Below are 93594 nucleotides of genomic sequence, written 5' to 3' on the forward strand. Positions count from 1 at the left end.
CTCGATACGACAAGCTCGCCGTCCGCTACGAGGCCACCGTCCAACTCACCTTGATACGGCAGGCACTGTGACCACATCTCAAACACGCCCTAGGGGGTTGTGTCCGTGAGTGTCTTGGTTGCGCACAGTGTCAATTGGGGTGGGGTGCGTCATTCGCTGGCGGATCATCTCCGGGGTTCGGCTGCGTTGGCGCGGCAATTCGGTGAGGTGTTCGGGGCGGGTGAGCTGGCTGCGTATCTTGCGTTGATCCACGATGTGGGCAAGGGCAGTTGTGCGTGGCAGGGCGGGCTTCGGGAGGCGGAGCGGCGTGGTGGTGGCCGGGTTGGCCTGCCGCATAAGCATGCGGGGACGGTGCTTGCTGAGCGGTACACGCAGTTGGCGTTCGGTGCGGTGGTCTTCGGTCATCATGGGGGGCTGCCGGATATGGACAAGCTGCGGACCGAGTTGGTGAAGGCGCGGCCCGGAGGGGAGCACGCTCCGCTCGTGGAGGAAGCGATCCGCGCGGTGGAAGGGGCGGTTCCGGGGATCCATCCGGAGAAGCGTCCTGCGGTGCCGGCGTGGTTGCGGGGGCTGCCCAGGTCGGAGGGGCGGCTGGGGCTGGATCTGTTGCTGCGGATGCTGTTCAGCTGTGTGGTGGACGCGGACTTCCTGGACACGTCCGCGCACTTCGAGGACACCGCGGTGCGCTTGCGCGAGCCTGCGGACATGGGCTCGCTGGTGGAACGGTACGAGTTGCGGCGGGCGAAGATGCTGGCCGGGCGGGAGCCGTCTTCGGTGGATGCGGTGCGGCAGTCGGTGTATGAGCAGGCGTGTGCCGCGGCTTCGGGGGAGCCGGGCGTGTACGTACTGCATGTGCCCACGGGCGGGGCGAAGACGCTGGCTGCTGGTGGGTTCGCTCTGCGGCATGCGGCGGCGCACGGGATGCGTCGTGTGGTTCTTGCCGTGCCGTACGTCTCCATCACGGAGCAGAATGCCGCGGTCTACCGGCAGTTGTTGGATCCCGATCCCGGCTCGGGGGAGGAGGCGGTGGTGCTGGAACACCACAGCGGGGTGGATCTCGATGCGAAGGCGCCGCTGGACGGTATGTCCGTCCAGCAGCGGGAGGAGTGGGAGCGGCGTATGCATGCCGCCCGGTTGGCGGCGGAGAACTGGGACGCGCCGTTCGTCGTCACCACCACGGTGCGTTTGTTCGAGTCGCTGTTCTCTCGTAGGCCGGCGCAGATGCGCCGTCTGCACAACCTGGCAGGCTCGGTGATTGTGCTGGACGAGGTCCAGGCTCTGCCGGACCGCCTGCTCACTCCGATCCTGAGCGTGCTGCGCGGGCTGGCCGAGCAGTACGGCGTCACGGTCTTGCTGGCGTCGGCCACCCAGCCGTCGTTTTGGGAACTGCCTCGCTGGCAGGGCCTGGAGCGGCGGGCCATTGTGGAGGATCCCTCCGTCCTGTTCACCGAGCTGCGCCGGGTCGACTACGAGTGGCGCACGGGTGAGGACGTCACGCTGGAGAGCATCGCCGCCGAGGCGGCGCGGCACCGGCAGACGCTGATCGTGGCTGGTACCACCAAGGACGCGGCCCGCCTCCACCGCCACGTCGAACAGTGCACGGAGCTGGGAGAGGTGTGGCACCTGTCGACGAGGATGACGGGAGCGCACCGCCGTGAAGTCCTCGCCCGGGTAAAGGAGTTGCTCGCCGACGGCGAGCCGGTGCAGTTGGTGTCGACGAGCCTGATCGAAGCTGGTGTGGATCTCGACTTCCCGCGCGTGTACCGGGCGTGGGCGCCGGCGGAGTCGATGCAGCAGGCAGCCGGCCGCTGCAACCGTGACGGGCGTCTGGACAGCGGCACGGTGGTCATCTTCCGTGCCGCAGACGGTGGTCAGCCCCGCGGTACCGAGTACCGGGCGGCCCTGCAGGCCAGCGACTCCGAGTTCGGCCCAGACCTCGCCCGGCCCGACGACCTTGAGGCACTGGACCGGTACTACCCGGTCCGCTTCGCCCTGCAGAACGAACTGGGAGAGGAAATCGAGGCGCTGCGCAGACGCCTGGACTTCCCCGCGGTCAACGATGCCTTCCAGATGATCGAAGACGGCCACAGCGTCCCCGCGGTCGTCATCCGACGGGAAGAAGACCGGGACGCCATCGAGGCGGCCATCGCCCAGCTGCGTGACCCGGTCCGTCCGTGCGGGCCTGAGGTCCTGCGCGGCTTGCAGCAGCACACCGCCTCCCTGCCACGCGGGGAGGCGGAGGCGGCCTTACGGTCCAACCTCGCCCAGCCGGTCACCGGGGACCTCATCGGGTGGCAAGGGGCCTACCACGAACAGCGCGGCCTGGACCCGGACGCCCCGGAGGACCGCGGCGCTTTCAACCTCTAGGGCTGACGCGCCGTCCCGCCGGCCCCTGGGCGCGCCACCATGGTCCGGCGGCCTCTCAGGCCACGTGGCGGCCCCGCCGAGCGGACGGCGCACGGCAGGGCCGGGAATCGCAACATGAATCTGTTCTGGCTGTGCCTGGCCAGGTCGAAGCGGGGCCCAGGAGCATGCGCTCCTGGGCCCCGCTCGTTGCCGTCTGCTCCCTACTGTGATGTGCGTAAGTCCAGCCCGTCCGCGGCGATTCCAGTAGCGGCTACCCCCATGTCTCCCGACACATCGGTTCTTCAAGCCAGAAAGGGTCATGAAGAAGGTGGTGGTGCGGATGTACCTCGATCCCGAAGCTATGGCGGCGCCCGGGACGACGGCGGGGGTTGTGCTCGTCATCGTCGTCATCCTGGCGCGCTGCGGCTTGCTGCGGATTCGCCTGATCGTGGGCTAACCAGCAGGTCAGCGGTAATTGTCAGTGGGCGCACCTAGTGTGTGCACCCACTGGCATCGCTGCATGGGTCGGCAACGCAGCAGTATCTGCGGCCAGTTGGGGAGACGAGGAAGGGGTTGTGCGGGTTGGCATCGCGAAAGACCGTTCTCCATAGGCAAGTTGAGCGGCGGGGGAACGACGGCTGGGTGTTTCCGGACCTGGTGGTGGAGGTGGCCGGTCCGCTGGCCTGCTTCACTCGGCCGGAGCTGAAGGTGGAACGGGTTTCGTATCCGGTGATGAGCCCCTCCGCGGCGTCCGGGGTCTTGGCGGCCATCTTCTGGAAGCCGGAGTTCCAGTACGTGGTGCGGGCGGTCGAGGTCCTGGCACCGATCGAGTGGACTTCGATCCGGCGCAACGAAGTCAAATCCGTGATCACGGTCGGCGAGGTCGCGGCCCTGCGCAAGAATCCCGGCCGCCGGTACGACGTCGAGACGGACCGGGACCAGCGCAACAGCATGCTGTTACGTGATGTGCACTACCGCATCCGCGCCCAGATCATCTTGACCGAACGCGGCCACGGCCAGCGCGAGGAGAAGTACCGGGAGCAGCTACGCCGCCGCGTGGACAAGGGCGCCTGCTTCGCCCAGCCGTTCCTCGGCTGCCGCGAGTTCAGTGCCTCCTTCGGCCCGCAGACCGATGCCACGCCCATCTGCCGGGACGAGGACCTGGGCGTGATGCTGCACTCCATCGTCTACCCGGCCTCCGGGGGCGAGCAGTACCGCTGGTTCCACGCCCAGCTGCGCCAGGGGGTCCTGGGGGTGCCGAAGCGGCCCTTGGGTGCGAGCGAGGTGGCCATGCCTGCCGGCTCCGGCTGGCGCGCCGACCGGGACCAGGCGGGGTGAGGCGCCGATGCTGCTCCAACGCCTGACCGAAGTTGCCGGACGGGCCGAGGCCGACGGTGAACTTCCGCCCGCTTACTACCGTCCGAAGAAGATCCAGTGGGTGCTGCGGATCAGTGCTGACGGGACGACCGCGCGTCTCGACGACCGCCGCCCCGCCAAGGGGTCGAAGGACAAGCCGCTGCAGCGGGAGGCGCCCTACGCCTACCGATGCGGCACGAGGCCGCCGCCGAACCTGATGGTCGACACCGCCCAGTACGTTCTGGCGGTCGCGAAGACCGGCCCGGACGGGACCGCGAGCGAGACGGCCACGCAGGAAGCCCTGCGCCGCCAGGCCGAATACACCGACCTGCTGCTGTCCTGGGCCCAGAGTGCCCCGGACGATCCCTACGCCACGAGCGTGCGGGCCTTCGTCACCGGCGGTGGCCTGGACCGTGTGCCCGTTCCTGAAGGCATCACCGCCGCCGACACCGTCGCTCTGATGGCCCACGACGGAACCTGGCTCCACGAACTGCCCACCGCGCACACTGCCTGGGCAGCCACGGTGCGCGCCCGCAAGTCCGGCAGCGGCTTCAGCGGACTGTGCCTGGTGTGCGGGGAGCACGGGGACCTGCTGGACACGATCCCCGAGAGCATCAAGTCCGGAGCGATCCCCACCAGCGGTCTGGGGCGCGACTCCCAGCTGGTCAGCATCAACGCCGCGGCACAAGGACGCGGCGGCTCCCTGCAACTGGTGAACACACCCGTCTGCGAGCGCTGCGGCAGCCGCGCCATGGCCGCCCTCAACCTGCTCCTCGCCACCAACACCCACCGCCGCCGCGGCAGCGACGCGGTGACCGTGTGGTGGACCAAGGAACCCGCCGACGACCTCTTCGAGTCGCTGGACACCCCGACCGAGGAACACGTCGCCAAGCTGCTCGACGCCCTGCACACATGCCCTGACCCGGTCGCCGCCGAACGCCTGGACCCCACCGCCTACTACGCGCTCACGCTCGGGCTGAACAACGCCCGCGCAGTGGTGTCGGACTGGCTCGACATCCCCGTCGGCCGCCTGCGCAACCACCTCGGCGCCTGGTTCGCACACCACCAGGTCTACGACGGCTGGGAGGACACGTACCGCCGCCTGCCGCTGTGGCACCTGGCACTCGCCACCGGACGCTGGGACGCCAAGGCCGGCCGGTACGTCGCCCGCAGCGCCCCCAAGGGCCTGGAGGCCGAGCTACTGCACGCCGCCCTCACCCGCGGCCCCGCACCCGCCCGCCTCCTGCCCCACCTGCTGCAGCGCATCCGCGCCGACCGGCGCGTCGACCACCCCCGCACCGCCCTGCTCCGCCTCGCCCTCCACCCGAACCGGAAGGACCACCAGGTGACCGGCCCCGCACCCCAACTCGACGGCCAGAACAACGAACCCGGCTACCTGTGCGGACGCGCCTTCGCCGTCCTCGAAGCGATCCAGCGCGCCGCGCTGCCCGACATCAACACCACCATCGGCGACAAGTACTTCGGCACCGCGATGACCGCGCCCGCCTCCGTGCTGACCAACCTCCACGCCGGCGCCAAAGGCCACCTCAAGCGGCTGCGCCGCGACAAACGCGGCACCCACTTCGCCCTGGACGCCCGCCTGTCCGACGCATTCGCCGCCCTTGCCGAGCTCGACAAGGGCATCCCGACGCTGCTCACCACCGACCAGAAGGCATGGTTCGTCCTCGGCTACGAACAACAGCGCGCCGCCGACAACGCGGCCCGCGCCGCCCACAAGAAGGCCCAGGAAGGCGACGACGACACGCCGGACGATCCCGAGGACCCGGCCGCCTGAGCCACCGCACCACCTGCCCGCAGGCGTCAGCCCGAGCGGGATGAAACAGACCACGACCGTAATGAGGAGAACCATTCCGTGAGCGCGCCGCACCTCGACCCCACCCGCAAGATCGACTTCGTGTACCTGATCGAGGCTCGCGACAGCAACCCCAACGGAGACCCCGACGCAGGCGGCATGCCCCGCACCGACCCTGTCTCCGGCCAGGGCCTGATCACCGATGTCGCCCTCAAGCGCAAGCTCCGCGACACCGTCTCCCTCCTCAACGAAGAGGGCAACAAGCCCGGTTACGACATCTACGTCGAAGCTGGCGTCGCCCTCAATGCCCAGCACGAGCGCGCCTACGCACCCGATACTCTCGGAGACAAGGCCAGCCAACTCGACGCCCAGCAGTGGATGTGCCAGACCTTCTTCGACATCCGCATGTTCGGCGCCGTGATGACCACCGGCAAGAAGGACCGCCAGGCAGGCCGCGTCCGCGGACCCGTCCAGCTCACCTTCTCCCGCTCCATCGACCCCGTCACCCCCCTCGAATACGGCATCACCCGCGTCACCCCCACCAAGCAGGAAGACGTCGACACCGGCAAAGCCACCGAGATGGGCACCAAGCACATCGTCCCCTACGGCCTCTACCGCGGCGAAGGACACTTCAGCGCCCCCCTGGCCTCCCGCACCGGCGTCACCAGCGACGACCTCGCCATGTTCTGGCGAGCCTTCACCCTCATGTTCGACCACGACCGGGCAGCCGCCCGCGGGGAACTCAACCTCCGTGGCCTCTACGTCTTCACCCACAACGACAAATACGGCAACAAACCCGCCCGCGAGCTCCTGGACCGCATCACCGTCAAGGGCCCCGGCGACGCCACCGCCCGCGCGTTCAGCGACTACCAGGTAGACGTCAACGAAGCCGCCCTGCCGGAAGGCATCACCCTCACCACCCTCATCGGATGACCCAGATCACCAAGCAGGGCGGAGAGAGCGACCTCGTCCAGGTTTCTCTCTCCGCCCTGGAGCACTACGCCTACTGCCCCCGCCAGTGCGGCCTCATCCTCCTGGAGGACGCCTTCGAGGACGACGCCGCCACCGTCCGCGGCACCCTCCTGCACCAGCGGGTCGACACCCCGGGCAACCGCGGCCGCCACACCATACGCACCCTGCACGCCCTACCCGTCTGGCACGACCACTACGGCCTGACCGGCATCTGCGACACCGTCGAACTCCACGCCGACGGCCGCATCCTGCCCATCGAGCACAAATCCGGCCGCTACCACCCCGGCGGGCCCGCCGACATCCAAGCCGCCGCACAAGCCATGTGCCTCGAAGAGATGTTCCGCCGCCCCGTACCCGAAGCCGCCGTCTACTCCACCGCCGACCGCAAACGCCACCCCATCACCGTCGACAACACCCTCCGCGCGCGCGTCGTGGAACTGGCCGGCACCGTACGCGCCCTGCTCACCACCGCGCACCTGCCCCCACCCGTGGCGGACGCACGCTGCCGCAACTGCTCCATGGCCACCAGCTGCATGCCCAAACTCCTCACCGGCACCCGCCGCTACCAACAAGCCCTCACCGACCTCTACCGCACCCACCACCCCACGGAGGACGCGTGACGACCGAACTCCTCAACACCCTCTACGTCCAAACCCAAGGCACCGCCCTACGCCTGGAACACGACACACTCCGTGTCCACCTCCCCGACACCCCCGGACGCAAGACACTGCCCCTGCGCCGACTCGACGGCATCGTCCTCTACGGACACATCAACCTCTCCACCGAACTCATCACCCGCTGCGCACAAGATGCCCGTCCCATCACCTGGATGAGCAGAAGCGGCCGCTACCTCGCCCGCCTTGACGGCGCCACACGCGGCAACGTCCTCCTCCGCCACGCCCAGCACCAAATGCACGACCACCCCGACGTCCGCCTCGCCATCGCCCGCAACATGGTCGCCGGAAAGATCCGCAACAGTCGCTGGATCCTCTTGCGCGCCGCACGCGATGCCGCCCCCAGCCCCCGCGAACACTTACGCACCGCGGCAGGCGCCCTCGCCGACTCGCTCACAGCGACCGCCACAGCCGAATCCCTCGACATCCTCATGGGCATCGAAGGCAACGCAGCCCGTGACTACTTCGCCGCACTCCAGCACGCCTTCCGCCCCACCGACGGCATCCCACCCTTCACCCACCGCAACCGCCGACCCCCCACCGACCCCGTCAACGCACTGATGTCCTTCGCCTACGGACTGCTCCGTGGCCTCGTCCACGGCGCCGCCGAACAGATCGGCCTCGACCCCTACATCGGCTACCTCCACGGCCTGCGCCCCGCCAAACCCGCTCTCAGCCTCGACCTGATGGAAGAGTTCCGCCCCGTCCTCGGCGACCGCTTCGCGCTCACCCTCCTCAACCGCCGCCAACTTCGCGCCGAACACTTCGATTATCTCGCCGGAGGCGCTGTCCGCCTCACCGAAGACGGGCGGAAGGCCGTCATCAGCGCCTGGCAGGAGTGGAAACTTCAACCATGGCCCCATGCGCTCGCCGGCAGAGACGTACCAGCCGGACTCCTGCCCGTCGTCCAAGCTCGGCTCCTCGCCAGGCACTTGCGCGGAGAGCTCCCCGGCTACCTGCCCTGGACCGCCGGCTGATGGACCTCCTGCTGACCTACGACGTTGACACCACGACCCCTGAAGGCCGACGCCGGCTACGCAAAGTCGCGAAACTCTGTGAAGGCCACGGACTTCGCGTTCAGAAGTCGGTCTTCGAGATCGTCGCCGACGACAAGGATCTCCTCAGACTCCTTGACCGCATCGATCAGATCATCAACGCCGACTCCGACAGCGTCCGCATCTACCGGCTCCCCCGCAATGGCTTCAACGAAGTCCACACACGAGGCATCGCCAACGTCCAACCTCACCGCGAAGACGTGGTCCTCTGAATCCCGTTGCTGTGCTCGCACTTCGGAACCTCAAGTGAACACGCGACACGCGGATCGCACCGAAGCAAAACATCCGCTTTCGTCTGTTACGTCCTCATCGAAGCAGGCGATGAGGCGCTACGTTAGGTGATGCGCCCTGTTCAGACGGGCTGGCGATCGCCCTCCGGGGCGATCGAGAATCGCAACATGAATGACCTCCGGTCAGGGATACAGAGCAGGCGGGTCTGGCGATCGCCCTCCGGGGCGATCGAGAATCGCAACTTCTGAATGGGCGGCATGGGGAAGCTGGCCCCCATACTGGCGATCGCCCTCCGGGGCGATCGAGAATCGAACCCTGCGGGTGCGGGATGGCCGTGACGGGTCATCGGCGGGGCGAGGCGGTCCCAGCGGTCGACGCGGACGAACAGCGGGCCCTCGGTGCGTCCGGCGTCCGCGAGTGCCGCGAGGTAGGCACGCAGCGCACGGACCGGGCACGTGGCGGGGTCGGAGCCGTAGAGCACGGCGTTCGTGGTGTGCTTGCGGACCTTCTTGCGGTACACGGCCACGTCGTAGCCGTGCTCGGCCTCGGTGACGGCGGCGATGTCGAGGGCGACGACCTCGGAGACGCGGGCTGCCGTGGCGAAGCCGAGCAGCACCAGGGTGGCGTTGCGCTTACCGGCGAGGGGGGTCCGGTCGACGCCGGTGAGCATGGCGCGGATCTGCGTCGGCAGGGCCGCGGTCGCCTGCCGCGGCTGTGCGGCTGCCGCCTTCTGTTCGGCGAGCCGGTCGCGGTAGGCGTTCAGGACGGCGCGGGCGCCGCGCATGTTCGGCTTCGGGTGGCCCAGGTGCCAGGTGGTCACGGCGGACATGGCGCGCTCGATGGTCGACGGCCCGGCCGTCTGGTTCGTGCGCGGCCGCGGGGCGACAGTCAGGTGCCGCACCCACTCCGCCATCGTCTCGCCGGACGCCGGCACGACCGTGCGGCCCTCCTGGAGGCACCAGGCGACGAACGACTCGCGGTCCGTGCGATAGGCGCGGCGGGTGGAGGCGGCGGCGCTCGACTCGATGGCGGCGACGGTCTCGGGGGAGGTGCCGGTCCCGGTCCGTGTGGACGTCCGGCGCGGCGCCGGGTGCGTCGTCGTCCACCAGCTCCGCGTCGACGACGCCGGCCGTCAGGACGGCCAGTCCTCGGCCTGTTGCGGGCATGTGATCCGCCCTTAGTTCTGGCTCTGGAGAAGGGGACTTGCGCACGTAAGGCGGCGGCGGGGTAGGGCCGGCGGCGTAGCAGTGCGGCCGACTCCGTTCAAGCGCTCGCGAATGCGGACTCGTAGCAGATCTCGCGGGTCCATTCAACAGTTGACGAGGAGCGGGGAAGGGAAAGTTCCCAGCTCAGAGGCCCTACCCGAGCACTGAATTCGGCGGGACGTCAGTTTCTAAATCCAAATTCGCCAGCTCTTGAATACAGCTTGGACAGACGGAAGTCTCCCCCTCGTCCGGGGCGCCACCGGCGGACTTGCGGGGCTAACTCCCCGCCGGTCCATCCTCCGATCGTCCATTCACCGCGCGCTGCTGCCGCACGCACAACAAGCAAAGGCTTGCCATGTCCACAACACGTGACCACCCGGAAGATCCGCAGTCGCACGGAAGGCCGCCGGCCGAGCCGCACACGCCGGACCGGATCCCCGCGGAGCGCCCCCGCACCCACGACGCCCTTGCCTGGAGCACGCTCGGCCTGACCGCGGTGTTCGGCACCGCCGGCGCGGTCCTCACCCTGACCGGCCACGCTGAAGCAGGTTCCGAACTCATCAAGGCCGCGGTCGCGGCAGCAAGCGTCCGCGCCCGGAAGTAGCGCGGTCGCGGTCCCCCGCCGCCGGACCTACCAGCCCGGCGGCGGGGCCGGCCCCTTGACCCTGAGGTGCCACCCTTGTCCGTACCGCGCTCGGGGCAGGTCAGCAGCCGGATGATGCCGGTGTCGCCGTTCCATTCCGCGTCGGCCAGCATCATGGCGACCCTCATGATCCGGAAGAGGACGTCATCGCCCTGACGCGCGGTCGGCTACGTCCTCCTGGAGCATCCCCGGGCCGCGGCCCCGGTGGGCGCCGCACTTTCGCGGACTGCGTGTGCGTTGGCACCACGCGCGCAGCGGCCTGCAGGGCGTTCGGTCAGGATGTCTGTGCCTTTGCGGGCGCGGAGTTCAGGGAGTCGAGGAGCTGACCGAAGGTGATCTTCTCGTCGTCGTAGTCGAAGGTCATGGCGGCGGCGAGTGCCTCCCACCGTCCCGCGCTGCGCCCGCAGTGGTCCAGCAGGATTTTCAGGGCGACTTCGGGTTCGTGGCGGGCGAGGACCTCGTCGGCGGGGATCTGGCGCAGGTGCTCCAGGGTGCGGTAGCGGGACTTCACGACGGCGTGGTAGACGTCGGAGCGGGGGAGGATCTCACCGGTGGCGGGGGAGTCGAGCCAGGACTGCAGGACGGCCGCGGGATCGGGGTGCTTGCCGAGTTCGTCGTCGTCCAGTAGCCGCACCACACCGTCATCCTCGTCTTCGGGTACCGGGACGGCAGCCGCCGCGGCCAGGAACCAGTCGGGGCCGCCGGCCTTCTCGGCGATCCAGCCCAGTTCGGCGGGGTGCAGCCCGTTCAGGACGTCCGCGACGGCGGTGCGCGGGGTGTGCGGGTTGGCAGCGAGGGTGGCCAGGGCCTGGACCCGGCGGTGTTCGGAGTGGCGTTCCAGGAGCCGGGCCGGGCGGTCGTGGTCCGGGTCGGCGTTGTCGAGGACGCGGATCAGGGTCCGGTTTGGCGTGGGGGAGACGACGGCCGGCTGATCCAGCCGGGCGAGCCGGGCACAGGCCCCGGCGAGGTGGTCGGGGTTGGCGCTGAGGAGGGCCAGGTCCTGGGCGAGGCGGAGGATGCGGCCGTCGAAGTCGTAGTCGTCCTCCTGCTTGTCAGTCCAGATGAGCAGCTGGCCGCGGGTGACGAGTGCGTCGGCGGCCGCGTGCAGCTGGTCGGCGGCGAGGTCGGCCAGGCGCGGGTTGTTGCGGACGCGGTGGGCGATGTGGTGCAGGGTCCGGCGGGCGGTCACCTGCGGGTGGGGCAGGTCGGTCAGTTCGGGCAGGCAAAAGGCCGGAAGGCAGGCGAGTAGCAGTTCCTCGCTGAGAGCGGGCGCCGGGTCGGCGGGGAGTTCCTCACCGTCCGGGGCGGCGGCGCGGAGCCGGGCGTCCTCGAGGGCCTGCGTCTCGGCCTGGTCCAGCAGCAGGTGCTGGACAGCCGCCCCGAACACGGGGTGCGCGGTGAGCTGTGCCCACCGCTGGGGGCACCGGGTCAGCATCGCCCAGCCGGCGCGGCCGCCCAGCTCCAGCGACCAGTCCTTCGAGAACGCGGACACCGCCTCCCAGCCCTCTTCGGGCTCGGGGTGAAGAAGGTACGCGGCGAGCGGGGTGAGGCAGGCTTCCAGGACGGCGTCGAACAGTTCCTGCGGCACGGGCGGGACCGACGCGGCGCCCTTGGTGCGGGTGTAGCGGTCGGGATCCCAGTCCCGGACGACCTGTTCCACCTCGTGGTCAGACAGGCGGGGCAGGAGCGCGATGGCCGCCCCGACCTGGTCGGGGTGCCGTGCCAGAGCGGAGATCAGCCCGGCCCAGGCCCGGCGGTGCCGCAGGATGGCCGGCACGTCGGCGGCGGTCACGGTGCCGCTGGCCGCCAGAGCGGCCAGCGTCTTCTCGTCGGCGTGCACCAGGAGCTGGCCGCGCAGCCGCTTGGCAGAGGTCCGGGCCAGCAGCGCGGGCAGCGCGGCTTTGAGGGCTTCCTCCCGCCACCGGTCGGCCTGGGCGTCGAAAGCGTCCGGCGTCGTCGCCGGGGCACACAAGGCCCCGATCACCGTCTTGAGCGCTTCCTTGGGGAGATCCTCGCGCATCGCGAGATCCCGCCACAGCGGGTACGTGCGGGCGTTGACCATCCTCGGATCCCCTCCTACACCTGACCCGGCGTCACTGCCTGGTCGCCATCCGTGGGACGACCGTACGGCGTACCCCGGCCGGAGCGTGCGCGATCCATGAAGCCGCCTCGCCTTCATGCGCTGACCCGGGCGGCTACCGTCGTGGATCGAGGCGCACCGCCAAGCCGCCCGGCCGTCGAGAGCGGACCCGGTCATCGCGGAAGCGGCGGAGTGGCAGACCGCCGCGATGCGGGAGCTGAGCCGCCACGCGAAACGAGCTGCAGAATTCACCCAGCGGCAGGAGCTTCGCTTCTGAAGGTCCGAGTCCGGGAGTCGAGGCTGAAGTCCCAGAAGAGCCTTGCGCAGCGCACGGAGGGCAGCACCGCCGCGAAGCCGCCGCCCTCTGCTGTGTGCGGTCCGAGCGCGCTGCCCGGCGGGACGGGACCTCAGCAGGTATGGAGCAGTTGAAGCACACGGCGTGATCACCGTGCGGGTGGCGTCTGTGGCCTCTACAAGGTCCGGGCGCTCCCGAACAGCTCAGGAGTTGCCTCGGTGCCGACTGGTCAGTCAGCTGGTGTCCACGGTGGGTCAGGTGTGGTGTTCGTTCCGTCGCACCGCCAGCAGTCCCAGTCATCCGGCACGCGGTAGAGCTCCCGCCAGAATCCGGTCGGCTCGCCGTAGACGACGCATTCCTCACCGCACCATCCGCACACGAACTCGAAGTTCACCTGCCGCCCTCCCCTACCTAGGTCGCCACCTTGATAGCAGTCGAGGCGCATGGCGGGCGCCGAAGCGAGCAAGATCCCCAATTCCAGTGTTCTGGTCTCAGCCCGGAGCACCGCATCCACAACAACCGCGCGCGAACAGGCAAGGCCGAGCCGCGGACCGCGAGCGCCGTGGCTCGGGCCCGCGGTCGCAAGCAGCAGGAGGACCTGGTGCGCGTCCGCGCCGAGCGCGACGACCTGCGCTCCCAGGCCCAGCTCCTGGCTCGAATCGTCCAGGTGCTGGAGACCGAAACCACCGGCTCAAGGCGGACTGTGGGCGTCCCTGCCGACGTCCACAGTCCGCGGCCTGCGCGTCGAGCCCGTATCCGTCCGCCGCCTGGCCCGCGGTCGAGACGCGCCGAACGCGACCGACTGGTCCGGCAGATCGCCTGCGCCCAGAAATGTAGGCCAGGGCCTTGGTCGCCCACAACGCAGTGCGTTGCTGAGGTGGCAGCTCGTCGAGCACCCTGTGCACGACGACGCGGTTGTCGACAAGGGTGCTGAAGTCCGTTGCGTCTGCGCCGTCGTAGCGCAGCGGGTCGGCGGTCCGTTTGGCCTCCAGGCGCCGGCGGTCGTCGCGGCGTCGGGCATGCTCCTTCACCTTGGTGCGGATCACTTCGCGCACATAGGCGCGAGGCTGGCGGATGACCGTGGAGGTGCGGTACACGGGGAAGAACGCGTCCTGCACGATGTCCTCGGCCTCAACATCAGACCTGGGTATCTGAGCTCCTTTCAGCAGCTTGCGAGCCAAATCGGTCATTTCCCCCCAGTGGCTGGCGTACAGATCCGTCAGAACCGTCAACTTTTCCCCGGAACCTGTTTCCTCGTCAGCCATCGGCCATCGCCCGCTTCCCACCAACGCCGTTGCCGAGCGCGCGCCTCTCCGGTCCTTGACAGGCGCGGATGATCTCGGCCCTGGCTCTGGCCCTGTTCCGGTACACCATGCTGCCGATCAGCCCCTTGAAGCCGGGGACCAGGGCCACGATCACGGACAGCACCGCACTGGCAAGCTCCACTGCTCTCTCCTCTCAGTCTGCGGCCCACAACGTTCCCGGAGTTGGGAAAGCCCGGCCGTACATGACTTAAGGGGGGGCGTAGCCCTGATTCTCTTGACATCCAGAACCAAGATCTCAACGCACAATGGGCTCTGAACGCCATGTCCTGCGGCCCGCTTCCCCCTGCCGTCGGCGGGCAGCGGGACGGCAGGGAAGCCCCGGACCTGCAGCGCGGTCGCGGCGAGGACCTCGCGCACGCCAGGGGGAGCCATGAAGTCGGGGCCTGCCGCAGCGTCAGACCTGTGCCGAGCCTCGGTGCGACGACGGCGCACTGCTCGACTCCGGCCGGGACTGCCCGCGCTGCGAGGACCGGCAGGCCGATCGCCGTGCCCAGCGCCACGCGGTCGCGGTCGCCGTCGACGCCGCGATGCCCGGGGCCTCCGAGGAGGAGCGCCGTACTGCGACTGACCGGCAGCTGCACGAGACGGTGACGGCCAGGGCGTGGGCCCGTGAGCGTGAGTGGGAGCAGGTGAGGGCCCGGCAAGCCGCCTCGAAAGCCCGCGCCGACGCCGATACCCCGGCCGCGCCGGTCATTCCTGCGCCGCGTCCGGCCGCCGTCGTCCCCGCCCAGGAGCCGGAGACCGCTGTCGTCGACGGCGACCAGGAGCTGGTCCTCGAGGACCTGACCCGTGAGCAGGTTCGAGAATGGCGAGTGCGGGCGATGAAGGACCATCAGGTCGTGTTCGACCACATCGACCGGTACGGCGAGACGTCGGCCAGGCGCCTGTTCAGCAACCAGCTGGTCGGCCAGGCGCAACGCCTCTCCCGGCTCAGGCACCTGGACCTCGGCTACACCGCTTGGGGCAAGCATGAGCAGCGGCGAGGCGTCGGGCCTACGCCGACCTGTCATGACCGACTCCAGCACTTCAGGCGCCGACCTCGCCCGCCGGGCCCTTGCCAGCTGGAAAGCCGCCGCCAAGAAGGCTCCAGCGGCTGGAGCGTCCAAGCCCCGACGGAATCGCCGCGCCCACTACGGCGACGGCCGCGACCCGGTCGGCCTCGGCTCCGTTCTCACTCAACTCGGCGAGGAACGGGAATGGAAGACCGCGGTGGCCGGCGGCTCTGTCATCGACCAGTGGCCCACCCTGTGTCCCGACCTCATCGACAAGGTCGTGCCCGTCCACTTCGACGCCGCCACCGGCCGCCTCGACCTGAAGCCCGCCCGGGGTCCTCGGGGTTGGCGCCCAGACCGTAAGCGGTTTCGGTCGGGAGGGCCGCCAGGCCGCCGGCGCGCAGCGCACCCGTCGCCTTCTCGCTGTCGCTGGTTTTTGCCGTCACCCTCGCAATCCTAGGAGCGCAAAGGGCTCGCGGGCGAAGGCGAGCTTCTGGGCGCACACGGCGTTGGGACGGGAGTCGATCTCGACCACGATGTCGGGCCCTCTGGTAGCCAGATCACCACGTTGAGGTGCGGGCCGCGGCGCCCCGGCACCGGGCCGTTCGCGGCTCGGCCGGGTGCGGGTCGGGGCCGCCGCGGGCCCGACGGCGACGGGCCCGCCTGTCCAACGTACTGTCCGCGGACGGGCCGCTCCTGCCGGGGCCGCCGCATCGTCGGGCAGGCCCCGCCCGCCGGGCGGGGGCGCTCAGGACGTGCCGGAGCAGCGGCCGGCTCGGGCAGGCCGGTCTCGATCGCCGCTACGGGGTGGTGCCGTGGGTGCGCAGTTCCTCGTTGATGCGCTGGGCTTCTTCGAGTTGGTCTTCGAGGATGACGATGCGGCAGGCGGCCTCGACGGCGGTGCCCTGGTCGACGAGTTCGCGGGCGCGGGTGGCGATGCGGAGCTGGTATCGGGAGTAGCGGCGGTGGCCGCCTTCGGAGCGCAGGGGGGTGATCAGGCGGTGCTCGCCCAGGGCGCGGAGGAAGGCGGGGGTGGTGCCGAGCATCTCGGCGGCCCGGCCCATGGTGTAGGCGGGGTAGTCGTCGTCGTCGAACTTGTCGGCGGGGCGGTTACTGCGAGGGGGCATAGACCTCTTCTTTCAGGGACGCGTCGAGGGGCCCGGGTGCCGTACTGGCACCCGGGCCCCGAGCTTTCAACACCATCTACCGGCTGACTGCGCCGGCCTTCTTTTTCCGCTGGTCCGCCTCGGAGGGCGGAGGTGCGGGGATCGCGGTTGCGTGACCGGGGACCACCTTCCAATCCGGGGCCTGCGGTACCCGGGCGGACTTCTTCCTCGCCCGGGCGATCCTGATGGCGCCTGCTCCTTACCTCATTCGGTTACTCGGTTGTACTGCTGGATACCGCGGGTACTGCTCACGGCCCCTGGGGCCGCTCGGCCCGGCAGTCAGCGACAGGACCCAACCACTCCCGGCCCCGTCACTCCACTGCCGTTCCGCCTACTACTGACCTGCTTGCACGGCAGTTCATCTCTGCCGCGCCCTCTTCGACTTCCTGGCTACGAAAGAAACAGTAGCCCCGGAACCCCACCATGTCTACTCTCGCCGCAATAGATTTCTAGCATGACCGGCGATGGGAATTCTGCCGCGCAGTCACCCGGAAGAGTGCCGTCCGGAGTTGAGGACCGGACCAGCGGGCACAAGCAGAGCCCGGCGCCACAACCGAACTGAAGCGGGGTGTGAGCACATGAACGACACGAGAACGACCGACGCGGTCCACCATGAGGCCAGCCGTCAGCAGGCCGTGGACCGTATGCGGCTGGATGGCCCGGACATCGCCAGCCCGCGGTCGGCCGGGCGGTACATCGTGGGCATGCCCATGTGGATGTACGCGGCGGCTCCACCGGCCCGGCCACGGCCACCGCCTCCGCCGGACCCGTCACCGTCACCGCGACGGCTACCGTCTCGCGGGTCGTGTGGGACATGGGCGACGGCGGGACGGTCACCTGCTCCGGGGCCGGCACCCCGTACAAGGCGTCCTACGGCAAGCAGGTGTCGCCGGACTGCGGGCACCTCTACCAGCACACATCGGCGGGGCAGCCGCACGAGCGCTACCCGGTCACCGCCACCGCCACCTGGACCGTCCACTGGACCGGCGCCGGACAGCAGGGCCATCTCGACGACATCACCCGCAAATCCAACGTTGCCACCGAAGTCGGGGAAGCCCAGGCCCTGAACTGAGGGGCACTCCGGCGCTGGGCCGCCGCGAGGCTGCCGCCGCCCGAGGCCGGCCTGCGGGCCCATGCCGAGTACGCCGACCGGGGAACGAGCCGACAGCAGCATCGAAGTCGGTGCGAATGCCGAATGCGGAATGAACCCGCAGGTCAGGCGGATTGTCAGTGGAATCCCATACTGTGTAGGCGAGTTGATGGCCCGGCAGGTTCCGAGCAGGAGGTGGGTTGGTGCAGGAGGTGCTGCTCCGCGCGTTCAAGTACGCACTCGACCCCACCCACGCTCAGGCCCGCAAGGCCGTGGTTGGTCCGTGAGTCCAACGCGGCTAGCCGCGCGCGGGCCCTGCGTGAGGCGTTCAAAGCCGAGGAGACGGCCGTCGGTACTTCGGCGGCTGCGGCTCTGCGGGAGAAGGCAGGGCGGCGGTGCGGTGTGCGGCGGGCCATCGCCTACCTGAGCCGGGAGTACGGGCTGATGGCCGACACCGTCAACGCCGGCGTTGCCAGCGGCCGGTGCTTCTCCCCGACGACCACGGCTACGACTACGAGACCGTCCTCGCCCCATGAACCCGGTGAACAACGTCTCGAAGTCGTCCCCGGCCCCGCGACGCGCGTGTCCGGCCCGGGCTCGGGAGACCCGTCCGCGTCCCCACCGCCAACCCGCCCCTGCGCGGAGGCAGCGGGGCCTCCGGCCCGACCGCGAACTGTTAGCCGAAAGGCGTTGCCGATCTTTCGCTATCAAGATGGGATGCTATGGGATTGGGTTTCGCTGAAGTCAGGCCGGGTGAACTCTCGGGTGCAGGATGGGCGCTTGTGGGTATGGCGAGGCCAGGCTGGTCGAAGGTCATGCTGCGCAGTATTTCCACGATGTCGGAGCAGTACTCGTCCCAGTGGTCTTCGCATGGTGTCGTGAAATTGATGGAAACGAGGCACTGTTCTTCGTTCTCCGGCCCTTGTGGTACAGGGAGGAACGCCTGAATTTCTGCTATGGGGAGAGTCAGGGCTTCATCTGAAGGGGAATTCTCGGCGGGAATGGGGAAGCTGTTCACACCGGAAAGTACTGCTGTGGGGCCGTTGGGGGTGTCCAGCACGCTTCCGGCCCATGAGTCCCCCCTTGCGGCAGTCAGGGAGCGAACTATGCCGTCTGCGGCCACTGCTGCGTCTCCGAACTCAAAAGGCGTGACCGTGACGAGCAAGGTTCCGAGCGATAGTTCGCCGTCGTAGGCTCGGATACAGGTCCCGGCATACAGTGCTCCAGACTTTTCGAGTGCCTGTGATGCCTTGTAGAGATTTCTCGTAAGGTTCCGGAACATCACGGGTTTCGCATCGAGAGATTCCCGGGATATTCGAGTGGTGATTTCTTGTTGCGCTTCTTCGATGGTCACCCCTATAGGGGTCTCCGTGAACCCGGCCGGTATGGTAAATTCCAAGGCTAAATTCCCATCTGGTCGCGATGCGGACCGGGAGGAGGCGGCGAGGGCGGAGGTACGGGAAACTGGGCTGCTTGCTGCCGGCGGAAATCCTCAAGCAGTTGCCGGTTCTTCTGATGCCATTTCCTTGTGTACCGCGGGCCGAGAGCAGCTCCGACCAGGAACAGGACCCCGGCCAGGCAGGAACCCACGACCGCAGGCGCTGTCTCCTGGGCGGCCCACGCCAGCGTGAAGAATCCGGCGGCCGCGATGCAGCACAGGCTGACCAGCTGGGCAGGGTGCCACCCCTCGTAGGCTTTGATGCCCCTCTGCGCACGCGCAGCGCGCTCTGGATGGATCAATGACGGGCCGAAGGGAACCGGCCCTGGCCAGGGCTGAGTAACAGCGCTCCACGTGCCGGCAGCCTGTACGCGAGTCAGCGTGGCCTGCGCGCGCTGCCGGGACGCGGGACTGTCGTCGCGCACGAAGATCAAACGGCGTTGCCCGCGCCCGTACGGCTCGTCGGCGCTGAGTGCATAACCCAATTCTGTGCCGATCCAGGTGATCCGGTCAGCGCGGAGTGATCCGAATCCGGTGAAGACGAGTTTGACGGTGGGGCGTCCATCAAATTCTGCTGCTGCCGTCTCGTCGTTCACGTTTTCCCTTCACTCTCCATCGGCAGCTCGGTCCTTGGCACTGCCCTTTTTCCATGCGTTCTCCAGCCCGATCAACAAGGGACCACCACCGCCAGGGACACCTCCCATCTCAATGGCCTGGCGTCGATCTTTCGGCTTAAAATTCTCGAATACGGAGGGGTCACCGAAAAGACCAGCCCAGGAATCAACGAGCCCGAAGTTGGCGGCGCCGTCGGCCGCACGGCTCTTGAGCATTGCGGTGCCCAATTTTCCGCCGACGCGAGTGGCAGCTCCCAAGGGGATCATGCCCAATCCATCCTGCGCCAGCGTCCGGTTTGAGACGACATCCTCGCCTCCCGCCATACGGGCTGTGCCGTGCAATACAAAAGCCCCCGCCGCGAAACCGGACGATGTCAGCTCCAGTGCCCCACCTACAGGAGCAAGAATCACTTCGGAAGGAGGGAAGACCATGCCAACCGCCGCCAGGCCAACTCCAACAGCACCGACCACAGCGCTGACTGTGGACAGAACATCGCCGACGGCAGCAATGGCGTTGGCGTGGTTCTTCACCCAATCCCATGCCTGGTTGGCCAAAGCTGCCTGGGCCTCAGCGAGGGATTCAATGGCGTCGCCAATTCGGTCCAGCCAGCCCGGTTCGTCGGGAGCCTCTTCTGAAGCCCGACGTATAGCCTCTGCCACCTTCTCAGCGGCCTCATCATGCTGATGCCTGAGCCGTCCCGCATCCTCGATCAGGGAATTGAGAGCGTCGCGGGCTGAATCAAGTTCCTTGACAGCCTTGTTCAACCGTTGTTCTGCGCTGTGCAGTTCTTCATCTGTCTCGAATGTCTGCCCAGCTAGTCCCAGATCCGGATTTCCCTCCGCATCTCGCTGACGGGAACGAGCGGTGACTGCGCGGGCCTCCATATCTGATGCGCGAGACTTCATGGATTCCAGCTTTGCGGACCACTCATTCAATTGGAATCCGCAATCATAAAAACTCTGAGTCGCGGATTCGACCAGTTTCGGAAGGTCCTTCACCCGCATAGAGAACGCGTCAGCGGCAATTCCGCTCCACTCTTCACCTCCACGGGTGATGGACCTCAGAGTCTGCGAGACCGATGCCAACCTTCTGTGTGCATCGAATGATTGGTCTACCAGTGCACGCACCGCTGGTAGATTTCCAGGAGTCGGATCGAATCCTAGCCCCGGATACCCTGCGGCATCGGAAGGTATCTTTCCGCCGCCCATGATTCCCCCTTATCCGAAGGTCGACGATGTCGAACAGGATGATGCCGGCGCCCCAGGGGAATTTGATTCCGAGCTCTTGGAGAAGGCTTGCTGAATCCCCGTCTCGCATGTGCGATATGACTGTGCAGTCGCGTCAATTGAGCCCTTTATGGAATCTGCCAGCTTAGCGATCTGGTCGATTCCGTACTTCCATTTCGACTGAAAGTCTGCGCAAGCTGAATCCAGAGACTCGTGACCGAGCTGACCTGCCGACGCCTGATCCATTTTCTGCGTCACCGTGCGCATGCCGGCAACACTGTCATCAAGCCTCTGCGAAATTCTTCCGAGTTCCTCGATGTCGACTCGGAATGTCCCCGGCAAAGACAAAGCTCCCCCTCTTCTTGCCTATGCCCCCCGGCACGTGCGGATAGTGAGTCTAACAACGGCTGATGCGACGAAGGCGGATCGGGCCTGTTGGCGTATGTGGGGCGGGAGTTGAGAGTTCGGACCCGTGAGTGAGCAGGCCCTGAACCTGCTGCGCGACGCCGAGGGCGTCCTGCGCTTGGAGCCGGTCGGCGAAGTCGGGGGCAGCGAGGACCGGATCCGCTCGCACCTGCCATCTATCCGCTGCTTGCCCCGACGTCTCGGCGTCCGTGTTCTCCGCGGTGCTCAACCTGCTCGCTGGCCCGACTTCTGACCTGGGCCGGGGTCATCCCCGCCGCCGAAGGAGCTGCGCCGGTTGAACGGCTACCGGCGGCTGCGCTTGCCGAAGGTCGGCGAGGTGCGACTGCACGACTCCGGCAAGCGGCTCGGCCGACTTGTCGAGCGCGGGCAGGCCGTCGTGCAGTCCGTGACCGTCTCCCGCAGCGGGCACCGGCGCGCCGGGCCAAGGCCGGTCGCCGGGGTCGCCCGCCTGCACCACGAGGTCGCACTGCGCCAGGACGTCGTCCTGCACGCGGTCGAGTGGCAGCTCGCGACGCGGTTCGCCGAATCCGACATGAGCGCGCACACCGTCGGCTCCGTGCGCTGGCTCGTCGACGACGCCGACGACCTCCCCGCTCGCTTGGAGTCAGCGGTGCGGGAGGAGGCCAACGAGAAGGTGGGCAGCTCCCCGCGCACACGAGTTGGTGTCCGTGCGCACCCGGCGCCTTTCACCCCGACGGCGGCGGGGCCGACGAACTCCGTGACAACCCGGTCCCGCCTCTGGGCCAGCCTGTGACGGGGAAGCCGGTGCACGGTTGCTGGTGGATTTCGCTGAGGTGACCGGTCTGACTGGCGCGTACTCCACTACGCTCAGCCCGCTGCGGCCGCGCGGCACCGGGCACGGCCCGCGCCGGATCGCCACCGATGTCGCGATGCTGTTCGCCGACGGCGGTGAGGCGGTCAGGGATCTGGCCGTACTGCGTGACCAGCGCGAGGTGTTCGGCCCGGTCGGCCGCCGCCGGCCTCATTGACGCCGACCGGCTCCAGCGCACCGGCGACAGCCAGAAAGCCATCCAGCCCGCCATCGATACCGCAGCCCCGGATGTCCGCGGACATGCAGGAGTTGCTGATGTCGCCGGACGCCGCCCAGAAATTGCTCGCGTTCTTCCAACCCGGCTGAACCCTCCCCACCTCCCGGGCCGCGCCCCTTTAGGGAAGACCCCCTTCAGGGAAGACCCCACCCTGGTCGGTTGCCCAGGGACGGAACGTCTCGGGGGCCGGAAGCCGATGAACCCTTCGGTGCGATCACTGCCGTGGCCCCGCGCGGGAGCCGGATCGTGATGCGGCCGGGGGCGGTCTCCCGCCAGGACAGCGGGCGACCCCGGTCGTCGCGTACCGACAGCTCGCCGCGCAGACCGTGCTCCAGCGTCAGCGGCGCCCCGGCCTCGCTGTGCACGCGGATCCAGCGCGGCACACCGCCCGCGCGGTCTGCGTCCACGAGGAACGCGCCCTGGGCGCGCAGGGATGCGAACGACGCGTCCGGCCAGCGCTTCGACACGGACGGGAAGACCTTGAGCACTCCGTCGTGGCTCTGCACCGCCATGTCCAGCATCGACTGGGCCGCTGCCAGCGGGCTTTCCAGAGCGAAGTTCTTGCCCTCGCGGTACATGGTGTTCGCGGTCATCGCGCAGTCCGCGACGACCTTCAGGTCCGTGAAGAAGGTCAGGAAGTCCAGAGCCTTCTCCGGCTCGTTCATGACCGCGTACATGGACGAGGCCGTGGCGTAGCTGTAGCCGTGCCACAGCTGCTGCATCGAGACCCAGTGCGCCATGCTGCGCGCCATGACGTCGCGGTCGGCGGCGCGGTCCCAGACGCGTTCGCGCAGCGGGTACAGCCACAGCAGATGCGAGTGGTGACGGTGCGAGTCGGCAAGCGGGACGTCCTTGCCGATCATGACGCCGGCCTTGGGGTCCTCGGCGTACGGGGTCAGCCGGGCCGCGATGTCCCGCCAGAGCGGCTCCTTGGGGTGGTTCGTGCGCAGGATGCGGGCCGTCTGTAGGAGCGTGCGGGCGCCCCAGCGGATCAGGGACAGGTCGTAGGTGCAGTCGGCGGCGTTCGCGTACTCGGGGGAGCGGGTCGGAGGCAGGTGGAGCTTTCCGTCCGGGCCCTCGTGGAGGAAGTGGGCGTAGAAGGTGATCGCGTTCGTGAGGATCGGGAAGAGCGTGTCGCGGAGTATGGACGTGTCGAGGCTGTGGGTGTACGCCTGCCAGACGTTGTGCATGGCCCAGGTCAGATTGCCGAAGTTGTCGGAGACGTGGTTGCTGCCGGGGGCGCCCACGTCGTACGTGTCACCCGCTCTGAGCTGCCAGTCAGAGGGGTGGCCGAGGGCGTAGCTCTCGCCGTCGCGGTACGCCGCCGGGACCGATGTGGGCAGGTTCTTCTCGTACTTGGCGAATGTGCTGGTCACCGAGTCGAGTTCGGGATGGTTCGAGCCGTGGATCGGGGCCATGCCGATCTGGACGTTCAGGTTCCACCACACGGCGGTCCAGCTGTTGCCGATCTCAGGGAACCACGGGCCCCATTCGGAGATCGTCGGGCCGCCCGCACGCGTGGCCGCGGCGAGTTTGTAGAGCTGGTTGACGTAGAAGGCCTGCAGACGCTTGTCGGGGACCGAGAAGAAGCTGCGGTGGTGGAAGCCGTGCCACCAACGGCGGTGGCGGGCGACCTGGTCGTCCAGGTCGGTGGTCAGGGCGCGGTCGACCTGGGCGCGTGCGGCGTCCGTGGTCTTCGCCACGTCGCCGGACGCGGCGTAGGCGACGTGCGCGGCCAGCAACCTGCTGGTGCCCGCGCGCCGTTCGCGCCAGGCGGTCGTCCAGCCGCCGCCCGCGAGGAGAGGCTGCTGGACCTGGCCGGTGGTGACCTTCGGGTCGGGGTTCGGGGTGTACTCGGGCGGCTTGCCGGAGGTGCGGGTGGTGGCGGCCGGCAGCCACTGGAACGTCCAGGCCGCGGCCTCCTCGGCCTGGCTGGGCCGGGTCGAGACGAGGAGGGTGCTCGTGTCGTTGTGGACGAGGGCGCTGAGGTGGAGGCTGCCCCGGGTGGTGGTGACCGTGCCGCGGAGTTCGGCGTCGTACGGGTCGAGGGTCCAGTCGACGGCCGTGATGTCACCGGCGAGCGTGAGGGTGAAGTAGCCGATGGGCAGGCGGGAGTAGCCGATGCCGCCGCGCCACTGGCCGCGATGGTCCTGGACCTCGGTGTGGCTGAGCATCAGTTTGAGGGTGTTGGCGGTGCCGCCCTTGTAGAGCTGGGCGCCGAGTCGGCCGTTGGCGAGGAACGGTGCGTCCTGCCAACCGGTGGGCAGGCGAAGCCAGTTCATCGCCGCGGCGCGGGCCGTCGACTCGTACGGGTCCGGGGTGCGCGACCGGGCCGCTGGAGCGGCCCATGCCGCGGGGGAGGCAACCGTCCACGTGGCTGTTGTCGCCACTGTCGCGGCGATGAAGTGACGGCGGTCGAGGCGGGGCATTCGGGCCCTTTCGTTACGGTCGAGGACATGGCAGGCGGCGGTTACTGGACACTGCACCGCTGCTCAGCGGGTCCACGCCACCTTGAACACCCACACGTGCTCGCCCGCCTTGCGTGCCGCCTTGGGGACGTCGATCACCAGCGCGTCCCCGGTGGTGCGCCAGGTCAGCGGGCGCCGGTACCCCAGCATCGTCACCTTGTCCCCGGCCCGTATCGGTACCGGTGCCTCGACGGTGAGCTGGGCGCCGGGCTCGGCCAGGGAGTGGATGTAGAAGGCGTCGTTCGGCCGGACGGTGAAGCGCAGATCTTCGCCGAGCTGCGCCATGCGGGACCAGTAGGTCGTCTCGTAGATCGCCTCGCCGTTGACCTCGAGCCACCGGCCGGTCTCGCGCAGCCGGGTCTGCATGATCTCGGGAATGGTGCCGTCCGCCCGCGGTCCGATGTCCAGGAGGAAGTTGCCGTTCTTGGAGACGATGTCGACGAGATGGTGCACGACCTCTTCGGTGGTCATGTACTGGTCGTCGGGGGTCTGCGCGTTGTAGCCGTAGCTGTGGGGGTCGAGGCCGCGGCTGGACTCCCACTTGGCGACGACCGTGTTCTCGTATGTCTTGTACTCGGGTGTCGTGAAGTCGTGGAACGGGATGCCCGCGCGGTTGTTGACGGCGACCTCGCGCGGCTTCGGCCGGTTCTTGCCGTGGTTGAAGTACTCGGACAGGACGTTCAGGCTGTCGTTCGGGCCGCCGATGTCGCACCAGAGCAGCTCGGGGTCGTAGCCGCCCTGGATCAGCTCCAGCATCTGCTTGGCCTGGTAGTCCTTCACGAAGTCCTTGCCGGAGGTGTATCCGGTGTACGGCACGGGCTCCAGGGTGTAGGGATTACGCGGCGGGTAGAGCTCGCCCTTCCACGGCATGTCCGGGTTGAACCACTCGGGCATCGAGAAGTACAGGGCGCGGTGCAGTTCGGGCGTGTAGCGGCGCGACGCGTCGAACAGCTCCTTGATCAGGTCCCGCTTCGGGCCCATCTTCACGGAGTTGCGGTCGGAGACCTTGGTGTCCCAGAGGGCGAAGCCCTCGTGGTGCTTGGACGTCAGGACGTGGTAGCGGGCACCCGCGTCGCGGAACAGTTCCACCCATGCGCGCGGGTCGAACCTCTTCGCCGTGAACATCGGGATGAAGTCGTCGTACGCGAAGTCCTCGCCGTAGGTGTCGCGGTGGTGGGCGTGGGTGGGGTTGTCCCTGTCCTGCATGTGGCGCCAGTACCACTCGGCGTACTGCTTGCCGACGGGCGCCCAGGCGGGCACCGAGTAGACGCCCCAGTGGATGAAGATGCCGAACTTTGCGCCGTGGAACCAGTGGGGCGCCTGATGCGTCGCCAGCGAGTCCGCGGTCGGCCGGTAGTCGGGCACCCCGAGCGTCAGGCTTCGGCAGGTGTCGGCCACCGTCCGGCCACCCCCCTTGGCGACGATCCGGCCCTTCTGCTGCGTGCCGGGCGGAACCCCGACGCGATTGCGGATGCCGATCCGGACCCTGGCCTGCTCGCCGGGGTCGAGGCGGGTGACGGGGGTGGCGCTCACGGTGCGGGCGCCGGGGACGTCGACGGCGATGGATACCGCGTCGGCTAACAGCAGGGTGACCGTGCCCGCGTTGACCACCGTCGCCTCGACGCTCTGGGCGCCGTTCGACTCCAGGAGCGAGACGGTGGAGCGGGCGTCGCGCAGCGTCAACGCCCGGCCCTGTGCCACGGGTTGGAGGGTGAGCGCGAAGAGGTGCAGCGAGGTCTTGTTCGGCTCGGGCCTGCTGGTGGTCGGCAGGGTGATTGCCACGGCCTCGCGGCGCGGGTCGAGCCACAGCTCGGCCACGCCGATGCCTACGGGGTGCTGGTCCTTCGTGCCGTCCGGCTGGTAGCGGTAGGCGGCCGTGAGGCCGGCGGCGCCCGCGTACCAGTCGGGCCCGCCGAGGTCCGCGGTGGTGGTGGATCCGTCGGCGTAGTGCACGGTGGCCTCGCCCACGGCGGAGCCGTAGCTGCCCGCGGCGAGGAAGAACGCCGAGAGATAGCGGCCCTTGGGCAGGTCCACGCGCTGGCCGAGGGCGACGACGTTGTTCTTGGCGCCGTCCGCGGAGGACGGGAAGTCGTAGGGGACGCCGTCGACCGTGATGCGTCCGGCGGGAAGCTCCTCACCGGGGAAGGTGTGCCCGGCCCCGTCGAAGTTCCCGCCACCCGCGGCGGCGGTGTCGATGCCGTCGTTGTCGAACCACCGCTCCAGGGAGACGGGGACGGGCGCGGGTGCGGTGCCCCAGTGGCCGGCTTCTCCTTCGGGCTCGCTCCGTTCCGGGAGGGCGGACGCGGACGCGGGGGCGGCGTGAGCCGCAGACCCCGGGATGAGAGTGGCTCCTACGGCCGCCCCTGCCGTTGCTCCGATGAATCCGAGTGCCTGACGTCTGGGGAGCCCGGCCGCAGAGGCGATAGAGGTCCCAGAGGTCCCAAAAGTCCCGCAACGCTTAGAAAGTTCAGGATGCTCGGTCATGACATCCGATGATTGAAGCGTGTTGAGGACCTGTCAATACTCTGCAACCGTGTCTATTTCCGGCACACCAAGGATCGTGGCCTCTCATACCTCCGAGCTTTCATGGCGGTGTGTGCGGGCAGCGTGGCGGTAGGCATGCGCACCCCCAGTCATCGGATCTATCGCCCCTGCTCATGACGCCAATTCGGACTCAACGGCCATACGAGCAGCAGAGGTTGGCAGGTACGTCCCTCTTGCTGGAAGCGCGATCCATGCATTACACCGATGTCTAGCCACCGGTCATCGGATGACTCAAGGGAGTCCCCATGGACGACGACGGGCACCTGCACGCCGACCGACGGATGATCTTACGCAGCGGGGCAGCTGCCCTGACCGGACTCGCGATCGCCCGACCTGCCGCCGCGACCACCTCCGTGAGCGCCTCCGCGGCCGGCGGGCGCCGACTGCCGTTCCTGCTCGACATGGCGCAGAGCAACCCGGGCGAGCCACCTGTCAAGAGCCGCTTCGACGACCCCCGCCTGCTGGCCGACTACGGCTACGACGGGCAGGTCGTCAACGAGTTCCGTCCGCCGCACACCGCCGTCACCTTCGACTCCGTCGACCCGCGGATCTTCCCGCCCGGTTCCGACGGCCGCGCCTGGGTCGAGGCCACCGCCCGCCATATCGACGCACGCATCTCCCGCGCCCACGCCGCCGGCCTCGCCGCGTACTACTTCACCGACATCATCATGCTGCCCAAGCACCTCGTGGAGCTGTACGGCGACCGGATCCTCGACGGCTCGGGCCGCATTGACCTCGCCAGACCGTTCACCCAGCAGGTCCACCGCCTGATGCTCAGGGAGGTCTTCGCCCGTTTCCCCGGGCTGGACGGACTCGTCGTCCGCACGGGCGAGACCTACCTGCAGAACGTCCCGCACCACACCGGCAACAATCCCGTACTGCACGGTGCCGACAGCCACTTGACGCTGCTGGGCATCCTGCGCGACGAGGTCTGCGAACGCGCCGGCAAGCGCGTGTTCTACCGCACCTGGTCCACCGGCGACGACAGACTCACCGCCGACCCCGACTACTACCGCAGCGTCACCGACCAGGTGCCGGTCCACGACAATCTGCTGTTCTCCATCAAACACACCTCACGTGACTTCTGGCGCACGGTCCCCTTCAACCCCACCATCGGCGTCGGCCGCCACCGTCAGATCGTCGAGGTCCAGTGCCAGCGCGAGTACGAGGGCAAGGGCGCGTGCCCTGACTATGTGCTCGACGGTGTCATCAACGGCTTCGAGGAGTTCCGCGCCGCCCCGGGCCCCACCGGCCTCGCCCACGTCGCCGCCAACCCGATCGTCTCGGGAGTCTGGACCTGGTCTCGCGGGGGCGGCTGGCGCGGCCCCTACCTCGGCAACGAGCTGTGGTGCGACCTCAACACCTGGGTCGCGGCCCGCTGGACCCGCGACACCGGCCGCACGGAGGCCGACGTCTTCGCCGAGTACGCCGCCCGCGTCGGCCTGCGCGGCGCCGCCGTCGACCGTTTCCGTCGCCTCGCCCTGCTCTCCGCCGCGGCCACCCTGCGCGGCCACTACAGCAGCGTGTTCTCCCTCTCCCGTCTCACCTGGACCCGTGATCAGTTCCTCGGCGGCTCCGACAAGGACCTCACGGCCGATTTCGTACGGATCCATGCCGCCGGGCTCGTCGAGCCGGTCCTGGAGGAGAAGGCGCGCGCCGCCCACGCCTGGGCCCAGATCACCCACCTCGCCGACACGATTCCCCTGAGCGACCCGGACGACCGCGCCTACCTCCGCGTCTCCACCCGCTACGGCCGGTGCCTGTACGACGTCATCCACCACGGATGGCAGGTCATGCTCCGCGGCTTCGTGGGCGACACCACCGGCGCCTACGACACCCGCGCCATGGCCCGCCACCTGCACGCCTACGACGCCGCCTGGGCACGCTGGCACGACCTCGCCCGCGACCCCGTCTGCGCCACCCTCTACCAGCCGCTGGGCTTCGGAGCCAAGAACGCCGACGGGCTCTACGACGCCGACCCGAACCACGGTATGAAGCCGTCCGTGGACCGCTACCGGGCCTTGCTCGGGGCGTAGGGCTTGCCGGCAGCAGCACCGGCTACTACCGCCACTGCCTGCCACCGCTGTCCGCCCGCCGCCGTCCTGCCGCGGGGCGAGGACACCCCGGCCGGACCGGGCCCGGCCCGTCCCCGACCTCCATGGGAGTACCCGTGATCCGTCGCCTGCCCGCCCTCCGCGCCCATACCTGGGCCGCCCTCCTGAGCGCAGCCCCTCTCACCGTGCTCGCCGTCGGCGGCGGCCCCGCCACCGGAGTGCCGGCGCCGCCGCCGAGGCAGCACTGGGTCGGCGGTTGGGCGGCGGCCGCCGGGCCGCCCGGCACCACCGGCCCCTCCGCCACCGGCTTCACCGACCGCACCCTCCGCCTCGTCGTCCACGTGGGTGCGGGCGGCACCGCGCTGCGCATCCGGCTCTCCAACGAGTACGGCGCCACCCCGCTCGACATCGACGCCGCCACCGTCGCCAATCGCCGCGCCGGCGCGGCCGCCGTCCCGGGAACCCGACACACCGTCACCTTCGGCGGCCGCACCGCCACCACCGTCCCGGCCGGTGCCCGCACCGTCAGCGACCCCGTCGGCCTGCCCACCGAGCCCGACACCGACGTGCTCGTCAGTCTGCACCTGCCCGGCCCGAACGGCCCCACCACGTACCACGGTTGGGCCAAGCAGACCAGCTACGTCTCCACCGCGGGCGACCACACCGCCGACGACACGGCCGGCGCCTACCCGACGACCACCACCTCCTGGTTCTACCTCCAGGGCGTCGACCTCGCCACGCGCGACGCCGACGGCACCGTCGTCGCCTTCGGAGACTCCCTCACCGAGGGCGGGCTCACCGCCAACGACTCCAACCGCCGCTGGACGGACGACCTCGCCCGCCGCCTGGTGAAGCTGCCGCCCGGCCACCGCCCCACCGTCGTCAACGCCGGCATCGGCGGCAACCGCATCCTCACACCGGGCGGCTACAACGCATCCGGCAGCATCAACCTCGGCGACAGCGCCGAGGCACGCTTCGGCCGCGACGCACTGGAACAGCCCGGCGCCCGCGCCGTCATCTTCCTCGAGGGCACCAACGACCTCGGCGGTCTGCACGGCCCCCACCCGGGCGAGCAGTTGACCGCCGCGCAACTCACCGCCGGGATCTCCGCCCTCGCCGCCCGGGCACACGCCGCCGGCCTGCGCTTCCACTGCGGCACCCTCACACCCAACGGCAAGCTCAGCGACCTCGGCGAGAAGATCCGCGAACAGGTCAACACCTGGCTGCGTAGCACGCCCACATGCGACGGCGTGATCGACTTCGACCACACGTTGCGCGACCCCGCCGACCCGCACCACCTGCTGCCCGCCTACGACGCCGGTGACGGCGTGCACCCCACGGACGCCGGTCTACAGGCCATGGCCGACACCGTTGACCTCCGCCTGCTCGCCGCCCAAGGCTGAGCAGAGCGCAACGGGTTGCCGCGTGAGCTGGTTCGTCGCCGGCCGGCCCCTGTCCTGCCTGGTGGAACAGTTCCTCACAGGTCGAGAAGGGCAGGTGGCCTCCCAGGCTGCCTCGATCATCCGGAAGATCTCGTCCACCGCGGCTTCCGGATCGGCGGCCTCACGGGCCAGCGAATGGGCGTCGATCACGAATCTCGCGAGCGTCCGGCTCGCCGTTGCGGTCCGTGACAGTTCGGCCGCCGGTCATCCGGCGACCGCCTGCTCGCCGTGGGCGGCGGTGAACCGGGCCAGCAGCCACGCCGGATCGTTGAGGGCGTCGAACCGGCCCGGATCGCGGGCCGCCTCGCCTTCCCGTCGCCGACCGGCATGCCCCAGACGGTGGTGCGCAGCCGCCAGGTGATCTGCCCGTCAGGGGTGATCAGCTCCGTCGGGGCGCCCGAGAGAGCGGTGACCACGGTGTGGAAGTCACGGCGGCCCCCGGCGCTGACGACGGTCTGGGTGAGTGGCCGGTGGGTGCCGGAGTGGTAGTCCCATGCGGTAGCGGTGCCGTCCGACGTCACCTGCTCCGCGAGCCGGGTGCCGTCCCAGACGAAACGGGTCTCCTCGGCCGCAGTCCCGTCACCGTCGAGGCGGCGCTTGACGGTGCGCCGGCCCGTCGCGTCGTACTCGTACGTCCAGTGCGTGCCGTCGGCCAGCACGGCGTCGGTGAGCTGGTCCGCGGTGTTCCACGTGAAGCGGGCAGTGCGGGTCTGGCCGTTGAGGAGTCGTGTGGTGCGGCGCACCAGCCGGCCGTCCTCGTCGTAGGCGTAGGTGTGACGTCCGCACCGTTGGAGGCGGTTGCCGGCGAAGGTGCGCTCCGAGCCGGCTGTCTCGTCCCCCGGGGCCTCAGCGTGGGTGAGGTTGCCGGCGCTGTCGTAGGCGTACGTCTCGCTCCAGTCCTGGGCGCGCACGGCGGTGACCCGGCCGTCCGGGTCGAGCTCGAAGCGCCGCGTGCCGCCCGCCGAGTCCGTGATGCCGCTGAGGTGGCCATCGGCGCGGTAGGTGTAGGCGCGCTGCTGGAGGGTGCCGGCACCTAGGGTGACGGCCTGGGAACTGAGCCGGCCCGCGATATCCCACTCCTGGGACAGCACGAGGCCGGGGCCGATGAGCCGCCGCACCTCCCGGTCGGCGTCGTCGAAGGTGAAGCTCACCCGGTCGCCCCCGACGTCGAGGGCTTCCGGCCGCCCCGCGGCGTCGTACGACCACGTGGAGAGCACCCCGCTCGGGGTGCGCCGGCTGGTGCGCTGTCCCAGCGCGTCGTAGGTCCAGCTCGTGGTGCGGCCGTTGACGTCCTCGGAGAGCTTGCGGCCGAGGACATCGTAGGTCTGGGTGACAGTGGTGGTGTCGTTGGCGGACCGCAGCAGGCAGCCGGCCGGGTCGCGCACGAAGGTGGCGATGCCGTCGGCCGAGTGCTCCTCGATGGTGCGGCCCAGCTCATCGCGGACGAACACCGTGGTGCAGCCGGCGGCGTTGGTGCGGGCGGCCAGTTCACCGGTGGGGTCGGGACGATACTCCACGGTCCGGCCCTGGAAGTCGCTCTCCCGGACGAGGCGGCCGACCTCGTTGTACGCGTAGTCCCATGTGTGGCCGAGCGCGTCGGTGACCGCGGCGAGGCGGCCGTCGTCGTAGCTGTAGCGTCGCAGGACCGTGCCGGCGTCGCCGTCCTCGGTACCGAGGAGGCGGAGTGCCACGACGCGGTCGCCGTCGGTGTCGACAGCGATGCGGTACCCGCCGCTGTGCCGGATCTCGAAGGGGGTGCCATCGTCATCGCGCCAGATGTCGACCCGGTGGCCGTTGCGGTCGGATAATGCCTCGAGGGGGAGGGTGACCCGGCCGGCCGCAGCCTCCGCCGGGGTCACGGAGGCCGGCAGGAAGTGCAGGGTGTGCCCGGTGCCGCGGTCGGTGACCTGGATCTCGCCAGCCGGTGTCCCGTCCCAGCGCAGCTCCCGGCGGGGGCCGTGGTGGGGAAGGGCTGGCGTGTCCGGGGCGGGCACGTCGTACGAGAGCAGCATGCCGTCGTCGGCGGTGGCGAGGACGAGACCCCGCTCGTCGGCCTCCAGGCGCTGGTCGAGGGTGGAGGCCCAGGAACTGCCGAACCACTGACCGCAGCGGTAGGACGACAGGTGGGTGCGCTCGATGACGAGATCGAGCAGGCCGGGCAGGCGTACGTCGGTCTCGGTGAGGACCATCTCACCCGACACCAGGTCGATGGGGTCGCCGCCCTTGCAGCGACCGCCCGCGGGCTTGGACGATCCCACCCCGTCCCGGTTCGCTCCGTCCCGCAGGGAGTCGTCGGAGTTCGGCCGACCGGATCCGGGGCCCTTCGAGGGGCCCTTGGGGCCCCGCCCTCCGGCCCGGCCGACGGGTGTGGTGTCGGGGTCGAGGCAGAGGCATGGGGGGCTTGGGGGTGTCACCGTGCCGACCCTTGAGGATGTCGTCCATTGCAGACGCTTGTTTGGCGTCGGATTCGGTGTGGTTCTTGGCCACCTGCCGCAGGCGGTCGCCGGTGTCGTGGTAGAGGTTCTTGACGGCCTTCCCGGCGTCGTCGCCCAGTGTCCTGCCGAGCCGCCGGGCACCGTCCTCCAACGCCTTGACAATACGGTTCGTCACGCGAAGCTCACCCCGCTCAACTTGCTCTTGAATTCCGCGGCGTGCGCCTCCATCGTCTCGGCATGCTTGGTCAGCGCCTGCGAACGCGCGTGCAGCTCCTCGGGGTGGACGGAGAAGCTCTGCCCCGCGCCCGCTCCGGCGGGGACACCGAGAGCCTTGGCAGTGTTCTCGAAGACAAGCCCGCTCACCGCATTGCCGACCACCTCGACGAGCGGGGTGATGGCGGCCTCGATCACCTGGCCGACGACGTACTGCTCCAGCTGCTGTTCCAGATAGCTCGTCGCCTTGCGGGCCGCCGCGATGATGCCGGCCTCCGCGATCTCGGCGAGGCCGAAGGTGACGGCCGCTGCGGCCTGGTCCGCGATGAACGTCACGGCGAGCACCACCAGTTCGGCGATGGCAGCACCCTTCATGGTCACAATCACACCGGCCGCGGCCTCCAGGGCGGTCGCCACCGTGTGGCACGCGGTCACCAGCTCGTTCATGTGACTGGACGACATCTGGCCCCACTTGGCCATGAGGGCATCGTAGGAGGCGCCCTGATAGATCTCGGACAACTGTTCCACCGACGAGGTGGCATCCTGATGGCTCTGCTGGACTTTGCCAGCGAAATCCCTTACGTGCTCAGCGAATTCGCGAACCTTGTCCTCATTGACATCCGGCCAGTGGACGCCGATGAAGTCGAGAAGCGACACCACCGCGTCGGGTAGCTCTAATGCCACCGGCCCTCCCAGATGAGATCTCGTCGGTTCCGTTGGTGCAACGCAGTGCCGCCGATTAAAGGCCAGGCAATCTGAGGGCCAGTTTTCCCCTGCGCCGCAGAGGAACGCGGTGCCGAGTGCCAGCAGCGGCCCGCACCAGCAGGAAGCCGGGAGCGGGCGTTGCGCCGGCTCCGCTATTGCCCGCCACTGCGGGGGCGAGCACCGGCTGAGCAAGTCTCCACTGCGCCGTCCCGGGCTTCTGGCGCTGCGCCCGCTGCACTGCCCGCGGGGCCTGACGCCAGCACCTGAGCAGGTAGCCGAGAACCATCCCGAGGACGAGCGCGAGCACGATGAACATCGTTCCACGGAGGCAGTCCCAAAGGCGCGACACCCCGCAATCCGCCCGAGCAGGCCCAGTCGGCACGCCTCGTGAGCGCACCGGGGACTGACGGGTCTCGAAGCTGCATTCCCTGTGCATGACTGCTCTCGGCGCACCGCGAATGGTCCGGAAATCGCTGGACTCTGTCCACAGGCCACCGCTTCCAAATTCGGTTCAACAGCAGGTACTTCGCCGTCCTGCTGGAGACCTGCGACCGGATGCGGACCGCGAGCGAGCTGGCCCGCCGCTGGCCGGCGCACCGCAACCCCGACCGGGACGGCGCCCTGGAACATCGCCGACTGGAGGAGGCGGCCCTCGCCCACGACGCCGACACCGCAGCCCAGGTCCTGACCCAGCACCTCACCCAGACCGCGGCCGGACTGACCGACTGCCCCACCACGAACCCACGAACGAACCCTGATGCGCCCTGTATGCCTGGCCGCACGACCGCACCTGATCACCGAAACCGGAGCCACAGCATGACCACCTTCGAGGCGAGCGCGGGCCGCCACTGCCACAACGCCGTCAGCCCTCTGCACGCATCCGTGTACTTCGCGCCGGAGCCGGAGGACGAACTCGCGGCACTCGGGCTGGAGCACGGAGCCATGATCTACCTCGCGAGCCGCGCGGCACCCCTTGGGGCCGTCGACGCGGGCACCGTCACAGCGACGTTCTACAACTTCAACCACGAGCATGTGCAGCGGTACATCCCGGCCGCGTGGACCGTCACCACACCGGAGGAGGCGCTCACGGCGCGGCTGCGCAGCGCGGACCGAACGTTGCAGCGCCTGCTCGGGAAGGAGGCCCTCACGTCCACGAAATTGACCGAGGCGGCCGAACTGGCGCTGCACGCCACCGAAGCCTGCCGCCGGGAGGCAAGGCCGCTGTACGCCGCCAACGCCGACCGCCCGTAGCCGAAGAACCGCACCTGGCCCTGTGGCACGCTGCGACGCTGTTGCGCGAGCACCGGGGTGACGGTCACCTCGCCGTCCTGGCGATAGTCGGTCTGTCCGGCATCGAGGCGCTGGTCCTGCACAACGCCACCGGCACGGCACCGACATCAGCACTGTTCATGCGGACCCGCGGGTGGTCCGCGCAGCAATGGGACGCCGCCCGGGGCCAGTTGCGTGAGCGCGGCCTGCTGGGCGAGGCAGGCACCCTCACGCAGGCGACACGGCCCTGCGCGGGCGAGACCGAGGCGCTCACCGACCGCCTCGATGCCGCCCCGTACGACCACCTCGGCCCGGCCGCCACTGCACGCCTCACCGAACTGGCCGGCGGCTTCTCCGGAACCCTCAGGGCAGCGGGCGCCTTCCCCGCCGGTGCACTTCGGCAAGGGCTGAGGGCCGGGGCCGGGAACCCGGCGTCCTCTCAGTAGTTACGGTCAGGTGGCATGCAGCGCTACGTGACGTTCAGCTCTGCGGTTGCTGGGGGTTGAGGAACATCCATGCCAGATCGTGCGCTCGAAGCGCGTGACGGTATGAGGCGAGCACGGCATCAGGGTGTGCCCGGTGATGGCGCCGGACGGCAATACCGACACCAAGGGTCTGGACCGGATCCTCCCGCCCGGCGGAGGACGGCGCGTTGACGCTGCGCGTCGCCGAGACGGCAAGGCCCACCGCATGCTGGAGTCCGGCGGTCTGAGCGGTCGGCTGGTGCTCGACTTCTCCCGTTCTCCTGAGAGTGCCGCCGCGGCCAGCCGTGTCCGATGTGCATGAGCGCTATCTACTGGTCTCGGTTCGACGCCGTCTACTACAGCCGCGACCTGAAGGACACCGCGGAGATCGGGTTCAGCGACGAGTTCCAGTACGAGGACTTCGCGAAGCCGGTCCACGAGCGGAGCATCCGCATGGTGCACAGCTACCCCGAACTCGGCAAGACCGCGTACGAGGCGTGGACGAACAGACTCAACAAGCATCCCTACTGACACATGCCGGGCAGGCAGGGCTTGATGGTCGACCGGAACTGGGACGTGCCGGTCGCCGGCGGAAGCATCCTGGGCCAGTGGCCAGAGTTCGCTGACGCCGTCTCCCCCGACCCTTCTCGCCCACGTCACCGCCGTCGCCTTCCCCCTCAAGGCCGGCTAACTGGACCTGCGCCCCGACTCACCCGCCTACGCCACCCAACTCCGGCTCCTCACCGCACGGATCATCACCACGGCGACCCACACCCTCGGCAGCGACGCCGTGCGCACCGTCAGGGTCCTGCCCTCCGGCACCGCACCCGCCCGCACAACGCCCCACCCCCGCAGCCTGCGGCCGACCGGACGGCCCCGCCGCAGGCTCCGACGTCGTCCGGTTACCAGGCCGCGCTCGCTGCCCACCGGGCCGCCGCATCTCCACGGTGCCTCGACCCGCCATCGAGGAGGCAGCCGCCCGGCAACGTCGCGCGATGCGCGCCCTGAGCACCCGGGCGGGGCATCCCCGCGCGTGCGGGGAGCAGTGCGGGCCCAGATCGCTCGCGCGCTACGTGGCGGGACCATCCCCGCGCGTGCGGGGAGCAGAGACCGGTCCGCGTTACCAAGACCGACCCCGGGGGACCATCCCCGCGCGTGCGGGGAGCAGCGGCCCGCCCCCATCCGTAGTGGGGGCGGGCCGGGACCATCCCCGCGCGTGCGGGGAGCAGCCAGGAGGCCGTTTGAGAGTAGGGGGAACAGCGGGACCATCCCCGCGCGTGCGGGGAGCAGCCGGTGCCGAGGGGGCGGCGGGGAGTGATCACGGGACCATCCCCGCGCGTGCGGGGAGCAGCGCATGGACGAAGACGGCACCCTCACCGCCGAGGGACCATCCCCGCGCGTGCGGGGAGCAGTCTCTCTGACCTGCGACTCTATCCCGGCGATGTGCCGTTCCTGGGTAGTTTCGCTGACTCCGGCATAGAGGTCATAAGGGGCAAGGCGTGGTCCCGGTGAGCGCGACGAGAAGCGTGCGGCTGCTGGCCCCCCATAGATGGGGGCTGGCTCCAGCAGGGGACGGCGCGCGAGCTATTCCCGCGTGCGGATCGCACCGAAGTAAGACTTCCGCTTTCGCCCGTTGCATCCTAGCTGGAGCAGGTGATGGGGCGCTACGTTAGGTTATTAGCCCCACTCAACCGGGCTGGCGACCGTCGTCCGGGACGGTCGAGAATCGCAACCTCAACGTGGGTTCCGCTGCGGTGGCCGGCGAGTGGACTGGCGATTGCCCTCCAGGGCGGGCGAGAATCGCAACTCCTCGTAGAGCAGCGCGCACCACTCGGCCTCGGCCCTGGCGACCACCCTTCGGGGCGGTCGAGAATCGCAACCACGGCGACCCCCGCGGCCCGGTCGGCGAGGTCATCAACCTGGCGGTCGCCCTTTGGGCGGCCGGGAATCGCAACTCGGGCTGGTTGAGTGGCGCGCCACCGGTCGACGCTGGCGACTGCTCTCCGGGGCGGTTGAGAATCGCAACCGTCCCGGTGCTGTCATCCGCTCTCTGCCCACTGACTGGCGATCGTCCTCCGGGGCGGTCGGGAACCGCAGTATCAGGGAGCCGGGCGAGATCGAGCGCGCAGTCGGCCACAGCGAATGCTTTGGCTGGCGGTCGTCCTTCGGCACGGCCGAGGGCTCGCAAGGGTGGGGCCGCAACGCGGCGTGAGTGCAGTCGGGGTCTTACCAACTCCTAGGGGTGTCCGGTGCGCGTCGGTGCGCTGTTGCCACTGCGGTGGCTGGATGCAGCTCTCTGCCCCGGTCCGTTCGCGTCCGGCATGGCAGGATGTCCGGCATGACGAACGACCACGGGATCCATGCCGCGTAGGCCCCCACGCAACGTCAGGGACGGGCTCCCCGCCCACCGGCCGGACCGTGATGCCCTGGCCGACATCAACGGCCTCTCCGCGCGGACCATGTCCGAGATCCGGCGGATCGAGCACACCCGCACCTACCTGAAACCAGGGGAGACTGTAGCCGCGGTGCGGCTGTGGAAGGACCATGTGCGGCTCCCCAAGCGCCAGTTGTGGGCAGACTGGGAGTGGGGCGACGAACTGCACTGGGACTGCTGCGGCAATCCCTTCCACGCCAGGGACCTTCTGGAGAACATGGTGAACGCCCTCCCGGCCCGCAGCGCGGCCGAGCTGCGCAGGCTGGTCGAGCGGCTCGACGCGCTGGCCGGACGCCAGGACGTACCGCGCCAGGTACCGCCGACGGCACCACCGTGGCATGTGTGGTGACCACGCCCAGACCACCGGGCCGACCGCACCCAGCCAGCACGCGACACTACGGAGCCCCGGCCCGGCCGCACTTCGGAACCTCAGGTGGACACGCGACACGCGGATCGCACCGAAGCAAGACCTCCGTTTTTGCCCGTTACGTCCTCGCCAGAGCGGGGGATGGGGCGCTACGCTACGTCATTATCCCTGATCAACTGGGCTGGCAGTCGCCCTCCGGGACGGGTGGCGGTCGCCCACTCTCCGCCGGTCGTCCGGATCTGCGGCGCGAGTCCTGGCAGTCGCCCTCCGGGACGGGTGGCGGTCGCCCTTCGGGACGACCGAGGATCACAACACCGTGGCCTGGACCGGTTGCTGGCCTTCTCGCGCGGTGGTACCGGGTGACATGTTCAGTTGGGTGTCCGCTGGCAGAATCAGGCAGGGCGGCGGGGGCGCGTTCGTCCTCGCCGGGTGTGACCGGACCGGCTCGCTGTGGCGGGCGACAGTGCCGGGGCAACCTCGCCTCCGTAAACGGCGATCTGCAGGTCTCTGGGATTTGTGGGACGGGTGCGTCCCCGGTGGTTCGTCCACGAGGGCTCACGCGTTCTTCGCGGATCCGGAGGCTTTGCGGAAATAATCAGGCCCTCCCTCGGTGTTCCCGATCTTCGAACCGAGGAGAGAAGGTGTCGGGCCTGAAACTGTTCCACGAGACGATAAGCGGCGTGAGCGAGGTCGCGTCGCGGCTTGCTGAGGTCGAGGCGGATGTGCAGGGCTTTGTCGAGGCGCACATGGAGACGCTGCTGGGGGTGCGGTTCCTGGCGAGCGAGTACAGCACCGGACCGGTCCATGGCGGCCGGATCGATTCGCTCGGGCTCGATGAGAACGGTGCGCCGGTCATCGTCGAATACAAGCGAGGTACAGATGCCGGCGTCATTAACCAGGGGCTGTTCTACCTCTCCTGGCTGATGGATCACCGCGCGGAGTTCGAGCACCTGGTCCGCGACCGGCTCGGAACCACCACCGCATCCCAGGTGCTGTGGAGCGCCCCGCGGGTGATTTGTGTGGCCGGCGACTTCACCCGCTATGACGTGCACGCCGTGCGCGAGTACCGGCGCAGCATCGACCTGGTCCGCTACCGCCTCTTCGGTACCGAGCACATCGGGCTGGAGACCGTCGCCTCCGTCACCGGAGGGTCGAGGGGCTTCGTGCCGGCGTGCCGTCGTCTCGTGGCTGGGGCGCCGAGCCACCGAAGGCAGGACGGGGGGCGATGGGGGAGCTGGCGGCGGCGGTCGACGAGGCGCTGCTCGGCCTCGGGGACGGCATCACCCGCATCCAGCGCAAGCAATACCGCGCCTACCAGCGGCTGCGGAACTTCGCCTGCCTGCGCCCGCCACAGCAGACAAAGCTCCTCGTCTACCTCAAGGCTGACCCGAAGAGCGTCGACCTCGTACCCGGATTCACCCGGGACGTGACCGAGCTCGGCCACCACGGCACCGGCGACCTGGAACTCCAACTACGCACCCACCGCGACCTGGAGCGCGCCCAGGAGTACTTCCGCCTCAGCTACGCCGCGGCGTAGAGACGGCGGGCCCGGCGCGGCCGGTGCCGGGGAGCGGGTGAAGTTGTGGAATGTGGTTGTGCGCTGCCTTTCGACGAAGGGGCAGGGAGTGACGGTGGCAAGGGCCCGACCGCCGAGAGCTACTGGAACTGCCCAATGCGGCTGCGGCAAAGGAGTGGGCACGAGATCTTGCCGGCTACGTCACTCAGGGGTGCGTGACGCTGCAGGCGCTGCTCGTGCCGGCAGATGCGGATAAGTTGCCCGCGCGGCGGCAGCTCATCCTGGGGCGGACCGCCGAGCTGTGGCTGTGGGGCGATCCCCCCCACCGGCGACGAAGCCTGCGGCACCCGGACCAGGTGCTGCGCGTGGAGGGCGGGGGCATCGGCGTGTACACGGGGGCCGAGGCGGAGGGGTTCCGTTATGTCATCCCTCCAGACGAGGAGCCTGCGTCCGCATTCCGATGGGAGCACGGCGAGGACGGAAGGGTGCTGGGGTGGTTCGACGACGGCGAAGGCGGCCTGCTGGTGTCGGTGCGGAACCCCGCCAGCTCTCGCCCGGCGGTCCGGGTGACCGAGAGCGCCGGGGAACAGCCACTGCCCGACGCTCCCAACGGTCTGCGTGTGTACGGCAATTACGTCCACGACCGGCCACCGCTCGCTGCTGTCGAACGGCTCGCGCAGGCGGCCCCGATCCACATCCGCCGGCGGAGCCAGCGGGCCTCAGCTGCGGGGGGTACGGACCCAGCTGTCACGGAAGAGCCTCCTCGCATTGGCCAGCGCCCTTTCAGCGAGCGCGTCGGCCTTTTGAGGAAAGCACCAGCCACTGACAAACAGCGCTAGCTGCCCGGTAACAGCGAAAAACTGAGGCCCGTCAGGTTGTCCTCCGCATACAAATGCCACGTCAAGCGCCTTACCACGCAGCTGCATTGAGCTTCCGCATCCAGACGCACCTGCACCCGTACCCCGGCGTCTTCGGCGTCCATCACGCCGATAACCTCCCCCGAGGGGCCACCCCTCAGACACCCCACCAACGGAAGGTGCATTCCATGCGTAAGTTCAGGCGTGTTCTCGTCTCCGCGGCCGTCGTCACGGTGGCGGCGACGGGACCGATCGCCCTCGGCGCGTCCGCGGCGAATGCGGCCCAGCCCGCCACGGTCTCCGCCACCGCCACGACCTCCTCCTGCAACGCGCAGGAGCTGCGGGACAAGGGGAACGAGTACAAGCGCCTGGCCGAAGAGGCCGGGCACCAGGCACAGGACGCGGCCGCACGCGGCGACATGCAGAAGGCCGCCGAATACCAGCGGCAGGCACAGAGCTACGCCGACCAGGCGCAGCAGTACTTCGAGCAGGCGGCACGCTGCCAGGGCTGACGGGCGAAGAAGAGTATCAGCGGACCCCGGCCGGCTGGTCGGGGTCCGCTGATCGGTGGCGCCGGGGTCAGTGGCTGCCGGCGAGTTCGCCGGTGAGCTTGCCGTGGAGGTCGGCGCTGGGATCGTTCAGGCCGGTGATCTCGACACTCTTGCCGCGCTGGGCGTACTTGGTCTCGATCGCGTCCAGGGCCGCGACGGAGGAGGCGTCCCAGATGTGCGCGGCGGACAGGTCGATGACGACCCTGTCGGGGTCGCTCGCGTAGTCGAACTGGCCGACGAGGTCGTTGGAGGAGGCGAAGAGCAGCTCGCCGGTCACCCGGTAGACGACCGTGCTGCCGTCGGGGTCGGTGACGGCGGTGACGTGGGCGACGGGCTTGGCGAAGATGACCATGGCGGTGAGGGTGCCGACGACGACGCCGATGGCGAGGTTGTCGGTGGCGACCACGACATCAGGCTGCGCGCCTCCGCCGCTCGGTCGGTTTGGCCGGGGTGGTGAGCCGTTCGGACTGCTCGGCGGCGAAGTCGATCGGGACACTCTCCAGCAGCTCTTCGGTGATGGCTTCGCTGCCGTCCTCGATGGCCAGCACGGCGGCGCCGCGGACGAGCTGGGACAGGCTGCCGATCATGCCGCCGGTGCGGTGGAAGAGGTATTCGCTCAGCGCGGTGAGCGTGCCGGGCGCGTGCTCGTGAAGGCGGAGCATGGATTCCAGCGTGCCGACCAGGCCCCGCCACGTTTCCTTGTCCGTGGTGGTGGCGTAGGAGAACGGGGCGGCGGGGATGACGACGAACCGTCCGGCGATCTGGCGGCCCCGTGTGCCGGCGAACAGGCCCTGGCTCTCGATGTCGATGCCCCGCGTAGGCGAGCGTGGCGGGCAGCCGCTCGGCTCAGCGAGGAGGCCAAGCACGTCATCCTCGACTGGGCGGAGCAGGCCGAGCAGTACCTCGCCATGCTCCGTTTCACCCTGTTCCAGCACCCCAAGGGCCCCCAGGTCAACGCACTCGTCTCGGAAATCCTCTCCGACCCGTACCTGGCGCGGCGGTGGGAGGAGGGAACGGATGTCTCCGAGGGGCGGGGCCCGCTGCGCTACCGCGCGTCCCTGGCGGTGCACGACTGGCGCCCCGTCACCCTGGAATGCCAGACGCTCTTCCCGGCCGTGGCCCCCGCCTGCCGCATGGTGATTCTCGTGTGGATCGATGACGAAGACGAGACCCCGATCGCCTGGGGCGAGGACATGGCTGCCGCCCAGGAGGTAACGCCTCGTCCGGTGGGCCGCGCGGCGTGAGCGGTGCGGCGCCGGCGGCGTGCCCGGCCCGCTGCGCGGGCGGGCGTCGTCAGCTGCCGGCGACGGCCAGTCCGGGCAGCAGGAGATAGCCGCTGGTGCAGTCCACATCGTCGGTGCGGAGACCCTGCAGGGATTCCGCACCGTCGTGGCGCAGTTCGGTGATCAGCATGCCGGCGGCGTGGGCGACCTCGTCGACCTCCAGCACGGCGTGCTCCCACCAGCCGACGAGCTCTCGGTCCCACCCCCGCCGCCGCATCTCCTCTGCGAGGGTCGGGCCCGAGGGCTTGCGGTCATCCACCACTACCGACAGTCCGGAGCCACCGCTCGCGACCCCGACCTTCCGGGTTCCGGCCGCGATGTTGAACCCCAGATGCTCCGCGGTGGTGAACTGCTGGGGAACCTGCTCGGCGAGGCTGCGCAGGACGGCGTCCAGCGATGCCTCCAGCGTCAGCCACTCAGCAGCCACAGGCACCGACGGCGCCGCCGGAGGCCGGGACACCGGCTCCTGCGTTTCCACCTGCCACACATACGGCAACCGGGTGAAGTCCAGATCGCGCACGTCCACGTCGAACGCGGCGCGGTCGGCCTCCGCCAGGCGACCTGCGTCCAGTACCGCCAGCTGCAGCCCTTCGGCCCCGCTCTCCAGCACGAGAGCGCGGTCGCCGAGAAACCAGCGCACGCAGGGCCCGCGCACAGCCCCGCCGTACGACGCCGGCCCACCTATCCGGTCCCGCACCGCCGATATCGCCGCAGCCACCGCTCCCGGACCTTCAGGTATGGGAGCGGACGCGGCACCCTCGCCAGCTTGTTCGAGGCGACGGCAGGCGAGGTCCACGGAAGCAGCCAAACCGCGTGTCGTGTCATCCATATGGACATATTGGCTGATTCCGACCCTGAGGCAATGCGGGATGCTGCGGGCATGCGCGACGGCCTCCCAGGAAGGACGGAGAGAGCGAAGGGCCGGCTGAAGCGCGGCGGTCAGCCTTCGCTGTGCTTGGCGAGGCCGATGAGCGTCGGGGGCGGAAGCGGTGTGGTGATCCGCCGGCCGAGTGCTCGTAGGCCGCCCGGGTAGCGTGGTGGGATGGGGGAGTATGGAGAGTGATCACGGGGCCGCGCAGTGGCAGGCCCGGGTGGATCGACAGTGTGGGCTCCGCTCCTGGCCGCTGCGCCGGGCAGCCGAGCGTTTCCAGGTCAGCCACACCACCGCCGCCCGGTGGACGGAGCAATACCGGCACAGGGGCACCGAGGGCATGCACGACCGCTCCAGCCGCTCGCGCCACCAGCTGTGCCGCACTCCGGCCGCCGTCGAGGACCACGTGGTGCGCCTGCGACGCGAGTACCGCATCGGACCACTGCGGCTGACAGCCCGCGGGAGTGGTCGTCCAGGGCGGTGTGGAGGCAGGCGGTTCCGGCACCGCTGCGGATCTTGCGTCCGGCCGCCTGACCGAGGACCTTGCGCCCGCCGCCGTCGGGGATGCGGCTGAGCTTCTTGACCTCGACGTGGACCAGTTCGCCAGGCTCATTCGTAGCGGCGCACGGGCTCGCCGGTGGTCCGGTCGCAGGCGGCCAGGGCCGGCAGGCCGTGACGGGTGAGGATCCGGTGGCGGTGGAGGCGGCAACACCGCAGCGCGCCTAGTTTTACACCGAAGATCTCTCCGACGAAACAACAGCCACCTGCGCCGGCATCCTCACCCGCGCAACGGCCCGGTTCGCAGCCCGGGGCATCACCGTCGAACGCTTCCACCGAACCCTGCTCGACGAATGGGCATACCACCGGCTCTACCCCTCGGACGCCCAGCGATAGGCAGCGTTTTACGATCGGCTGGACTGGCACAACTGCCACCGACCCCACATCGGACTCAGTGGCCACACCCCAGCCAGCCGCGTCACCAACCTCCCCGAACAGCACATCTAGCGGTTTCTGACGGACAGCCGTCGCCCAGCGGGCGACATCAGACCCGGCCGTCGAGTGAGACCTCGAAAGCCGTCGGCACAGGTGATCGCGTGAGAGGCCATGGGCAGTTTCGTTCGCCCGCGGGAGAGGAACGGAGGCGATCGAATCACCTATGCGGGCTCACTCAGCTGAGCGGGCCCGCATAGGTAGGGACTTGACGTGCCGATTCGACGTCGCCTGAGCATCCACTTCGGGATGCCTTCGAAGGGACAGAGCGACTGCCGGGATGCGCCGCAAACGACGAATCCTGTGCCTCATTGCTTCGGCGGTACCCCAGACGCTCAATGCGGCGCCTCGTGTACCTGAGCAGTGACACGTGCTTGTCCCTGCCGGCTCCCCGTTTCACGTTTCCCATTTCTTGTGTGGGAAGGCCGGTCAGGTAAGAGAAGGGGATGGTATCAGGGGTTCTGGTAGATACTGGCGGCCATTGCCCCCAGCTGCTTGTTGGCCTTGAGCGCCAGGTCAATGGCATTGTTCACGTTATTGCCGGGCGATGGGATGTTGTTGACGTAGATCGCGAATGCGTAGCGGTGACCGTTTTTCGCGTCAATGTATCCTGCGAGTGCTTTAGTGGTGAGGGCTAGCTTTCCCTTGAAGGCGCCGACCAGGGTGCCGGTCTTCGCCCGGATATGTCCGGCTGCCGGGTCGGTGGGCTCGATGACATCGGCGAGCGAGCCGTCGACTCCCATGCTCGGCATGGAGTTGTGGAAGACGTCGAAGTCGTCCCGCCGGGCAAGGTGTCGCAGCAATTCTGTCTGGGCGACCGGTGTGACCTTGTCGCCGGGGAGACCTTGGGCATCGACAAGGGTGAAGGATTTCCGGTCGATACCTGCGCGAGCGAGGAAGTCGCGTTCGGCCTTCATTCCGTCGGCATAGGTGCGTTCGCCATGCTGGACGGCCATCAGCGGCGGCAACAGGTTGGCGCCGAGGTTATGACTGACCTTGTTGATCAACTTTGCGTACTCCCGGAAAGGGGGAGATATGTAGGTTGCCGAAACAGGCAGCCCCTTGACATTTTTCGCCGACGGAAGCTTGGAACTGGGGTTGGATCCCAGCGGCGGGGCGGCGACGGTCACGCCATGCCGAGTGAGTGCCTCGATGAGCACGGTGCGGGCAAAGGCCGCTGGGTCGGGCACTTGGTAGGTCGTCACAAATGGTGCGGTGGCATCGGCGGGCACCGAGCCTCGCACCCGGATGTGCCCAGGGGTGGTGCTATCGGTTTTTACTGCCGGCTTTGTCCCGGCAGAGGTCGTGGTGACCTGCGCGTCGACGGTGAAGGCGGCTGTCTTGGGCCGCCAGTTGACCTTCGCCGGCTTGCCGGGTGCGCTCGGGGTGATCAGCACGTCGATGAGGTTGTCGTTGACGACCGTCGGGGTGATGGGCGTCCCGCCGATCGACACCGGATCCCAGAGCCGATTGTCGATGACCACGTCGCCGTCAATCCGCCGGATACCGCTTGCCGCGACCTGGCGAGCCAGGTGGTCGATGCCGGCGAGCGGATCTTCGCGGGTGAGCGTCGCCATGCCGGGCACAGCGTTGGCGTCGTAGTGGTCAAAGTCGGGGACGTCCAGTTTTCCTGCCGCATTCGTCCGTCCGCCGAGTGTCAGGTCGCCACTGCCCACCATTATCAGGTTGCCCGAGAGTCGCCCGTTTTCCGACACCGCACCAGAATGCACGATGGGGGTGCGGAAGCGATGGTCGCCGCCGAGAGTGTCGAGCGCGGCGCTGACGGCGAATGTCTTGGCCGTCGAACCGGTCACAAACCGGGATGTGGAATTTTTCGACTGAACGACTTTTCCGGATTTCAGGTCTGTTACCTGCACACCCCAATCACCTGATGACCAGGGTGTGGCACTCATGAGTTTCTGCAGCTCCGCGCTCACTCCCACAGTGCTCGACGACGGCGAAGCTGAGTGATCGGGGGAGCGGCTTGAGCACGCGGACATTGCGACGGCAGCTGCCGTTGATGCCGCCACCAGCACGGTTGCGCGGGTTCGCCGTCGACGTGCACTGTATCGGGTCGGGCGCTGCGCGGTGCCAGCGATTTGCGTGAACATCCAGAAATCAATCCTTATTCTTCATGGTTGATGTGTTTGATCATTTCTGTCTTTCGGTGAGGGTTCGGAGAACGCTTGATTAACTGCATGCGCGTTCCGTTCGGCTCCCATGTTCCACGCTGTTCGTGTTCCTGTTTCTTTCCTTGGTTCGAGGAGGTGGTGAAATGAGGCGTGGTCAAAAATTCAGGGTAAATTGCGCAATGACCGCGGCGGCGCCGAACGAGGCGGCGAAAGAGACCAGAGCGACGGGGACGATGCGCCAGCCGATACGTTTGAGTACGGGCATGTCTTTCCCGATGCCGAGGCCGACGAAGACCAGCACCGGAACGGTCAGGGAAAGGAAGTCCAGTGACTCGACCAGGTGCGCCAGGGAGGAGCCGATCGGTGAGAACGGTGTGCTCACCAGGATCCCCAGTACGGCGACACCGGGAATGGCGGGGAGACGCGTGAGTTTTTTTATCGCGAGCGCGGCCACGACAACGGCAACGACGACGGCCAGTCCGAGGAGTTGTGCGATCCGGACATCGGGGCGGAATGCCACGTTCGACAGCAGCATGGCGATGGCCATGGGCAAAGTGAACCAACGCGAGGGGATGGGCGTTGCGTCCTCCCGCGTGCCGGACGGGTCAACAGTGCCTTGCGTGTCGGTGGCGACGGTGGGGATGGGGCCCGGCTGGCGGCGGTAGCGACTGAGCACACCGTTGCGTCGGCCGGGTCGAGGGCCGCAGGGTCGTGTCCGCAGAGGCCGAGCATGACCGCCCGGTTGGTGGCGTGCCCGCGACCCGTGGTACCCAGGGATCCGAGCAGGTCTACGGTGACGGCGGCGACCGTATCGAGCGTGCCGCGGTCGGCGAGCCCGGTGGCGAAGTCTCGGGCGCGATCATCGGTCCCACCGTGTGCGAGCTGGAGGAGCCCAGGCCAACGCTGAACAGCTCGTGTGCCCCGGCGATCATCGGGCCTGCGAACAGTCGAGCCGGGCCTGGTGGGCGACGACGAACCGGGCGCGTACGTTCGGGTCGAGGGCCAGGTCGGCACCGGTGAAGGCCATGGCCAGTGCACCATCGATGACCGCCTCGTCGGCGGCAGGCGATGCGGCGTCCTGGACGAATCCGCGGGTGTGCAGTGCATCTTTGGCTCCGCGTACACCGATCACGGGGTGGATGCTGGGTACCACTTCGGAGATGTTCCCCATGTCGGTGGACCCTCCTACCTGGTGCCCGTTGTCCCCCAGCTCGCGGCCGAGACCGACGATGTTGTCGGCGTAGTAGTCGCCGATGGTCGGGTCTTGCTGCAACGCGGTATAGGCGGGTTCGGTTGCGTGCACGTCAAGGGTGGTACCGGTGGCGTGCGCGCCGGCCTCGAAGCAGGCGAGCACGCGCTGGTACACGGCCTTGAGTTCGACGCTGTCGAACGCCCGGACCTCGCATTCGACGATCGTGTGCTCAGGAATGATGTTGGTGACCTCGCCGCCCTTGCGCACGAACAGTGCGATCCGGCAGTTGGCGGTGGTCTGTTGGCGGAGTTGGCCGATGGCCACCTGCGCGATCACCGCGGCGTCGGCCGCGTTGACGCCCAGATGCGGGGCGACTGCGGCATGCGAGGCGCGGCCTCGGTAAGTGACGGCGAACCGGGTGACTGCCTGGCTGGTGTAGTCGCTGGGGTGGGTGTCGACCAGTCCGGGGTGCACCATCATCGCGACCGTCACGTCGTCGAACACGCCCCGATCAAGGAGCAGAGCCTTGCCGCCGCCGTGTTCCTCGGCGGGAGTGCCGATCACCTTCACCCGGATCCCGAGGTCGTCGGCGACCTCGGCAAGTCCCAGTGCGGCGCCCACGGCGGACGCCGCGATGATGTTGTGTCCACATGCATGGCCGATCTCCGGCAGGGCGTCGTATTCGGCGCAAACGCCTACGGTGAAATCACCGGATCCGTAGGTCGCGGAGAATGCCGTGTCCAGACCGCCGACACCGGGCTCTACCAGGAACCCGCCCGCGCTGAGCTCTTCCCCCACCCACCGTGCCGCCTTGTTCTCTGTGAAGGCCGGCTCCGGGTTCTCGTGGATGGCGTGGCTGAGCGCGACCAGCCGGTCCTGGACGGTCGTCACACGCTCATGGACACGGTCTTTGAGTGTGCAAACGGAAGACGCCGGTTCGTCGTGACGGGCGGGCATAGGACTCCTCAGGGAAAAGCGATGTGGGAAAGGCCGACGGTGAGCGTCGTCAGGCAGCGACCTCAGTTGTGGGCTCTTTGGCCGAGATGATCGAGGCTCGGTGAAAATCGGTACGCCACACGTCGATCACCTCGCCTCCGCTGTTGGTGACGAGGTAGTCGGGCCAGCGGTCGAAGACGGAGCACGGGTGTGAGATCCCGAAGTCGACAAGATCGGCCACAGCGAGGCCGGTTACTCCGGTGAGGACGGCGTGGTGGTCGTACAAGGTGTGGACAGTCCCCGCGACGCCGTACTTGGGAGACCCGCCGGGGCGGTGGGCAGCGAGCAGTGTGGGCAGATCGGCGTCGTACGGCAGGTCGCGCTTGCCGGCGCCGACGACTGCCATCCCGTCTTCGGGAACGGACAGCACGACGGATCGAATCGACGCGGCCGGCACAAGGTTCGGTATGGGGCTCACGCGGCGATACGTGCCGTGATCGTGGGTCACGTAGCAGCCGGAGCGCAGCAGCCGCACGGTGCCGGGCACATCCTTGTCCGTGGGGAGGCATTCGACAACACGGTCGGGGAAGGCGGACCCGCCCATCGAGTACACGGGGGCGTCGGTCTCGAAGAGATCAGCGACATCGATATAGATGTCGCGGACTCGCCGGCAGTGGTCGTCAACCGCTGCGAGGGTCTCGTCGATCCTGTTGTTCGGTGCGACGCCTTCGTACCCAGCTACTCCGACCAGCCTGAGGCCCGGTGCCCCATTGACCCGCCTTGCCAGCCGCCGTGCGTCCTCGTGCCTGCGGATACCGGTCCGCCCTCCTGGTGCTCCGACATCCAGCAGGACATGCAGGGCCGGCCCGTGCGCGTCGAAGACCTGCTCCGCCGCGACGATGCCTTCCGGCGAGTCGACGAAGCATTGAATCCTCCGGGCCGAGTCCTCTTCCAGCCCGACCTTCAGCCTCTCCAGGCCGAAACGGTCCACGACCTGGTTGGCGATGAGCACCGAGTGATGGCCCCAACTCCATACCGTCTGCGCCTGATCCACCGTCGCTACGGTGACGGTGGAAGCACCCGCGGCACGCTGTCGCTCGATGATGGGAGCGGACATCGTCGTTTTGACGTGGGGAGCGAGTGCCACATCGTTTGTTTTGCACCACTCGGCCATGACGCGAATGTTGTGATGGAGGGCGTCGGCGTCGAGGCGCAGTTGAGGGTATGCGGCTGGGATCATGACAGTTCCTTCGGTTCATCGCACCAGCCCACGCGCGGCCTTGCCTCGGTGCGGGCTATCGGGCAATCGGCCGGACAAGACGGGCGGATGTCTCATAGTTGGACGGTTACGCCGGGGATTCTTCGCCGCTTGCGGCGGGTGCATATCCGAGCCGCGCGAACAGTGCGAGGGGCGTCAAGCAGGCTTCGCCGGAGATCAGGCGACTTCGACGACGAGCTCTACCCCGACGGTTGCGTTCTTCGATCACACCGTCTGCCGGCGGCAACTGGCCGGAGGTGTGGACGAGATTCCCGCTCCGGACCGCGGGAACATAGACCCCGATCGGGTTCGCCGACGCGGGAAGCGTGATGTTCAGCGCTTCCATCCTCTTCCGCCACGACGGCTGCGGGGCCGCGGGCGACTGGTTGATGATTCCGGCGGATGGCGTCGTGGACATGCGCGGTTCCCTGGGAATTGTGGGTGACGTCAGCCTTCGCGAATGGGGCAGATCCGGAGATTTTCCAGACGAGTGCGCTTTCGCAATAGATGCAGGCCAACCGAATCTCCGATCGCAATTCTTGCACGCAGCACCCTGAAATGCCTCGTCATCCTGCACTAATATCTGCGCCTGACTTGTGCAGAATTACGAACGCCTTTGGGATACGTTGATGGACGGTTCGCCCCAGGCGGATTCGCGCCGAGCCGCTCGGCCCGGACCGCACACCCGCTCCGCAGGCCGAGGGCATCCGTGCCCTCTCATCCCAGGTCAGACAGCATCCGGGGGTTATCCCCACCCTGCATCGACCTGCTGACCGGATCGCTTGAGCGATCCCCCGCAGACAGACTGCAAGTATTCGATTGATTGTCCAGCCCCGCTGGACGCAGATAGGGAGAATTTCGTGCCCCATTCCAACGACGCATCACGGCAGGCCGTCCGCTCCTCGTTTCTGCGGGGCCGGCGGGTGATTCCCGTGGTCGCCGTAGTGGCTGCACTGGGGGCCGCAGCAGTGGCCGGCTCGATGCCGGCCCAGGCCGGTGGGCACGGCGATGCTGTGCAGCAGGAAATGAATCACATGGTGGACAAGGACACATATCCCGCTGTCCTGTCCTCCGTGCGCGACCGCAACGGAAAGGTCCACGACTACACCGCCGGCGTGGCGGATCTGAAGACGGGGAAGAAGGTGCCGGTCGACGGGCAGGTACGCGCCGGGAGCAACACCAAGCCGTTCACCGCCGTACTGGTCCTGCAACTGGTCGGCGAGGGCAAGGTCGGACTCGATGCGCCGGTCGAGAAGTACCTGCCCGGCCTCGTCCGTGGTGAGGGCATCGACGGGCGGAAGATCACCGTGCGGCAGCTGCTGCAGCAGACCAGCGGTCTGCCGAACTACTCCGAATACATCGGTGACCACTACGAGAAGGACCGGCACACCTACCTCCAGCCCCGTGAGCTGCTCGACCTGGCCCTGGCCCACAAGTCGCGGTTCGCGCCCGGCACCGACTGGGAGTACAGCAACACCAACTACCTCCTTGCCGGACTGATCGTCGAGAAGGTCACCGGCCGACCGCTGAGCGAGGAGATGACCCGGCGTGTCATCCGGCCCGCCGGACTGCGGCACACCTACTTCCCCGACGTGGGCGAGGAGGGCATCCGCGAGGCGCACCCCCAGGGCTACCGGGCGACCAAGCCGAACGGGCCGCTCAAGGACATCACCGTGATGGAGCCGTCGTGGGCCTGGGCAGCCGGCCAGTTGGTGTCCACGCCGAGCGACCTGAGCCGCTTCTTCACCGTCCTGTTCGACGGCAAGCTCCTCAAGCAGGAACAGCTCGACCAGATGCGCAAGACGGTCAAGACCACCGGCATGTGGCCCGGGGCCAGGTACGGGCTGGGCGTGGTGAGCACGCCGCTGAGCTGCGGTGGTCTGGTGTGGGGGCACGGCGGCGACATCGCCGGCTACGAGACCCGCGGCGGGGTGACCGATGACGGCCGGGCCGTCACGGTCGCGGTCACCGCGAATCCCCCGTCCGGCCCCCGCGGCCAGGGGCCCGCCGACGTCCTCTCCCTCGTCGACACCGCCCTTTGCAAGTAGATACGCCGACGGCCGGAGCGGGCGCCATCCGCGTCGGCCGTCACCCGGGAGCCGCAGCCGCGGCTCCCGCTCGTCCCTTCAAGGCTCCTTGGCAGCCTCGTTACACCAGAGAACGTTATGAATCGCAACGGAAGACACACTATGGACTGGCAGCACGACCGTACGGGGGCCGAAAAGCGGGGAGGTCCCCCGGCGATCGAACTGCGCGCGGTGACGCGTTCGTATGGAAAGGGCGGCGCTGCGGTCCGTGCCCTGCGGGGCATGGACCTGTCCTTGGCGCAGGGAAGCTTCACCGCGGTGATGGGCCCGTCCGGGTCAGGCAAGAGCACGTTCCTGCAGTGTGCGGCGGGTCTGGACCGGCCCGATGCGGGGCAGGTGCTGCTGGGCGGCGAGGAGATCACCTCGCTGAGTGAGGACCGGCTGACCAAGCTGCGGCGCTCCCGGATCGGGTTCGTGTTCCAGTCCTTCAACCTTCTGCCGTCGCTGACCGTTGCTCAGAACGTGCTGCTGCCGCAGCGGCTGGCGGGGGCCCGCCAGGACCGGCGCCGGGCCCAGGAACTGCTGACCGAGGTCGGCCTCGCCGAGCACGGCAGCCGACGGCCCGGCCAGCTCTCGGGCGGGCAGCAGCAGCGTGTGGCGATCGCACGCGCCCTGATCACCCGCCCTCAGGTGGTGTTCGCCGACGAGCCGACCGGCGCGCTGGACACCCGCTCCGCCCATGAGGTTCTCGTCCTGCTGCGCAGGGCGGTCGACGCGATGGGGGCCACGATCGTCATGGTCACGCACGATCCGGTGGCCGCCTCGCACGCGGACCGCGTGCTCTTCCTCGCCGACGGAAACCTGGCCGGCGAACTCCTGCGTCCCCACCCGCAGACGGTGGCCGACCGCATGGTGGCCCTCACCGCGACGTCCCAGGCCCGGGGCACGGGGGGCGCGGCATGATGAACGGTCTCGCACGGGCGTCCGTGCGCTTTCGGCCTGCCTCCTTCGTGGGCAGCTTCATCGCGCTGCTGCTGGGCGCCGCGATCGTCACCGCCTGCGGAACCCTGCTGCAGAGCGGCATCACCGCGCACGTCACCCCGGAGCGCTACGCCCACACCCCCGTGGTCGTCGCTGCCGATCCCTACGCCCGCATCAGCTTCCAGCACGGTGACAAGCAGGACACCGCCAAGTCGGCCCTGCCCGAGCGCAGCCGCGTGGACAGTTCCCTGGCGGCGCGCATCCACGACCGTAGCGGCGCCGACGCCGTGCCGGACATTTCCTTCCCCCTCCAGCCGCAGCACCTTTCCAAGGGCGGGCCGCAGGCGCTGACCGGGCGGAACTTCGCCGCCCTCGGTGTCGCCACCGGCTCCCGCGAGCCGGCCAAGGGCCGCGCCCCTGGCGCGGGGGAGGTCGTCCTGGACACCGGTACCGCGCGTGCCGCACACCTTTCCCCCGGCGACCGCATCTCTCTCAACTCCCCCTCCGGTGAAGGGCACTACCGTGTCTCCGGCCTTGCGCCCGGCGGATCCGGCGCCGCGACTGCCTGGTTCGCGGAGAATGAGGCCCAGGAGCTGTCCGGGCACCCGGGCCTGGCGGATGCCATCGCCGTCCAGCCACGCGACGGCGTCGACGACGAAGCGCTCGCCCAGCAGGTCCGCCAGGCCGTGGGCAGCCGCGCCGAGGTCCTGACGGGCGACGCCCGGGGTATTGCCGAGGTGCCGCAGCTGAGCTCGGGCAAGAGCAGTCTGATGGGCCTGGGCGGTTCATTCGGCGGCATCGCCGCCCTGACTGTGGTCTTCGTGGTGGTGGGCACCATTGCCCTGGCCACCGGCCAGCGCGCCCGCGAATTCGCCCTGCTGCGGGCGATCGGCGCCACCCCGCGCCAGATCCGGCGCACCATCGCCACCGAGGCGATGCTGCTCGCACCGGCCGCCACCGTCTTGGGTATCCTGCCCGGCCTGGCCTTGGCCCGCTGGTGGTTCGACCAGATGGTCGAGCGCGGTTCCGTGCCCGGCCAAGTCACCCTGGACGTGGGGGCGTTGCCGATGCTGGCCGCCCTCGGCATCGGTCTGCTGTCCGCGCTGGGCGCCGGTCATCTGGCCGCACGACGGCCCGCCAAGCTCCGCCCCAGCCAGGCGCTGGGCGAGGCCGCCCTGGAGCGCGCCCGTCCGGGAGCGGCCCGCATCCTGTTGGGACTGGTCGCACTGGCCGGCGGTATCGGGCTGGCAGCTATCGCTGCCCGCATGAACGGAACAGATGCCGCCAACACCGGACTCGGTGTGGTCATGGCCTTCCTGGTGGCCGTCGCGCTGCTGGGCCCGCTGCTGGCCCGTACGTTCACGGGACTCTTCAGCCTGCCCTTGCGGACGGGAGCGGCGGGAGCGCCTGGCACCCTGGCTGCCGACAACACCAAGGCCCAGGCGAGCCGCCTGGCCTCCGCCATCACACCGATCGTGATGGTCATCGCCTTCTGCGGGACGCTGGTGTTCATGCAGACGTCGGTGGCCGACGCGTCGGCCAGCAATGTGCGCAGCGCCGTCGTCGCTGATCACGTGGTCGGCACGAGCGGCCCCGGGCTGCCCGCCAACACCGCCCGGGAGGCATCCCGCATCCCGGGGGTGGCGAGCGCGACCGGAGTCCTCCACACCGGGGCCGTCTACCGTTCCGGCAACACGCTCGCGTCGGCCACCGCCCTGGGGGTGTCCGGCAACCCCGCCCACCTGTCCGACGTGCTGGATCTCGGCATATCCACCGGATCCTTCAAGGCCCTCGGGGAGTCACAGGACAGCGTCGCTCTCGACGCCGCCCTCGCCGAGAAGCTGCACGTCACCACCGGAGACCGCATCCCGTTCCGGCTCGGTGACGGCACGCAGGTACGCGCCACCGTGGTCGCCACCTACCGACGCGGTCTGGGAGTGGGCCAGATCCTGCTGCCCCGCGCCGCCGTCGCCCGCCATGTCACCCATGCTTACGACACCCAGGTCCTTGTGCGCGACGCCCCCGGAGCCGATCACGAAGCCGTCGCGCGCAAGCTCGCCGGAATCGGCCGGCACAACGGCACGGTCACGGTCACCGATGCGGACGGGTATGCGGTGCAGACCGGCCAAAGCCAGCAACTCAGCGCCTGGGCCAACAATGTGATGGCCGCCGTCCTCGGCGGGTTCGCCGCCATCGCCGCAGCCAACACCCTCGTGATGACCGTGCTCGACCGCCGCCGCGAAGTCGCCCTGCTGCGACTGTCGGGCACCACCCGAGGACAGGTGCGGCGCATGATGCGCTGGGAGGCACTTCTGGTGGGTGCCACTGGACTCCTGGTCGGGGCCGGCATCGCCTGGACCACGCTCGTGCCGCTCACCCGCGGGCTCACCGGCGCCGCACCCCACGTGCCCGTCGGCGCCGCGCTCGCACTGGGCGCCGGCACCCTCACCCTGGGCCTCGCCGCCACCGCCCTGCCTGCTCGCGCACTGCTCCGCAGCCACCCCGCAGAAGCGGCCTCCGGGCGCCAGTAGCCCCCCTCGAAGAGCACAGTTCGGATCATGGGCCGGCGGCGGGCTGCGTAGCCAAGGCGGAGCTCTCTCTCATGTTTTACGGAGATGGATATGACATTTCAACCACTCAGCGTGGCGGACATTCCCGCCCTTGTGAGTCTGCGGGACGAGGTTGAGCGTGCCGACTGCACGGGCGTGCGCTGTGACGCGGCCGATATCCGTGAGGAATGCGGCCGACCCCAAGCTCGACCTGGCCCAGAACGCGATCGGTGTATGGCAGGGCGTGCGGTTGGTGGCGTACGCCCTGGTGTACAAGCCGGAGCTGGTGCGAGGGGTGTTGCGCTTTGAGACCAGCGGGGCCGTCGATCCCGCGTGGCGGCGCCGGGGCCTGGGCACGGAGGTCATCGGCTGGATGCGGATGCGGATGCGGATGCGGGCGATGCACGCGGAGTGTGGTGCCGAGGTGCCCGGTGAGCTGCTGCTCACCGGGGCTGCCGCCAACGCCGGCCTTGCGGCGCTGACCGAGGGGATGGGGTTCACTCCGTGCCGGTACTGGTTCACCATGTCGCGTGTCCTGTGCACCGCACCGGTGCGGGGAGCCGCCGTTGTGCCTATCTCCTTGCCGATGAGTACGTCGCCGATACTGCGGCCACCGGATACCGGACCTGCACCGTGGGCCACCTCGGCACCCGGCCTGCCCACCGGGGCAAGGGCGCGGCCCGCGCACTGCTGGCCAGCACGCTGCAGGCCGCCCGGCCGACAGCGATACGACCGTGCGGAGCTGGTGGTGGACACCGCCAACCCCACGGGCGCACTCGGCCTCTACAAAAGTCTCTCCTTCGTGGCCGACCGGAAGCTCATCACCTACGCCGGCCCGCTCGCCCCCTCATGAAGTGGCGTAGTACTTGGGAACGTTCCGCCAGGAACTGCAGGCACGGAACCGCCATACCGCCGCATCGAAGCCACGCAGATCCGTCAGGAGCGCCCCAGGGCGCCGAGTTCGTAGCGCAGAACGAAAGGGGCCGCATGGATTCGTCGGCCTGGACGAACCGTGCGCCCGCGTCTCCTCCTAGGGTCGCACCCGGAGACCAGCAGGTGCTCCAGCGCGACCTCGACGAGGAGACGAAGGCATGCAGACTCTTTTGCGTGGCGGCCGTGTCATTGATCCGGGAACCGGGCTCGACGCTGTCGCTGACGTCCTCGTAACCGACGGCGTGGTCAGCGCCGTCGGCCCCGGACTCGACGCGCCGCCGGGATGCGCGGTCCTCGACGTCGCGGGCCTCGTCGTCGGCCCCGGGTTCGTCGACCTGCACAGCCACGTGCACTCGATCGCCGGGCAACGGCTGCAGGCCCTGGACGGCGTGACGACGGCACTCGACCTGGAATCGGGCCTGATGCCCATCGGACGGGCGTACGCCGAGGCAGCCGCGGCCGGACGCCCGCTGCACTACGGCTTTTCCGCCTCGTGGGGCGGCGCCCGGGCACAGGTCCTCGCCGGCATCGAGCCCGACGCACGGGTGACGAGCGGATTCGCGGTGCTGGGGAATCCCGCGTGGCAGCGCTCCTCATCCGGTCGTGAACTCGCCCAGTGGCTGGCTCTGCTGGAAGGCGAGCTGGCCGGCGGAGCGCTGGGCATCGGAGTCCTCCTCGGATACGCACCCCACAGTGAGCCTGCCGAGTTCCTGGCCGTCGCCCGGCTCGCCGCGAAGGCCGGCGTGCCGACGTACACCCACGTCCGCGAGCTGGTGGAGGTCGATCCCGGCACACCCGCGGACGGCTCCGAGGAGATCGCCATCGTCGCGGCCGAGACCGGTGCCGCGATGCACCACTGCCACGTCAACAGCACTTCGGGCCACCACATCGACCGAGTACTCGGCGCACTGGACAACTCACGCCGGTCCGGATCTCGCGTGACGGTCGAGGCGTACCCGTACGGGGCAGGCAGCACCGCAATCGGCGCCGCCTTCCTCGACGCTGAACGGCTGCGGATGAAGGGCCTTTCCGCGTCCAGCGTCGTGATGCTCGCATCGGGAGAGCGCATCGCCGATGACGGCCGGCTGCGCCAACTGCGCGAGAGCGACCCCGGGGCGCCCTGCATCCTGGAGTTCCTCAACGAGAGCGACCCGCGCGAGCGGGCGATGCTGCACCAGGCACTCGCCTTCCCCGACGCCATCGTCGCCAGTGATGCCATGCCCGTCTTCTGGCCTGACGGCAGCAGCGACAGCACCGTGTGGCCGCTGCCCCCCGGAGGGACCACACACCCCCGCACGGCGGGGACGTTCGCCAAGACGCTGCGGGTGATGGTCCGGGAGAGCGGCGCCTGGGACTGGCCGGAGGCATTCCGGCGGTGCGCCCACCTGCCGGCGCGCGTCCTCGACGAGGTCGCACCGGGAGCCCGGACAAAGGGCCATCTCGGGATCGGCGCGGACGCCGACATCGTCGTCCTCGACCCCGCGACGGTCACCGATGCCGCCACCTACTTCGATCCCACGCGGCCCTCGGTGGGCGTCCGGTACCTGCTCGTCGGCGGGGTGCAGGTGGTCAGTGCGGGCGCATTGCAGGCCGACGCGCTCCCCGGGCAGCCGCTGCGAGGTGAGCCGCGATGACGGCGAGGCGCGATGCGGCCGTGCGGGACCTATTGGAGGACATCGAATTCCTGGTCCGGTGCGAGTCGCCGTCATCCGATCACGAGGCCGTCGCCCGCAGCGCCGACGCCGTCGCGACGCTGGGACACAGGCTGCTGGCCACAAAGCCCGAGCGCCTCGTGGTCGACGGGTGCACGCACCTGAGATGGCGGTTCGGCGGGGCACCCCGTGTCCTGCTGCTCGGACACCACGACACGGTGTGGCCCGAGGGAACGCTGGAGAAACACCCGTATGCGGTGCGGGACGGAGTTCTGCGCGGGCCCGGCTGCTTCGACATGAAGGCGGGCGTCGTCATGGCCCTGCACGCGGCTGCGGTCGCAGGCACACCGGCGGGGCTGTCGATTCTGATCACCGGTGACGAGGAGATCGGCTCGCCGACGTCGCGACGGCTGATCGAGGAGGAGGCGCGCGGCTGCGACGCGGTCTTCGTGCTGGAGGCGTCGGCCGACGGCGGAGCGCTCAAGTGCCGCCGCAAGGGCGTCTCGCTCTACCGGATCGACGTGGACGGCCGGGCCGCGCACGCCGGGCTCGAACCGGAGAAGGGGGTGAACGCCGCAGTGGAGATCGCGCACCAGATCCTCGCCGTGGCGGCACTCGCCGACGCCGGACGCGGCACGACCGTCGTACCGACCGCGCTCTCCGCCGGCACCACGACCAACACCGTGCCCGCCCACGCCGGAATGGCGGTCGACGTGCGGGTATGGGACGAGGCGGAGCAACAGAGAGTCGACGACGCGCTGCGTGGCCTCCGGCCGGTGCTGACGGGCTCACGAATCCGGATCTCGGGTGGCATCAACCGACCACCGCTGCAGGCCACGGCGTCATCAGTGTTGTTCGACCTCGCCGCATCGCGCGCCGCCGAGCTCGGCCTCGGGACGCTCACCGCCGCCGCGGTCGGCGGTGCCTCGGACGGGAACTTCACCGCCGGCCTCGGGATCCCCACTTTGGACGGACTCGGCGCTGTGGGCGGCGGGGCCCATGCGGACGACGAACACGTCATCGTCGCCGAACTGCCCCGCCGCACCGCACTGCTCGGTGCCCTGATCGACGCCGTGCTGGCGAAAGGAACTCCGTGCCCCACAGCGAATGCGGCGGACGACCACGGTGCATCACCACGGTGGCCCGCCCGGTGAGCCCGGAAAGGACAGCCCAGTGACAGATCTTGCCACGCACGTGTCCGGTTCGGTTGCCCCGGCCGTGAGCGCGTCCGCACTGGACGCAGCAGCCACCGCGGCAGCGACGGTGAGGGTTGAGGTCCAGGACCTGGCCGAGGTCTCCGACCTGACCCGGGTGTCCCGGCTCTTCGCGTCCATCTGGCAGCCGGGCCCCGGTGGCCGGCCGGTGACGACAGAGCTCCTGCGGGCGATGGCCGCGGCGGGAAACTATGTCGCGGGCGCCTACGACAAGGACGGGGGCGAGCTTCTTGGAGCCTGCCTCGGCTTCTTCGGCAGCCCGGCGAAAGCGAGCCTGCACAGCCATATCGCCGGAGTGACGCAGCAAGGCATCGGGCGCGGAATCGGGTTCGCTCTGAAACTGCACCAGCGGGCCTGGGCGCTGCGCCAGGGCGTCACGCAGGTGACCTGGACGTTCGACCCCCTGGTGCGGCGCAACGCCTATTTCAACCTCGCCAAGCTCGCCGCCGTCCCGGCGCGGTATCTCACCGACTTCTACGGGCCGATGCGCGACGGTATCAACGGAGTCGGTGACACCGACCGGCTGATGGTCCGGTGGGAGCTCTCCGGCCCGGCAGCCACCGCGGCTGCGCTCGGTGAGCCGGCCCAGGCCGACGCCGCAGCGCTGCGGGAGCGCGGTGCGAGCGCTGCCCTGTCGGTCGCACCTGACGGGGGACCGCTGGGCGGACCTGCCGGCGGGCCAGTGGTGCTGGTCGCCGTACCGCCTGACATCGAAGCGCTCCGGCGCACGGACCCCGAGGCCGGGCAGGCGTGGCGTGTGGCCTTGCGAGGGGTGTTGAGCGGCTTGATGGCGGAGGAAGCCGAAGTCGTCGGATTCGATCGTGCCGGCTGGTATGTGGTCTCAAGGGAGCAGTCGTCGTGACACCCCGTGGTGTGAAACTCAATGGTGTGGAACTCCTGCGCATCAAGATGCCTTTGGTGGCACCGTTCCGGACATCGTTCGGCACGCAGGACGTCCGTGAACTGCTGCTCGTGCGCGTCGTGACGCCGACGGCCGAGGGCTGGGGCGAGTGCGTCACGATGGGCGGACCGGTCTACTCCTCGGAGTACGTCGACGGGGCCGAGCACGTGCTGCGGCACTTCCTGGTGCCGGCCCTGATGGCGGCCGGCGAGGTCACCGCCAGTGATGTCGCGCCCCGCTTGGCGAAATACAAAGGGCACCGGATGGCGAAGGCCGCACTGGAGATGGCCGTGCTGGACGCCGAACTCCGCGCCCACGACCTGTCCTTCGCCACCGCCCTGGGTTCGACTCGGGACACCGTGTCCTGTGGTGTTTCGGTCGGCATCATGGACTCCGTCCCCCAACTCGTGGACGTGGTCGGCGGATACCTCGACGACGGTTATGTGCGTATCAAGCTGAAGATCGAACCCGGCTGGGATATCGAGCCGGTGCGCGCGGTGCGGGAGCGCTACGGTGACGAGCTGCTGCTGCAAGTCGACGCCAACACGGCGTACACCCTGTCCGACGTGTCCCAGCTCAAGCGACTGGACCCGTTCGACCTCCTCCTCATCGAGCAGCCCCTGGACGAGGAAGACCTCTTGGGCCACGCCGAGCTGGCCCGCCATCTGCGCACCCCGGTCTGCCTCGATGAGTCGATCGTCTCCGCCCGTTCGGCTGCCGACGCGATCACGCTCGGGGCATGCCGCATCGTGAACATCAAGCCCGGCCGGGTCGGCGGCTACCTGGAGGCCCGGCGCGTGCACGACGTCTGCGCCGCCCATGGGATCCCCGTGTGGTGCGGAGGCATGATCGAGACCGGGCTGGGGCGGGCGGCCAATGTCGCGCTCGCTTCGCTGCCAGGGTTCACGCTGCCCGGCGACACCTCGGCGTCGGACCGGTTCTACCGGGCCGACATCACCGAACCTTTCATCCTGCGGGACGGCCACCTGCCCGTGCCGCAGGGCCCAGGACTCGGCGTCACCCCGATTCCGGGACGGCTGGCGGAGGCCACTACCTCGACGACATGGCTCGGTTCATAGCACAGGCCCGATCCGCTGTGTAATCCGGTCCGGTCGGACCAACTGGTCCCGATCGGCCCACCGTTGCCTGAGGGGGCTGACACCGGTGCCTGGCAAGCCGCACACAACCCTGGCACGCGTTCTCGAAGATCTCGGGGACGTGCTGCTGGAGTCGATCGCCGGTGGGCGCAGCCCGCGCCGGCAACTGAGCGGGGTGGTCATCCACGACCCGCTGGACGAGTCGGAGTTTCCCGCGCAGGCCATCGTGCTGGGGGTGGGGGTCCATGAACCTGACGAAGTGGTCCGCCTCCTGCACGACCTCGGCCGCAAGGGCGCAGCCGCGCTCGTCGTCCGGTCACCGTTCGCCTCGACGGCGGAGATACGGCGAGCGGCCAACAGCTCAGGCGTCACCCTGCTCGGACTCACCCGTGGGGCCTCCTGGGCCCAGATCGCCGCCATGCTCCGCACCTTGCTCATCGAGGGGGATGTCGGGGACGCCTCGCCCCAGACGCTGGGCGGCATGCCGTCGGGCGACCTGTTCGCGCTGGCCAACGCGGTGGCCGCGCTGCTGGACGCACCGGTGACCATCGAGGACCGCAGCTCACGGGTACTTGCCTTCTCCGGCCGCCAGGACGAGGCCGACCAGTCCCGTGTGGAGACGATCCTGGGCCGTCAGGTGCCCGAACGGTTCACCCTGGGCCTGGCGCGCAACGGTGTCTTCGAACGTCTGCATCGAGAACACGGGCCCGTGTACGTCGATCCGCTGCACGACGAGACGATGACCGTTCCCCGGGTAGCGCTCGCGGTGCGGGCCGGCGACGAGATCCTCGGCTCGAACCGGGCGACCGCCACCGGCGTGATGCTCTCCGCCAGCGGAATCGGGTCAGGGCTGGCGCCGCTGATCGTCGGACCGCTGCTGATGGCAGTCGGCTGGCGACACACCTTCTTCTGGATGGCGGGGTGCGGCGCGGCCGTCGGCATCGCGGTATGGGCGATTCTGCCGAAGCCGCTGCCGGACCGGCTCAGCCGGCTTCCCCGCACCGTCACCCAGGCACCCGAGATCTCGCGGGTGCAACTGCTGAAGACCCCGGTGGTGTGGAAGTTCGCCTTGCTGTTCTGTTCGATGAACATGCTCAGCTACGGCCTGATCACCTGGGTACCCAGCTATCTGCTGGAGGCCCGGCACCTGTCGCTGAATCAGACCGGCCTGCTCGCGTCCATCCCGATGCTGGTGACCGTCGGAACGACCATCCTCGGCGGCTGGCTGTTCGACCGGTACTTCCATGACAAGGCCCGGTGGTATCTGGTGTCCATCGCGACGGTCACCGTAGTTCTGCTCACCTTCATGGTGTCGGCGCGGAGCACCGTGGCGTTCACGGCCTACGAGACCTTGGCCATGGGGGTGTTCGGGATGGCGACGATGTACTTTCTCGTACTGCAACTCGGGGTTCGTCCTCGCCGGCCGGGTGATCGAGAAACTGACCGGCAAGAGCTGGGATGTCGCGCTGCGCGAGCGGTTGTTCACCCCGCTGGGGCTCAGCCACACGGTCACGCTGCCGGAGGAGGCGCTGTTGTTCCGCGCGGCGGTTGGCCATCTCTCCTCCGGCAGCCGCGAGCCGGAGTCCGCGCCTGTTTGGGGGCTGCCGCGTTCGGTCGGTCCGGCCGGCCTGCTCTCCGCAGCCGCCTCGGACGTCCTGGCATTCGCTCGGCTGCATCTGACCGGCGGCCTCACCACGCACGGGAAGCGACTGCTCTCGCAGGCATCGGCGGACACGATGGCGGACAAGCACGCGGACCTGCCCGACAAGCACCTTCTTGGTGACTCGTGGGGCCTGGGATGGATCCGCTTCGACTGGGACGGCCACCTGGTCATCGGCCACGACGGCGGCACGATCGGCCAGTCAGCGTTCCTGCGGCTGCTCCCCGAAGAGGGGCTCGCCGTGGTCCTGCTCACCAACGGCGGCAGCCCGCGCGACCTGTACCACGCGCTGTACCGGGAGATCTTCGCGGAACTGGCCGGGGTGACCGTACCGAAGCCGTTCGCACCGGCCACCACCCCGCCGGTCGTGGACCCGCGACGGCACATCGGCGTGTACGAGCGAGCCTCGGCGCGCACGGAGGTTCTGCTCACCGAGGACGGGTTGCGCCTGCGACAGACTCTCACCGGCCCGCTCGCCGAGCTCATGGCGAAGCCCACGGAGGAGCACGACCTGGTGCCGGTCTCCGACACGCTCTTCGCGTTCCAGGGGCCGGAAACGCAGCTCTGGACACCGGTCACCTTTTACACGCTCCCCACCGGCGAGCCGTACGTGCACTGCGGAGTGCGGGCTGCCCCGAAGATGTCCTGAACGAACCTCGGGCGGTGTTTCGGGCCCGCTCGGACGGCTGACCGAGCGAACCGATGGACACGGTCAGCGGCAAGCCCTCGATGGGGCACGCAGAGCGAGCGGGCTCAGGGAGGCGCCGCCCGGCTGAGCCGGAGCTCAAGCATCGCGGCGAAGCGTGCCTCGGCATCGTTCAGGTCCATCTCGGCGATCTCCGCAGCTCGCCGGAGCCGGTACCGAAAGGTATTCGGATGCACATCGAGCGAGGCGGCTGCGCCCAGAACGTTTCCGTGACCGTCCAACCACGCGGACAGAGTGTCGACGAGAAAGGTGCCGTTTTCGTGATCGTAGGTGCGCAAACGCTCGATCGGTCCAGAGAGAAGCCCGCCTTCGTTGTGCAGATGATCTCCGATTTCCAGCAGTAGCGCATCGACCTGAACGTCCGAGAACCGTGCGACGCGACGCCCGGGGTGGTGCTGGAGCACGCGCAGCGTCCGGTCGGCGTCGTGGCGGGACCGGGCCAGGTCCGCGGCGTGAGCTGAATCGACCACGCGACCGATGCCGAGGACCACATTTCCCGGTCCGTCCCACGACCGATGCAAAAGATCCTCCGCGATCCGCTGTGCCTTCTCGGCCAGACCGCCGGATGCAGAACCCGGAATCACTGCATAACCCACGTCGCCGACCACGGCCGCTACGGATCCGGGGGCCACGACCGAGAGATGGAACGTGAGGGCCTCGGTGGTCCGCTCAAGCTCCTGGCGGCGCGTGAACTCATCAGCCCTGCCGGCCGCGGCCGTGCCGGGAACTGCCATGCCCAGCACAGTGACCTGCCGGCCCGCGAGCCGAAGACGCTCGATCGCCTCCGGCGCTGCCGGACCGGCGGCGAGAGCAGTGGCCATCAGGTCCGCGCGAACCTGGCGGTCCACATCGAGGCCCACCCGATGACGCAGGAGGTGAAGCGCCACGACCTTTGCTGCGTCACTGAGCACCCGCTCCTTCTCGGAGCTGAGCGGGCCCGGCACGGCGGCCCAGATCGCACCGAGTACTTGATCGCCGGCACGCACCGCAACCGCTACCCGTGGCAGCCCCGCGACGCCTTCGATCTGCGGTGTATCAATGAAAATCGGTTTCTCACTGGCGTAGAGGCGTTTGAATACGCCAGCACGTTCCTGTGCATGCCGGGCATGTTGCGGCACGCCGCGGCCGAGGACTGTCTGGATACGCGTCGGATCCGCATCGCTCTGGCCATCCGAGAATGCCAAGACCTGCGAGTCCCGGTCCTCGATGGTGATCGGTGCGCCGAGAAGGGCACCGATTGCGTTGGCCAAGGCGAACAAGTCCCCCGAAGGGAATCCGGCGAGCAGCTCCTCGGACCCGTCCCTGTTGCTGCTGGTGGACAGCAGCGACCTCAAGAGCACCACCAGCTGCGTCCAGGACGCTCCACGATTCAAGGCGAGCAGAACGACCCCACTCTTCTCGACAGCAGTTCCGACACCTGCCTTGAGAACGAGCGGTCCACGCAGGACCACGGCAGCCGCCCGGCTCGCGGCGGCCCGCTCGATCAGCTCCGGAACGTCTTCTTCATCCGCGCCGGCACACAGCAACACCGCCCCGGGCCGAAGCGGCTCGTCCTCTCGACGGTCGTCGATGACGACATCGGTGACCACGACCGTGGGGTCGAAGTGCCCCGCCACTTCCTCCAGCAACGTGCCGCCCAGGTGGCTCAGGACGTTGTCGAGCCGGGCGCCGTAGCCATTCACCATCAAAAACTCCAGCCAGGTCAGTCAGCGGAGAAACGAGCGTTCACCGGCGGACCGGAGAGGACACATGCTCCTGACAAGACCACTTCACCAGCAGTTCTCAGGGTACTCGGCGCGCCACCTGCGCAGCGATTGGTGTCCGGCGAGGACAGCGGCCTCGGTGAGGCGGAGGGTCTGGCCCTGGTCGCTACCGGGGCTCCCGGAGTTCGGTGATCGGGGATGGCGCGGCGTAGGGGATCCCCCATCGCTGGTGCGCGATCTTCTCCACCAACGCAGCGTGGATATAGCCTTGTTGACCCCATCCGATGAGGCCCGCGGTCTGCTGGGGGGCGAGGAGGCGGGCGAACTGCCGGCCGGTGGCCGGGTCCACCGCGGCCGGGCCGACGGTGGTGAGCGGTGCGGCCAGCCGCAGCCGGGCGCATTCTCCGATGCCGCCGTAGACCTCGCCGGTCGCGTCGTGGACCCATCCCAGCCGGGTGATGTCCCCGCCGATGGTCACCTGGGCTTCCTCGGTGGCCTCCCGCCTCAGTGTGTCTTCGGGGGAGAGGTCGGTGGGCTCGACGGTGCCGCCGGGGAGCATTGGCCACCGTTTCTGGGGATCGACGACGACCACCACCCTTCCGTCGGGCGCGAAGAGCCAGCCCCACGCCTGGGCGATCTGCATCCCGTCGGGGGCCGGGGTGGTGTGCCAGGGCCGGCTGTGCCCCGGGCGGAGCCGGGGCAGGACCTGGTGGCGGTCGAGCGGCGGGACCTCGCCGGTGTGGTTGCCGCCGCAGAGGTGCGCGGTGGTGCCCATTGCGCACCGTTCGTCGAATACCGGTCGGATGCGGTCGCGCTCACGCCTGTGAAGCGGCGTCGTCCGGCAGGAACGGAGCTGCTTTGAGGGCGAGTTGCTGGCGCAGGTACTGCTCGGCGTCGCCGGGGCGCATCCGGGCCAGCGAGACGAGGGCGGTGACGGCGACGTCCGCGACCTCGGCGTGCACGTCGTCCCAGGAAGCGACGGGCTTGCGGGGGTTGGTGCCGCGCGCGCCGATGACCGCCTGCGCCGCCTCGCCGGTCTCCTCGGCCAACTTCAGGACCTGCAGCGTCCACTGCTCCGGCGCGCTCAACCCCCGCTCCTCGTCATGGGCGGTGAACCGCTGGGCGAGGCGCCGGATGGTCGCCGCAGAGCCGGCCGCGCCCCCATACCGGTCGGTGTCGCTTCGCTGCGCCGGTAGCGCGTCGCCCGTTGGCAGGGCGAGCCCGTACTGGGCGGCCTGGGCTCGGAACATCTCCCGGTACAGGCCGCCCGCGTGGTCCATGAGGTGGGTGTGGGTGCCGTGTTCGACGATGAGTCCCTGGTCGAGTACGTGGATGCGGTCCGCCTTCGCGGTCGCGGCGAGCCGGTGCGTGACCAGTACGACCGCATGACCGCGGTCGGCCAGGGTCCACAGCCCCTCGAATGCTTCGATCTCCGCGTGGGGGTCCAGCGCCGAAGTGGGCTCGTCGACAAGGAAGAACGGCGCGTCCCGGTACCGACTTCGAGCGTTCCCCAGCTTCTGCCACTGTCCGCCGGAGAGCTGGACACCGCGCTCGTACCCTTTGAAGACGATCGAGTCCCAGGCGTGCGGCAGCCCCTCGATCAGCGCGCGGACATCGGCATCCTGCGCGGCCTCTTTGACGCGGTCGATGTTGCGGGGGCGGTCACCGGCGCCGATGGCCACGTTCGTAGCGGCCGTCATCTCCCAGTGCGGGAAATCCTGCGCGAGCAGCCCGACGGCGGCGAAGACCTGCGCACGGTCGGCCTCGCGGATCTCGACCCGCTCGCCGTCCGCCCCTTCCCACCACACCATCCCGCTTGTGGGGAGCAGCAGGCCGGCGAGGATCTTGGTCAAGGTGGTCTTGCCCGAGCCGTTCGCGCCGACCAGTGCCGTCACCTCACCCCGCCGGACCGTCAGGCTCACCCCCTTCAGCGAAGGGGACGAGGCCCCGGGGTAGGTGTAGGACACGTTCTCCGCGTGGATGGCCTGCACCGGGTCCGGCAGGGGTGTGCCCGACTGTGGGATGGCGTGCTTCTCGGCCAGCTCGGTGGCGTGCCGGGTGTCCGTGAGGAACAGCATCTCCTCGTAGAGACGGTTGACCTGCTGGACCAGGGAAGTGAGCCGCGCGGTGGAGTTGCGGATCGCCACCACCGCGGTGCCACCGACAGCCAACGGCAGTCCACCGCTGGTCAGCAGCCACCACAGCACCCCGTAGCAGCCCAAGGACGCCAGACCCGAAAACCCTCCGGCGACCAGATCGGTGGCGGCCTGCGCCCGCGCCAGCCGCCGCTGCTCGGCCTCCGACTGCCGGGACATCTCCTCATACCCGCGCAGCAACTTGGTACCGGCCGCGTGCACACGGATCTCACCCGCCGCATGGGGCCTGGTCAGATACGCCAGCAGCGAGGCCACCGCGCGCCGGTGATCGACCCAGTTCAGCCGCGAGGTGTAGTCGCGGCGGGCCGAGCGCACCGCACCCCACCCTTTGGGCAGCGCGATGGCCAGCAGCATCGGCAGCAGCACCGGATGCAACGAGGCCAGGACGACGGCAGCCGCCACCATGCCGATGAGGACGTTGACCACCCCCACCGAGAGCCTGAGCATGTTGCGCGCGGAGTCGGTCCCGAACTTCCCTGCCTCCAGGACGCGTTGGACCTCAGGACGCTCGGTCGCCTCCACTTCTACCCGTGTGACGGCCCGGTAGTACTGAGCGGAGACGGCCCGCTCGACCTGCGGCTCCAGCCGTCCGGACATCGCCGTCGACCACGCCGTCAGCACCGCGGCCAGCAGCGACATCGCCGCCAGCACCACCAGGGACGGAAGCGCCTCGCGCAGCTTGTCCGCCGTCGGCCCCTCGGCGAACAACTGGGTCAGGATGCCGTTCACCGCCACCAGACCCCACCCGGCTGTCACCCCCTGCCCGACCTGCGCCGCCACGACACCGGCCAACGCCCGCCGGTCCGCCTCCCAGGCGGTGCGCAGCACCGTGCCCATCATGCGCGGCAGCGCCGAGGCCATCTGCCCGAACCCCATCCGGGTCAGCGCGCCCTCATGGTGCACGAACGACTGATCCCAGCGGAGCCTGCCGCCGTACAACTCCCGCTCCGCATCCGAGATCGCGCTCTCCGACGGCGCCGACTTCCTCAGCCACCTCATGCGCACCACCGCTGCATCCGGGCAGGCCGCACGATGACCGGAACCCGGACAGCGGGAGGCTCACCCCACCACCACTCCGCAGGAGCCAGGCGCTGGGCGGGCCGCCGTAACGGCGAGGGCAGGGGCACGGACCGCTCGGTCATACCAGCGGCGTCGCCAAGCCCGTATGTGTTCGTGGCGAGCCGCCGTTCGCGTGGAGAAGGGCGGCGCGTGGGATCAGGAGTGGGGTGCATGGCGTCCTTCGGAGGGAGAGGAGGTGTCACGGCGTTCAACGAGGAACTCGCTTCTTCGAACGCGTGTAATTCGGACGTGGCATGGAGCTTGCGGGCGAGCGGCTGAACCGAGCCTTGGTGGGCGAGGGGCGCCCACCGGGCGTCAGTGACCGAAACGCTGACGTTCGCTGTTCTGCGCGGCTGTTGTCCGCGTCTGGGTGAGGGGCGGTGGTCACGGGAGGTGGGTGAGGTCCATGTGCAGCGTCATGACGGCGTGGTCGGTCAGGCCGGCCTCGCGGGCCTCGTGGCGGTAGCCGCAGGTGAGGAGAGAGCCGGTGTGGGCGGCGGAGATGAAGGTGTGGTCGAAGCGGAAGCCGTTTCCGCTGCGCCCATACCAGGAGTGCGCGGCTTGGCCTGGGTGGAGGTGCCGGAAGGCATCGGCCAGGCCCGCGTCCTTGAAGCTGTCGTAGAACGTGTACTCCCACTCGCCGAACACCCGGTGCGGGGGCTGGTGGCCGCGTTCGATGACGTTCAGGTCGCCGGCGACGATCACCGGCATCCCGGGGAAGAGCGCGGGCAGCTTTGGCAGCGCCTCTGTGACGGCTTCCTGGAACGCCCGCTTGGCCTGGTTGCGGCGCTCTTTGGGGCCGCGTGAGGGCACGTACAGGCCGAGGAAGCCGAGGGTGTGGCTGCCGATGGTGACGTGGGCTGCCGGGGCGCGGTGGGGCAGGTGCGTCACCGGGGTCTGTGCGGCTTGTGCGTTGTGGGTGCGGCAGGCGATGACGGTGCGGTAGTCGGGGGTGTGGGGCTGCGGGGCGATCACGGTGGCGTAGCCGCGTTCGGTGAGTGCGGTGACGAGGGCGTGGCCGCCGTGGGTGGGGGAGACCTCGGTGAGGACGACGATGTCGGCGTCGTCCTGTTCGGCGAGCCAGGCGGCTTGGCGGCGGGAGCGTTCGGGGGAGGCGTGCTGGGCGTTGAACAGCAGCAGTCGCACGGCGTCGTCGGCCGGCCTGCGTGCGGGCGCGGCGGGGGCGAGCAGGGACAGCTGCCCGGTGGGGGAGGTCATCGGCTGGCGCCCTTCTCGTCGAGGAAGACCTCGCCGTGGCGGTCGAGGAGGCGCTGGAGGTGTCCGAGGGGTGTGGTGCTCTTGCTGCCGTCGAAAGGCCCGTTGAGGCAGGTGATCAAGCGTCTCTCCGTCGGGCTCGGGGGGACTTGGTCGTCGTGGTGTGCCGTCAGAGCGTCTGGTGGTGGTCCATGTGGGGTGTCAGGTGTTGGCGGTGGCGTGTTGCGGGGCGGAGAACAGCTGCTGCTGGATGAGGTTCAGGCCGTGGTCGAGTTCGGCGTGCGGTTCGGAGAGGTTCATCCGCAGGAATTGCCGCCCCGGGTAGAGGGCTTGCCAGGCTGCGGTGGTGCCGCCGTGGACGACGGCGGGGTTGAGCCGGAGCCCTTGCCGGCCGCTGTGTCGCACCCAGCGCAGGAAGTCGCTTTGCTTCTCCCGGAGTTGAACGCCGAGTACCCGGCTGTCGGATCCTCGGCGGTTGAACGGGGAGAAGGGACGCGTACAGCGCCATGATGATCTCGGCGACAGGGCTGCTGTTGGTGGCGATGCGTTCGAAGTTGTCGCGGCCGAGGTGGGCCATGAGGGCGGTGTTCTTGGAGATGACGGCGGCTGCGCGCAGGCCGGGGACGGAGAGGTCCTTCGACGCGGTGATGATGAGCGCGCTCGCCCGCAGGTCCAGGCCGGACAGACGCTCTCGTAGCTTCACGCCCGGGGGTTGTCCGGTGGCGCTGATCTGGAAGGGGACGTCCAGCAAGGTGAAGTCGGGGGCGGGCCCGGCGGGCAGGCTGTGGCGGACGCCGGTGATGCCGTTGGGCAGGACCTCGACCAGGCAGGAGCGCTCCGCTGTGGCGCCGGTGGAGTGGAGGGTGTCGTCGTGCCGGTAGTAGCCGGTGACGGGGGCGCCCCAGCGGACGGCGGACTGGTCGAAGGCGTAGTAGTTCGGCAGGGGCAGGGCCAGCCCGTGGCCGGTGGCCGCGAGGTGGGCGATGGCCAGGTTGATGGCTTCGGTGCCGCCGCGGGGGAAGAAGACGTCGGCCGGCTCCAGGCCGATGTGCAGGTGTGCGCCGAGGAGTTCGGCGACCGCGGCCCGGGTGCCTCCGTGGAAAGGGTCCGCGTAGCTGGAGAACGCGCCGCGTTGGACGAGGCGGTACATCACGTCGGACAGGTAGCGGCCGAGGACCGGGGAGGGCGGGAAGCGGTTGCAGCCTTCCCCGATCTCGAACGCGCTCGCGGGAGCGCCGTCGCGGAGGGCGCCGAAGGCGGTCAGGCAGTCGGCTTGGGCGGTGCTGGGCATACGGGTGCTCCGGTGCGCCAGGCCGGGGCGCTTCCGGGCTTCCGCGTTGCGGACGGGAGTGAGGCTACCGGATCACGTTGGCCGCGGGGCAAGTTGTGGGCGAGGGCGGTACTTCCCGGACATCTTGGCGGGCCTGCCGCGGCAGCGGGTCCGGTTGGAGGAGAAGGCGTCCGGCGGACGCGAGGTCGGGGACGTCGGTGTGTTCGTCGCGCCGGACCCAGATGGCGTCGATGCCGGCGCGGGTGGCCCCCTTGATGTCCGCGTCGGGGTTGTCGCCGATCATCACGAGGCGTGCGCCGGGCGGGGCGGCGGCGCGGGCGAGGCGGAAGGCTTCGGGGTGGGGCTTTTCGTGCCCGCTCGCGGCCGAGTTGACGACCGCGCGCAGACGGGAGGTGAGGCCCAAGCTGTCGAGGATGCCGGGGAGTTCGGGGACGTGGTTGGTCAGCAGGACATGCTGCCATCCGGCCTGGGTGAGGGTGTCGAGGACGTCGAGAGCCTGGGGGTAGAGGCTCCATGCGGTGCGGTCGGTGTAGGTCCGACGTGTGGCGTGCGCGGCTGTGGTCGCCTCGTCGCTGTGCATGCCGAGGCCGGTGAGCGCGGTGGCGACCACCTGCGTGACGTGGTCCCACCATGCGTCCGGCGTGTTGAGGTGGGGGTGGGGCAGGCGGGGTTCATGCCACGGGAACCGCTGGCGAGCGCTTTGAAGATCTGCGGGAAGGCCCAGGTGTGGTCGGGTTGCTGGACGTCGAGGATTTCCAGGAGGCATTCGGCCCGGGTGCCGTGGCGGCGGTGGCCGAGGGTGCCGTCGAAGTCCCAGACGGCGACGTTCGCGCGGCTCACCACAGGTCCAGCGCTTCGAGGACCGTCGGGGCCGCGGGGAGCGGTGCAGCCGGAGCGGCTGTGAGGAGGCTTTCGGGCAAGTCAACTTTGCGGTCGAGTCTGATCATCTCGCGCCACTGCCGCGCGCGCTGCCACTGCTGGGCCCAGGCCGGGCGCAGTTCGGTGGCGGGGACGGACTCCAGGCTGCGGTGGCCGGCGAGGAGCCGGGCGGCGGTTTTGGGGCCGATGCCCCGCACGCCGGTGATGTTGTCGGCGGGGTCGCCGGTCAGGGCCCGGTAGTCCGGCCACTGCCGGGGGGTGACGCCGTAGCGGGGCGGGATGTGCGCGGCGGTGGTGTAGCGGCGTTCGTCCTTCACGCCGGTGTTCAGCATCCGCACGGCCGGGTCGTCCAGGAGCTGGATGAAGTCCTTGTCGCCGCTCATGACGTCGACCGCCCGGCCGGCGGCGCGGGCGGCCTGGGTGAGGGTGGCGATGACGTCGTCGGCCTCGCGGTGTATCTCCATCAGCTCTTTGCAGCCGGACGCCAAGGGGAGCGGCCGGGCAGCCTTTTTGGCTTCCCCAGAAGACGCTTCGCGTTGGCCGTAGGGTGCCGGCGGTGCGACAGCGAGACACAGTCGCCCTATGCAAATTGCCTGATCTGGCTCGACGGTGGGAGAGGCGCCGTGAATAGGGAGACCACGGATTTAGAGGTAGTCGGTTCCTGCGACCAGGACCGATGTGAAGTACAGGGGAAGGCCGTCAGATTCGCGGGGGACTTCCTGGCCGGTTTCGCGGGTGAAGGCCAAGGTGACGTTCGGGATTTCCGGGCTTTCGGGGTCGGAGTCATCTACGGTCCGGCCTCGTTCTGACTGCTGGCGCAGCACTTCCTTTGCCGGGGTGCGGAAGATGTCGACGTTGTCGAGGAGGACCCGAACATCCGGGACGTCGTTCTCGAAGCGCCACAGCTCGATGGCCGTCACGGTCTTGCCGTCTTCGAGGTGAGCGACGATGTCCATGCTCTGGTGATCCACCTTGAGCTTCACCGTGGACGTGTGAGCGTACGGCCCGGACACACTCGGCGACCCCCAGGCGGAGATCGCTTCCAGGGCCTGGTCGTACGTCATGCCGATCTGGAGCGGGGAGACGCCGTTCGGCGGGTCGATGACGAAGTCCATGGTCGTGCCTTACTTCAATAGGTCGTAGTTGATGGTCCAGCCGTGTTCGTTGAGCAGGTTCTGGAACCCCTTGTTGTCCGGCAGACTTTGGACCATATCTTGGATGTGCTGGTCGTACTTGCTGCCGAAGCGTGCTCGGATGTCGTTGATATCCATCTTGATGGCCTCGTCGATCTTGCCCTGGTCGATGAGGGAGCGCTGCTGGGCCTGCCAGGTCTTGGCCTCCCGGCTGCTGCCGGTGCTCATCACTTCTCGGTGATCGGCTCGGTCCATCCGGATGGCCGGGCCCATGTGTTCGGTGAGCCGGGGGTCGGTGAGGTGCTTGTACGCCGATTTGGCGGGAACGTGGTTGATCTCGTTGCCGGCCCGTGCCGGCTGGAGCGCTCCGTACCAGCCGCCCTTGTCCGTGCAGGCGGCGAGACCGAGCGGGTCGAAGCCGGCCGTGGGGTTGTCGACGTAGGCGTGATGGTTGGGGGCCGGGATGAGACCGAGGGGGTCGGGACTGACGTAGCGGGCGGTCTCGGGGTCGTAGTGACGGAAGTAGTTGTAGTGCAGGCCGGTTTCGGAGTCGGCGTACTGGCCGGGAAACCGGAGGGGACAGTCGACAGCGTCCGGACTCTTGGCCGGGGAGAGAGGAGCGCCCCAGAGCGTCATGCGGTGCTGCCAGGCGATCCGGCCGTCGGGAGTGACCAGTTCGGTGGGGGTGCCGGTCACGTCGGTGATCACGGCGTGGAAGCTGGGGGCGCCGGCCGGGGTGCGGCGGGTGGTCTGGGTGAGAGGGCGGTACGTTCCGGGGGTGTAGTCCCAGGTGGTGATCTGCCCGTCTGGGGTGGTCTGTTCGGCCAGGCGGGTGCCGTCCCAGGTGAAGGCGACGGAGGCGGAGACGGTGCCGTCGTCGGCGAGGAGGTGCTTGGCGGTGCGGCGGCCGAGTGGGTCGTAGGCGTAGCGCCAGGCGGCGCCGCCGGGGGTGGTGGCCTGGGTGAGGCGGTCCTCGGCGTTCCAGGCGTAGGTCCAGGCGAGGGTCTGGCCGTTGAGGAGATGGCGGGTCTTGCGGGTCAGCCGGCCCTGGGCGTCGTGTTCGTAGGTGGTGCGGCCCGCGCGGCGCAGGAGGGTGCCGGTGAATTCGCGATCAGCGTCTTCGGTACGGGTGGGAATGGTGGCGTGGGTGAGGTTGCCTGCGGTGTCGTACGCGTACGTCTCGGTCCAGCCGTGGGCACGGACGCCGGTGACGCGGCCTGAGCGGTCGAGGTCGAAGCGGCGGGTGCCGTTGGTGAGTTCGTGGACTTCGGTGAGGTGGCCGTCGGCGCGGTAGGCGTAGGTGCGGTGCTGGAGGAGCAGGTCCTCGCCGGGTGTTCGGTGGTGGGTGAGGGACTGGCCGGTGAGACGGTCGGCGGGATCCCAGGTCTGGGACAGACGGGTGGTCTGGCCCAGGTGGCGCTCGGTTTCCCGGCCCGCGGCGTCGTAGGCGAAGGTGAGGGTTTGACAGCCGGTCGCCAGGGCGGTGGGTTGGCCCGCCGCGTCGTACGTCCATTGGGAGACGAGGCCGGTGGGGGTGGTGCGGCTGGTGCGACGGCCGAGAGGGTCGTAACCGTAGGTGATGGTGAGGCCATTGACCGTCTCTGCCAGGACGTGGCCGAGAGGGTCGTGCTGCCAGGAGAGATCGGCGTCGCTGTTGGTGGCGCGTATGAGCTGGCCGGAGTGTGCATAGACGTAGGTGGTCTGCGCACCGTCATCTGCGGTGGTGGAGGTCGTACGGCCCAGTGCGTCGTGGGTGAAGGTGAGGGTCTGGCCGGCGCCGTTGGTGCGGGAGGTGAGCCGGCCGGCCGCGTTGCGGGTGTAGCGGAGGGTGCGGTCGTTGAAGTCCGTCTCGGCGCTGAGGCGTCCGGCCCCGTCGTAGGTGTAAGTCCAGGCCAGGCCCTGAGGGCTGGTGACTTGGGTGAGGCGGAGTTCGGAGTCGTAGGCGAAGGCGTAGGCGGTTCCGTCGGGGTCGGTGCGGGTGACGGGCAGGTCGAAGTGGCCGTAGGTGTGGTGGGTGGTGTTGCCTGCCGGATCCGTGTGGGAGGTGAGGTTGCCCTCGCCGTCCCAGGCCCAGGTCTCCCGCGCGCCGTCGGCGGCCTCGCGCCAGGCGGGTTTGCCGGCCGGCGTCCAGCCCAGGCGGGTGGTGTGGCCCATCGGATCGGTGATGCGGGTGATGCGGCCGAAGGCGTCGCGGTCGACGGTGGTGGCCTGGCCCAGTGGGTCGGTGACCGTGGTCGGCAGCCCGGCCTGGTCGTTGGTGATGTAACGGGTGTGGCCCGCGGCGTCGGTGGCTGCGGTCAGGTGCCCCAACGTGTTGTAGGCATAGTGGATTCGGGCGCCGGCCGGGTCTGTGGTGGCCACCAGGTTTCCGGCCTCGTCGTAGGCGTGCTGCCAGCGGGTGCCGCCCGGCTCGGTGACCTGGGTCGGGAGGTTGAGGTCGTTGTAGGTGGCCTCGCCGGTGGTGCCGTCGGGGAGGGCGATCTGGGTGAGGTTGCCCGCCTCGTCGTAGGTGTAACGGGTCGTGCGGCCCAGGGGATCGGTGGTCGCCGTGATCCGGTCGAAGCGGTCCCACTCCGTACGGGTGGTGTGGCCCAGCGGGTCGGCCTCGGCGACGACTTGAAGGTGCGTGTTGGCCAGGTAGGTACTGGTGTGACCGAGCGAGTCCGTCAGCCGGGTGCGATGCAGCCCGGTATCCGGATCACGGTCGTAGACGAAAGTAGAGCTGAGGTGGCCGGCTGAGCCGGACTGGGCGGTGCAGCGGTCGCGGTCGTCGTAGGTGTAGTCGAAGCGGGAGCCGTTGGTGTCGATCCAGGCGGTGATCCGGCCCTGCTCGTCGTTCTCGAAGCGCAGTGGCGTCTCGGAGGCGGGGGTAGTGACCGCGGCGAGGTGACCGTCGGCGTCGTAGTCGTAGGCGGCCAGCAGTTGGTCACCGCCGTCGTCGGCGGCACCGGCCAGGCGCAGTGCGGTGATGCGGTGGGCGTGGGTGGTGATGTGGAGACGGTAGCCACCGCTGTGGGCTATCTCGGTCGGGGCGCCGGTCTCGTCATAGGCGAAGGTGATCCGCCCTCCGTTACGATCTTCGATCTCCTCCAACAGAGCAAGACCCGGGGCGTGTTCGGCAAAGACACGCGTCAGGCCGGTGGCCGGGTCGGTGAGTTCGAAGTCGCCCGCCTCGGTGCGCCGCAGTACCCGGCGCGGCCCCTGGCCGCACTGCACACCCGCACCACCCAGCTCCGGGTGCGAGTAGGCGCGCAGGGTGCCGTCCGCACCGATGTGGACCACGCCCGTCTTGTCGATCTCCAGGCGTTCGTCGGCGGTGGAGGCCCAGGCGGGGCCGAACCAGTGTCCAGCCCGGTACGAGGACTCGAAACTGCGGGTGAAGGCAAGCGGCAACGCACCGGGCAGGACCGTGTTGGTCCGCGGCAGGACCACCGACCCGGTAGCGACGTCCACCGGGTCCTTCTTCAGCACCCGGCACTTGACGTCCCGGCCGAAGTTCCGCAGACCGTCGGGGACACGGGACAGCGAGGCGCGGCCGACGCCGGCCAGCTCCAGCCGGGGAACCCTGACGTCCCGCAGCGCGCCTGCGCCGCCGGCCTCGCCCAGGGCCTTGGCCGACCGGCCGGCCGCACCCAAGGCGCCACCCAGCAGTACCCCGGCCGCACCGGCCTGCTGGATCTCGCCCAGACGGAAGTGCTTCTGGTCGCCCAACGCCATGCGCGTGGGCTGGGCCACGAACAGATCCACCGTGATGCCCTCGATGCCACCCATCGCCGCGGTGGCCAGGGTCGTCCCGGCCACCTCAGCGACGGTGGTGGACAGCGCAACTCCGGCGCTCTCCGCGGTGGCCAGAATCACCTCGGTAGCCCCGGCCGCTGCCGCCTCGCTGACCCCACCGGTGAACAGCGCCAGCGCTGCCCCCACCACCAGCACCGCCCCGGCGATCTCCAGCTCGTGCTCGATCTTCTTCTTGGCCTCGGCGACCTGGTCCGCATACTTGTCCAGCGCCTTGGCCATGCTGTGGGCGGCGTCGGCCACATCGTCCAGACCGCCCTTGCCGCCTGCGTGGTAGCGGCGCCAGAACGCATCGAAGGCGTCGACCGCATCACCGCGGTTACCGTCGATGACCTCCCAAGCCGACTTGTTCGCCTTCGCGGTGACGTCTCCCACCGCATCCGCAAACGTCCTCCACGCGGCAGCCGCGTGCCGCAGATCGCCCTCATCCCCCTCCGGGAAATGCAAACCCGTCAGATCCTGGACGATCTCCTTGGCCTTTTCCCCCGCACCCATCTCAGGCGCCCCCACCGGCCTTCGTGAACATCCCCTTCGTCAAATCCTCATTGTCGATATGACCGTCCGCCATATCCTTGAGCCCGGCATGAATGGACGACAGGCCCCGCACCAAGACGCCCACGGCCTTCTCGATATCGGTACGCTTCGGCGCATAGGCAGCATGAAACTGCTTGCCCGAATCGTCATTCCCCCACGGCGAACCCAAAGAGTCCAGCGAAGACTTCAGCTTCCGCAGCGCCTCGTCCAGGTCCCGGCTCTGCGCCGCGAAGACCGGCGCCGCCGCCTGCACATCCTCCGTCTTGATGTCCAGGATCTTGCCGGACCCAGCCATGAAAAACCCCTCACACACGGTCAACACCGCATCAGCCCCGTACGCGGCACGAGGGACGGAATCTAGAAGCGGTTCACACCCGTATGCAAACGCCGCTCACCAGCACTGGCTGGCATCAAGGTGCCCTTCGCGGGCTCAACTGCTGGGCGTAGACGGGCCAGGACGCGGCGGCTCGGCCTGGCGCCCGCTACCCGCACAACGCCGGTACGGAGTCGACGGAACTCAAGTTGGCCAATTCGAGCCCTTAGCCATCAGCCACCATCACAACAGTGACGTCGATCTCGCATCGAGCCGTGGCTTTTCCCTCCCCGAGTCCAGGGAAAGTCAGGTCGCGGGAAAGGCGCATATGCGGGCGGATTCGTCCACAGGGGTGCAGCCGCCTCGGCTGCCATCTGCACGCCTCGGGCGGGGGCATCTCCGCGTGCGCGGAGCGGACCTGAGTACGGCCCCGACCAGCCGGTGCCGCCGTCGTCCGGGGTCCTCATCGCCCCTACGAGGGGTCACAACAAGTGGTACTGACATGACGTCCGCCCCCCGAGCCGCCGTCCTCATCGCCCCTTCGAGGGGTCACAACATCCGGGGCGGACTTATTTCCGCCGTACCGCTGCACGCGGTGGATGTGACGAACGGCCGTCGAGCGGGCCATCCTGAGCGGCATGGACTTTCAGCCGGTTGAGCGCGCCTCGGGGGCGCTCCAGCAGTCACTGACCGCGGAGGAGATCGGGAAGGTCTGCCGACGGGCCTTTGGGGACGCCGCCATGCCGGTGTCCGCTGTCGAGCTGGGCACGGGCATGTACAACAGCGCCGCGTGAGCCTGGCCGGGCGGGACCGGTCGGTGATCTTGCGGGTCGCGCCGGAAGAGGCCCGCCAGTTCCGCAGTGAGCGCCACCTGATGCGGAACGAGTACGCGAGCCAGCCCTGGCTGGTGGTGATTGCGCCGTTGATGCCGCGGGTCCTTGTCGCGGACTGGTCGCACCAGGTGATCGGCCGGGACTGGATGATTCAGACCCACCTGGACGGCGTCCCGGCTCCGGAGCAGCTGGGGACGTACCCGCGCACGGCGTGGCCGGCGTTCTTCCGGCAGATGGGCACCGTCGCCCGCTCCGTGCACGACATGCGGGGCCCGCACTTCGGGCCCGTCGGCAGCCCGGGGCACGGGACGTGGAGCGAGGCGGTGATCACGTCGCTGGAGGAGATCGCAGCGGACCTGGACGGGGCCGGCCTGGACGCGGCCGATGTACGGAAGGTCGCCGCGGTGGCCGCGCACGAGCGTGCCGTGCTCAACGAGGTCACCGAACCGAGGCTGCTGACCGGGGACCTGTGGACGGTCAACGTGATGCTCGACGCCGAGGCCGAGGAGCCTACGATCACCGGGGTGCTCGACATGGACCGTGCCTGGTGGGGTGACCCGGCCGCGGACTGGACGATCCGCATGGCGCTGGCGAAGCAGGACGAGCGCGTGGCGTTCTGGGAGACCTACGGGAAGCGGGACCGATCTCCCGCCGTGGTATGGCGTTCGCTGGTCTACGAGGTCCGGCACCTCGGCGCCGTCCGCCTGGAGCGCCACCGGCTGGGCAATGCCGCCGGGGTGAAGAACACCTACGACGCCGTGGCCGCCGTTCTGGCCGACCTGAGCTGACGTTCTCACACGGCTTGTGCGCCGGGTCGGTGGAGGGTTCAGCCAGATACGGCGGTGACGGCGACCCTGCGCAGGAGGTGGGCAGTGGGCAGGCGCCGGCGGGCTTCGCTTCGCAGCCCGGCGAGTGCGGTGTCCGGGCCCGGGTCGCCGAGCTGGAGCGCGACGCGGTAGATGGACTTGTAGGTGTGGCTCCAGGCTGGACGGGCGTGGCACTGCACGGCGGTGAACCCGGCGGCACGCAGTACCGCGGGCCAGTCGGTGTGGCGGTGCCGCTCGGGCAGTTGTGGGTCGCCGGGGCTGAGCGGGTGCCAGCCGGTGACCACGAGACGTCCTCCCGGGCGGAGAATCCGGCGGGCCTCGATCGCCGCCGCGGCGCGGTCGCCGGCGTACTGGAGAGCGTCGATGGAGACGGCCGCCGCCACACTCGCGGGGGCAATCCCGGTGGCGGTCAGGTCGTTCACCACGAAGTGCGCCGTGCCTTTCATCGTGTAGGCGACGGCCCGTTGCCGGGCCTGGGCGACCGCGACCGGCGAGAAGTCGACGCCGACCAGTCGGCGTGTGCCGCGCGGGCCAGCCACAGGCCGGGGCCGCCGCGTCCGCATCCGAGATCGGCCAGTGTCTCGCCCTCCTTCAGTGCCAGTTCGGCGGCGATGTGGTGCAGCAGATCGGCGCAGAGGAAGGAGAACGGTTCGGCCTCGGGCGGCAGTGCCGGATCGACGACCTGGGCCACCAGGCTGAAGCCTCCGGTGCGGGCTTCGCCGTGGAACAGCTCGTCGAACGCGCCCGGCAGGATCGCCGGAGGCCCCTCTCGCCCGATGCGAGGGGTGCTCGGTTCACGGTGCATGGGTTGCCTCCCCTTCCGGGCCCGGCCCGGGCGCGGGCGATCCGGTGCGACGCGCCGGGGCGTCGGAGTCGACCACGACGGTGATCCCGGCGAGTACCTGCTCGGCCCGACGCTCGACGGCGACGGGATCAGAGCCGGTGACGATGAAGTGGCCCAGGCGCCCGCGGTTGGCCTGCGCCGGCCCTACGGTCTGCCCGACGGCCGTGCGCAGATGGACGGGGGGGCACCCCGGGGCCCTCCTTGGGCAGGCCGGTCACCGCGGTAAGGCGGCCGGTGCGCGGGCTGGTCAGGAACCGAACGCTCGCGCACGCGCGGAGGGCCGGGGTGAGGTGGGCGGCGCGGCCGAGGGCGGTGTTCAGGAGGGCCGTCCACGGGTCGATTCCCAGCGCGTGCCAGGAGGACGCCGATGTACCCGGCACCGAGACGGGCGCCGATCTCGATGACGCTGCAGCGGCCTTCACCTGTGACGATCACCTCGGTGTGCGAGGCGCCGTTGCGGATGCCCACTGCGGCGATCACCCGCTCCACCTCGTGGTGCACGGCCCGTTCGGCGCCCGGCGGCAGGGCGGCGGGCAGGCTGTGACCGACTTCGACCCGGTGGGCGTCCGGGGTGACGGTCTTCCGGGTGGCGCACAGATGCGTGGTCGTCCCGTGCTGCGTGATCGATTCGACGCTGTACTCGGTGCCCTCGGCGTAGTCCTGAACCAGGACGCGCTCCTCGCGCGGCAGGCCGTACATGCCGCGCGAGGAGCGGGCCGCCGCCCGCCAGGCGTCGGCCGCATGGTCGGGGTCGGTGACGACAGTGACGCCGGCGGAGCCCGCGCCGCCGGCGGGCTTGATGACGCACGGAAAGCGGATCTCCCCGGTGGCACGGAGCAGGCGTAGCCCGTTCTCGCTGCCGAGGACGCGGGTACGGGGTGCGAAGGATCGGATAGGGGCATCCCCGCGGGCGCGGGGAGCAGGCCCTCTACATCTCGCCCCGCCTGCTCCGCTGGGGACCATCCCCGCGGGCGCGGGGAGCAGTGGAAGCTAGGGATGGCGTCGAAGAACTTATCGGGACCATCCCCGCGGGCGCGGGGAGCAGCTCACGTCGTATCCGTAGCTCCGCTCACCGAGGGGACCATCCCCGCGGGCGCGGGGAGCAGTGACAGAGTGCCATTGAACTTCAATGGTTGGAGGGACCATCCCCGCGGGCGCGGGGAGCAGGGTCACTGTTCACCTGCCAGGCAGTCAGGGCAGGGACCATCCCCGCGGGCGCGGGGAGCAGACTCTCTGACCTGCGACTCTATCCCGGTGATGCGCCGTTCCCGGACAGTTTCACTGACTCCGGCATAGGTGGTTATAAGGGGCATGGCGTGGTCTCCAGTGAACGCGAGGAAGAGCGGTGCGACCGACGGCCCCGCAGGCGGGGGTCGGCTCCAGCAGGGGACGGGATGCGAGCCCTCTCTGCGGGCGCGGGGAGCAGCCACCCCTCCCGCACATCGCGGGAGGCGTCCTGGGGCCATCCCCGCGTGTGCGGGGAGCGGGTCCGTCCCCGGCCGACGGTGCGCCGGGGGAAATGCGGCACGTGACTGGGTACGTTCGGCTGTGGTTCCCCTTGAGAAGGGGAACCACAGCAAGACATGCTCAGGCGGCGATGCCGAGTTCAGTGCGGGTGCGGTGGATGAAGTCGCGGACGGCGGGCTCGCGTCGCCAGGGGCCGAGGGCGGTGTTGAACTCGTGGACGTAGTCCTTGGCCCGGGAGGACTGGACGCGGGCGAGGATGTCGACGGAGCGGTGCCCCAGCTGCAGTCCGTGGTCGAGGTCGCGGGCCTGGAGGTGGGCGGTCCCCACGATCGCAAGGCGCATGCCGACCGAGCGGGTGAACACGCCTGGCTGCATAGCAGCGGCCTGCTGGTCCCAGCCCAGGACGGCTTTGGGGATTTTCAGGTCCCGGAAGACCTCCGTGGCGTCCGCGGACAGGCGGGCATGGTGGTAGAAGTCGATCCAGGCGGGCTCCGAGCCGCTGTCGGCGTCCGCTTGGCCCAGGAGGGTCTCGGAGGTCGCGAGGGCTCGTGAGGCGGCTCTGGCGGCCCGGTCGCGGGCATGGGCGCGGGCCTCGATGAGCTTGGTGAACGCCAGCACCCTCGGGGCGGCGTGTCCCTTGGCGCGTTCGAAGGCGCCCTGGGCCATGTCGATCGCCTCGCTGGCGAAGCCCCGCATCAGCGATTGCATGGCCATCGTGGTCAGGACGTAGCAGCCCAGCTGCACGTCTTGGCCGGCTCGGGCGAGGCGGAGGGCCTGGATGAAGTGCCGTTGGGCGGCTTCGTGCTGGCCGACGTCGAACGCGGTCCACCCGGCCAGCCTGGACAGTTCGGCGGTCACGGAGAACAGCTGGCGGCCGACGTGGTCGGAGAAGGTGCCTTGCAGCAGCGGGGCGGCGCGTTCTTGCAGGCAGGTGGTGACGGAGTTGGCTTTCCAGTTTCCGCCGCCGTATTTGGAGTCCCATCGTCTGGCCTCGTCGGCGGCGTCCCGGAGTTCTTCCAGGTCGGCCCGGCCGACTCCCTTGCCGCCGGTGTGGTCGGCGGCATCGTCGGCGGGGGCGACCAGCCAGCGGGTCACGGGGGTGGTGAACGCGGACACGGCGAAGCCGGATCCGGTCAGGAAGTCGCGGCGGTTCACGGAGCTCCAGAACGAGGTGGCCACTCGGACCGCATGGGCACGGTCCCGCGGGAAATCCAACCCCATACCGGCGTCCGGTGTCTCGGCCTCGCCCATCGCGATCTCACCAAGTGCCACGGGGCGGCCGAGCCGTTCGGCGAGGGCCTGCGCGATCAGCTGGGGCACCGGCCACTTCGGTGTCATGCCCCGCCGGCACCAGTTCGCGACGGAAGTGTGCGAGTAGTCCGTCTCCAGGCCTGCGGTCCGCGCGAGCTGGTTGACGCGCAGGGCCAGGGACTTGTGGCTCGCGCCGCTGGCTTCGATGAGCCGGGCCAGGTCCGTGTTGGGCGGACGGCTGCGACGGACGGTCGACGCCACGACCTGCCCCCTTGACCAGATTGTGGGCATCACGCGGACGAACCCGCCTTTGAGCACGAAGAGTTGTCCTTCGCCGGGGCACGGAATGTCGTACGCGATGCCCGCGTGTTGGGTCACCGAGGGTATGCCCCGCGGCCTTGCGGTGAACCGCGTTTGCGAGTTGTGAGCCCCCCTGCGAGCCCTCCCCGACATGGGGCCCGGCGGGTGTGATGAGGGCCTGGCCGCTGCCGGGATGTCAGGAAGGCTTCCGGCGGGGGCCGCCGCCAGGCACCACGACTTCACGCTCGGGGGTGAACCAGATGTGCGGAATCGCAGGACTGGCCGGAGGCGACGCCGTCCGGCACCGGTCCACCATCGCGGCCATGGGCCGCCATCAGCACTACCGCGGCCCGGACGGCACCCTGCACGCCGTCGCGAAGGACGGGCGGGCGGTGCTGGCCATGAACACGCTGCTGGTCGTTGACCCGCACGCGATGCCGGGCCCCTACCTGCATGGGGCCACGGGGATGCTGCTGGCCTTCAACGGGGAGATCTACAACTGGCGCCAGCAGGCGGCGGCTTGGGGGATCGAGGTCGGTGAGAGGGAGTCGGATGCCCATTTCCTGCTGCGGGCCTGGGCCAAGATCGGCCCCAGCTGCCTGGACGGGCTGGACGGCATGTTCGCCGCCGCCGTCTATGACCCGCGCGTCGCCAAGCTGTTCCTGGCCCGGGACCGCCTCGGCGAGAAGCCGCTCTACTGGCGTCTGGACGGCGGCCGGCTCGCGTTCGCCTCCGAGGTGACCACCCTGACCGGCTACGGGCCGGCCCCGCTGGTCTTACGGCCGGAGGCCACCGCGATCGAGACTCCCGTCGGGGTGGACACCCCGTTCCAGGGCGTCCAGCTGCTGGCCCCGGCGACGTTGCTGGTCTTCGACATCACCAGCGGCTCGATCGACCAGAGGACCTGGTGGCACCTGGAGGAGCGGGCGCCGTTCACCGGCACCTACCGCGAAGCTTTGGCGAGGTACTCGACGGTCCTGGCCGAGGAGGTCCCGCTCAGGTCACCGGCCTGCGACTTCGTCCTGCTGCTGTCCGGCGGGCTGGACTCGGCGGTGCTGGCCTACCTGATGCGGCCGCCGGTCTGCGTCACCGTCCGCTACCGGGGCCAGGACCGGCTGGACGGGTCCTCCACCGCGGCGGTGATCGCCCGGGACATCCGGGCCGAACTGGTGGTGGTCGAGCCGGACCACGTCGACTTCACCACCGCCCTGCCGCCCATGATGCGGGCCCTGGACTACCCCATGGGCAACGCGTCCACCTTCTCCGAGCACATGGCCTACCGGAAGATCGCAGACCTGGGCCTTCGCGTCGTGGTCGGCGGCTTGGGGCCGGATGAGTTCCTGATGGGCTACATCCGCCATGCCCTGGCCCTCTTCGGCCCCGCCGCTGTCCTGCACGCCGGGCTGGAGGCCTACCGGCCCCTGGCCACCAAGCTGATGCACACCGCAGGGGAGGCCCTCAGTCCGGCGGAAGTGGTCACCCGCCTTGTCCTGCGCGGCCCTGACCCGGACGGACGGATAAGCGACCTGGTCGCCGAAGCGATGGCCAGGGGCGGCGGCGACCTGGCCCGCTCCCTGACGCTGGCGGACCTGGCCACGGCCTGGCGCCCGCTGGTGATGACCAGCGACAAACTCGCCTCCGCCTGCGCGCTGGAGCGCCGGTCCCCCTACCTCGCCCGGGACCTGGTCGAGCTGTCCTACCGCCTGCCGGCCGAGCACAAGATCACCGACCCGGCCCAGGGCAAACGGATCCTGCGGGACGCGGCGAAGGCCCTTGGCCTGCCCCGCGAGGTCTGGTCCAGCCGGGACAAGCTCGGCTTCGCCTCCCCCGTCCCCGCCTGGCTCAACGGCGACCTCGCCGCCTGGACCGACGCCCAGATCAACACCGCCCTCGCCGACGCCCCCGCCGCCTTCTGCCCCCTTCTCGAAGGGGGGAAGCCCGGCAGCCGGTTCCACCGCACCCGCATGCAGGCCCTCATGACAGCCGCCTGGGTCTCGAACCAGACGATCCAGGCCGCCGCATGACCCTCAACTGCCCCACTAGCGTGCCGGAATGCACTCCGACACCACCACGGCCGAGGAGCCGGCCACCGCCCGCGGAGCCGTCGCCATCATCACCAACCGCCGCGGCGACCTCCTCCTCCATCTCCGCGACGACCTGCCCCACATAGCCTGGCCCGCCCACTGGAGCCTGCTCGGCGGCGGCTGCGACCCCGGCGAAAGCCCGGCTGCGGCGATCGTCCGCGAACTCGACGAAGAAGCCGGCCTCGCCGCCGGGGACCTGACCGAGTTGTTCGAGATCCGCGACGAGCACGGTTCCGGGCAGGTCATCACCTTCTTCTCCGCCACCTGGGACGGCGACGAGAGGCAACTCCCGCTCAGCGAGGGCGTCAAGCTCCAGTTCTTCGCCCCCGAGCACCTCGACATCCTCACGATCCCGCCGTTCATCCGGGACGGGATCCACCGCTACCTGGCCGCCCGGCCCGCCTGACCACCCCGCCCTCCCGGGCGGGGCAGGTGGGGCCGCAGCCGGCGGCCCCACCTGAAGGGACACCCGCTCATGAAGATGACCGTCATCGGATGCGGCTACCTCGGCGCCACCCACGCGGCCTGCATGGCCGAACTAGGCCACGAGGTCCTAGGCATGGACTTGGACATCGACAAGGTCCACACCCTCAACTCCGGCAAGGCCCCGTTCTTCGAGCGTGGCCTGGACGAACTCCTCGCCAAACACACCGCATCGGGACAGCTGAAGTTCACCGCGTCCTATGCCGAGGCCGCCGAGTTCGCCGACCTCCACTTCATCGGCGTCGGCACCCCACAACAGCCCGGCACCAACGCCTACGACCTGACCCACCTCTTCGACGCCGCCCGCAAGCTCGCCCCCGGCCTGACCCGCCCGGCCGTCGTCGCGGTGAAGTCGACCGTTCCCGTCGGCACCGCACCCCGCGTCGCCGAACTCCTCCGCGACCACGCCCCCGCCGGGGACCTCGTCGAGGTCGCCTGGAACCCCGAGTTCCTGCGCGAGTCCTTCGCGGTCGACGACACCCTCCGGCCCAACCGGCTCGTCCTCGGCTTCAACACCGAACACTCCTGGGCTGAGCGCGTACTGCGGCAGGCGTTCGCGGAGATCATCGAAGCGGGGACGCCGACGATCGTCACCGACTGGGCCACCGCCGAGCTCGCCAAGGGCGCCGCGAACTCCTTCCTCGCCACCAAGATCTCCTTCATCAACGCGATGGCAGAGGTCTGCGAGAAGTCCGGCGCCAACGTCGCCGAACTCGCCGACATCCTCGGCCACGACACCCGCATCGGCCGCCGCGGCATGCGGCCCGGCCTCGGCTTCGGCGGCGGCTGCCTCCCCAAGGACCTCCGCGGCTTCACCACCCGCGCCGACCAACTCGACGCCGACCAGGCCGTCGGCATCCTCCGCGAAGCCGACGCCGTCAACACCCGCCGGCGCCAGCGCATCATCGACCTCACCCGCGAAGCACTCGGCACCGACCTGCGGGGCAAGCGGATCACCGTCTGGGGCGCCGCCTTCAAACCCGAGACCGACGACATCCGCGACTCACCCGCCCTCGCCGTCGCCCAGAAACTCCAAGAGCTCGGCGCAACCGTCACCGTCACCGACCCCAAAGCCCTCGACAACGCCCGCAAGCTCCACCCCGAACTCGACTACATCGACGACCCGATCGCCGCCGTCGAAGACGCCGACCTGCTGCTGCACCTGACCGAATGGGCCGAGTTCGCTCGCATCGCCCCTCACCGTCTCGTCCACCGGGCCGCGTCCGCTCAGGTCATCGACGGCCGCGGCACCCTCACCCTGGGTACCTGGCGGGAGGCCGGCTGGTCCGTCCGTGCCCTCGGCCGTCCCTGAAGGACCCCGCCCGGTCACGAAGGCCCCGGAGCTGCCCCGCCAGGGCAGGACACAGCCTCTGGGGCCTCACCAGTTCGCCGAGACCGACCGCAGTTGGGTGGCGAGTTCCGGCTGCCGGACGCCTTAGAGGAGCTAACGGACATATTTGGACGTGTCGGTAGGTGATGACCAGCAGGCGAGCTTGAGGAATGCGTCGTGGATGTCACCGCGGATCTCCCAGCGGATCCGCAGGCGACGGAAGCCGCCCAGGCTCCAGATGGTGAGGACCATCCCGCGCGTGCGGGGAGCAGGCCCCTATGCGCAGTCTTTCCTGCTCGTGGTTGGGACCATCCCCGCGTGTGCGGGGAGCAGGAATGCGTCCCCTCATGCCCACATCCTGCCGCGGGACCATCCCCGCGTGTGCGGGGAGCAGGGCGGCGCGGCGGTTGCGGCGGTCGGTGGCGGAGGACCATCCCCGCGTGTGCGGGGAGCAGCGACGGCGCCGCCCGCGGAGACGGGGGCGATCGTGGTGTGCGGCGGAGGACCATCCCCGCGTGTGCGGGGAGCAGGGCCCGGCCCTTTGTGCAGATCAGCTCGCGTCGGGACCATCCCCGCGTGTGCGGGGAGCAGACCCGCGACCCGGTGACGGGGTGCGCCTGCCGGGGACCATCCCCGCGTGTGCGGGGAGCAGAACGCCGCGTGGCGGACGATCTTCCGGTGGAGGGGACCATCCCCGCGGGCGCGGGGAGCAGATGTCGTCGACTTCCATCACGAGCATCGAGCGGGGACCATCCCCGCGTGTGCGGGGAGCAGCGCCTCCTCGTACTCCGCCCACCAGGCTCGGAGGGACCATCCCCGCGTGTGCGGGGAGCAGACTCTCTGACCTGCGACTCTATCCCGGTGATGCGCCGTTCCCGGACAGTTTCACTGACTCCGACATAGGGATAATAAGGGGTGATATGTGACCCCTGATGGATGAGAGGCAGAGGTGCGGTCGCCGGCCACTCGAGGGTGCGGGAGCGTACTTGCGGGCCTTGACGGTGTCCTCCTGTGCGAGGTCCATCGTCGCGTGCACTAGGGGTGCCCGCGGCAGTGTCGTGGGGGTGATATCCCCTTTGCGTGGTCGGTGGTCAGATGCGCCAGTGGCGTATGTGGTGGGCGGTTTGGTAAACGTCGGCTTTGTGGGACTGGATTGTCCGTACGAGTTCTACGAGTGCGCCGTAGGGTGGGTCGATGCTTTCGTTGCTGGCGTGCATGTAGGCGGCGGCGACCGTGGCGGCGAAGAGACTGTTGCGGTGGGGGAGCGGCTCGAGGCGGACCAGGGTGTGCAGGAGGGCGGCTGCGCGCCAGGCCGCGTCCGGCTCACTGGTCGAGGGGCGTGGCAGCCGAGTCTTGTGGCGTGCGACCGCGGCTACGAGGGCAGAGTAGTCGGCGACCGAGACGTCTTCGGGCACGGCCTGCTCCTGAACGTCCAAAAGCCAGGCGACATCAATGTGCAGGATCATCAGGCGGCCGCAGCACCCCGGGAAGCAGGCGGGGGTGCTTCGTCGGGGAACGCCTCGTCGAACTCTGCCTGGTGCCCCTCGCTCCAGGACCGGGCGAAGGAGACGAAGGCGGTGCGCTGCTGCTCGCGGACCGACAGGTCGTGCACGTACTGCTTGAGGGACTTGCCCTCAGCCGCAGCCTGCGCGCGCACGGCCTCCAGTTCGTCGTCGGTGTAGGTGATGTTCAAGGACGGCATACCCGCATGGTACCTACTTGGTACCTGGCGGTAAACGGCCATCCCCGCGGGCGCGGGGATGGTCCCGCGCCGAGCAGTGCGCCGCGTAGCCGTTCGGGCTGCTCCCCGTACCCGCGGGGATGGTCCCGACAGGGGCTGGAGGGTGATCTGGGCCAGGTCTCGGGTCCTCTTCGCCTTTACCGACTGCAGGAGCTCGTGAACTGGCTCTGAACTGCGACAACTCGTCGACTACATATCCGTGACGGCGAGATGGAGACCTTTTCTGTAGCTCGTCCGGGTGGTCTCATGGAACGGCTCGTCCACGGGGAGGGTGGACGGGTTTTAGCGGGTGGGCGAAATGAACTCGGGCTGGTCGAGCAGGCGCAACCAGCTTCCGTCAGGCTGGCGCCGGACAACCTGCGCCCGGGCGCCGGCCCCGTCCTTCGGCGGGGTCGAGGTGAGGGCGATGTCGCCGCTGACCAGCGTCGGCAGTGGTTGCTCCGGCTCGAAACGGGGACGGTTGGCCAGCACCTTTTCCCATAGCGCACGGATCGCCTCCCGGCCCACTGTCCGGTCCCCGGGCGGGTAGGCAATCACTGCATCCTCTTCGTAGAGTGCGGCGACCCCGGCCGCGTCACCGGCGTTGGATCGTTCAACGAACAAGCGGGTGATGTCTTCGGGGCGCATGGCCTTCTCGTATTCCGGCATGGGTTCCTCCTGACGTCGGGTTTCGGTGCTTCCTAGCGTGATCGCCCGATGATCAGAAGTCCAACAGATGATTCTTCTGGAAGCTAGAATTCTCAGTCATGGAACTGAGGCAGCTGGAATACTTCGTCGCGGTCGCTGAAGAGCAGAACTTCACCCGGGCGGCCGAGCGGGTGCACATCAGCCAGTCCGGCGTCAGCGCTCAGATCCGCCAGCTGGAACGTGAACTCGGTGCCGAGCTGTTTGACCGGTCGGCGCGCACCGCCACCCTCACCGTTGCGGGAAAGGCTGCGCTCGAACACGCCCGCGCGGTGCTCGCCGCGGCTGGGGCGGTTGGCCAGGCGGTGAGTGAGGTGACCGACCTGATCCGGGGTCGGCTCACGGTCGGGATGGTCATTGGCTGCACCCTCACGCCTTTGTTTGACGCGCTCTCCGTGTTCCACCGGGCGCATCCCGGGGTGGAGATCTCACTGTTGGAGGACAACTCTGACCGGCTCGTCGAGGGGGTGCGTGCGGGCACCATTGACCTGGCTCTCATCGGGACCGCAACTGCCACCCCTGACGGGCTGGAGGCGCTGACGATCATTCGTGAGCGGCTCGTCGTAGCCGTTCCGGCCGGGCACCCTTTGGCGAAACAGCGGCGGGTCGCTCTGCGCGACCTGGTCGCCCACCCGATCGTGTGCATGCCGCCCGGCACCGGCCTGCGCAGAGTATTCGACCGTGCCTGCGCCGCACAGAGCCTCCAACCCGTGATCGCGTTGCAAGCCAGCGCCGCGGATGCCATTGCCGACCTTGCCGCCCGCGGACTCGGCGTCGCCGTCCTCAGCGACTCGATGGCCGCGGGCTATCGCGGCCGAATCATCGCCCGCACCATCGACGACGTCGAAACACCCGCCCTGCTCGCCCTGATCTGGAAGAACACGCACAGCCCCGCGGTGCGTGAACTGCTCGTGCACAGCCGACAAGCATTCACCAAGCCCGAGCCCGGGTAACAGCACCGTCGTCCCCACCGCGACCGCCAAGGCGCCGGCGCACTCCTGCCCGACCAGAGGCCCTTCTTGTCGTCGAGGTCACCCCCGAGTCCGACGGCGACACCGACAGCTTGCCGAGCTAATCGATGAGGTGGGCCGGCCCGGTACCCATCGCCCCTATGAGGGGCAGGGCGGTACTGCTGGGCTGTGGTCGGCCAGCGCAGGGGAGTGGTGGTTCTCATCGGCTTCGGTTTCGGCCGCTTGCCGGCCCTCGCCAGGGCGGTGGGTGCTTGGGTCTCCCAAAATTGGGAGACTAGGCGGGGCGGTGCCCCACCTCAGGGCCCAGACACACCGGTAGGCGGCAGCATGACGTCAGCAACACACCGGGCCCCACTGCACCACCGGAGGTCTGCTGAAAAACACCCCCGTGACACCGACAGCGCATACGCCCCGAGCTGCTGCTTTACCGTGGGGTCCTCATCGACCCTCCGAGGGGTCACAACGTCCAGAAGAGGGTGCTGCCCCAGATCCGGCCGAGGTCCTCATCGACCCTCCGAGGGGTCACAACCTGGATTCATCACCGAAAGCCAGCATCGTTTGTTGGTTAACGCTGGGAACGTCCTTCAGCGACAAGAACCGTGTTGCTCAGTTCTGGAAGCGCGTCGGTACTTGTTTCCGGCCGTCTCGTGTGCGGGTCGGCTCGGAGCAAGTGATCACGTGCTCACCGAAACCGACTACTCGAGAGGACCCAGCACCTGATGTCCATATGGCCTTCGATTGTTGCCGTACTCGGTACCCTCGCCGGTGCTCTGACCGCCGGACTCCTCCAGCATCGTTCGGCACGCACTGAACGCGCCGAGCAGCGCGCCGACAGCCACCGCCAGGACCAGCTCGGCGCCGTCACCGACTTCGCGGCCGCCCTGGACGCGCACCGCTCGGCGATGTTCCATCGAGAGCGTCTGGCCCTGGCCGAGGCAGGCACCGAGCATCAGCTGGAGGCCCAGACGAGGTCCCACGACACCCGGGCTGCGATCACCGCGCCCCACGTCCGCCTTCAGGTCCTGGCCCCCGAGCTGGCTGGCCCCGCCCAGCAGGCCGCAGATGCCACGTACGCGCTGCGCAAGGCCACCGGCCGCACCGAGCTCGACGCCCGGCGGCATGCGACCAAGGAAGCGTCCGTGGCCTTCGTCGCCGCGGCCGCCACGCTGCTGAGCCCCAACAATCGCTGACTGAGGGCGACCCTGCCGGCGTCCTGGCCGTCCGGTCATGCCGGCCCATCCTTACGGCACTCGCGATGAGTGTCAGTGGTCCCGCTTACGGTGCCGTCGTGAGTCAGAAGAAGAAGCTGTGCTCGTTTGATGGCTGTGACCGCGAGGCAAGCCGGGGGACATACTGCCAAGGGCACTACCAACAGCGTCGGCGCGGCCAGGAACTGACAGCTCTGCGACAGCTTGGGCCGAAACCATGCGACCTTGACGGATGTGACCGGCCGCACCTGGCACGGGGATTATGTAAGGGGCACTACCAACAGCAGCGTGATGGCAAAGAACTAACACCACTGATCCCTGCAGCACAAGGCAGAGTATGCGGCTTCGAGGGATGTGATCGCCCTCATCAAGCTAAAGGGCTCTGTAGCGCCCACTACCAACAGAAGAAAAGGTACGGGGGGCTTCGACCGCTGTACTCGTGGCTCGTGCAACCGGATGCAGCGTGCAGCGCTATCCCAGGGTGCCAACATCGAGTGTATTCCTCCGGACTCTGTCGGACACACGACGGCCAGCGAAAGGGTGGGCGGCCATTCACGGTTCTTCGGCCTCCGGTGCGTCAGGAAGAAATGTGCGTGGGTCCGGAGTGCGTCCAGGAGGCCGAGCGGGCTGGCCTACTGTGCAGGTCACACACGCTGATGAAGGAGCGGGAGGACCCGCTCAAACCTCTGGTCCTCAAGACTCGGACGAAAGACGCAACGGCCCTTGTCGCACGAGGTATGTACTGGTGCACGTGCTGTCAGCAGGAACTGCCTTTAAGTGACTTCCTCTTCGATGGCCAGCGTGGGCTCCCGCGAAGCCAATGCAGACTGTGTGCAGGAATCGATCTCCGGGCCGCGAAGCACCAACGCTCATTTGTTGAGATACTTCGCCTATTCAAGCACCAGGGCTTCAAGTGTGCTCTCTGCCCGGTAGTTCATGAACATGAGAACGGCCTTCACCTTGACCACGACCACAAGTGCTGCCCAAACAAGGGCGAGTCTTGCGGAAAATGCATCCGCGGGCTGCTGTGTTGGGGATGTAACGCGGGAGCGATTCCCTGGTATGAACGTATCCGTGGCGTGCAACTTCCTTATGAGCCCTTGGAGTCCTACTTGGATCGGCCTCCTGCTCTCGTGATTGGGCTCATCACCAGGGATGCATGAGGGCTTGCCGGGCCAACCTCTCAGGCGCCGTCGTGAACCCAGTCCCGGCCGGTCTGCCGGTACTTCTCCACCGGGATCGGGTCAGCTCCGGTTCGCATCCGGGCCGTGTACAGCAGGCCGTCGAGGTGGTCGATCTCGTGGTGGATGGGGCGGGCGAGGCCACGGTCGTACACGGTGGTCACGGTCTCGCCGGTCAGGGCCGTGGTCTCCACCATGATCCTCAGCGGGCGGGGGACGAGTCCCCGGACATCGAGAAGCTCAGGCAGCCCTCGTATTGCTCGTCCACCTCGTTGGAGTGGGTGGTGATTGCGGGTTGAGCAGGATGACGGCGGGGCGTCGCCAGGCGGCTGGACGACAGCGGCGGCGCGTGCGATGCCGATCTGCGGGGCGGCGATCCCCATGCCCTTGGCAAAGGGATGGACTTGGCCGATTCTTTCCATGGCGGCGAACAGCTCGTCCACGACGCTTGGCTTCGTCACGCTAGATGAATGAGTCCGATGTTTGTGCTGGCCGCGACCATGGCGAAGGGCGCCCGTCGGCTCGTGTGTGACTACCAGCCTGGACGCCCTTCTGGCGGCACTGTACGTGTTCATCGACGACCACGTGGCCCCTTGTCGCCGGATCGGGCGACC

At 69.0% G+C, this 93594-nt stretch carries 78 protein-coding genes, 9 pseudogenes and 2 CRISPR repeat arrays; of the genes and pseudogenes, 41 read left to right on the forward strand and 46 right to left on the reverse strand.

Annotated features, from left to right (window positions below; all coding sequences use genetic code 11):
* Window positions 1-105 precede the first annotated feature (105 nt).
* The 8 genes from ACGFNI_RS32245 (at window position 106) to cas2 (ending at window position 8428) form a co-directional block, all read left to right on the forward strand.
* On the forward strand, window positions 106-2367 hold the full coding sequence (locus tag ACGFNI_RS32245) for a CRISPR-associated endonuclease Cas3'' (protein WP_393688738.1): 2262 nt from the start codon (window positions 106-108) through the stop codon (window positions 2365-2367).
* 298 nt (window positions 2368-2665) lie between these two features.
* Window positions 2666-2803 (forward strand): hypothetical protein, encoded by a 138-nt coding sequence (locus ACGFNI_RS32250; RefSeq protein WP_393688740.1) that lies wholly within the window; start codon window positions 2666-2668, stop codon window positions 2801-2803.
* A 185-nt stretch (window positions 2804-2988) separates the two neighbouring features.
* A complete protein-coding gene (gene cas5c / locus ACGFNI_RS32255) occupies window positions 2989-3684 on the forward strand; it encodes a type I-C CRISPR-associated protein Cas5c (protein WP_393688742.1) in 696 nt (231 codons plus the stop codon).
* Between the two features lie 7 nt (window positions 3685-3691).
* Window positions 3692-5497 carry a type I-C CRISPR-associated protein Cas8c/Csd1 gene (cas8c, locus tag ACGFNI_RS32260; RefSeq protein ID WP_393688744.1) on the forward strand — a complete coding sequence of 602 codons (1806 nt, stop codon included), beginning with the start codon at window positions 3692-3694 and terminating at the stop codon, window positions 5495-5497.
* Window positions 5498-5575: 78 nt separating this feature from the next.
* On the forward strand, window positions 5576-6448 hold the full coding sequence (gene cas7c, locus ACGFNI_RS32265) for a type I-C CRISPR-associated protein Cas7/Csd2 (RefSeq protein ID WP_393688745.1): 873 nt from the start codon (window positions 5576-5578) through the stop codon (window positions 6446-6448).
* Window positions 6445-7107, forward strand: coding sequence for a CRISPR-associated protein Cas4 (gene cas4, locus ACGFNI_RS32270; RefSeq protein ID WP_393688747.1), 663 nt, complete (start codon window positions 6445-6447; stop codon window positions 7105-7107). The genes cas7c and cas4 overlap by 4 nt, the downstream gene beginning before the upstream one ends.
* Window positions 7104-8138, forward strand: coding sequence for a type I-C CRISPR-associated endonuclease Cas1c (cas1c, locus tag ACGFNI_RS32275; RefSeq protein WP_393688749.1), 1035 nt, complete (start codon window positions 7104-7106; stop codon window positions 8136-8138). The genes cas4 and cas1c overlap by 4 nt, the downstream gene beginning before the upstream one ends.
* Window positions 8138-8428, forward strand: a complete 291-nt coding sequence (gene cas2 / locus ACGFNI_RS32280; protein ID WP_393688751.1) for a CRISPR-associated endonuclease Cas2 — start codon at window positions 8138-8140, stop codon at window positions 8426-8428. Before cas1c ends, cas2 begins: the two co-directional genes overlap by 1 nt.
* A 140-nt stretch (window positions 8429-8568) precedes the next feature.
* On the opposite strand, the gene ACGFNI_RS32285 is transcribed toward cas2, so the two are convergent.
* Window positions 8569-9381 (reverse strand): hypothetical protein, encoded by an 813-nt coding sequence (locus ACGFNI_RS32285; protein WP_393688753.1) that lies wholly within the window; start codon window positions 9379-9381, stop codon window positions 8569-8571.
* 67 nt (window positions 9382-9448) lie between these two features.
* On the opposite strand from ACGFNI_RS32285, the gene ACGFNI_RS32290 reads away from it, so the two are divergent.
* Both ACGFNI_RS32290 and ACGFNI_RS32295 read left to right on the forward strand, forming a co-directional pair.
* A complete protein-coding gene (locus ACGFNI_RS32290; RefSeq protein WP_393688754.1) occupies window positions 9449-9628 on the forward strand; it encodes a hypothetical protein in 180 nt (59 codons plus the stop codon).
* A gap of 379 nt (window positions 9629-10007) precedes the next feature.
* A complete protein-coding gene (locus tag ACGFNI_RS32295) occupies window positions 10008-10256 on the forward strand; it encodes a hypothetical protein (protein WP_393688756.1) in 249 nt (82 codons plus the stop codon).
* A gap of 313 nt (window positions 10257-10569) precedes the next feature.
* On the opposite strand, the gene ACGFNI_RS32300 is transcribed toward ACGFNI_RS32295, so the two are convergent.
* The 6 genes and pseudogenes from ACGFNI_RS32300 to ACGFNI_RS32325 form a co-directional block, all read right to left on the reverse strand.
* Window positions 10570-12357: a hypothetical protein gene (locus ACGFNI_RS32300; RefSeq protein WP_393688758.1), complete on the reverse strand. Its 1788-nt coding sequence runs from the start codon at window positions 12355-12357 to the stop codon at window positions 10570-10572.
* Between the two features lie 542 nt (window positions 12358-12899).
* Entirely contained in the window at window positions 12900-13064 is a 165-nt protein-coding gene (locus ACGFNI_RS32305) for a hypothetical protein (RefSeq protein WP_393688760.1), read from the reverse strand.
* A gap of 863 nt (window positions 13065-13927) precedes the next feature.
* Window positions 13928-14116 (reverse strand): hypothetical protein, encoded by a 189-nt coding sequence (locus ACGFNI_RS32310; RefSeq protein WP_393688762.1) that lies wholly within the window; start codon window positions 14114-14116, stop codon window positions 13928-13930.
* A gap of 905 nt (window positions 14117-15021) precedes the next feature.
* Entirely contained in the window at window positions 15022-15174 is a 153-nt protein-coding gene (locus ACGFNI_RS32315; RefSeq protein WP_393688764.1) for a hypothetical protein, read from the reverse strand.
* 145 nt (window positions 15175-15319) lie between these two features.
* A pseudogene (locus ACGFNI_RS32320) lies at window positions 15320-15433 on the reverse strand (translation factor Sua5); the annotation flags it as partial.
* A gap of 354 nt (window positions 15434-15787) precedes the next feature.
* Entirely contained in the window at window positions 15788-16114 is a 327-nt protein-coding gene (locus ACGFNI_RS32325) for a MerR family transcriptional regulator (RefSeq protein ID WP_393688766.1), read from the reverse strand.
* 751 nt (window positions 16115-16865) lie between these two features.
* Here ACGFNI_RS32325 and ACGFNI_RS32330 point away from each other — a divergent pair.
* Complete coding sequence (locus ACGFNI_RS32330; protein ID WP_393688768.1) at window positions 16866-17225, forward strand: hypothetical protein; 360 nt, start codon at window positions 16866-16868, stop codon at window positions 17223-17225.
* A 694-nt stretch (window positions 17226-17919) separates the two neighbouring features.
* On the opposite strand, the gene ACGFNI_RS32335 is transcribed toward ACGFNI_RS32330, so the two are convergent.
* The 3 genes from ACGFNI_RS32335 to ACGFNI_RS32345 are packed head-to-tail and all read right to left on the reverse strand — an operon-like array spanning window position 17920 to window position 20504.
* Window positions 17920-18597 (reverse strand): hypothetical protein, encoded by a 678-nt coding sequence (locus ACGFNI_RS32335; RefSeq protein ID WP_393688770.1) that lies wholly within the window; start codon window positions 18595-18597, stop codon window positions 17920-17922.
* 47 nt (window positions 18598-18644) lie between these two features.
* Entirely contained in the window at window positions 18645-19277 is a 633-nt protein-coding gene (locus ACGFNI_RS32340; RefSeq protein ID WP_393688771.1) for a hypothetical protein, read from the reverse strand.
* A 9-nt stretch (window positions 19278-19286) separates the two neighbouring features.
* A complete protein-coding gene (locus ACGFNI_RS32345; RefSeq protein ID WP_393688773.1) occupies window positions 19287-20504 on the reverse strand; it encodes a putative T7SS-secreted protein in 1218 nt (405 codons plus the stop codon).
* 718 nt (window positions 20505-21222) lie between these two features.
* Between ACGFNI_RS32345 and ACGFNI_RS32350 the strand changes: the two genes are divergently transcribed.
* On the forward strand, window positions 21223-21702 hold the full coding sequence (locus ACGFNI_RS32350) for a hypothetical protein (protein WP_393688774.1): 480 nt from the start codon (window positions 21223-21225) through the stop codon (window positions 21700-21702).
* A 7-nt stretch (window positions 21703-21709) separates the two neighbouring features.
* Window positions 21710-21916 (forward strand): annotated as a pseudogene (locus ACGFNI_RS32355) (IS1380 family transposase); the annotation flags it as partial.
* Window positions 21917-22131: 215 nt separating this feature from the next.
* On the opposite strand, the gene ACGFNI_RS32360 reads toward ACGFNI_RS32355, so the two are convergent.
* Complete coding sequence (locus ACGFNI_RS32360) at window positions 22132-24426, reverse strand: glycoside hydrolase family 95-like protein (RefSeq protein WP_393688776.1); 2295 nt, start codon at window positions 24424-24426, stop codon at window positions 22132-22134.
* 63 nt (window positions 24427-24489) lie between these two features.
* Window positions 24490-26949 carry an alpha-L-fucosidase gene (locus ACGFNI_RS32365; RefSeq protein ID WP_393688778.1) on the reverse strand — a complete coding sequence of 820 codons (2460 nt, stop codon included), beginning with the start codon at window positions 26947-26949 and terminating at the stop codon, window positions 24490-24492.
* A gap of 305 nt (window positions 26950-27254) precedes the next feature.
* Here ACGFNI_RS32365 and ACGFNI_RS32370 point away from each other — a divergent pair, with 305 nt between their 5' ends.
* The gene (locus ACGFNI_RS32370; protein ID WP_393688780.1) at window positions 27255-29045 is read left to right on the forward strand and encodes a hypothetical protein; all 1791 of its coding nucleotides are present in this window, start codon (window positions 27255-27257) and stop codon (window positions 29043-29045) included.
* 134 nt (window positions 29046-29179) lie between these two features.
* Window positions 29180-30466: a GDSL-type esterase/lipase family protein gene (locus tag ACGFNI_RS32375; RefSeq protein ID WP_393688782.1), complete on the forward strand. Its 1287-nt coding sequence runs from the start codon at window positions 29180-29182 to the stop codon at window positions 30464-30466.
* On the opposite strand, the pseudogene ACGFNI_RS32380 reads toward ACGFNI_RS32375, so the two are convergent.
* From ACGFNI_RS32380 to ACGFNI_RS32390, 3 genes and pseudogenes are all read right to left on the reverse strand, one after another.
* Window positions 30413-30697: pseudogene (locus ACGFNI_RS32380) on the reverse strand (hypothetical protein); the annotation flags it as partial. The gene ACGFNI_RS32375 and the pseudogene ACGFNI_RS32380 sit on opposite strands and share 54 nt — an antisense overlap.
* On the reverse strand, window positions 30652-33081 hold the full coding sequence (locus ACGFNI_RS32385; RefSeq protein WP_393688784.1) for a DUF6531 domain-containing protein: 2430 nt from the start codon (window positions 33079-33081) through the stop codon (window positions 30652-30654). The gene ACGFNI_RS32385 and the pseudogene ACGFNI_RS32380, both read right to left, overlap by 46 nt.
* Before the next feature lie 30 nt (window positions 33082-33111).
* Entirely contained in the window at window positions 33112-33837 is a 726-nt protein-coding gene (locus tag ACGFNI_RS32390) for a WXG100 family type VII secretion target (RefSeq protein ID WP_393688786.1), read from the reverse strand.
* Between the two features lie 837 nt (window positions 33838-34674).
* Here ACGFNI_RS32390 and ACGFNI_RS32395 point away from each other — a divergent pair.
* The 6 genes and pseudogenes from ACGFNI_RS32395 to ACGFNI_RS32420 all read left to right on the forward strand — a co-directional run bounded on the left by ACGFNI_RS32395 (window position 34675) and on the right by ACGFNI_RS32420 (window position 41277).
* Window positions 34675-35573: pseudogene (locus ACGFNI_RS32395) on the forward strand (hypothetical protein).
* 336 nt (window positions 35574-35909) lie between these two features.
* Window positions 35910-36122 carry a hypothetical protein gene (locus tag ACGFNI_RS32400; RefSeq protein WP_393688788.1) on the forward strand — a complete coding sequence of 71 codons (213 nt, stop codon included), beginning with the start codon at window positions 35910-35912 and terminating at the stop codon, window positions 36120-36122.
* A 486-nt stretch (window positions 36123-36608) separates the two neighbouring features.
* Window positions 36609-37003: a CRISPR direct-repeat array (repeat unit 29 nt; unit sequence GGGACCATCCCCGCGCGTGCGGGGAGCAG).
* Between the two features lie 948 nt (window positions 37004-37951).
* A complete protein-coding gene (locus tag ACGFNI_RS32405; RefSeq protein WP_393688790.1) occupies window positions 37952-38374 on the forward strand; it encodes a hypothetical protein in 423 nt (140 codons plus the stop codon).
* Between the two features lie 659 nt (window positions 38375-39033).
* Window positions 39034-39929, forward strand: a pseudogene (locus ACGFNI_RS32410) (DUF5655 domain-containing protein).
* A 194-nt stretch (window positions 39930-40123) separates the two neighbouring features.
* Entirely contained in the window at window positions 40124-40747 is a 624-nt protein-coding gene (locus ACGFNI_RS32415) for a hypothetical protein (RefSeq protein ID WP_393688792.1), read from the forward strand.
* Between the two features lie 206 nt (window positions 40748-40953).
* Window positions 40954-41277, forward strand: a complete 324-nt coding sequence (locus tag ACGFNI_RS32420) for a hypothetical protein (protein ID WP_393688794.1) — start codon at window positions 40954-40956, stop codon at window positions 41275-41277.
* Window positions 41278-41344: 67 nt separating this feature from the next.
* Here ACGFNI_RS32420 and ACGFNI_RS32425 read toward each other — a convergent pair.
* Together ACGFNI_RS32425 and ACGFNI_RS32430 are read right to left on the reverse strand one after the other, a co-directional pair.
* Window positions 41345-41725 (reverse strand): annotated as a pseudogene (locus ACGFNI_RS32425) (STAS domain-containing protein); the annotation flags it as partial.
* A 1-nt stretch (window position 41726) separates the two neighbouring features.
* Window positions 41727-42182, reverse strand: a complete 456-nt coding sequence (locus ACGFNI_RS32430) for a hypothetical protein (RefSeq protein ID WP_393688882.1) — start codon at window positions 42180-42182, stop codon at window positions 41727-41729.
* On the opposite strand from ACGFNI_RS32430, the gene ACGFNI_RS32435 reads away from it, so the two are divergent.
* Complete coding sequence (locus ACGFNI_RS32435; protein WP_393688871.1) at window positions 42108-42560, forward strand: hypothetical protein; 453 nt, start codon at window positions 42108-42110, stop codon at window positions 42558-42560. The two genes, ACGFNI_RS32430 and ACGFNI_RS32435, sit on opposite strands and share 75 nt — an antisense overlap.
* A gap of 49 nt (window positions 42561-42609) precedes the next feature.
* On the opposite strand, the gene ACGFNI_RS32440 is transcribed toward ACGFNI_RS32435, so the two are convergent.
* The gene (locus tag ACGFNI_RS32440; RefSeq protein ID WP_393688796.1) at window positions 42610-43254 is read right to left on the reverse strand and encodes a hypothetical protein; all 645 of its coding nucleotides are present in this window, start codon (window positions 43252-43254) and stop codon (window positions 42610-42612) included.
* A gap of 397 nt (window positions 43255-43651) precedes the next feature.
* Here ACGFNI_RS32440 and ACGFNI_RS32445 point away from each other — a divergent pair.
* Window positions 43652-43873, forward strand: a pseudogene (locus ACGFNI_RS32445) (helix-turn-helix domain-containing protein); the annotation flags it as partial.
* Window positions 43874-43928: 55 nt separating this feature from the next.
* Here ACGFNI_RS32445 and ACGFNI_RS32450 read toward each other — a convergent pair.
* From ACGFNI_RS32450 to ACGFNI_RS32480, 7 genes and pseudogenes are all read right to left on the reverse strand, one after another.
* Window positions 43929-44160: pseudogene (locus tag ACGFNI_RS32450) on the reverse strand (IS481 family transposase); the annotation flags it as partial.
* Window positions 44161-44912: 752 nt separating this feature from the next.
* Window positions 44913-46397 (reverse strand): D-alanyl-D-alanine carboxypeptidase/D-alanyl-D-alanine-endopeptidase, encoded by a 1485-nt coding sequence (gene dacB / locus ACGFNI_RS32455; RefSeq protein ID WP_393688798.1) that lies wholly within the window; start codon window positions 46395-46397, stop codon window positions 44913-44915.
* A gap of 349 nt (window positions 46398-46746) precedes the next feature.
* On the reverse strand, window positions 46747-47139 hold the full coding sequence (locus ACGFNI_RS32460) for a hypothetical protein (protein WP_393688883.1): 393 nt from the start codon (window positions 47137-47139) through the stop codon (window positions 46747-46749).
* Window positions 47028-47633, reverse strand: coding sequence for a serine dehydratase beta chain (locus ACGFNI_RS32465; RefSeq protein ID WP_393688800.1), 606 nt, complete (start codon window positions 47631-47633; stop codon window positions 47028-47030). Before ACGFNI_RS32465 ends, ACGFNI_RS32460 begins: the two co-directional genes overlap by 112 nt.
* Window positions 47521-48741: a M20 family metallopeptidase gene (locus tag ACGFNI_RS32470; protein WP_393688802.1), complete on the reverse strand. Its 1221-nt coding sequence runs from the start codon at window positions 48739-48741 to the stop codon at window positions 47521-47523. The genes ACGFNI_RS32465 and ACGFNI_RS32470 overlap by 113 nt, the downstream gene beginning before the upstream one ends.
* Before the next feature lie 49 nt (window positions 48742-48790).
* A complete protein-coding gene (locus tag ACGFNI_RS32475) occupies window positions 48791-49960 on the reverse strand; it encodes an alanine racemase (RefSeq protein ID WP_393688804.1) in 1170 nt (389 codons plus the stop codon).
* 106 nt (window positions 49961-50066) lie between these two features.
* A complete protein-coding gene (locus ACGFNI_RS32480; RefSeq protein ID WP_393688806.1) occupies window positions 50067-50396 on the reverse strand; it encodes a hypothetical protein in 330 nt (109 codons plus the stop codon).
* A gap of 616 nt (window positions 50397-51012) precedes the next feature.
* Between ACGFNI_RS32480 and ACGFNI_RS32485 the strand changes: the two genes are divergently transcribed.
* The 10 genes and pseudogenes from ACGFNI_RS32485 (at window position 51013) to ACGFNI_RS32530 (ending at window position 63641) form a co-directional block, all read left to right on the forward strand.
* Complete coding sequence (locus tag ACGFNI_RS32485) at window positions 51013-52026, forward strand: serine hydrolase domain-containing protein (RefSeq protein WP_393688808.1); 1014 nt, start codon at window positions 51013-51015, stop codon at window positions 52024-52026.
* A gap of 141 nt (window positions 52027-52167) precedes the next feature.
* Window positions 52168-52968, forward strand: a complete 801-nt coding sequence (locus ACGFNI_RS32490) for an ABC transporter ATP-binding protein (protein WP_393688810.1) — start codon at window positions 52168-52170, stop codon at window positions 52966-52968.
* Window positions 52965-55517, forward strand: a complete 2553-nt coding sequence (locus ACGFNI_RS32495) for an FtsX-like permease family protein (RefSeq protein ID WP_393688811.1) — start codon at window positions 52965-52967, stop codon at window positions 55515-55517. Before ACGFNI_RS32490 ends, ACGFNI_RS32495 begins: the two co-directional genes overlap by 4 nt.
* A 199-nt stretch (window positions 55518-55716) precedes the next feature.
* Window positions 55717-56388: a hypothetical protein gene (locus ACGFNI_RS32500; RefSeq protein ID WP_393688813.1), complete on the forward strand. Its 672-nt coding sequence runs from the start codon at window positions 55717-55719 to the stop codon at window positions 56386-56388.
* A gap of 238 nt (window positions 56389-56626) precedes the next feature.
* A complete protein-coding gene (locus ACGFNI_RS32505) occupies window positions 56627-58102 on the forward strand; it encodes an amidohydrolase family protein (RefSeq protein WP_393688815.1) in 1476 nt (491 codons plus the stop codon).
* Window positions 58099-59274, forward strand: a complete 1176-nt coding sequence (locus ACGFNI_RS32510; RefSeq protein ID WP_393688817.1) for a M20 family metallopeptidase — start codon at window positions 58099-58101, stop codon at window positions 59272-59274. The genes ACGFNI_RS32505 and ACGFNI_RS32510 overlap by 4 nt, the downstream gene beginning before the upstream one ends.
* Before the next feature lie 64 nt (window positions 59275-59338).
* Complete coding sequence (locus ACGFNI_RS32515) at window positions 59339-60196, forward strand: GNAT family N-acetyltransferase (RefSeq protein ID WP_393688819.1); 858 nt, start codon at window positions 59339-59341, stop codon at window positions 60194-60196.
* An 11-nt stretch (window positions 60197-60207) separates the two neighbouring features.
* Window positions 60208-61314 (forward strand): o-succinylbenzoate synthase, encoded by a 1107-nt coding sequence (gene menC / locus ACGFNI_RS32520; protein WP_393688873.1) that lies wholly within the window; start codon window positions 60208-60210, stop codon window positions 61312-61314.
* 838 nt (window positions 61315-62152) lie between these two features.
* A pseudogene (locus tag ACGFNI_RS32525) lies at window positions 62153-62683 on the forward strand (MFS transporter); the annotation flags it as partial.
* Window positions 62684-62759: 76 nt separating this feature from the next.
* Window positions 62760-63641: a serine hydrolase domain-containing protein gene (locus ACGFNI_RS32530; RefSeq protein ID WP_393688821.1), complete on the forward strand. Its 882-nt coding sequence runs from the start codon at window positions 62760-62762 to the stop codon at window positions 63639-63641.
* 104 nt (window positions 63642-63745) lie between these two features.
* Here the strand turns inward: ACGFNI_RS32530 and ACGFNI_RS32535 are convergent, their stop codons facing one another.
* The 11 genes from ACGFNI_RS32535 to ACGFNI_RS32585 form a co-directional block, all read right to left on the reverse strand.
* Window positions 63746-65383 (reverse strand): PucR family transcriptional regulator, encoded by a 1638-nt coding sequence (locus tag ACGFNI_RS32535; RefSeq protein WP_393688823.1) that lies wholly within the window; start codon window positions 65381-65383, stop codon window positions 63746-63748.
* Between the two features lie 184 nt (window positions 65384-65567).
* Window positions 65568-66176, reverse strand: a complete 609-nt coding sequence (locus ACGFNI_RS32540; protein ID WP_393688825.1) for an NUDIX domain-containing protein — start codon at window positions 66174-66176, stop codon at window positions 65568-65570.
* A 40-nt stretch (window positions 66177-66216) separates the two neighbouring features.
* A complete protein-coding gene (locus tag ACGFNI_RS32545; RefSeq protein ID WP_393688827.1) occupies window positions 66217-68556 on the reverse strand; it encodes an ATP-binding cassette domain-containing protein in 2340 nt (779 codons plus the stop codon).
* Between the two features lie 444 nt (window positions 68557-69000).
* Window positions 69001-69834: an endonuclease/exonuclease/phosphatase family protein gene (locus tag ACGFNI_RS32550; RefSeq protein ID WP_393688829.1), complete on the reverse strand. Its 834-nt coding sequence runs from the start codon at window positions 69832-69834 to the stop codon at window positions 69001-69003.
* On the reverse strand, window positions 69831-69953 hold the full coding sequence (locus tag ACGFNI_RS32555) for a hypothetical protein (protein ID WP_393688831.1): 123 nt from the start codon (window positions 69951-69953) through the stop codon (window positions 69831-69833). The genes ACGFNI_RS32550 and ACGFNI_RS32555 overlap by 4 nt, the downstream gene beginning before the upstream one ends.
* 47 nt (window positions 69954-70000) lie before the next feature.
* On the reverse strand, window positions 70001-71122 hold the full coding sequence (locus ACGFNI_RS32560) for an aminotransferase class I/II-fold pyridoxal phosphate-dependent enzyme (protein ID WP_393688833.1): 1122 nt from the start codon (window positions 71120-71122) through the stop codon (window positions 70001-70003).
* Window positions 71123-71186: 64 nt separating this feature from the next.
* Window positions 71187-71732 (reverse strand): HAD family hydrolase, encoded by a 546-nt coding sequence (locus tag ACGFNI_RS32565; protein WP_393688834.1) that lies wholly within the window; start codon window positions 71730-71732, stop codon window positions 71187-71189.
* Window positions 71733-71958: 226 nt separating this feature from the next.
* Complete coding sequence (locus ACGFNI_RS32570) at window positions 71959-72465, reverse strand: 5'-3' exonuclease H3TH domain-containing protein (RefSeq protein WP_393688836.1); 507 nt, start codon at window positions 72463-72465, stop codon at window positions 71959-71961.
* A gap of 180 nt (window positions 72466-72645) precedes the next feature.
* Window positions 72646-73116: a hypothetical protein gene (locus ACGFNI_RS32575; protein WP_393688838.1), complete on the reverse strand. Its 471-nt coding sequence runs from the start codon at window positions 73114-73116 to the stop codon at window positions 72646-72648.
* A 9-nt stretch (window positions 73117-73125) separates the two neighbouring features.
* Window positions 73126-77424, reverse strand: a complete 4299-nt coding sequence (locus ACGFNI_RS32580; RefSeq protein ID WP_393688840.1) for a DUF6531 domain-containing protein — start codon at window positions 77422-77424, stop codon at window positions 73126-73128.
* A 1-nt stretch (window position 77425) separates the two neighbouring features.
* Window positions 77426-77758 carry a WXG100 family type VII secretion target gene (locus ACGFNI_RS32585; RefSeq protein ID WP_393688842.1) on the reverse strand — a complete coding sequence of 111 codons (333 nt, stop codon included), beginning with the start codon at window positions 77756-77758 and terminating at the stop codon, window positions 77426-77428.
* 656 nt (window positions 77759-78414) lie between these two features.
* Between ACGFNI_RS32585 and ACGFNI_RS32590 the strand changes: the two genes are divergently transcribed.
* Together ACGFNI_RS32590 and ACGFNI_RS32595 are read left to right on the forward strand one after the other, a co-directional pair.
* Window positions 78415-78570 (forward strand): hypothetical protein, encoded by a 156-nt coding sequence (locus ACGFNI_RS32590; RefSeq protein WP_393688843.1) that lies wholly within the window; start codon window positions 78415-78417, stop codon window positions 78568-78570.
* Entirely contained in the window at window positions 78567-79397 is an 831-nt protein-coding gene (locus tag ACGFNI_RS32595) for a phosphotransferase family protein (protein WP_393688845.1), read from the forward strand. The genes ACGFNI_RS32590 and ACGFNI_RS32595 overlap by 4 nt, the downstream gene beginning before the upstream one ends.
* A gap of 38 nt (window positions 79398-79435) precedes the next feature.
* Here ACGFNI_RS32595 and ACGFNI_RS32600 read toward each other — a convergent pair whose 3' ends face one another.
* The 5 genes from ACGFNI_RS32600 to ACGFNI_RS32620 form a co-directional block, all read right to left on the reverse strand.
* On the reverse strand, window positions 79436-79975 hold the full coding sequence (locus ACGFNI_RS32600; RefSeq protein WP_393688847.1) for a methyltransferase domain-containing protein: 540 nt from the start codon (window positions 79973-79975) through the stop codon (window positions 79436-79438).
* Complete coding sequence (locus ACGFNI_RS32605; protein ID WP_393688849.1) at window positions 79879-80241, reverse strand: SAM-dependent methyltransferase; 363 nt, start codon at window positions 80239-80241, stop codon at window positions 79879-79881. Before ACGFNI_RS32605 ends, ACGFNI_RS32600 begins: the two co-directional genes overlap by 97 nt.
* Complete coding sequence (locus ACGFNI_RS32610) at window positions 80231-80452, reverse strand: hypothetical protein (protein ID WP_393688874.1); 222 nt, start codon at window positions 80450-80452, stop codon at window positions 80231-80233. The genes ACGFNI_RS32605 and ACGFNI_RS32610 overlap by 11 nt, the downstream gene beginning before the upstream one ends.
* Window positions 80425-81174 carry an acetyl-CoA carboxylase biotin carboxylase subunit family protein gene (locus tag ACGFNI_RS32615; protein ID WP_393688876.1) on the reverse strand — a complete coding sequence of 250 codons (750 nt, stop codon included), beginning with the start codon at window positions 81172-81174 and terminating at the stop codon, window positions 80425-80427. The genes ACGFNI_RS32610 and ACGFNI_RS32615 overlap by 28 nt, the downstream gene beginning before the upstream one ends.
* Window positions 81175-81508: a CRISPR direct-repeat array (repeat unit 29 nt; unit sequence GGGACCATCCCCGCGGGCGCGGGGAGCAG).
* Between the two features lie 359 nt (window positions 81509-81867).
* On the reverse strand, window positions 81868-83259 hold the full coding sequence (locus ACGFNI_RS32620; RefSeq protein ID WP_393688851.1) for a sporulation protein: 1392 nt from the start codon (window positions 83257-83259) through the stop codon (window positions 81868-81870).
* A 299-nt stretch (window positions 83260-83558) separates the two neighbouring features.
* Here ACGFNI_RS32620 and ACGFNI_RS32625 point away from each other — a divergent pair, with 299 nt between their 5' ends.
* From ACGFNI_RS32625 to ACGFNI_RS32635, 3 genes are all read left to right on the forward strand, one after another.
* Window positions 83559-85322, forward strand: a complete 1764-nt coding sequence (locus ACGFNI_RS32625; protein WP_393688853.1) for an asparagine synthetase B family protein — start codon at window positions 83559-83561, stop codon at window positions 85320-85322.
* A gap of 28 nt (window positions 85323-85350) precedes the next feature.
* Entirely contained in the window at window positions 85351-85788 is a 438-nt protein-coding gene (locus tag ACGFNI_RS32630; RefSeq protein WP_393688855.1) for an NUDIX domain-containing protein, read from the forward strand.
* Window positions 85789-85857: 69 nt separating this feature from the next.
* Window positions 85858-87177, forward strand: coding sequence for a UDP-glucose dehydrogenase family protein (locus ACGFNI_RS32635; protein ID WP_393688857.1), 1320 nt, complete (start codon window positions 85858-85860; stop codon window positions 87175-87177).
* A 132-nt stretch (window positions 87178-87309) separates the two neighbouring features.
* Here ACGFNI_RS32635 and ACGFNI_RS32640 read toward each other — a convergent pair whose 3' ends face one another.
* The 4 genes from ACGFNI_RS32640 to ACGFNI_RS32655 all read right to left on the reverse strand — a co-directional run bounded on the left by ACGFNI_RS32640 (window position 87310) and on the right by ACGFNI_RS32655 (window position 89584).
* Window positions 87310-87447, reverse strand: coding sequence for a hypothetical protein (locus ACGFNI_RS32640; protein WP_393688859.1), 138 nt, complete (start codon window positions 87445-87447; stop codon window positions 87310-87312).
* An 839-nt stretch (window positions 87448-88286) separates the two neighbouring features.
* A complete protein-coding gene (locus tag ACGFNI_RS32645; RefSeq protein ID WP_393688861.1) occupies window positions 88287-88661 on the reverse strand; it encodes a toxin Doc in 375 nt (124 codons plus the stop codon).
* Complete coding sequence (locus ACGFNI_RS32650) at window positions 88661-88897, reverse strand: hypothetical protein (RefSeq protein WP_393688863.1); 237 nt, start codon at window positions 88895-88897, stop codon at window positions 88661-88663. Before ACGFNI_RS32650 ends, ACGFNI_RS32645 begins: the two co-directional genes overlap by 1 nt.
* 321 nt (window positions 88898-89218) lie before the next feature.
* Window positions 89219-89584: a YybH family protein gene (locus ACGFNI_RS32655; RefSeq protein ID WP_393688865.1), complete on the reverse strand. Its 366-nt coding sequence runs from the start codon at window positions 89582-89584 to the stop codon at window positions 89219-89221.
* Between the two features lie 98 nt (window positions 89585-89682).
* Here ACGFNI_RS32655 and ACGFNI_RS32660 point away from each other — a divergent pair, with 98 nt between their 5' ends.
* The 3 genes from ACGFNI_RS32660 to ACGFNI_RS32670 all read left to right on the forward strand — a co-directional run bounded on the left by ACGFNI_RS32660 (window position 89683) and on the right by ACGFNI_RS32670 (window position 92962).
* Complete coding sequence (locus tag ACGFNI_RS32660) at window positions 89683-90573, forward strand: LysR family transcriptional regulator (RefSeq protein WP_393688867.1); 891 nt, start codon at window positions 89683-89685, stop codon at window positions 90571-90573.
* Between the two features lie 737 nt (window positions 90574-91310).
* Window positions 91311-91781, forward strand: a complete 471-nt coding sequence (locus ACGFNI_RS32665; protein WP_393688869.1) for a protein kilB — start codon at window positions 91311-91313, stop codon at window positions 91779-91781.
* A 755-nt stretch (window positions 91782-92536) separates the two neighbouring features.
* Window positions 92537-92962 carry an endonuclease domain-containing protein gene (locus tag ACGFNI_RS32670; protein ID WP_393688878.1) on the forward strand — a complete coding sequence of 142 codons (426 nt, stop codon included), beginning with the start codon at window positions 92537-92539 and terminating at the stop codon, window positions 92960-92962.
* A 20-nt stretch (window positions 92963-92982) separates the two neighbouring features.
* Here ACGFNI_RS32670 and ACGFNI_RS32675 read toward each other — a convergent pair whose 3' ends face one another.
* A complete protein-coding gene (locus ACGFNI_RS32675; protein ID WP_393688880.1) occupies window positions 92983-93555 on the reverse strand; it encodes a peptide deformylase in 573 nt (190 codons plus the stop codon).
* Window positions 93556-93594 lie beyond the last annotated feature (39 nt).

Source organism: Streptomyces sp. NPDC048644 (assembly GCF_043199105.1).
Classification (GTDB): Bacteria; Actinomycetota; Actinomycetes; order Streptomycetales; family Streptomycetaceae; genus Streptomyces.

Bases quoted from the DNA above. Each gene is read 5' to 3' on its own strand.
- ACGFNI_RS32630 (WP_393688855.1), top strand. From the start codon at position 85,351: ATGCACTCCGACACCACCACGGCCGAGGAGCCGGCCACCGCCCGCGGA.
- ACGFNI_RS32585 (WP_393688842.1), bottom strand. From the start codon at position 77,758: ATGGCTGGGTCCGGCAAGATCCTGGACATCAAGACGGAGGATGTGCAG.
- ACGFNI_RS32365 (WP_393688778.1), bottom strand. From the start codon at position 26,949: ATGACCGAGCATCCTGAACTTTCTAAGCGTTGCGGGACTTTTGGGACC.
- ACGFNI_RS32625 (WP_393688853.1), top strand. From the start codon at position 83,559: ATGTGCGGAATCGCAGGACTGGCCGGAGGCGACGCCGTCCGGCACCGG.
- ACGFNI_RS32370 (WP_393688780.1), top strand. From the start codon at position 27,255: ATGGACGACGACGGGCACCTGCACGCCGACCGACGGATGATCTTACGC.
- ACGFNI_RS32655 (WP_393688865.1), bottom strand. From the start codon at position 89,584: ATGCCGGAATACGAGAAGGCCATGCGCCCCGAAGACATCACCCGCTTG.
- ACGFNI_RS32480 (WP_393688806.1), bottom strand. From the start codon at position 50,396: ATGTCCACGACGCCATCCGCCGGAATCATCAACCAGTCGCCCGCGGCC.
- ACGFNI_RS32560 (WP_393688833.1), bottom strand. From the start codon at position 71,122: ATGCCCAGCACCGCCCAAGCCGACTGCCTGACCGCCTTCGGCGCCCTC.
- cas2 (WP_393688751.1), top strand. From the start codon at position 8,138: ATGGACCTCCTGCTGACCTACGACGTTGACACCACGACCCCTGAAGGC.
- ACGFNI_RS32465 (WP_393688800.1), bottom strand. From the start codon at position 47,633: ATGGTGCACTGGCCATGGCCTTCACCGGTGCCGACCTGGCCCTCGACC.
- ACGFNI_RS32490 (WP_393688810.1), top strand. From the start codon at position 52,168: ATGGACTGGCAGCACGACCGTACGGGGGCCGAAAAGCGGGGAGGTCCC.
- ACGFNI_RS32495 (WP_393688811.1), top strand. From the start codon at position 52,965: ATGATGAACGGTCTCGCACGGGCGTCCGTGCGCTTTCGGCCTGCCTCC.
- ACGFNI_RS32645 (WP_393688861.1), bottom strand. From the start codon at position 88,661: ATGATCCTGCACATTGATGTCGCCTGGCTTTTGGACGTTCAGGAGCAG.
- cas8c (WP_393688744.1), top strand. From the start codon at position 3,692: ATGCTGCTCCAACGCCTGACCGAAGTTGCCGGACGGGCCGAGGCCGAC.
- ACGFNI_RS32635 (WP_393688857.1), top strand. From the start codon at position 85,858: ATGAAGATGACCGTCATCGGATGCGGCTACCTCGGCGCCACCCACGCG.
- ACGFNI_RS32535 (WP_393688823.1), bottom strand. From the start codon at position 65,383: ATGGTGAATGGCTACGGCGCCCGGCTCGACAACGTCCTGAGCCACCTG.
- ACGFNI_RS32300 (WP_393688758.1), bottom strand. From the start codon at position 12,357: ATGGTCAACGCCCGCACGTACCCGCTGTGGCGGGATCTCGCGATGCGC.
- ACGFNI_RS32475 (WP_393688804.1), bottom strand. From the start codon at position 49,960: ATGATCCCAGCCGCATACCCTCAACTGCGCCTCGACGCCGACGCCCTC.
- ACGFNI_RS32570 (WP_393688836.1), bottom strand. From the start codon at position 72,465: ATGGAGATACACCGCGAGGCCGACGACGTCATCGCCACCCTCACCCAG.
- ACGFNI_RS32640 (WP_393688859.1), bottom strand. From the start codon at position 87,447: ATGGTCCTCACCATCTGGAGCCTGGGCGGCTTCCGTCGCCTGCGGATC.
- ACGFNI_RS32360 (WP_393688776.1), bottom strand. From the start codon at position 24,426: ATGCCCCGCCTCGACCGCCGTCACTTCATCGCCGCGACAGTGGCGACA.
- ACGFNI_RS32485 (WP_393688808.1), top strand. From the start codon at position 51,013: ATGGTGGACAAGGACACATATCCCGCTGTCCTGTCCTCCGTGCGCGAC.
- cas4 (WP_393688747.1), top strand. From the start codon at position 6,445: ATGACCCAGATCACCAAGCAGGGCGGAGAGAGCGACCTCGTCCAGGTT.
- ACGFNI_RS32590 (WP_393688843.1), top strand. From the start codon at position 78,415: ATGGACTTTCAGCCGGTTGAGCGCGCCTCGGGGGCGCTCCAGCAGTCA.
- ACGFNI_RS32650 (WP_393688863.1), bottom strand. From the start codon at position 88,897: ATGCCGTCCTTGAACATCACCTACACCGACGACGAACTGGAGGCCGTG.
- ACGFNI_RS32545 (WP_393688827.1), bottom strand. From the start codon at position 68,556: ATGAGGTGGCTGAGGAAGTCGGCGCCGTCGGAGAGCGCGATCTCGGAT.
- ACGFNI_RS32400 (WP_393688788.1), top strand. From the start codon at position 35,910: ATGAGCGCTATCTACTGGTCTCGGTTCGACGCCGTCTACTACAGCCGC.
- ACGFNI_RS32540 (WP_393688825.1), bottom strand. From the start codon at position 66,176: ATGGGCACCACCGCGCACCTCTGCGGCGGCAACCACACCGGCGAGGTC.
- ACGFNI_RS32250 (WP_393688740.1), top strand. From the start codon at position 2,666: ATGAAGAAGGTGGTGGTGCGGATGTACCTCGATCCCGAAGCTATGGCG.
- ACGFNI_RS32660 (WP_393688867.1), top strand. From the start codon at position 89,683: ATGGAACTGAGGCAGCTGGAATACTTCGTCGCGGTCGCTGAAGAGCAG.
- ACGFNI_RS32670 (WP_393688878.1), top strand. From the start codon at position 92,537: ATGTACTGGTGCACGTGCTGTCAGCAGGAACTGCCTTTAAGTGACTTC.
- ACGFNI_RS32510 (WP_393688817.1), top strand. From the start codon at position 58,099: ATGACGGCGAGGCGCGATGCGGCCGTGCGGGACCTATTGGAGGACATC.
- ACGFNI_RS32505 (WP_393688815.1), top strand. From the start codon at position 56,627: ATGCAGACTCTTTTGCGTGGCGGCCGTGTCATTGATCCGGGAACCGGG.
- ACGFNI_RS32605 (WP_393688849.1), bottom strand. From the start codon at position 80,241: ATGCACCGTGAACCGAGCACCCCTCGCATCGGGCGAGAGGGGCCTCCG.
- ACGFNI_RS32345 (WP_393688773.1), bottom strand. From the start codon at position 20,504: ATGGGCGGCGGAAAGATACCTTCCGATGCCGCAGGGTATCCGGGGCTA.
- ACGFNI_RS32405 (WP_393688790.1), top strand. From the start codon at position 37,952: ATGCCGCGTAGGCCCCCACGCAACGTCAGGGACGGGCTCCCCGCCCAC.
- ACGFNI_RS32470 (WP_393688802.1), bottom strand. From the start codon at position 48,741: ATGCCCGCCCGTCACGACGAACCGGCGTCTTCCGTTTGCACACTCAAA.
- ACGFNI_RS32325 (WP_393688766.1), bottom strand. From the start codon at position 16,114: ATGCCCCCTCGCAGTAACCGCCCCGCCGACAAGTTCGACGACGACGAC.
- ACGFNI_RS32580 (WP_393688840.1), bottom strand. From the start codon at position 77,424: ATGGGTGCGGGGGAAAAGGCCAAGGAGATCGTCCAGGATCTGACGGGT.
- ACGFNI_RS32665 (WP_393688869.1), top strand. From the start codon at position 91,311: ATGTCCATATGGCCTTCGATTGTTGCCGTACTCGGTACCCTCGCCGGT.
- ACGFNI_RS32675 (WP_393688880.1), bottom strand. From the start codon at position 93,555: ATGAACACGTACAGTGCCGCCAGAAGGGCGTCCAGGCTGGTAGTCACA.
- ACGFNI_RS32420 (WP_393688794.1), top strand. From the start codon at position 40,954: ATGCGTAAGTTCAGGCGTGTTCTCGTCTCCGCGGCCGTCGTCACGGTG.
- ACGFNI_RS32575 (WP_393688838.1), bottom strand. From the start codon at position 73,116: ATGGACTTCGTCATCGACCCGCCGAACGGCGTCTCCCCGCTCCAGATC.
- ACGFNI_RS32460 (WP_393688883.1), bottom strand. From the start codon at position 47,139: ATGGCCATCGCCATGCTGCTGTCGAACGTGGCATTCCGCCCCGATGTC.
- ACGFNI_RS32550 (WP_393688829.1), bottom strand. From the start codon at position 69,834: ATGACCTCCCCCACCGGGCAGCTGTCCCTGCTCGCCCCCGCCGCGCCC.
- ACGFNI_RS32295 (WP_393688756.1), top strand. From the start codon at position 10,008: ATGTCCACAACACGTGACCACCCGGAAGATCCGCAGTCGCACGGAAGG.